The sequence below is a fragment of the Streptomyces sp. NPDC087787 genome (genome assembly GCF_044743035.1).
GTDB lineage: Bacteria > Actinomycetota > Actinomycetes > Streptomycetales > Streptomycetaceae > Streptomyces.
The window spans coordinates 56,180-171,522 of sequence record NZ_JBIUVQ010000014.1; the positions used below are offsets into that span (position 1 = coordinate 56,180).

Sequence of the window (115,343 nt, forward strand, 5' to 3'; positions counted from 1 at the left end):
GCACAACGCCCCCTACCTCAGCGTGTGCGTGTTCGCGCGCGGGCTGCTCGTGCACCTGTTCACCCGGATCTACCTGCCCGGTGACGAGGCCGCGCTGGCCGCCGATCCGCTGCTCGCACAGTTGGACGAGGAGCGGCGCGACACGCTGATCGCCGCGCGGGAGGGCAGTGGGGCCTACCGTTTCGACATCCGCCTTCAGGGCGAGGGCGAGACGGTCTTCCTGGAGTTCCGGTGACACCACCTGCCGCTGATCCCGCCGCCGTGGGACTCGACGTCGGTCTGCTCGGTCCGGGCTGGGCCGGCTCCCCCGCCGCGTCCGCGACGAGCGATTCCGCCTGTCTGCGGGCCCTGCTCGACGCGGAGGCGGCGCTCACCCGCGCCCAGGCCGCTCTCGGCCTCGCCCCGGACCGGGCGGCCGAGGCGGTGACCCGGGCGGCCGATCCGGACCGCTTCGACCTGCGCGGGCTCGCGGAACGCGCCCGCGGCGGCGGCAACCCGGTCATCCCGCTGGTCGCCGACCTCACCCGCGCCGTGGGCGAGGAGTACGGCTCCTACGTCCACCGGGGCGCGACCAGCCAGGACATCATGGACACGGCGACGATGCTCGTCGCCGTGCGCACCCTGGACCTGGTCCTCGCCGATCTGGCCCGCATCGGGCAGGCGCTGGCCCGGACGGCCGCCGCGCACCGCGACACGGCGATGCCGGGCCGGACGCTGACCCAGCACGCGGTGCCGACGACGTTCGGCCTGAAGGCGGCCGGCTGGCGGTCGCTGGTGCTGGACGCCAGGGACCGGATCATCCGGGTGCGGGACTCCCTGCCCGCCCAACTCGGTGGCGCGGCGGGGACACTGGCGGCCTTCTCCGCGTACGGCGCCGCGGACCCGACCGCGCTCGTCGCCGCGTACGCCCGTGAACTGGGCCTGCGCGAGCCGCTGTTGCCCTGGCACACACTGCGCACCCCGATCGCCGATCTCGCCGGATGCCTCGCCTTCGCCGCCGGGGCGCTGGGCAAGATCGCCGCGGACGTGCTGGTGCTGACCCGTACGGAGACCGCGGAACTTGCCGAGGGCAGCGGCGGCGGTTCCTCCGCCATGCCGCACAAGGCGAACCCCGTGCGGTCCACCCTGATCGCGGCCGCCGCCCAGCGCGCGCCGCACCTCGCGGCCGGCCTCCACGGGTCGCTGGTGGCACAGGACGAACGGCCGCCCGGCGCCTGGCACGCGGAGTGGGAGCCGCTGCGGGAGCTGCTGCGCCTCGTCGGCGGGGCGGCCCGGGATGCCGCGGAGCTGACCGAGGGCCTGCGGGTGGACGCGGACGCGATGCGCGCCCATCTGGGGCTGACCCATGGACTGATCGTGTCCGAGCGGCTGTCGGCCGAGCTGGCCCCCGTGCTCGGCCGGGCCCGCGCCAAGGAGCTGCTCACCGAACTCGCCCGGCGCGCCTACGCGGAGAACCGAAGCCTCGGTGAACTCCTCGCCGATCAGCCCGAGTTGGAGGACGTGAACGTGGATCTGGGCGAGCTCACCGACCCGGCCCGTTACACCGGCTCCGCCGGAACCCTCACCGACCTTGCCCTGGAGCGACGTTGACTCTGCACCACCTCCTCGAAGGCCCCGCCTCCGCTCCCCCGCTGCTGCTCGGGCCGTCCCTCGGCACGTCGTACGCGCTGTGGGACAAGGTCGCACCCGAGCTGGCGATCTCCCACCGGGTGGTCCGCTGGGACCTGCCCGGGCACGGGGGTTCACCGGCCGGGCTCATCGGGCCGGGCGCGACCGTCGGCGACCTCGCCGGCCTGGTGCTGGCGCTCGCCGACTACCTCGGCATCGAACGGTTCGCGTACGCCGGCGTGTCGCTGGGCGGCGCCGTGGGTCTGCACCTCGCCGTGCACCACCCCGAGCGCGTCGACTCGCTCGCCGTGATCTGCTCGTCGGCCCACTTCAACGGCGCCAAGGCATGGCAGGAGCGGGCCCGGCGGGTCCGGCGGGACGGCCTCGAGTGGCTGGTCGAGAGCGCCGGCGCCCGGTGGTTCGCCGGTGACTTCACCGTGCCCGACCTGGTCCGGGACCACCGGGAGGCCGACCCGGAGGCGTACGCCGCCTGCTGCGACGCGCTGGCCGCCTTCGACCTCACCGACCGGCTGCCGGAGATCGGCGCACCGACGCTGCTGGTCGCGGGCCGTGAGGACCCGGCCACCCCGCCCGCACATCTGCGGCAGATCGCCGACGCGGTGCCCGGCTCCGCGCTGGCCGAGATCCCCGGCGCCTCGCACCTGGCGCCCGCGCAGTGCCCCGAGGCGGTCCTGGCGGTGCTGCGCACCCACCTCGACGGTGCTCCCCGGCGGGGCATGGAGGTGCGCCGCGAGGTGCTCGGCGACGCGCACGTCGACCGGGCGCAGGCCCGGCAGACCCCGCTCACGGCCCGCTTCCAGGACTTCATCTCCCGCTACGCCTGGGGCGAGATCTGGACCGACCCGACGCTGAGCCGCCGCGAGCGCAGCCTGATCACCCTGACGGCGCTGATCGCGCACGGCCACTACGACGAACTGGCCATGCACGTACGGGCGGCCCGCCGCAACGGGCTCACCCCCGACGAGATCGGCGCGGCGCTGCTCCAGAGCGCCGTGTACTGCGGGGTCCCGGCGGCCAACTCGGCGTTCGCGGTGGCCCAGCGGGTGCTGGCGGAGGAGCCGGACGAGGGGTGACGGGAGCCGCGGGCTGCCGGCACGCGAGCGAGCACCGGGGGCCGTCGACCGGCTGCCGGATGTGGACCAGCTCCTGTGCCGAGGAGTGACCTGGCAGCCCGCTACCGCCGGCCTCCGACGCGGACGCCCGCCGGCCGGCCTGCGGGTACGGACCGAGGCCCGTACGGCGCATCGCGTCGCCGGGTCTCGGCGGTCGTCGTCGGCCAGGGTGAGCGGGACGTGGGTCGCCCATTCGCGAGCCACGGCGGGGCGTACCGAACCCGTGCCCCCGCGCGGTCCCCGGGAACGGCCCTACGCCGGGGCCTGGCTCAGCCCGTGTTCCGACTCCAGCAGTCGTGCCGCCCGCCGCGCCAGGCCGTCCGCGCCGCACGAGCGTGCCAGGGCCAGGCCACGGCCCAGTTCGGCGGCCGAGCGCGAGACGATGCCGAACTCGACGCGGGCGACGGCGTGTTCGTACTGGCAGGGGGAGGCCTCCAGGTAGGTGACGGCCTGGGCGGCCAGCCGGACCGCCCGCTGGCCGTTCTCCAGGGCCGCGGCGCAGCGCAGGGCCTCTCCTATGGCGGTGTCGGTGCCGAACCGCTCGGCCTGGCGGCGGAGGTCGGCGACGAGCCGCCCGGCCCGCTCGGGGTCCTCGGTGGCGAGCGCCCGGGCCAGGTCGGCCGCCCAGGGCACCGTCACCGGGTTCTGGTGGCCGCGGGTGGCCGCCGCCTTCTCGGCCGCCTCCAGTTCGCCCAGGCCGTCCTCGGTGCGGCCGAGGGCCAGCAGCAGCCGGCCGCGCACGCTGTGCGGATCGGGCAGCACGATCGTGGACGGGTAGGGCGGGGCGAAGCCGTGCTGTTCGGCCACCTCCCAGGCCCGCTCGACATGGCCGCGGGCGAGCAGGGTGTCGACGAGGTTGCAGGTCGCGGTCCAGTACAGGGGCAGCCCGCGGCCGACCCGCTCGGCCAGGCGCAGCGATGCCCGCAGGGCCTCCTCGGCCTCCCGCAGCCGACCGCGCCTGCGGTGCCCGAGGCCGACGTAGGCGTGGGCGAGGGCGAGGTGGCCGCCGCTCCAGCCGGCGGTCTCGTAGGCGCGCAGGGCCTCGGTGTAGAGGGTCTCGGCGCGGTCGAGGCGGTCGCAGTAGGCGTACGCGGTGGCGAGCATCAGCAGCAGTTCGATGCCCCACTCGGTGTCGGTCCAGCCGAGTCCGGGTGCGAGGCGGCCGTTGACGAGGGCCCGGTCGCACAACTCCACGACCTCCTCGGCGCTCTCGCCGCGGGTCATGGCGTCGAAACCGCGCAGGATCAGCAGGGCGCGCTCGGAGTTGTCGCGTCCGGTGCAGCCGGAGGCGAGCGCGGCGAGGCGCTCGGAACGGTCCGGGGAGCTGGTCCCGCTCGTGTACAGGCCCTCCCACATGTACTGCACGGCCTGCAACCGCATCCGGGTCGGCCCCGGTTCGTGGCGGGCGGCCTCCGCCTCGACCGTGCGGACGGCCTCCTCCAGCTGGTCGTTGTGGAGCAGGGCCTGGGAGAGCCGCCACACGGCGTCCACACGGGTGGGACCGTCGAGGCCGGGCATGGCGAGCGCCCGCTGGAGGTGCTCGATGGTGGTGGCGGGCGCGGTCAGCAGCGTGGCGCAGCCCAGCTCGTAGAGCACACGCGCGTGGGTGCCGGGCGTCGGCGGCTCCAGCAGGGCCCGCTCCAGGCACTGGCGGGCCGCGTCGGACGCGCCGACGGCGAGGTGTTCGCGGGCCGCCTCGCGCAGCTCCTCGACGAGTTCCTGGTCGTCGTCCGGGTGGACCCGCAGCAGATGCCGGGAGGCCGCCGCGGCGCCGAACCCGGAGTCGGTGACCACCTGGGCGGCGATGCCGTGCATGGCGGTGCGCAGGGCGTCCGGGATGGAGTTGTAGACGTCGGTGGCGATCAGCGGGTGCACGAACTCCAGCTCCCCGCCGCCGCCCCGGCCGGTCGCCGGGTCCGGCTCGGTGAGGATGCGGGCGCGGCGCAGCAGTCCGGCGCAGCGCTCGGCGTCGTCGCGGGTCATGGTGGCCAGCCGGGCGACGAGCTCCACGGAGATGCCGGTACCGAGGACCGCGGCGGCCCAGGCGAACCGGGTGGCGTCTATGCCGAGTTCCTCCAGGCGGGCGACGAGGCCGCCGCCGCGGGCGGAGCGGTTCAGGGCGCGCAGTTCGGCGGCCCGGGACTCGACCGGTTCGAGTTCGCTGTCGCGCACCTTGGCGAGCAGTTCGACGGTCTCGTACGGGTTGCCGCCGGTGACCGCCCACACCTCGCGGCAGAACGGGGCGTCGGCGTGCGGGCCGAGGGCGGTGCGGGTGAGCCCGGCGGTCGCCTCGGGGGTCAGGGCGTTCAGGGCGTGGACGCTCGCGGCGGCGACGGCCGCGTCCAGGCACTGTGCGTCCTCGCCGCCGATCTCGCCGGGCCGGCGGGTGACCACGAGCAGTACGGGCAGGTCGTCGAGGCGTTCGGCGAACGCGGCGAGCCAGCGCAGGGTCTCCGCGTCGGCCCAGTGGGCGTCGTCGATCAGCAGCACCAGCGGCCACTCGCGCTCGGCGAGCCGGCGCACGGCGGCGACCAGGCCGTCGCACACGCCCTGCGGGTCGGCCTGCCCGTCCCGGGGTTCGGCGATGCCGAGGGCGGGGCCGGCGATGTGGTACCAGTCGCCGAGGTACTCACGGGCCTCCTCGGGCATCAGCGACAGCAGCGCGGGCTGGAGCAACTGCCGTACCACGTTGAAGGGGACGGAGCGCAGGGTCTCGCCGCCGCGCGCCGACCACACCGCGCAGCCGCGGTCCTGGGCGATGCGGCGGGTCTCGGTCAGCAGGGCGGTCTTGCCAAGACCGGCCTCGCCCTCCAGGACCATCAGTCCTCCCGAGGACGCGCGGTCGGCGCACAGGACGTCGATCGCGCGTACGACGGCGGTGAGTTCCTCGTCGCGCTCCCACAGCGAGTCCGAGGCGGCCGTGCCCGGCCGTACCTCCGTCATCCCGCTACCTCCCCAAGTCGCCCGACGGCATGCAGGCTTCGAGCGTAGCCCCCGAGCGCCCGATGCGGCGGGCCCGCCCCTGCAGCTGTTGCCGTTGTCGGGTGACCTGCGGTAGAGGGGCGCCGCGGTGAGCGGGAACGGGGTCCTCTCATCGGGCTTTCACCGACGCCTCATACGGTAGGCACATGACGCAGGTGACTCCTCCCGGGTGGTACCCCGACCCCGGGCAGACAAGTGACGGCCCCGCCACCGAGCGCTGGTGGGACGGCAGGGCATGGACGGACCAGACCCGGCCCGCCGGATCGGCGGCCGTGTGGGGTCCCCCGGCACAGCAGGCGGCCCCGGGGGCGTACCCGGCCTCTCCGGGATACCCGGGGTATCCGGGCTATCCGGGGCACCCCGGATACCCCGGCCGGCCTCCCGCCCCCGCGCGGCGCGGGCTGCGGATCGGCATCGCCGTCGGAGTGACGGCAGCGGTGCTGGCGAGCATCGGCGTCGGCGTGTTCGCGCTGGTCCACGGCGCGGGCGGCAAGGACGGCCGTGCCGGGTCCCGGCAGGGGCAGGACGGCCGGGGCGGCAGCGGCGAGGAACGCGGCCCGGGCGGTTCGGACGGGTCCGGCGGGTCCGGTGGCGGGCCGTCCGAGGCGCCGAAGATCAAGAGCGGCTCGGTGACCGACGCGGTCAGCGGCATCAGCCTGCCCATACCCGACGGCTGGTACGGCCAGGAGCTGGGGGTGGGCGCCCAGGTCACGTCGGACGACTCCTACAAGTGCCCCGGCGACACCTCCAAGAGCTGCACCAAGGGCGGCGCCTACTCGGCTCCCGCGCTCGTGCTGGGCCTGCGCGGGACCACGCCCGAGGAGGTCGCCAAGGCCGACATCGCGGCGAACGCCGAGGACTCCTACGGGGGCGAGGCCTACGGCCGGATCACCTCTCACGAGGTGCTGGCCTCCAAGGCGGTGACCGTGGCTGGGCAGGAGGGCTACCTGGTCCGCTGGAAGGCCGTCACCAGCAAGGGCGCCGACGGGTACGTGGAGTCGCTGGCCTTCACCTCGCCCGGCGCCTCACGGCAGCTGATCGTCGTCCGCTTCGGCGTCGACGTCGGGGAGCCGCAGTCCGTGATCGACGACATCACCCGGGGCATCAAGGCGGCCTCGGGCGGCGGCAGCGGCCAGAGCGTCTGAGCCGCCGTACGGGCCGTACCCGGCCATACGCGGACCCGCCGGCCCATGGCGGACGGGCGGGCCACCTCTCCGCTCCAGAGGCACCCCGCCCGTCCGGGGGTGCGCGCCGCCCCCGTCCCCACGGTGCGGCGCGGGCAGGTCACCGCCCGGTCATCCCGGGGACGGTGGCCTGAGTCGTGAACCGAGGCCCAGCGCCGGCAGCACCGCGGCCTCCACGAACCGGACCAGGTAGTCCGGGTCGGCGTACTCCCCCTCGAAAAGGGGCCGGACGCGCAGGACGCCGAACAGCTGCGCGGGTACGAACTCCAGCGCGGGATTGTCCGCGAGGACCTCGCCGCGCTCCACCCCGCGCCGAAGGATCTCCCGCAGCGCGGCGAGCTCCGGCTCGACCAGCGTCTCGCGCAGCGCCCGCTGCAGCTCCAGGTCCAGCGTGATCGCGTGTCCGAGCGCCTGGAGGAGGCGGGTGTCCCGGCCCGACCACTCGCCCGCGGACCGCGCCACCCGCCGCAGGTCCGCGGCGAGCGAGCCGGTGTCGATGCCGGCGAAGCGGCAACGGCCACTGGACCGCAGGGCGGCCGCCACGAACTGCGGCTTGGTCCGCCACTGCCGGTAGAGCGTCGACTTGCTGCACCGGGTGCTGGCGGCGATGCCCTCCATGGTGACGGCGTCGTAGCCGTGCTCGCGGATCTGTTCGAGCACGGCATCGAAGAACTCCTGCTCACGCTCCGGCGTGAGCTTGGAGCGGCGCGAGGCGACAACCGTCTCCGGCTCGTCCGCGGCCTGCGATGTCATCGCTGCGCTCCTCACTGCGTGTTCCGGAGGTTCAGGCCTGGCTCGGGGCCCGCTCTCCAGTGTGGCGAAGGACCATCGATACGGCAGTGTACCGGTACGCCTGCGTATCGGTACACTGCCGTATCGGTACGCTGCCGTATCGATGCACGGTACATCCACACCGGTGCCGAAGCGGGCACCGGCACCGGTGACGACACAGGTGCGGACAGCGTCACCGGCATCACCCCACGCACCACCGTCACGAGAGGTCCGGGCATGACATCCCGAAGCGAGGCCGCCGAAGCGGAGCCCGCCGGACCGGCGCGGCGACCGCTCGCCGCCGCGTCCCGGCCGGCCGGGGAACACGCCCCGGCGGGGGCGGCCCGGTGAATGCCACCCTGACGGCCGTGGTCCTGTCGCTGTTCTCGGCCGTCGCCTACGCGACCGCCGCGGTCGCCCAGGAACGGCTCGCCGCACGCAACCGCGGAATCGGGGTGCGCGGACTGCTCCGCGCCGGCGCCTGGTGGTGGGCCGTCGCGCTGAACGGATCGGCGGCCCTGCTGCACGTGGCGGCCCTGAAGTACGGCCCGCTCACCGTGGTCCAGCCGCTCGGCGCGCTCACCCTGGTGGCCGCCGTGCCGCTGGGGGCGCGGATGGCCGGACGGCGGGTCGTGGCAGCCGAGTGGCGGGGGACCGCGTGCACGCTGCTCGGCCTGGCCGCCCTGCTCCTCGCGGCTTCCGGACCGGCCCCGGTACACGTGCTGAGCCCCGTGGAGGCACTGTCGGTCGCGGGCGCCACGGCCGTACTGATCGGCGCGCTGTCACGGCCGGGGGCGCGGCCGGGACTGCGGCACGCGACCGCGTCGGGGATCGCCTCGGGCGTGGCCTCCGCGCTCACCCAGACGGTGACGGTGGCCGCCACGGACCACTCCGGACCCCTGCTCAGCGCCCGCGTGATCCTGGTGGCGCTGCTCGTCGCGGCCTTCGCCACCGGTGGCCTGCTGCTGTCGCAGACCGCCTACCGGGACGGGCTCGGCGCCCCGCTCGCGGTGCTGACGCTGACCAATCCGGCGGCGGCCGCCCTGATCGGGCTCACCCTGCTCGGCCAGGGACTGAAGGGCGGCGCGACGGGCGTGCTGCTGGCGTCGGCGGGCGCGGCCCTCGCCTCCTGGGGGGTCGTGACTCTCTCGCGGGCCACTCCGAGGCCCGCGGACGCGCACCCCGGACCGGGTCCGGAGCGCACCGCGCGGGGCGACGACCCGGACCACCCGGTGGCCGCCGTACTCGCCCTGGAGACGGAACCGCCCGCCCAGGAACCGGCGCTGCCGTCCCGGCCGTTGGGGCCGGGACACCTCACCCCGCTGTAATCGCCGGTCAGTTCCAGCCGCGCGAGTCCTGCTTGAGCGCCGTGTCGACGGTGAGCGCGGTGGCGACCACCAGGCTCAGCAGCGGCTCGGGCAGCTGGTAGTGGATCTGGAGCACGTAGTTGTCGGCGGTCGTGAACATCGTCTTAGCCAGGCCCTCCCAGGTCTTGGTGATCCGGGCGACCTCGTTGTCGGCGTGGTCGACGATGGCGAAGTTCCAGGCCCGCCAGTTCTCCGCCTTGATGGCGCCGACCTGCTGCCCGTTCGCGTTCATCGCGAAGTTGATCTTGCCGAAGACGTTCTGCTGGACGATCTCGCCGACCTCGGAGCCGTCCGGACGGGACACCACCACGCGCGACTTGAACACCTTCGCCGGCCGGGTGAGCACCAACTGGGGCGTGCCGTAGGCGTCGCGGATCTCCAGCCTGTGCGTCATGAACTGGTCGAGGCTGGAGACGAACCGCATCGCCTTCTTCAGCGCGCTCTGCCCGATCTCGGTGACCGTGCCGATCCGGCTGCCGTGCTGGTCGAAGACCTCGTACTCGTTGGTCAGCTCGATCAGTTTGGCCTTCTGGTTCACCACGAGCACCGGCTCACTGAACAGGGAGCCGCCCCCCTGCGCGCCCGGAGCGACCCCGGCCTGGTGCTGGACCTGGCGCTGCACGCGCGGATCCGGGGCGGCCTGCTGCTGCGGCATCTGCGGCGCGGCCTGGGCCTGCGGGTCGGCGTGGGTGTGCTCCGTCCACTGGGAACCGTCCCAGTAACGCAGCGTCCGGGCCGCTCCATGCGGGTCCGGGTACCAACCTGCCGGTGTGTTCGCGTACGTACTCACCGGCGCACACTACCGCCGGGCAGACCGGCCCCACGTCCGCGAGTGAGGCACGTCACACATTGACTTCGCGAACACCGGGCAACCTTTCACCGCTCCCGGCGATCTCCTCTGCGCACACATCGACCACTTCTGTTTTTCGAGGTTCGCATGAGGATCCGCCGCTCCTTGGCTCTCGCAGCAGCCACGGCAGCCATCGCACCGGCCGTGCTTCTTGCGGCCCCCGCCGCCTTCGCCTCGGTGCCTCCGTCCCCGACGGCCACCGAGACGACCGCCGGTGAGAACGAGACCGACTCCAACGAGCCCAGCGACCCCGGCAAGACCGCCGAGTCGACCGAGTCCAACGAGTCGAACACCTCCAACAACGAGGAGTCGAACTCCGAGGAGGCGGACCCGGCCGGTAAGAAGCCGGCGTCCGGCGAGGAGGAGAAGTCCGGCGAGGAGGCGCCTCCCGCCGGCGGTGAGGACGCGGCCACGCCCACCGCCACGGCGCCCACTCCCTCCGCCTCGCCGTCGCGGGGTCCGCAGCCGTGCAAGGACGCCAAGGCGAAGTCCGACAAGAACCTGCGCACCAGTCTGACCGGCCTGCCCTCGAAGGTCGTCGCGGGCAGCGGGTTCCACGACTTCAAGCTGAACGTCGAGAACACCGGCGACAACTCCTACAAGCGCGTCGACATGGGCGTGGCCGCGGCTCTCATCGACGACAAGAGGTTCACCGACCAGACCCGCCACCTCACCCTGCAGTACAAGGACCCGGTGTCCGGCACGTGGGAGAACATCTCCCAGGACGCGAAGGACCCGGCCTACGCCTACGTCGCCTACACCGACATCAAGGCCAAGGAGTCCTTCTCCGTCGACCTGCGGCTCAGCGTGGACAAGACGGCCCCGGCCGGGCTCGGCATCGCCATCACGATCGGCATGTACGCCGACGACAAGGGCAACTGCGTCTACGCCACCGACAAGGACTACTACCAGTTCGACGTCCTCGCGGCCGGCACCAGCGCGGGCAACCCGCCCGACGCCAAGCCGCAGGGCGGCAGGAAGGAACTGCCGGCCAAGCCCGTCGGCGACCGGCAGATCGTCCCGCAGGGCCACCTCGCCGAGACCGGCTCCAGCTCGGCGCTGCCGATGATCGCGCTAGCGGGCGGCGCAGCGGTCGCCGTCGGCGCGGGCGCCGTGTTCGTCGTGCGCCGCCGCAAGGCCGGCAGCGGAGCCGCCGCCGCCTGATCCGCGTCCCTGACGCACTGAGGCGAGGCACGAGGGCCGCACCCGCAGCAGCGGGTGCGGCCCTTCGCCGTCGGCGGGCCGGGCGGACAGGGCGCCGCGCCGGCGAGTCCGCCCTACCCGTAGGACAGGTTGGTGCACAGGTCGTCGTCGGCCGAGCGGGCGTCCGCCGCCACCGCGGTGGGCATGGAGGTCGGCTCGGCCGAGGCTGTGTCCGGGGCGGCCGCGAAGTCCTCGCCGAGGACCACGTTGATGCCCGGTCCGGTCAGTGCCTGGAGCTCGGCCCCGGGGAAGAGCCCCGCGACCGTCTCGGCCTGGGCCTGCCGGCCGGGCCCGTACTGGATGAGGGTGGTGGCGTGGTTCTGGCTGCCCGCGTTCGCAGTGGAGGTGACGGTGAAGCCGCGGCCGGTGAGGGTGGCGGCGCCCCGCGTGGCGAGGCCTGGGGTGGTGGTGCCGTTGTAGACGCTGACGTCGATGCCCTTCCCCAGGCCGTCCCGACCGGCGCCGGGGGACGGGGAGGCGCCCGCCTTGCCCTTCTTGCCCTTCTTGCCTCCGGCGTCCTTGCCGTCGATGGTGCGGTCGGCCCTGAGCGCGGCCCACAGCTCCGAGGCGTCCGGCTCCACGATGGCCACCCGCGCGCCCTGATAGCGCCACGGGACGGTGACGAACTTGGTGTTGTGCAGGTCCACGTTCTTCAACGACAGCACGAACGACAGCAGCTTGTCGGCCGAGCCGAGCCCGGGGTCCACGGTCAGGGACTTGGTCGCGGCGTCGGCGAGGGGCAGCAGCTTGCCCGGGGTGAGTCCGTCGTCCTTGACCTTCTTGATGAGACTGGCGACGAACGCCTGCTGGCGCTTGATCCGGCCTATGTCGGAGCCGTCGCCGATGCCGTGCCGGATGCGGACCCAGTCCAGCGCCTTCTGCCCGGCGACGGTCTGCTCGCCCTTGGCGAACAGCACGGAGCCGCGGGTGGCCCGTTTGGGGTTGAGATCCTTCTGGTACACGTCCTGCGGCACGCACACCGGCACCCCGCCCACCACGTCGGTCAGCGCGGCGAATCCCTTGAAGTCGACGACGACGGTGTGGTCCACGCGCAGCCCGGTGAGGTGCTCGACGGTGTTCTGACTGCACGCGGGGTTGCCCTCGGCGGTGCTGCCCACGGAGTAGGCGGCGTTGAACATCGTGTTCGGCTGCGGCTCGGTCCAGCTGCCGTCGGGAAGCTTGCAGGGCGGGATGGTGACCAGGGTGTCCCGGGGGATGGACACGGCGAGGGCGTGCTGGTGGTCGGCGTAGACGTGCAGCAGGAACGCGGTGTCGGAGCGGCCGATGTCGTCCTTGCTGCCGCCGCCGAGGGCGTCGTTGCCGCCGACGCGCGCGTCGGAACCGATGACCAGGACGTTCTCACCCTTGGACGAGCCGGCGTCGGGCCGGTCGTCGGACACGCCGTCGGCGCCGAAGGTGTTGATGTTGCCGTTGAGCTTCAGATAGAGCCAGCCCATCCCCGCCGTGCCGAGCACCAGCAGGGACAGCGCCACGATCACGGCGGTGCGTGCGCGGGCGCGTCCGCCGCCGCCGCGGGAGGCGCGGCGCGAACCGCCCCGGCGCTGGGGCGGGACTCCCCTGCTCCGGCGGCGCGAAGGAGCGGTCTTGTGGCTGGTCGTCATGCGCGCACCCTCATCCGTCGTACTCATACAGAGGGGACGACTGACCCCACCCAATGGTTGTACGGTTGCGCAATGTAGCAACAGTCGATGAGGTGCCTGCGCGACGGGGCACGCGACCGGCCCGAAGCCCGACCGGGCGGGAGCGGTCAGGGGCTGGCCGCGTCGAATCCGTACCGCAGGGGCTCGCCCTTCGCACGCGCGTCACGGCGGTAGATGTAGACCGCCTCCACGCGTGCGTCGTCCCGCGGCGCCTCCGCCCGGCAGGGGAGCGCCACCTGGAGCACCCACGGCCGCCCGGCGACCTTGACCCGCATCCCGTCCGCCGGCCCGCCCACCAGGACCGCGGCATCCTGCCCCATCACGCCACCACCAGGTTCCATGGGGACAGTTTACGGGTTGCGCAATCGTTGACCCGAGCAGATCTCCCGCCCGCCGGGACCCGGGCCGAGGTGCCCTCGGACCCATGATTTCGCCATCCTCCTCGCCCGGCTGGCGAATTGGGGACCCGACCGGGGAGGATGGGCACGTGAACCATCCTGCCGACCTCGTCCTGGTCTTCGACCGGGACGAGGAACTTGCCGTCCTCCCCTCGCTTCCGGCCACGGAGGCCGGCCTCGAGGCCATCGACGTGGCGGACGGGGAGTTCGCGGCCTTCACCGCCGAGGGGCGTCTCGTCGACCTGCGCGCCCCGGAGGGCGCGCAGGGCCCGGTCCTGGTCGCACGCACCGAGGAGGACGGCCGGGATGACCTGGAACGCCACCTGACCCGCTTCCGGTCCCGCCGTCCCGGCCACGCTCCCCTGGGCCCCGAGGACACCGCCCGCCTCCTCCTGGACGGCGGGCCGCGGGCCGCGCGTCGCGGACCGCGGCGTTTCCGGAACCCGTTCCGGCGCCGTCGTGCGCCGCGCTCCTGACGGGACGGCGGCCGATCACCATGGCGACTGGCCCCGCGCGGCCGGGGCCGCGCGCCCACATACGCGTGCCGCGAAGCGGCGATGCGCCACCGGCATCGGAGCGCCGTACCCGCGGGGAGCACTCCCGCACCTCTACGGTTGCACACATGCGCAATTCACAGAGTGTCCGCGTGGAGAAGCGCGCGCCTGGCGCGCAGGGCGCCAAGGCTGCGCCCGGACGCCGGCCTGCCCCGCCGCGGGCCCCGGAGAAGACGTCCCCGCGGCGGGCCCCCAAGGCGGCGGCCCGGCCGCGCGGCGGGCGTGCGGGACGTACGCCCGGACACAGCGCGCTCGACCGCGCCCGCGCGCGGCTGCGGCGGGCCTGGGACAGGCCGCTCACCGGCTACTACCTGGTGGCGGGCAGTGCGGCGCTGATCGCCGGCCTGGGTCTCGTGATGGTGTTCTCCTCCTCGCAGATCCAGGCGCTGCGCTCCGGTCTGCCGCCGACCTACTATCTGCGCCGGCAGATCATGGCGGCGGTGATCGGCACGGCGCTGGCGCTGCCGGCCGCCCGTATGTCCGTGAAGGCACACCGGTTACTGGCCCTTCCCCTGCTGGCCGGGTCCGTGCTGCTGCTGGCGCTGGTGCAGGTGCCGGGGCTGGGCCGGACCGTCAACGGCAACACCAACTGGCTGGACCTGGGAGGGCCGTTCGTGCTCCAGCCCAGCGAGTTCGCCAAGGTCGCGTTCGTGGTGTGGGGCGCGGACCTGCTGGCCCGCAAGCGGCAGCACAAGCTGCTGGACCAGTGGAAGCATCTGCTCGTGCCGCTGGTGCCCGGTGCGCTGCTGCTGCTGGGACTGATGATGCTCGGCGGGGACATGGGTACCGCGGTCATCCTGTGCGCCGTGCTGTTCGGTCTGCTGTGGCTGGCCGGTGCGCCGCCGCGGCTCTTCGGGGCCGCCCTGACGGGCGCGGCACTCCTGGCCACCTTGCTGATCATGACCGCGCCGCACCGGGTGTCCCGGTTCGCCTGCCTCGGTGCGAGCGACCCGGGCCCGAACGACCAGTGCTGGCAGGTGGTGCACGGCCTCTACGCGCTGTCGACGGGCGGCCTGTTCGGCAACGGCATCGGCGCCAGCGTGGAGAAGTGGGGCCAACTGCCCGAGCCGCACACCGACTTCATCTTCGCCATCACCGGCGAGGAGCTGGGTCTGGTCGGCACCCTGTCCGTACTGGCCCTGTTCGCGGCGCTGTTCGCGGGCGGCCTGCGCATCGCCGCCCGCCACAACGACCCGTTCGTCCGCCTGGCGGCCGGCGGCATCGTCACCTGGCTCGGGGCGCAGAGCTTCATCAACCTCGGCGGCGTCCTCGGCCTGGTGCCCGTCGCGGGCGTACCCCTGCCGCTGTTCTCCTACGGCGGCAGCTCCCTGATCGCCACCCTGTACGCGGTGGGGATCCTGCTCGCCGCCACCCGCAGCGAACCGGCGGTCCGCGCGGCGCTGGACGGCCGAGGCCGGCGGATGCGCACGGCCCTGCTGCGCCGGCCCGGGCGCCGCCGCTGAGGCGCCGGGGTCAGGCGGACAACGGGCGTTGCAGGCGGATGCCCTGGAGGATGCCGACGGCGACCCAGCCGGCGAACATCGACGAGCCGCCGTGGCTGACGAACGGCAGCGGCAGTCCGGTGACCGGCATGATGCCGAGGTTCATGCCGATGTTCTCGAACGCCTGGAAGGCCAGCCAGGCCACGATGCCGGTCGCGACCACCGTTCCGTACAGGTCGGGGCAGGCGCGGGCGATGCGCAGCGCGCGCCACAGCACCACGCCGAGCAGGGCGATCAGCGCCCCGGCACCCAGGAAGCCCAACTCCTCCCCCGCCACGCTGAAGACGAAGTCGGTCTGCTGCTCGGGCACGAACTGCCCCGTGGTCTGCGCTCCGTGGAACAGCCCCTGGCCCAGCAGGCCGCCGGCCCCGATGGCGATCCTTGCCTGGCTGGTGTTGTAGCCGACCCCGGACGGGTCGAGGGCGGGATCGGCGAACGCGGCGAACCGGTTGAGCTGGTACTGGTCCAGCAGATGCAACTGCCACACCGCCAGGGCACCGAGGACGCCGGCCGCGAGCAGTCCGGTGACCCAGCGCGCCGAGGCACCGGAGGCGAGCAGCACTCCGAGCACGATCACCCCGATGCCCATGAACTGCCCGAGGTCCGGCGTGAGGAGGACCAGCAGGGCGGGCACACCGGCCACCGCGAGGGACTCCAGGACGCTGCGGCTGTCCGGGCTCGGCCGGTCGCCCGTGTCCACCTTGGTGGCCAGCAGCACGGCCATGGCCAGCACGATGGCGACCTTGACGAACTCCGCGGGCTGGACGGACATTCCGCCGATCATGATCCAGCGGCGCGACCCGTTGATGGTGGCGCCCAGCGGAGTCAGTACCGCGAGGACCAGCAGGAGCGTCACGCCGTAGAGGACGGGGACGAGGTCCCGCAGTCCGCGCGGGCCGAGCCACATGGTGCCGACGGCCAGGGCGATCCCGATGGCGAGGTTGACCAGATGGCGGGTCAGGAAGGCGTGCGGGTCGCCTCCGGTCAACTGGGTACGGCCGCGGGTGGCGGAGTACACCAGCAGCGCGCCGAGCACGGACAGCGCCAGCGCGGCACCCAGCAGCGGCCAGTCCAGCCGCCGCAGGACCGTACCGAACGCCGTGCGCGGCCGCGGCCCTGCGCGCAGGACCGTCGCCCGCGAGGCGCCCGGCTCCCTGAGCCTGCTCCCGACCTCCATCGCGACTCTCCTTCGCTCTGGTTCGCCTTGTTCATCGCGTTTCGACCCGGCAGGTCGTCCCGGATCCCTCGCGGCGCGGGACGCCATCATCGCCCACTTGCGCAATCCGTTGATTGAAGCACGCCGGGGAACGACGTGATCACCAGCCCCGCCCGTGGTCACACCCGCTCAGCAGGCTCTACGCTGGCCCCTCGTGAAGGACTCCGTGACCACCGACGAAGGCGCCTCGCGGAACCGTCTTCGCGCCGCCTACCACCGCGTGCCCACCGTGGCCGGCTACCTGTGCCTGCTCGTGGGCGTGCTCGACGTCGCGGGGGCGATCTCCCCCCGTATGCGGCACGGACGGGTGCAGACCCTGGCCGGGGCCCTGCCCGGGGCCGTGTCGTCCCTGGCGACCGCCGCCTCGCTGATCGTGGGCGTGCTGATGGTGATGCTCGCGCACGCCCTGCGGCGCCGCAAACGGCGGGCCTGGCGGGCGGTGATGATCCTGCTGCCCACGGGAGCGGCGCTGCAACTGCTGCGCTGGCACCAGCACGTGCCCGGCGCCGTCACGGTGCTGCTGTTCGTGCTGCTGCTCGTCGCCCGCCGGGAGTTCTACGCGCTGTCCGACCCGCGCACCCGGTGGCGGGCGGTGTGGAACTTCCTCCTGCTGAGCGCCTTCAGCTTCGGCGCCGGACTGCTGATCGTCGGCGCGCACCCCAGGAAGGTCGTCGCGGCCTCGCTGTCCGACCGTATCCAGCACGTCGCCTACGGTCTGATCGGCATCGAGGGACCGGTGCACTACTCCAGCGAGCGCACCAGCGACCTCGTGTACTTCTCGCTCGCCGCGCTCGGCCTGCTGACCGCGGCCACCACCCTCTACCTGGCGCTGCGCCCCTTCACGCCCGTACCCGTGCTGGGCGACGACGAGGAGCGACGGCTGCGCGCCCTGCTGGAACGGCACGGTGAGCGGGACTCGCTCGGCTACTTCGCCCTGCGCCGCGACAAGAACGTGCTCTTCTCCCCCACCGGCAAGGCGGCGATCGCCTACCGGGTGGTGTCCGGCGTGATGCTCGCCGGCGGCGACCCGATCGGCGACGTGGAGGCCTGGCCGGGCGCCATCAAGGAGTTCATGGACACCGCCGCACGGCACGCCTGGGTTCCCGCGGTGATGGGGTGCAGCGAGACCGGCGGCGAGGTGTGGACCCGCGAAGCCGGTCTGAACGCGCTGGAGATCGGCGACGAGGCCGTCGTCGACACCGAGGCCTTCACCCTGTCCGGGCGGCCGATGCGCAATGTCCGGCAGATGGTCAACCGCATCGAACGGGGCGGCTACAGCTGTCGCATCCGCCGTGTGCGGGACCTGTCCGAGCAGGAGACGGAGCAGATCCGCGCGGCGGCGGCCGCCTGGCGCGGCACCGAGGTGGAGCGCGGCTTCTCCATGGCCCTCGGCCGCTTCGGCGAGGCCGGCGACGGCGACTGCGTGGTCGTCACCGCCCACAAGGAGCCGGACGCCGGCACCTCCGCCCCGGGCGGGGACATCCGCGCGGTCCTGCACTTCGTGCCCTGGGGACCGGACGGGATCTCCCTGGAGCTGATGCGCCGCGACCGCACCGCCGACCCCGGGCTGAACGAACTCCTCATCGTCAAGGCCCTCCAGCAGGCCCCCGGCCTCGGCATCGGCCGGGTCTCGCTGAACTTCGCGATGTTCCGCGCCGCCCTCGCCCGCGGTGAACGCCTGGGCGCGGGACCGGCCCTGCGCGCCTGGCGCGGGATGCTGCTGTTCCTCTCCCGCTGGTTCCAGATCGAGTCGCTGTACAAGTTCAACGCCAAGTTCCAGCCCCGGTGGGAGCCGAGGTTCCTGATCTACCCCACGGCCCGGGACCTGCTCCGCATCAGCCTGGCCGCCCTCCAGGCCGAGGCGTTCCTCAACCTGTCCTGGCCCGTCCCGTGGCGGCGCGGGCCGCGGCGGCCGGAGACCGTGCCCGCCGGGGCGAGGCCCGCCGCGTTGGAGCCGCCCGGGGAACCGCCGGTACCCTAGTTGCATGGATACGCAAGCACAGGGGTGGGACGCCGAGGCGGCGGACCGGGCGGTGGCGGTGCTCAAGGCGGTGGCGGACCCCTCCCGCTACCGGCTGCTGTGGGCGCTCAGCCACGGCGAGCAGCCGGTGAGCGAGCTGGCGCGGATGCTGGGTGCCCATGTGGCCGCGACCTCCCAGCACTTGGCCAGACTCCGGTCGGCCGGTCTGGTGACCACACGCCGCGAGGGCACGCGCATCTACTACCAGGCCGCGGGAGTGCGCCCCCTGCTGGAGGCCGCCCACCTCGCGGTCACCGAGGGCGGCGGGCCGGGAGGCGGTGGCCCCGGCGGCGAGGAGAGCGCGCCCGCACCCCGGCGGGCCACCACCGCCGGCCCGGCCCTCTCGCGCCGTCCGGCCCTGGGCGGCACCCCCTGAGGCGGCGGACCCGCAGTGCTCGGGCGGACTACGGGGTGCCCGTGACTCCGGCCGCGTCACCGGCGTCGTCGCGGCGGTACTCCCCGGGCCCGGCGTCGTAGGCGTACAACTCGCCGTAGCGGCCCCAGTCGGTGGCCGTCTCCAACTGCTGGTCGACCTGCTCGCTGGTGTAGTGATGGGCCAGCAGATCGCGGAAGAACCCGGCCCGCGCGGTGCCGTCGGCCTTGCCGCGCACGCTGCTGGTGATCACCTTGACCAGCGGCAGCTGGATCGCGGCCCTGCCGAAGATGGTCTTCGACTCCTGGACGTCGGCCCCGAGCACCACGATCCGGTCCGCCATCAGGACGGCTTCCCCGATGTTGCGGGTGACCAGCACGATGGCCCGGGTGGGGAACTGGCCGGACTCCCACAGCCCGGCGGTCGACAACCCCGGGCCAGGGTGTCAGGCGTCGCGCCGGCGCACCGCCCACCAGCCGGCCAGCAGCGCCGCCGTCACCCACAGCGCCATCACCGCGAGGCCCGTCCAGGGCCCGAGGCCGCCCGCCGCCTCCTGGTGCAGGATCTGCTGTCCGGCCCGGTCCGGCAGATAGCGGGAGGCGCCGTCGGCGACGTCCCCGACCACGAAGGACACGATCAGGATGAACGGGATGAGCAGGCTGATCACCGCGACGGCGCTGCGCAGCAGAAAGGTCAGTCCCGCGGCGAGCAGGGCCATCAGGGCGAGGTAGATCCCGGCGCCGACGCAGGCCCGCAGCGCTCCCGGTGAGCCGAGGCCGACGGCGTACTCCCCCAGGAACGCCTGGCCCACGAGGAAGGTGGTGAACCCGGTCGCGAGGCCGACGGCGAGGGCGACGGCACCCACGACCGCCGTCTTGGCCGCGCAGAACAGGCCCCGGCGCGGCACGGCCGACAGGGAGACCCGCAGGGCCCCGCTCGCGTACTCGGACGAGACGGCGGTGGCCCCGAAGGCGATGGCGGCGATCTGCGCGAAGTTCATCGCGTAGAAGGCTCCGAAGAGGAGGTCCTCGCTGCCCTCCGCCTCCGCCCGGCCCACGGTGGAGTAGACGAGCAGCGTGATGGCCAGGGTGGCGGCGAAGACCGCGACGAGCGAGCCGAAGCTCGCCCGGACCGACCGGATCTTGATCCACTCGGAGTGGAGAACGGCTGTGACGGACATGGTCACACCTCCTGCGCGGTGGTCGGGGACACGGCGGCCGCGGCGGCGAATTCGGCCTCGCCGGTCGTGAGGGCGAGATAGGCCTGCTCCAGGGAGGCCCGTTCGTCGGTGAGTTCGAGGACCGGGATGCCTTCGCGGGCGGCGACGGCTCCGACCTGCTCGGCTCTGGCGCCTTCGACCACCAGCGGGCCGCCGTCGCCCTCCGCCACCGTGTATCCCTCGGCCAGCAGCACGGCCCGCAGCCGGGCGGGGACGCCGGCACGCACCCGGACGCGCGGGTGGCTGTGCTGCTCGATGAAGTCCTCCATGGGGGTGTCGGCGAGGAGCCGGCCCCGGCCGAGCACGACGAGGTGGTCGGCGAAGGCCGCGGTCTCGTTCATCAGGTGGCTGGAGACCAGGACCGTGCGGCCTTCCCCAGCCAGCCGGCGCAGCAACTCGCGGATCCAGACGATCCCTTCCGGGTCGAGGCCGTTGGCGGGTTCGTCCAGCATGAGGACGGGCGGGTCCCCGAGGAGCGCGGCGGCGACGCCGAGGCGCTGGCGCATGCCGAGGGAGAAGGTGCGGATGCGGCGGCCGGCCACGGAGGCGAGACCGGTCTCCTGGAGCACCTCGTCCACGCGGCGGGCCGGGATGCGGTTGCTGACGGCGAGGAAGCGCAGCTGGTCGCGGGCGGTACGGGAACCGTGGGCCGCCTGCGCGTCCAGCAGCGCGCCGACGGTGCGCAGGGGCTCGCCCAGGGCCGTGTAGGCGCGGCCGCCCACGGTGGCGGAGCCGGCGGTGGGACGGTCGAGGCCGAGGACGAGCCGCATGGTGGTGGACTTGCCGGCGCCGTTGGGGCCGAGGAACCCGGTGACCCGGCCCGGTTCGATGGTGCACGTCAGACGGTCGAGGGCCCGGGTGCCGCCGTACTCCTTGGTGAGGCCTCGCACTTGGATGCTGTTCATGGCTTCAGCGTGGCCGCGCGGGCGGGGTCCTGGCCTCCCCCGCCGGAGGAGACCGTCTCCCCCGTGCGGGGGAGCCGACGGTTCCGCCCGCTCTGCCAGGATGGCGGCATGCCTGGCCTGCTGTCGCCGCTGACACGTGCGGTCACCTACACCCGTTGGCTCCACGTGCTGGTGGGGGCGATCCTGCCGATCGTCTGCGCGTTGGTCTATCCCGGCCTGGTCAAGCCGACGCCCGCCGACTGGGCACTGATCGCTGTCCTTCCCGTCCCGCTGGTCCTGGCCGCGGCCATGGTGCCCTCGATCCGCCGTGCGGAGGGGCTCCAGGCACGGCTGATGCTGTTCCCCGGACCGCACGCGCGGGTGCGGAGCGAGGAGGATCCGGGGGTTTCCGCGGCGCCGTCCGCCTCATGGAGCGACCGGGCCAGAACGGGTGCCTGGATGGTGCTGCGCATGGAGGCGGGACTCGCGCTCGGGCTGGTGTCGGACCAGTTGCCGGCGCTCTCGCTGTCGCTGGCCGGGGCTGCCGCCGGGAGCCCCGGCGGCACCGACTCGCTTCTGATGCTTCCCGGGTCCCATTGGTGGTACGCCCTCCTCGTCCCGGTACCGGTGCTGGTGCTGCTCGCGGTGGTCGCCGTGGCGGGTGCCCTCATGGCCCAGGCCGCCCGTCGCCTGCTCGGGCCGTCGGTCAGGGAGCGTCTGTCGGAGTTGGAGCAGCGCACCGAGCGGCTGCTGGAACGCAACCGGATCGCACGGGAGTTGCACGACTCCCTCGGCCACGCGCTGACTCTGGCCGTGGTCCAGGCGGGTGCCGCACGGGCGGCCGCCGACCCGGAGTTCACCGACCGGGCGCTGGAGGCCATCGAGGAGACCGGCCGGGCCGCGCTGGAGGACCTGGAACAGGTGCTGCTCATGCTGCGGGACACGGGACGGCCGGCCGGCCCCCGTCCCGCCCTCGGCGAGGCGGACCGCTTGCTGGAATCCGCGCGGTCCTCGGGCGCACGGGTCGACGCCGAGGTGACCGGGCCGTTGGAGGACGTGCCCGGTCCCGCCTCCCGCGAGGGCTACCGGATGCTCCAGGAGGCGCTCACCAACGTGCTGCGGCACGCGGGGCCGGTCGACGTCCGGGTACGCATCGCCGTGGAGCAGGCACGGTTGCGGCTGGAGGTGCGCAACCGACTGGGCGGGGCGGCGGCCCCGGCGGCCGGCGCGGGTGGCGGCCGCGGGCTGCGCGGGATCCGGGAGCGGGCGGCGCTGCTCGGCGGCGCTGCCAAGGCGGGGCAGGACGGCGACTGGTGGCTGGTGCGCGTCGACCTGCCGCTGCGGTGATCTACGCTGACCGGATGCCGATCACCGTTCTCCTCGTCGACGACGAACCGCTCGTACGGGCGGGCCTGCGCGCCGTGCTGGAGGCTCAGCCGGACATCGGGGTGGTGGGCGAGGCGGCCGACGGGGCCGCCGTGATCCCCCTGGTGCGGCAACTGCGCCCCGACGTCGTGGCGATGGACGTGCGGATGCCGCTGATGGACGGCATCGAGGCCACCCGCGCCGTGCTGCGCACCGTGCCGGACCCGCCGAAGATCGTGGTGGTGACGACCTTCGAGAACGACGAGTACGTGTACGGGGCGCTGCGCGCGGGCGCCGACGGCTTCCTGCTGAAGCGGGCACGCCCGGCGGAGATCGTGCACGCGGTACGGCTGGTGGCCGCGGGCGACTCGCTGCTGTTCCCTTCGGCGCTGCGCGAGTTGGCCGCCCGGTACGGCGAGGACCACGGCAACGCCGCGGCCCGGACGGCCATGGAGCGCGCCGCGCTCACCGAACGGGAGCAACAGGTGCTGCGCCTCGTGGCCCGCGGCCTGTCGAACGCGGAGATCGCGGCACGCCTGGTGGTGGGCACCGAGACCGTCAAGTCCCACGTCAGCGCGGTCCTGACGAAACTCGGCGCCCGCGACCGAACCCAGGCGGTCATCGCGGCATACGAGTCCGGGTTCGTCGCGCCGGGTTGAGGCCGGGCGGGCGGGAGGGACACGGGGGCGGGGCCCCGCGCTTCGCCGGGCTGTGGGCACGCGTGTACGAGCCGGTCCGGTCGGCGAAGCGCGGGACACCGGCGGTCACGGGGTGAGGTAGGCCTCCACTTCACTGAACTGGCCTGCCGGCCAGCCGGTGTTGGCGCTGACGGTCAGGCGGAGCCAGCGGAGGTTGGTGTCGCCCGGCAGGGACACGGTGGCCGTGTTGCCGGTGGCCGGGTCGAAGCGGTAGCCCTGCGAGCCGACGACGGTGGAGTAGGACGAGCCGTCGGTGCTGCCCTGGACGGTGATGGTCTGGGTACGGGCGCCCCACGCCGACGACGGCGGCAGCTTCAACACGAGTCGGCGTACGGCCTGGCTCGAGCCCAGGTCGACCGTCAGTGACTGCGGGAAGGCGTTGTTGGTGGACTCCCAGTAGGTACTGGCGTTCCCGTCGACCGCGTTGCCCGGGGTGTAGACGTCCTGCGAGCCGGTGGCGGTGGCCGGGCGGCCCTTGGCGAGGTTGCGGCCCGGGTCGGGGTCGGGGTTGCCCTGGCCGGGCTTGGGCCAGGTCGAGCAGTCCGACCAGGTGGTGTTCCAGCCGGAGTTGCCGCCGCCGTCGGTCAGCGCGAAGCTGCCCGAGCCCGCCGGGTAGGGGCAGTTGTAGATGCCCGCCGCGCCCACGCCGGTGGCGGTGACGCCGCGGAAGGTCGCCGCGCCCTGCGCCTCGGCCTGGACGACGACCGTGCCGGTGTTCCTCACGGTCGCGCCGTCGACGGTGACGCCCTTGACCGGGTACCCGTAGCCTCCGCCCGACACGAACTCGAAGGCGCTGTACGGGCTGTCGGTGATCGTGGTGTTGGTGATGCGGACGGTGGCGTTGATGGCGCTGTCGTAGGAGTCGACACGCAGCGCGCCCATCGGGTGGTTCCAGTTGGGGTTCATCGCGCCGGCCCGCACCAGCGTGTTGCCGTCGACCGTGATGGTGCCGGCCAGCGGGGAGAAGGGGTCGAGGAACTTCTGGTTGGAGACGGCGATGCCGCTGCCGAGGGCGTTGGTGTCGGAGATCAGGTTGTCCTTCACCGTGATGTCCGTGCCGCCGTAGATCGCGATGCCGTTGGCGAGGTTCGGCTGCGAGATGGTGTTGCTCTCGAAGCTGCTGTTGGTGTCCGGACCGTACAGCGACCACATGGCGAGCGAGTCGTCGCCCTGGTTGCGCAGGAAGTTGTTGCGGACCTTCACGCCCTTGGCGGTGCCGTTGAGGTTGAGGCCGTCGGCGGTGGTGTCGAGGATGCGGCTGTTCTCGACGACGAGGTTGTCGTTGTTGCCGGTCAGCCACAGGCCTACCTTCAGGTGCTGGAGCCACATGCCGGAGACGGAGGAGTTCGGTCCGAGCGAGCCGTTGACGAAGTTGTCGGGGCTGGAGTCGACGCGCTCGGTGACCTCTCCGATGACCGCGAAGTCCTTGATGCGCACGTTCCCCGAGGAGCTGGACTGGTCGATGAACCGGGAGGCGTGCACGACCGAGTACCAGCTGCCCGCGCCCTGGAGGGTGACGTTCTGGACGCCGCTCAGGGAGGACGTGAGCCGGTAGTCGCCCGGCGGGATCCACACCACGCCCCCCTGCGCGGCGGAGATGGCGTCCCGGAAGGCCTGTGTGGAGTCGCCCTGACCGCTGGGGTCGGCGCCCTTGGAGGTGACGGAGACCGATCCGGCGGGCTGTGAGGCGGCCCCGGCGACCTGCTCGAAGTCGGCGACGTCCACGGTGACCTGGACGTTCGCGGCCTCCACGGCGACCTTGTCGCCGGGCTGGACGTTCTGGCCCAGCAGCAGGCGCGTGTTGTCGAAGAAGTGGTGCGTTCTGGCGCCGGCGATCCAGCCGGTGTCGACGTAGGAGTACTTCGAGGTGACCGCGAGCGTCCTGCTCAGCCTCGTGCCGTTGACGTACACGTTGAGCGTGCCGGACTGGCCGTCGGGGACGCTGTAGGAGACGTTCACGGCGTTGGCGGCGCGCGGCACCGTGAACTCCACGCGCTGCCCGGAGGACAGCCGGACGGCCTGGCGCCCGGAGGCCTCGGAGGCGAGCGTGCCCTGGGTGTAGTCCGGCCCGATCCTGGTCCCGCTGGTGGTGGCGGACTCGGCCTCGACCGAGGTGAAGGGGAGGGTGGCGCCCGCCGCGGCGTGGGCGGCGGGCGCGCCGAGGGTGACGAGCATGCCGGCGGCGAGGGCGACGCTCGCCCCGATGGCCGGCAGGCGCCGGGCTGATCCGGCCCTGGTGGTCGCGTGCATGTGCTGATCCCTTCATGGTGGGGGTGCGGGGATAGCGCGGTGCGTCGCGGCGGGCGGGCTGCGCGGGCTCAGGCGCGCAGCCAGGCCGCCGTGTCCTGCGGGAGCCGGCCGGACTCGTCCAACGGGCCGCTGCTCAGCAGGAGTTCTGTGTGGGCGGGTAGTTCGGCGGGGGTGGCGGCGAGGTTGACGACACAGGTCGCGCCGTCGGCCCGGGTGAAGGCGAGGACGCCTTCGGGGGCGGGCAGCCAGGTCAGGGGGGCGTCGCCGAAGGCCGGGCGGAGGCGGATCGCCGCGCGGTAGAGGGTGAGCATGGAGGAGGGGTCGCCTTGTTGCCGGTCGACGGCGTACGCGGGCCAGCCGGCCGGCTGGGGCAGCCACGGTTCCTCGCGGGAGCCGAATCCGGCGTACGGCGCGTCGGCCGCCCAGGGCAGCGGGACCCGGCAGCCGTCGCGGCCGGGGTCGGTGCCGCCGGAGCGGAAGTGCATCGGGTCCTCGATGCGGTCGAGGGGGATGTCGGCCTCGGGCAGGCCGAGTTCCTCGCCCTGGTACACGTAGACCGCGCCGGGCAGGGCGAGGGACAGCAGGGCGGCGGCCCGGGCCCGGCGGGTGCCGACGGCCAGGTCGGTGGGGGTGCCGAAGGCCTTGGCGGCGAAGTCGAACCCGGTGTCGGCGCGGCCGTAGCGGGTGACCGTGCGGGTGACGTCGTGGTTGCACAGCACCCAGGTGGCGGGCGCCCCCACGGGGGCGTGCTCGGCGAGTGTCGTGTCGATCGACTCCCGCAGCCGTCCGGCGTCCCAGGGGCAGGACAGAAAGGAGAAGTTGAAGGCGGTGTGCAGTTCGTCGGGGCGCAGGTAGCGGGCGAAACGCTCGGGGTCGGGCAGCCACACCTCGCCGACGAAGACGCCGTCGTGGGCGTCGGCCACGGACCGCCAGGAGCGGTAGACGTCGTGGAGTTCGTCGCGGTCGACGAACGGGTGGGGGTCCTGGCCCTCGACGAGGTCCGGCAGCGCGGGGTCCTTGACGAGCAGGGCGGCCGAGTCGATGCGGACGCCCGCGACGCCCCGCTCGAACCAGAAGCGCAGGATGTCCTCGTGCTCCTGGCGGACCGCCGGGTGGTCCCAGTTGAGGTCGGGCTGCTCGGGAGTGAACAGGTGCAGGTACCAGTCGCCGTCGGGCAGCCGTGTCCACACCGGTTCGGTGGAGCCGACGAACTGGGACGGCCAGTCGTTGGGAGGCAGTTCGCCCCTTTCGCCGCGGCCGGCGCGGAAGTGGAACAGCTCGCGTTCGGGGCTGCCCGGCGGCGCGGCGAGCGCGGCGCGGAACCAGGGGTGCTGGTCGGAGACGTGGTTCGGTACGACGTCGACGATGGTGCGGATGCCCAGTTCCCGCGCCTCCGAGATCAGTTTCTCCGCCTCGGCGAGGGTTCCGAAGGCCGGGTCGATGGCCCGGTAGTCGGCGACGTCGTAGCCGCCGTCCTTCATCGGCGACAGGTACCACGGGGTGAACCAGAGGGCGTCCACGCCGAGTTCGGCGAGGTACGGGAGCTTCGCGCGGACTCCGGCGAGGTCGCCGGTGCCGTCCCCGTCGCCGTCCGCGAAACTGCGCACATAGACCTGGTAGATGACGGCGGACCGCCACCAGTCGGTCTGCTTCCGGGCATGGGTGGGCTGTCCCACAGTGCGTGCCTTTCTTTCGAGGGGGGCCGTGTCAGCCCTTGGTGCTGCCGGCGCTGATCCCGGCGATGATGTGCCGCTGGAAGACGAGGAACAGGGCGACCATCGGAATGCTGGCGATCACCATCGCGGCGACCAGAACGGTCAGTTGGATGTTCTGCGAAAGCTGGACGAGGGCCACGCTGATCGGCTGCTTGCCTGTGTCGGAGAAGACCATCAGCGGCCACAGGAAGTCCTGCCACACGGCGACCAGCGCGAAGATCGAGACCACGCCGAGGACCGGCCGGGACATGGGCAGCACCACCGACCACAGGATGCGCAGCCGTCCGGCGCCGTCGATCTCGGCGGCCTCCAGCACGTCCCGCGGGAGCTGGTCGAAGAACCGTTTGAGGAGGTAGAGGTTGAAGGCGTTGGCGACGGCCGGCAGCCAGATCCCGAGGGGGTCGTTGAGCAGGCTCGTGTGGATCAGCGGCAGATCGGCGACCGTCAGGTACTTCGGTACGACGAGGGCCTGCGCCGGGACCATGAGGGTGGCGAGGATGCCGCCGAGGACCACCTTGCCGAAGGCGGGTCTCAGCCTGGACAGGGCGTAGGCGGCGGCGGTGCAGAACACCAGCTGGAACGCCCAGGCGCCGGCGGCCTGCACCACCGTGTTCCACAGGTGCCGCGGGAGCTGCATCAGGTCCCAGGCGTCGGTGAAGCCACCGAGGTGCCAGCGCTCGGGCAGCAGGGTGGGCGGGGTGCGGGCGATCTCGTCGGGCGACTTCATCGCGCCGGTCGCCATCCAGTAGACCGGGAAGAGGAAGGCGAGCGCGAAGAGCAGGACGACACCGGTGAAGACGGTCCAGTAGACGGCCTTTCCGCGCGGGCGGGCCAGGACGGCCGGGGAGATCAGGGTCCGGGTGCTCATGCGTCCCCCTCGGAGCGGGTGAGCCGCAGATAGACGGCGGAGAACGCGCCGAGCAGCGCCAGGAGCATCACGCTGAGCGCGCAGGCCCCGCCGAAGTCGTTGTAGAGGAAGGCGTACTTGTAGATCAGGTAGAGGACGGTGACCGTGGCGTTCTCCGGGCCGCCGCCCGTGATGACGAACGGTTCCGTGAACACCTGCATCGTGGCGATGATCTGGAGGAGCATCAGCATCAGGATGACGAACCTGGTCTGCGGGACCGTCACGTGCCGCACGCGCTGGAGGAGGTTCGCGCCGTCCAGTTCCGCGGCCTCGTACAGCTCGCCGGGGATGGACTGGAGCGCGGCGAGGTAGATCAGTACGGTGCCGCCCATGTTGGCCCAGGTCGCCACGATCACCAGGGAGAGCAGTGCGGTGCCGGCGCCGTTGGTCCAGTTCGAGGTGGGCAGGTGCAGGAAGCGCAGCGCCTCGTTGGCGAGGCCGGCGCCGGGGTCGTAGAACCACTTCCAGAGCAGGGCGCTCACCACCGGCGGGATCATCACCGGCAGGTAGACCACGACCCTGAAGAAGGCCTTGGCGTGGCGGAGTTCGTTGAGGACCAGGGCGAGGACGAACGGGACGGCGAAGCCGACGAGCAGGGCCAGCAGCGTGAAGGTGAGCGTGTTGCGCCAGGCCGCCGTGAACTCCGGGTCGTGCAGGACGCGGGTGAAGTTGGCGGTGCCGGCCCACTCGGGCTCGGCGCCCGGCGTGTACTTCTGGAAGGCGATCACGACCGCGCGGATCGCCGGGTACCAGGAGAACAGGGCGAAGCAGACGAGGCCGCCGAGGAGGAATCCGTAGGCGTGGAGCTGGTCGCGCAGTCGCCGCCGCCTCCGGTCCCCTGCCGGGGGCGGCGCCGGGAGGGAGCGTACGGCGACCGCCGGGGCGGATCGCCGCGCTGCCGTCTTCGTCATCGCCGTCAGCTCCGGGCCAGGATGCTGTCGATCTTGCCGGAGGCGTCCCCCAGGAGCTGGTCGATGTTCGCGTCCTTCTTGGTGAGGACGGCGGAGACGACCCCGTCGAGGACGGAGTAGATCTGCTGGGCGTTCGGCGGCTCTATCTTCAGCTGGAGGTTCTTGTTGCCGTCGAGGAAGGCCTGGTAGTTCTCCACCGGGACGTTCGCGTTGGCCTTCTTGACCTCCTGGTCCTTGGCGTCGGCGGCGCCGGTGAACAGCCGCGGCTCGGGCAGTCCGACCGGGCCGTCGTTCTTCTTGGCGCGGGCGTAGTCGCCGAGGAAGCCCTCACCGGGGGTGAGGAACATGTGGTCGAGCCACTTGAGGCCGGCGCGGATCTGCTCGGGCGTGGCCTTCTTGTTGAACATGTAGCCGTCGCCGCCGATGAGCGTGCCCTTGCCGCCGGGCATCGGGGCGAGGGCCAGGTCCTTGTAGTTGCCGCCCTTCTCCTTGACCAGGATCGGGATGTTGTCGGGGGCGGAGAGGTACATGCCGAGCTTGCCCGAACCCATCATCTGCTGCACGTCGTTGATGACGAGGAGCTGCTTGCTGCCCATCGAGTCGTCGGTCCAGCGCATGTCGTGCAGGTTCTGGAGCACGGCGTGGCCCTCGGGGGTGTCGACGGTGGCCTTCTTGCCGTCGGCGTCGACGACGTCGCCGCCCTGCGAGTACAGCTCGGCGGTGAAGTGCCAGCCGCCCTGGTTCTGGGCGCTGTAGTCGGCGTAGCCGACGGTTCCGCCGCCGAGCGCGGCGATCCTCTTGGCGGCGGCGCGGACCTCCTCCCAGGTGGCCGGCGGCTTGTCGGGGTCGAGGCCCGCCTTCTCGAAGAGCTTGCGGTTGTAGATGAGGCCCATCGAGTAGCCGGTGCGCGGGACGCCGTAGACCTTCCCGTCGACGGTGTAGATGTCCCGCAGCTGCTGCTGGATGGTGTCGTAGCTCTTCAGCTCCTTGACGTACGGGGTGAGGTCGGCGGCCTGGTTGATGTCCACGACATGCCTGGCGTCGGTGAAGTAGGTGTAGAAGACGTCCTCCATCTGGCCGCCGGCCAGCTTGGCGTCGAACGTCTTCGGGTCCTGGCAGGGGAAGGCGTCGTGCGCGACGACGTCGATGTCCTGGTTCCGCTTCTCGAAGGAGGCGATGTCCTCCTCGAAGAACTTCCGGTCGACCTTGGCGCTCTTGGGCGGCTCGCAGTTGACGGTGATGCGGGTCTTGCCGCCGGACGACTCGTCGTCCGACGACCCGCAGGCCGTGGCGACGAGGGCAAGGGAGGAACAGACGCCGATCGCCGCAAGTGTGCGGCGGAAGCCGGTGCTTGACATCGGTGGACCCCTCTGGACAGGAGCTGTGGGCGCCGCACACTCAAGCACCGGCGACAGGGCTTCGCAAGATATCGCGCAGAATCTGTAATTATTTGACAGTGAAGAGGATCTACTGGATCTCAGTCACGCGGTACTTGCGCGGTGGAGCCACGGACCACCAGTTCCGGCTCGAACAGCAGCTCGTCGGCCGGTACGGAGGTGCCGCCGATCTGCGCGTTGAGCAGTTCGACCGCGGCCCTGCCCATCGACTCGATGGGCTGGCGCACGGTGGTGAGCGGCGGTTCCGTGCAGTTCATCAGCGCGGAGTCGTCGTAGCCCACGACGGAGATCCGACCGGGCACGTCGAGTCCCTTGCGCCGGGCGGCCCGTACGACTCCGAGCGCGAGCGGGTCGCTGGCGCAGATGAGGCCGGTCACCCCGCGGTCGATCAGCTTGGCCCCGGCCGCGTGGCCGCCCTCGATGGAGAAGATCGCCCGCGCCACGAACGCGTCGGGCAGCTCGCCCGCGAGGGTGCGGGCCGCGGCCAGCTTCCGGGCCGACGGCATGTGGTCCTCCGGCCCGAGCACCAGGCCGATCCGCTCGTGCCCCAGGGAGGCGAGATGGCGCCAGGCCTGCTCCACGGCGACCGCGTCGTCGCAGGACACCGCAGGGAAACCGAGGTCCTCTATGGCCGCGTTGACCAGCACCACGGGGATGTTGCGCTCGGCGAGCCGCCGGTAGTGGTCGTGCGGCGCGTCCGCCTGGGCGTAGAGGCCGCCCGCGAACACGACGCCGGAGACCTGCTGTTGCAGCAGCAGCTCGACGTAGTCCGCCTCGGAGACCCCGCCCTTGGTCTGGGTGCACAGCACCGGGGTGAGCCCGAGCTGGGCCAGCGCGCCGCCGATGGCCTCCGCGAAGGCCGGGAAGATCGGGTTCTGCAGCTCGGGCAGGACCAGGCCCACCAGCCGGGCCCGCTCGCCGCGCAGTTGCGTCGGCCGCTCGTACCCGAGCACGTCCAGCGCGGAGAGCACCGCCTGCCGGGTGGCGTCGGACACTCCGGGCTTCCCGTTGAGCACCCGGCTGACCGTGGCCTGACTGACCCCGACCTTCTTCGCCACTTCCGCAAGTCGTCGCGTCATGCGCGCAAGCGTAACGCAAGAAACGCAAACTGTTTGCGTAAAGGGTGCGGCCCGGCAGTCACCCCTGCTCCGGCGCCCGCCCGGCCGCTTCGAGCCAGGCCAGCAACTGCCGCAGGCGCAGCCGTCGGGGCGGCGGTGTCGAGGAGGCGTCGACGAGCTGCCGGATGCGGGCCGCGGCCTCTGCGTCCAGCCCCGCGGCCTGCATGGCGAGGAGCAGGGAGAGCTCCAGACCCTGTGGCGGGTTGGGGAAGCCCAGGGCGTGCTCCCAGAGCCGGAGGGCCGCCTTGCGCTCTCCCAGGGCCGCGAGTTCCGTGGCCGTGTCGCACACCAGGCCCCAGGTGACCCACGGATGGCTCATCACGGTGTCGATGACGTAGGGCGTCGCCTCTGCGCCTTCCAGGGAGAGGACGACCCGCAGGCCGCTCAGCACGTCGTCCTCGTCGCCGGCGGGCAGTGCCACGAGCCGCCGTGCCAGCGCGGAGGCGACGGCCAGGTGGTCCTCCTGCTGGGGCAGGACCTGGAGAACGCCCCTGAGCCAGTCGGGGTCGTCGGCCAGCGCCGGGGTGTGCTCCCAGATCTCCGGCAGGCGGTCCGCGGCCTCGCCACCCCTTGCCTTGAGCAGCACGCGGGTCGCCTGCTCGTATCCGGCGCGCGGACAGCCGGGCGTGCGCAGCGCGAGCTCGGCCAGTTCTCCCGCCTCCCCGAGCGCACCGGCGTCGAGAAGCGCCTCCGCCACCGCGGGACGATCGGCGGGGGCGAGCGCGCTCCCCCGGGAGATGTGCTCCATGACCGTGTCCACGGCGGGCAGCCCCTGTGCCACCAGCCAGGTCTTGACGGCCGCCCCCGCCCCCCAGGTTCCCCAGCGGTCCCCGCTCTGCGTCCGGCGCGCCCAGTCGGCGGCCGCCCGGTCCGCGCCGAGGCCCGCGAGTGCCTGCTGGAGGCGGGCCGGGACCCACAGGTAGTGACCGGCGTCGGCCCCGCTGCGCGCGAAGGCGGCCTCGATCTCCGTACGCCCCTCCGGCCCCTGCGACTTGGCCCACAGGCCGGCCGCCCACTCGGTGGTCTCCTGGCCGGTGGCCCCCGACCTGAGCAGTGCCAGGGCGATACGGGAGGCGGCCTCGATCTCGCCCGACTTCTCCAGCGTCTTGCCCACGGCCAGGCGGTTGAACTGGCTCGCGGGCGGCCAGGACAGCACGATGTCGGTGAGCTCCCGCGCCCCGCCGGGCGCCGCGGTGAGCCATGCCTCGGTGGCCCGGTGCATGGAGTTCGATCCGGCGGACGGATCCTCCAGTACCTTGCGGGCCAGCCGTACGGCGTCCTCGCGCATTCCCATCTGCGCCAGGGCCTGGGCCGCCCGGGACAGATGCCAGCCGTTGACCGCGGGCTCCCCCGCGAGTTCCCAGGCCCGGCTGCGGACGAGTTCCCGTGCCGAGTCCCCCAGGGCGAGGGCCACACGTGCCACCTTGCCGAGCCAGCCGTACACGCCGTGCATCACGAGGGCGAGCAGTTCCTCGGTCACCTCCGCCGGGCCGCATCGGCTGAACGCCTCGACGGCCAGCAGCCGCTTGGCGTCACCGAGCAACTCGTCGCGTGCCAGGCGCTCCAGTACGTCCAGTACTCCGGGCTCCGCCCCCAGCGAGCCCAGGGCCGCGAAGGCCTCCTCCTGGTCCGGCTCGTCGCGGGCGCTGCAGCCTATGCTCACCAGCCGCTCGACCAGCAGCCGGCGGTACCGCTCGCCGAAGCGCACGCCCTCGGCGAGGAGCAGGCCCGCCAGCAGTGGCCGGCTGTGGCCGCCCGCGGCCCCGCCGAGCAACTGTTCGGCGATCCGGTCGGCCTCGCACTCCTCCCGCTCCGCCCACAGACAGAGCACGAATATCGTCAGGGTCTGCCTGTCCTCGTGGAAGGAGGCACGCAGGATCCACGACTCCAGACCGGGGAAGTCCGGGCCTGTGCGTTCCGCGTAGGCGCGGGCCGCGAAGAACTCGGCGAAGGAGTGGTGCAGGAAGCGGTAGTCGTGCTGCTCCTGGACCAGCAGCCCCGTGCCGCGCAGGAAGTCCCTGACCTCGGCCTGCCACCCCTCGAGGCCCAGATGCTCGCGGCCGTGCTCACGGATCCAGCTCAGTGCCGCCTCGAAAAGCGACTCCTCGCCTTCGAGCCGGCGCTGCCCGAGCGCGCCGAGGAGGTTTCGCTTCTCGCCGTCCAGCCACAGATGCAGAGCCATGCGTTCCGGCTCGGACGCGTAGCGCCGGCCCAGTTCCGCGCGCCCCACCGCACGTTGGGTGAGCAGGTGGTCGAAGAAGCGCTGATAGAGACTGAGCCGGCTGGTCGGGAGCGGGTTGGCGGGGTCCACGGTGGCACTGACGGCGGCGATCGTGGCGAGCAGGGGGTTGCGGACCAACTCCTGGAGCCGGCTGTCCTCCACCTCTTCGAGGAAGCGTTCGGAGGCGGCCCGCGCCGACGACTTGTCCTCGTACTGCGCCGCGAACCATTTGCCGGCGAAGTCCTTCAGCTCCTCGGCGCCGAAGGGCTCCATGGTGTATTCGCCCACGGCCGCGCCGCGCAACGGGGCGAGTTCGCTCTCGGGCAGCGGCCGGCTGGTGATCACGAAACGGTAGTCGCCGTCCGTCCGCGCGTGCAGCGCGATCATCCTGATGACCTCGGCGCGCGAGGCCCGGTCGGCCACTTCGTCCAGGCCGTCCACCAGAACCATCCAACGGGCCCCGTGGGTTCGTCCGCCGAACATCCGGGGGTCGGGGTCCACGATCAGGCTGTGGCCCAGGCTGCGGCCCACGGCCCGGCCCAGTACCGCGCTCCACGACGCCGTTTCCCCGAGGAGCGTGCGCGCGGCGACCCGTACGGGCAGCACGGGCTCGTCGACGGGTGCGTCGAGGCTGCTGTCCTGCCGCAGCCAGATCCGGGAGAGGGACCAGGCGAGGTGGCTGGAGAGCGTGGACTTCCCCGCGCCGGGCTCGCCGGTGATCAGCAGGTGCTGATGGCGGACCAGCGCCCTCGGCACCGGCAGTTGTGTCTCGGCGCGCTGAGCGCCGTCGTAGCGCGAGGCCGCCTTGGACGCGAACGCGTCCGGCTTCTCGTCCGACGGCGTTCCCTTGCGGCCCAGGCCGTCCCCCGCCGCGTCGGGCACGCGGATCCGCTGCCTCACGTACACGGCGGACAGCGGCGGTTCGGTCACGTGCAGCATGTCGTAGGGCAGTCGTTCCACCGCCTTCGCCTGGGCCTCCAGCAGGTTGCGCACCATGAGGGAGGGCAACGGCAGTTCGCTCCACGAGGACAGCCTGGGTGCCTGTGCCCGCTTGGCGGCGCTCGCGGCACGGTCCATGGCCTCCTTGGCCCGGATCCAGAGGGGGACGACCTCGGCGGGCTCACGTCCCAGGGCCACGGCGAAGGACCGGACGACCTCCTGCTTCACCATCCGGGTGGCGTTGCAGACGCCGTAGACCACGTTCTTGTGGGCGATCTCCGCGCGCACGACGGCGTTGAGACTCTCGTATCCGGCGTCCGCGACCGCCTGGCGGAACCACGCCGCCAGTTCGTCCAGTTCCGGATAGCGCTGTTGGTCGCCCTTCGGCGGACGTCCCCCGACCATGCTGCCCCCGTGTCGCCGACGGCCCAGAGTTTCCCGGAGTTTCTCCAGCCTAGAGGGAAACTCCACGCCGATCGCAGAGTGGGCGAACAACCCGATCGCATCCCGACTCCGCGAGGAGAAGCCCATGACCCCGTCAGCAGCCCTCGATCCCGTTCTCGCCGTGGTGTTCGTCGCCGTCACCGCCGCCGCGGGCCTGTTGCGCGCCTGGATAGCCCACCGGACCGCCGTGCGGGCCGAGTTGGAGCACACCCGGCGCGTGGAGATCGCCGTGGACGGATCGGTGCCCGCGCACAGGGCGGCGGTGGTGCGCGCCTGCGCCGAACTGGAGGCGGCCTCGCGAGCCACCCGGCCGCCCGCGGGGCGCGGGGCCTCGCGACGGGTGCGCAGTCCCTGACCTATCAGATCCTGCTCTCCGTCGCCGTGTCCGAGGACAGGCGTTGGGCTACGTAGATCGGGATGACGGAGAGGAGGACCAGGACGGCTGCCACGACGTTGACCACGGGGGCCTGCTGGGGCCTGGTCATGTTGTTGAAGATCCAGACGGGCAGGGTCTCGACGCCGGGTCCCGCGGTGAAGGTGGTGACCACGATCTCGTCGAAGGACAGGGCGAAGGCGAGCAGGCCGCCGGCGAACAGCGCGGAGCGGACCAGCGGGAAGGTGACGTCGACGAAGGCTCGGAAGGTGTTCGCGCCGAGGTCCATCGCCGCCTCCTCGTACGAGCCGGAGGTGCGGCGCAGCCGGGCCACGACGTTGTTGAAGACCACGACGATGCAGAACGTTGCGTGCCCGACGACCACGGTGAACAGGCCGAGGCCGACGCCGAGCGGCCGGAGCACCGTGGAGAAGGCGGAGTTCAGGGCGATGCCGGTGACGATGCCGGGCAGCGCGATCGGCAGCACGACCACGAAGGACAGGGTGTCGCGGCCGAAGAAGCGGTGCCTGGCCACCGCGAAGGCGATGAGCGTGCCGAGGACCAGGGCGATCGCGGTGGCGCCCAGGCCAGCTTTCACCGAGACCCAGACGGCGCCGCGTGCCCCGGAGTTGTCCCAGGCCACCGACCACCAGTGCAGGGTCAGGCCGGGCGGCGGCCAGCCGGCGCTGCGGTCGGGGTTGAGGGAGTTGACGAGGACCAGCAGGAGCGGGACGTAGATCACCGCGAAGCCGAAGGCGGCGGCGACGCGCAGCGCGACGCGCGCGCCACGGGAGAGCTGCATGACGTGGTACACCCCCTGGGAAGGCTGCCGAGGCTGGTCAGAGGCTGCTGAGGGCGCCCGTGCGCCGCATCGCCAGCAGGTAGAGCACGATGACGACGACGGGCACCGTGCCGAGCGCGGCGGCCATGGGCAGGTTGAGTTCGATGTTGGAGTAGACGAGGTTGCCGATCAGCTGGGTCTTGCCGCCGACGATCTGCACGGTGATGTAGTCGCCGAGGCTGAGCGAGAAGGTGAAGACGGACCCGGCGGCGACCGCGGGCAGCACCATGGGCAGCACCACCGACCGGAAGGTGCGCCAGGGACGCGCCCCGAGGTCGGCGGACGCGTCGAGCAGGTTGGCCGGCAACTGCTCGAGGGCGGTGTGGATCGGCAGGATCATGTACGGCAGCCAGAGGTAGGTCAGGGTGATGAGGGCGGCCGGCAGGCCGAATCCGGGGCCGCTCAGCCCGAACGGCCTCAGCATCCAGTCGGCGAGCCCGCCCTGGGACAGGATGAGCCGCCAGGCGTACACCTTGACCAGGTAACTCGCCCACAGAGGTGTGAGGATGGCGACGACGAGCAGGGGCCGCCACCGGGGCCGGGCGACGCGCGCGGTGCAGAAGGCGAGCGGGAAGGCGATCAGCGCGCACAGGGCGGTGACCGCGAGGGCCACGCCGACGCTGCGCAGGATCACCTGGTGGAAGACGGAAGTCGTCAGCAGCGCACGGAAGTTGTCCAGCGACCAGACCTTGACGACCTCGGAGGTGAAGGAGTTCGTCGTCCAGAAGGCGGAGAGGAACAGCACGGTCAGCGAGCCGAGGTACAGCACGGCCAGCCACAGCAGCGGGGCGGTCAGCAGCAGGGAGAGGCGCAGCCGGGGGCGGCGGTGCAGCATCCCGGCCAGTCGCCGGACGCCGGCCCCTGAGCCCTGTCGTCCGGCGGCCTGGGCGGTGACGGTCATGGTTCAGCCCTTGATCTCGGTCCAGGCCTGCACCCACTTGGCGTACGGGACGCATGTGACGTCCGTACGGCCGTCCAGGCACTGCGGGATCGGGGTGTTCCAGAAGGCGACCCGCTTCCAGTAGCCGGTGTCGGCGGCGTGGTAGGTGGCGCAGAAGTCCTTGTCGCCGGTCTGCTCGCAGGCCCTGGCGTTGGCGGGGGCCTCGCCGAAGTACTCGGCCACCTGGGCGTTGACCTTCGGGGAGACGATCCAGTCCAGCCACTTGTAGGCGCAGTTGGGGTGCTTGGACTTGGCGGAGATCATCCAGGTGTCGGACCAGCCGGTCGCGCCCTCCTTGGGCACGAACGCCTTGACCTTGGCGCCCTCGGAGGCGGCGAGGTTCACGATGACCTGCCAGGTGGTGCCGACCAGGGAGTCCCCGCTCTTGAACGCGGAGATCTCCTGCAGGTAGTCGCCCCAGTACTCGCCGACGTCGGCGTTCTGCTTCTTCAGCAGGGCGACGGCGGCGTCGAACTGCTTCTGGTCGAGCGCGTACGGGTCCTTGATCTTCAACTCGGGCCTGGTGGCCTTGAGATACAGGGCGGCGTCGGCGATGTAGATGGGCGAGTCGTAGGCCGTGACGTGGCCCTTGTACCGCGCCGCGTCGTCGAAGACGGCCGACCAGGAGTCGGGGGCGGGCCGTACCTTCTCGGTGTTGTACATGAGCAGGTTGGCGCCGCGGCCGTGCGGGATGCCGTAGGCCTTGCCCTTGACGGAGTTCCAGGCCTGCAGCTTCAGGTCGTCGAAGACGTCCTTGTAGTTCGGTACGAGGTCGGTGTTGACCGGGGCGGCGTCGCCGGAGGCGATCAGGCGCAGGGAGGCGTCGCCGGAGGCGGAGACGGTGTCGTACTCCCCCGTCTTCATGAGTTTGACCATCTCGTCGGAGCTCGCCGCGACCTTGGAGTGGACCTGGCAGCCGGTCTGCTTCTCGAAGTCGCTGACCCAGTCGGCCTTCGGGTCGTTGGAGCCGTCCTCGACGTAGCCGGCCCAGGCGATGACGTTGACCCGGCCCTCGGTCCTGCCGAGTTCGGCCTGCGCCTTGAGGTCGGGAGGGTTGAGGCCGGTGGCGGAGGTGCCGCTCCCCGAGCCGGTGGAGCCGCAGGCGGTGGCGGCGAGCAGCAGCGTGAGGGCGGCCGCCGTCTGGAGGGTTCGGGTCAGGCGCACGACGTACTCCATGGGTCGGGGGGCGGTGGTGCTTGCTCAGCGGGCGTCGGGGACCTGGACGGCGTGGCGGCGGTGCCATGCCAGCCGTACCCGGGTGCCGCGGTAGGCGGCGACGTCCTCGGCGGAGGTCTCCAGGTTCTGCTGGAGCGCGGTGAGGCGGCCGCCGGTGTCGAGGTCGACCAGGAAGCGGGTGGAGTCGCCCAGGTAGACGACCTCGGCGACGGTACCGGTGACGGTCGCCTGCCCGGGTTCGTCGGCGTCGGCGGACTCCTTCAGGACGCGGATCTTCTCGGGCCGGACGCTGTGGATTCCGGAGACGCCGAGGATCCGCTGGGCCGACTCGCCCTCCAGCAGGTTGGAGGTGCCGACGAAGGAGGCGACGAACGGGGTCGCCGGGCGTTCGTAGATCTCGGCGGGGGTGCCGACCTGTTCGATGCGGCCCTGGTGGAAGACGGCGATGCGGTCGCTCATCGTCAGGGCCTCCTCCTGGTCGTGGGTGACGAACACGAAGGTGATGCCGACCTCGCGCTGGAGCGCCTTGAGTTCGACCTGCATCTGCTCGCGCAGCTTGAGGTCGAGGGCACCGAGCGGTTCGTCGAGCAGCAGGACGCGGGGGCGGCCGACCAGGGCGCGGGCGAGGGCGACGCGCTGGCGCTGGCCGCCGGAGAGTTCGGCCGGGCGCCGTCCGCCGTAGCCGTCCAGACGCACCTCGGCGAGGGCCTCGCGGGCGCGGACGAGGCGTTCGGCCTTGGGTACTTTGCGGATCTTCAGGGCGTAGGCGACGTTCTGTTCGACGGTCATGTGGGGGAAGAGGGCGTAGTCCTGGAAGACGGTGTGGACGTCCCGCTCGAAGGGGGCGAGGCCGGTGACCTCCTGCCCGGCGAGCTCCACGCGGCCCGCGTCGGGTGCCTCGAAGCCGGCGATCAGGCGCAGGACGGTGGTCTTGCCCGAGCCGGAGGGGCCGAGCATCGAGAAGAACTCCCCGTCCCGGATCTCCAGGTCGACCCCGGCCACGGCGGCCGTCTCCCCGAACGTCCGGCGCAGGCCCTGCAGCCGGACGGCAACTCCTTCCATGTGGAACCCTTCTGACGCTTCCGAACGTTGAGCGGAAACCTATGAAGTCATAGTTCAAAGCTCAAGACCGCCTCTGGGTAAAACTTGGGTCAACTGGCAAGGTGGTGGCCGTGAAGCAGGGACACGTCGAGAACGGGGCCGGCGGCCCGCGCGGGACGGTGGACGCGGGTGAGGCCGGTGCCCGCAGAGTCGTCTTCGCGCCGGTGGAGAGCCGGGCGCGGGTGGACGCGGTGGTGCGCAGGATCGGCGACGCCATCGAACTCGGGCTGCTCGCGGAGGGGGAACAGCTGCCCGGTGAGAGCGAACTGGCCGGGCAGCTCGGCGTGTCCACGGTGACCCTGCGGGAGGCGCTGATGGCGCTGCGGCAGCAGGGCCTGGTCGTCACCCGGCGCGGGCGCGGCGGCGGCAGCTTCGTCTCCCTGCCCGAACTCCCGGGCGTGGAACGGCTGAGGACCCGGCTGCGCGGCTGGAGCACGGAGGAACTGCGCGACCTCAGCGACCACTGGGCCGCGCTGTCGGGGGCGGCGGCCGCACTCGCGGCCGATCGCACCGAACCCGGCGATCTCGGCGGACTGCTGTGCACCGTCGAGGAGTTGGCGAGGGCCGGGGACGCGGCGGCCCGCAGCCGGGTCTACGGCCGGTTCCATGTGGAGCTGGCGGCGGCCGCGCAGTCCGCCCGGCTCACCCGGGAGCAGATCGCGCTCCAGACGGAGGTCGGCGCGCTGCTCTGCCTGGTGCTCGGCGACGACGAATATCGTGAAGAAGTCGCAGATCGTCTTCGCGCCGTCGTCTCCGCCGTGCAGGATGGGGCCCGTGATCCGGCCCGTACGCTCGCCGAGCGATGCGTCCAGGAGTCGGCGGCGCGACTCATCGCCGCGCGGCTGGGCCTCTGACGACACGGCGCGCGGCCCCGTCCGCTGGAGGACGCCATGAGCACGAGCCGCGCAGGTGCCGGGACGGCGACCGCGACGCGCGAGGTGTGCGCCGGGGAGCGCGTCGCCGCGCGGGTGGGCCGCACACTGGAGGCGGTCTTCGACGCGGTCGCCGGGATCCGCGCCGAGACGGCGGATCTGCTGGCGCGGGTGGCCGCCGAGGGCCGCGCGCCGGTGAGCGCCGACCTCGCCGCGCTGCGGCCGGGACTGCATCTGCGGCTGAGCCGCGAGGAGCTGGTGTCGGGGGCCGGTTTCGTCGCCGCGCCGGGGCTGCTGGCCGACGTGCCGGCCTGGCTGGAGTGGTGGCAGTGCACCGCGCGGGGGGACGTACGGCCGCTGCTGCTCGACCTGGATCCGCGGCAGTCGGCTTACTCGGACTACACCCACTGGGACTGGTTCGCCCTGCCCCGTGACACCGGGCTGCGGGCCGTGGCCGGGCCCTACGTGGACTACTTGTGCTCCGAGGAGTACAGCCTGACCCTGTCCGCGCCGGTCCAGGTGGCGGGCCGGTTCGCCGGGGTGGCCGCGGCGGACGTGTATCTACGGCACTTCGAGGCGGCCGTACTGCCCCTGCTGCGCGAACTGCCCGCCCCCGCCCATCTGGTGAACGCCCGCGGCCGCGTGGCGGCCTCCGCCGACCCGGCCCATCTGGCCGGCTCCCTGACCAGGGGCCCCGACTTCTGCGCGGCGCTGGACCGGGGCCGCCCCGTGACCCATGCCGGAAAGCGGCTGATTCCGTGCCGGGGCGTACCGCTGATCCTGGTGGTCACGGCCTCGTGACCACCAGGGGCCGGGGTGGCCCGGCGCCGTCGGCGACCTGAACGCCGACGGTGCCGGGTCAGCCCTCCGGGGCCGTGACCACGCTCAGGTGGCCGGCCGGGCGGCGGGCCCGTCCCGGTCCGCGCCGGGCGGGCGCGGGACGGCGGGCCTCGCGAAGTACCAGGGTGAGGCGGGTGTAGCCGAGTTCCTGGAGGGTCGCCGGGGTCTCCTCGATGATGCGGCACTCGGTGGCGCCCCAGCGGGGGTCGGGGTGCAGCAGGGGACGCACCGCGCCGTCCGAGACGACCGCCGTCTCGCCGACCGCGCGGATCCAGTGCGGCAGCCCCTGCCGGTAGGCGGCCTCCATGATGGGGTCCTCGGCGATGTCCGCGAGGATGGACTGGAGTCCGTGGTCGTGGCCGCTGCGCTCCACCGTTGCGGCGAAGTGCGCCAGCATCGGCAGGCACCAGCGCGACTCGTGCTCACCGAGGACCGTGCCCGCGTCCGGGTGGAACAGGACGAACCGGAGGAAGTTGTCGTCCGGCATGGCCGTCGGATGCGGGCCGACGCCGCGGAAGAGTGACGTGAAAGCACTGTTGGTCAGGACCACGTCCCACGCCTGGTCGACGACGAGGGACGGGAAGGGGACGGCCTCCAGGAACGTGGTGTAGTCCCGCAGGTAGGCCTGCGCCTGGGAACGAACGGGGACGGCCCGCGGCGCCGGCCGCGGCCCTCCTGCCTGATGTGCCATCGGGAGGTCACCCCTCTTGCCTCTGCGGCCTTCACGCGGCACCTTGATCCTGCTTCTCATCCATGAGCGTGTCAACTATCGTGGCATTCCACGCCGCTTGACGGCTGAAATTGGCCACGATTGTGGCGAGACCTGGATGCGAGTTCGAACGACCGGTTACCCTCCGGGAAGTTCACGGCACCCCGCCTTTGTGAGAAGCCTGTGAGAGACGTAGGAGATCTGTCGGTGACGGATGGCATCGAGGATCCGGGCGCCACGGCCTCGGCCGCGCTGCCGGCCGTCGTCGCACGCGTCACCGCGCTGGCCGACCGGCTCGGCGTGCCCCAGGCGGAGGTCTTCGACGTCGGCCGCCTCTCCGCGGCCTCCGGTGTGCCGGAACCCGTGGTCAGGACCCTGCTCAGCGGCCGGTCCGCGGGCGAGCCGGACGTGCAGGCCCGCTTCCTGCAGCGGCTCGACCTGCTGCGCCGCACCCGCCTGAAGCCCAACGGACGCCGCTACACCCAGCAGGAGATCGCCGACGGCGCGGGCATGTCCCGGCAGCAGGCGGGCGCCCTCATCAACGGCGACCGGCGCCCCACGATGGAGCACTGCGACGCCATCCAGCGCTTCTTCCGGGTGCACGCGGGCTTCCTCACCGCCGAGGACCCCGAGGCCCTCGCCGGGACCCTCCAGCACACCGGGCAGGAACTCCTCCAGCGCCTCGCCGACCGCGAGCGGGAGGCGGACACGGCTGCCGACGACCCGCTGGAGCGGCTGCTCCAGGACCACGGCGTGCGCGGGATCGCCTGGCGGGCCGCGCAACTGCCCACCGACCAGCACCGCGACAAGGTCGCCGAGTGGCTGGACATGCTTCTGGAGAGCGTCAAGCGCCCCGAGTCGTGACGCGGGAAGGGCACGTGCGGCCCTGCAGGGACATGCGGGGTTGCCGGCCGGCTGCACACCGTGCTGTCCGCAGCGGAGGAGGCGGCGGTGGAGGGCTCCGTTCTGCTGCCGTCCGGCAAGTGCCGTACGTGATCGACGGCTTCGTCCCCGCCCGGATCGTGGCATCCCTCGGCCGTCCGGGGCGAGCCGAGTGGGCGTACCGGCGCGCAGCGCGAGGTCGTTGTCAGTGGCGGGCGGCAAGCTGGAGGACGCGCCACCGCCGTGCGGAGGCGCCGTGCGCCGTCCGGGCGACCGGGCGGGTGACCGTGTCACGCCGAAACCGGGGAGAGCCGTCCATGCCCACCGCCGTACTGACCGACCACGAACGCACCGCCGTCCAGGCCTATCTCAGGCTCCTGTACACGGTGCGCGCCGCCTTCGACGACGGCCCGCCGGGCGGCGACCGCCCGGCGGTGGTCCCGCCCTCCGTGCTCGCCGAGGCGGAACAGGCGCTGAGCCGGGCGGGCCTGACGGGCCACGAGGAGGAGTTCTTCCGGCTCCTGCACAGCTGGTGCCCCGGACCGTGACCCCGTGACCCTCAGGCGCGCGGGACCGCCACCGCGGTGACCACCAGGCCCTGGGCGACGGTCCAGCGCCCCTCGAAGTGGCCGAGGCGCCGTCCGTCGACCACGGGCCCCGGGACGAGGAGCCGGGCGCGGAAGCCGCCGCGCGGGGCCGGGCCCGCGGCGGTGCTCACCTCGATGTCCGCCTCCTCGAAGTCCAGCCACTTGCCGGTGAGCGGGAACCAGGCCTTGTAGACGGACTCCTTGGCGCTGAAGAGCATCCGGTCCCAGTGCACCCCGGGGTGCTGCGCGTCCAGCTGCGCCAGACGCCGCTGCTCGGCGGGCAGGGCGATGGTGGACAGCACGCCGTCGGGGAGCGGGGCGTGGGGTTCGGCGTCGATGCCGAGGGAGGCCAGGTCGGTGGCACGGACCAGGGCGGCGGCGCGGTAGCCGTCGCAGTGGGTCATGCTGCCGGTCAGCCCGTCCGGCCAGCGCGGGGCGCCCCGCTCGCCGGGCAGTACGGGCTGCGGCGGCACGCCGAGCTTCTCCATGGCCTGGCGGGCACAGGCGCGCACACCGGCGAACTCGCGCCGGCGTTTGGCGACCGCCTGTGCCACCACCGCCTGCTCCTCGGGGTGCAACGGGGCCAGATCGGTCCCGTCGTCGCCGTACGCCTCCACGGACACCACCGAGTCCGGCAGCAGGTCCTCGATCACCGGGTTCCGACCTCCAGGGGAAGTATGCGGCGCGGTCTGCCCGGGGGTACCGAGCGCGTCCGCCATTCTCGGGGGTACCCGACCGACACCTCCTCGAAGCGGACGCCCTCGTGATGGGTGGTCCGCGGAATGTGGAGGTGGCCGTAGACCATGGCGGCCACGCGGAACCTTCGGTGCCAGTCGGCGGTGCGCCGGGTTCCGCACCACATGGCGAACTCCGGGTACCGCAGGACGTCCGTCGGGTGCCGGTGGAGCGGGTAGTGGTTGACGAGCACGGTCGGCAGATCGCCGGGGATCCGCGCGAGCCTGCGTTCGGTCTCGGCGACCCGGGCCGCGCACCAGGCCTCGCGGCTCGGATACGGGTCCGGGTGCAGCAGGAACTCGTCGGAGCAGACCACGCCGGTGTCGTGCGCGTAGGCCAGTCCCGCGTCCTTGGTCGCGCAGCCGGCCGGCAGGAAGGAGTAGTCGTACAGCAGGAAAAGGGGTGCCACGGCCACCGGGCCGCCCGGCCCGTCCCAGACCGGGTAGGGGTCCTCGGGCGTCGTCACGCCCAGCTCGCGGCACAGCTCGACCAGGTGCTCGTAGCGGGCGACGCCGCGCAGGGTGACGGTGTCGCTCGGATGGGTCCACAGCTCGTGGTTGCCGGGTGCCCAGATCACCTTGCGGAACCGGCTCGCCAGCGTCTTCAGGGCCCAGCGGATGTCCGCGACGGTCTCCGCGACGTCGCCGGCCACGATCAGCCAGTCGTCGTCCCGCTCGGGCGCCATCCGCTCGACCAGGGCCCGGTTCTCGCTGTAGCCGATGTGCAGGTCGCTGATGGCGAGCAACCGCCCGGCCCCACCGGCCTCTTCCGTCACTTCTTGCACCCTGTCACCCACCTCATGGGCACCACAAGAACACATCCGGCGGCACGGAGACAAGCGCGTCCCGGTCCGTCGCGGACGCCGGCCCGGGGCGGATCGGGACGCGCCCGCGGGTGGCACGACCCGCTCTGCCGAGGTCGTATGATCGCCCCAACACCGCCGCCCCAACTCCCTTTCGCGCAGGGCGGCTTGGTGTCCCTCCTTCCCTCCTGGCCGGGCTCGGCCGGCTTCGCCCTGCCCGCGTCCCCCCGAAAGGCGGCCCGTATGGTCTCCCGCGTACGCGTCTGGCTCAACCGCACGTACGCGGAGAACGTCTTCTTCATGGATCAGCTGCGGAGAAACCCCAGCGACCGGGCCGTCGAGATCCATGCCACGCACGGCGACGCCGACTCGCCCGTACTGGCCGCCGCGGACACCGCCGAGCTCGAACCGGAGGGTCTTTCCCCGGCCGGCTACGTCGAGTACGCCCTCGACCAGTGTGCGCGGCGCGGCATCGACGTGTTCGTGCCGAGGCTGAACCAGGCCGCGATCGTGGCGCACCGCGCCGACTTCGCGGCGGCGGGCACCGCGCTGCTCGCGCCGACGCCGGAGGCGGTGGCCGTCTTCGCGGACAAGGCGACGGCGTACGAGGCGGCCCGGTCGATCGGCGTTCCGGTGCCGCCGTGGTGGCGGGTCCGGACGGCCTGCGAACTCATAGCGGCGGTCACGGAGTTGGAGGAGTCCGGGCATCTGGCGTGCTTCAAGCCCGCGGCCGGCGCGGGCGGCGTGGGCTTCCGTGTCATCACGCGCGCGCCTTTCTCACTGCGGCAGTTGAGCGGCTTCCCCGGCCCGCACGTCCCGCTGGACCTGGTCCTCGCGGCCCTGGAGCAGGCGGAGGGTCCGGTGGACTGGCTGGTGATGCCCCGGCTGGAGCAGCCGGAGGTGTCGGTCGACTGCCTGACCGGGCCGGACAACCGGATCCGGCTGGCCGTGGGGCGCACCAAGAACGGCCGCCGCCGCGGTTTCACGCTGCACGAGCAGTGGCTGGAGCCCGCCCGGCGGATCGCGGAGGGTTTCGGGCTGCACTATCTGTCCAACATCCAGTTCCGGATGTACGGCGACCGTCCGGTGCTCCTCGACGTGAACCCGCGCCCGGCGGGCGGACTGCACCAGCTCGCGCAGTGCGGGGTCAACGCCCCCTGGGCCGCCGTGCGGCTGGCGCTCGGCGAGGATCCGGGGGTGGTGGCGCCGCCGTTCCTCGGACAGGACTACACGGTGGTGTCGGGACCGCGTCCGCTGCGGCCGGAGGCGATGGTCCGGCCGCGGACCGGGATGCCCGCACAGGCCGTGGCGGCCCCCACGGGCGCTCCGGCATAGCGGCCCGCACCGGGGCTCCGGCATGGCGGCCCGCACCGGGGCTCCGGGACAACCGTCCGCACTGGAGGCCCCGGCACAGGTCCCGTCCCGGACCGGTAGGGACCAATCACGGCGTCATGTCTTGACACCCGGATTGGTCCATACCAACTTGGTTGCGCACCTCCCGCACGGCCCGCCGTGCGCCTCACTGCACCTCTGCACCTCCCGAACGCCCCCATATCTTCAGGGAGATAGCGTGCGCGACACACTGAGACGTCCCGGACGTCGGCTCCTCGCCCTGCTCGGCTCCGCGGCCCTGGCGCTCGCCGGAGCCATCGCGCTGCCCGGCACGGCACACGCGGCCAACATCCTGAACAACCCCGGCTTCGAGTCGGGCGGCCTCTCCCCCTGGACCTGCACCGGCAACCTCGGTTCAGTCGTCTCCTCCCCCGTGCACGGCGGCTCCAAGGCCCTCGCCGGCGCGGTGACGTCGAGCGACAACGCCCAGTGCAGCCAGACCGTCCCGGTCCAGCCGAACACGACGTACAAGCTCAGCGGCTGGGTGCGCGGCTCCTACGTCTACCTCGGCGTCGACGGCGGGGCCTCGACCTGGACCTCGTCCCCGTCGGCGTACAGCCAGCTGTCGGTCTCCTTCACCACCGGCGCCGGCCAGACCAGCGCGACCGTCTACGTCCACGGCTGGTACGCGCAAGGCACCTACTACGCCGACGACATCAGCCTGGACGGTCCTGGCGGCGGCGGTGGCGGCGACACCCAGGCGCCGACCGCGCCGACGGGTCTGACCTCCACCGGCAAGACGTCCTCCAGCGTGTCGCTCAAGTGGAACGCCGCCACGGACAACGTGGGCGTGACGGCGTACGACGTCTACAGCGGTGCCGGCCAGGTGCTGAGCGTCTCCGGGACGACCGCCACGGTGAACGGCCTGTCGCCCAGCACCTCCTACACCTTCACGGTCAAGGCGCGCGACGCCGCCGGGAACGTCTCGGGGGCCTCGAACGCCGTCACGGTCACCACGGACGCCGGCAGCGGCGGCGGCAACAGCGGCTTCAAGCAGGCGGCGCCGTATCTGTACGAGGGCTGGGGCAGCCCGCCCAGCCCCACCTCGGTGATGAGCGCGACCGGCATCAAGTGGTTCACGATGGCGTTCGTGCTCGACTCGGGCGGCTGCACCCCGTCCTGGGACAGCCAGCGGCCGCTGACCGGCGGCGTCGACCAGACCGCCATCAACCAGATCCGCTCGGCGGGCGGTGACATCGTCCCCTCGTTCGGCGGCTGGAGCGGCAGCAAGCTCGGCGCCAACTGCTCCTCCGCGAGCGCGCTCGCCGGGGCGATCCAGAAGGTGATCAGCGCCTACGGCCTGAAGGCGATCGACATGGACATCGAGAACTCGGACGAGTTCGAGAACGAGGCCGTGCAGGCCAAGATCCTCACCGCGTTGAAGACCGTCAAGGCCAACAACCCCGGTCTGAGAACGATCGTGACCTTCGGCACCTCGACGACCGGACCCACCTACTACGGCAACCGGCTCATCGAGCAGGCCAAGTCGCTGAACGCGGACATCGACGTCTTCACCATCATGCCGTTCGACTTCGGCGGCGGTGCAGACATGTACGGCAACACGGTGAACGCGGCCGAGGGCCTGAAGGCCAAGCTGAAGTCGACCTTCGGCTGGGACGACGCCACCGCCTACTCCCACATCGGCATCTCCGGCATGAACGGCCTGTCCGACCAGCAGGAGAACACGACCACGGCGATCTGGACGAATATCCGCGACTGGGCCAACAGCCACCACATCGCCCGGCTCGCCTTCTGGTCGGTCAACCGCGACCGGCCGTGCCCGGGCGGCGGCGTGGCGGAGAACTGCTCCGGCATCAGCCAGAACAACTGGCAGTTCACGTCCATCACCGCCGGCTTCAAGGGCTGAGCGCCCGCTCCTGACGCCCCGTGCGGGACTTCCTCCGGAACTTCTTCCGGAAATTTTCCGCCCGGGGTGTATCAGGGCCCCGACCAGCGACTCTCAAAGGTGGGGGCAACGGGGGACCACGGGGGAACGGGGGACGGGACGGTCGGTCGCACTACGGGGGAGCGACCGACCGGCCCGGCAAGCCGGGGTCTCAGGCCCGGCTGAGAACGACCTCCAGTCGCCCCGTCCGCCATACGCACAGCAGCCACGCGGCCGGGAGCTGCAGCGTGAACAGCGAGTAGACCGCCATCATGGACGCCGTGTCCGCCGGGGCATCCTCGCCGCCGGCCCAGGCCGACAGCCCCGAACAAACCAGCAGCATCGCCAGGTAGACGAGCCCGTCGACCAGGACCGCGCGCAGGCGCGGCAGCGCGGACAGCAGACCCCTGGTCAGCGTCAGGGACGCGGTGGCGGCCACGACGAAGACCGCGTTCCACGGGTCCGTCGCCCACAGGGAGACCCATCCCCCGAGGCCGCCGCCGGAAGCGGCCGTCCAGGCCAGGTCCACGGCCGCCCCGGTCAGCCAGGACAGAACCACAACGATGAGCGCGTAGGACGCGGCGCTTCGCCATGTGACAGTCACGTCATTCCCCCTTGGTCACGGGCCGCCGCGCGGCGGCCCGCCTCATCGCAGATACGCCAGGCCCGGGTGGACGGCGAGGTAGCCGTCGACGAGGCGGCGGGCCACGTCAACGGAGTCGATCAGCGGGTGCAGCGCGAAGGCCTTCACGGCCGTCGCGCGCGAGCCCGACCCGGCCGCGGCGAGCACCTCGCGCTCGACCGCCTTGACCGCGCAGACCAGCCCGGTCGCGTGCCCGGGCAGCGGATCCACCGAGACCGGGTGCGCGCCGTTCGCGTCGACCAGGCAGGGCACCTCGACGACGGCCTCGGCGTCCAGCACCGAAAGGGTGCCCCGGTTGCGGACGTTGAGGATCAGCGTGGTGCGCTCGTCGCGTGCGATGGCCCGCATCAGGGCGAGGGCGACCTTCTCGTAGCCGCCGGAGAGGTCGTCGGCCTCCCGCTCCCCCGCCCCCGCCGCCTCGCGGTTCTCCGCCATGTAGGTGGCCTCGCGCTCGGCGCGGGTGCGGTTCCAGGCCGGGAGGGCGGCGGCCTTCGGGTCCCGCAACTCCTCGTAGAACCCGGCCTGCTGGTCGCGCAGGAAGGCTCCGCGGGTCTTCCCGGGCTCGTGGTGAGCCTGTACGGCCTCGCGGTTGAAGTAGTAGTAGTGCAGGTACTCGTTGGGGATCGCGCCCAGCGACCGTAGCCAGTCGGCGCCGAAGAGCCTGCCCTCCTCGAAGGAGCCGAGCAGTTCGGGGTCGGCGAGCAGGCGCGGGAGTTGGTCGCGGCCGGCCACGCGCAGTCCGCGCAGCCAGCCGAGGTGGTTGAGGCCGGCGTAGTCGATCCACGCCCGTCCCGGGTCCGCGCCGAGCACGCGGGCGACGCGCCGGCCGAGGCCGACGGGCGAGTCGCAGATGCCGATCACCCGGTCGCCGAGATGCCGTGACATGGCCTCGGTGACCAGTCCGGCCGGGTTGGTGAAGTTGATGACCCAGGCGTCGGGCGCCAGCCGGGCCACCCGACGGGCGATCTCGACGGCCACGGGCACGGTGCGCAGTCCGTAGGCGATGCCGCCCGCGCCCACCGTCTCCTGGCCGAGCACGCCCTCAGCGAGCGCCACCCGTTCGTCCTCCGCGCGCCCCTCCAGGCCGCCGACCCGGATGGCGGAGAACACGAAGTCGGCGCCGCGCAGGGCCTCGTCCAGGTCGGTGGTGGCCCGCACCACGGGCGCGTCGGGCACTCCTGCGGCCTGTTCGGTCAGCACCCTGCCGACCGCGGACAGCCGCCCGGCGTCCAGGTCGTGCAGGACGACCTCGGTGACCCGGCCCTCGGCGCGGTCGGCGAGCAGTGCCCCGTACACCAGCGGCACACGGAATCCGCCGCCGCCCAGAATCGTCAGCCTCACGCCTGCACCCTACGTCCGGCCCCGCCCCCGGAGGCGGCGAGGCGGGGCGGGAACACGTCGGACCTCCCTTCTGTTGGGGTGAAGCCTTGAACTCCCGTTCCACGCAAGGACTTTCTTCGTTTTAACTCTTGACGGTGGCGGAGCCCGAGGGCACATTGGCCGCGCACACATCAATGAGAGCGCTCTCAGACTCTCCCCGCAACGCGCTCTCAAGACCTCCCCGTACGTGTTCGAGCACCGCATCGAGCACCCCCACTCCGTACCCGAGAGGCACCCCCCATGAGTGAACCCCCCGTCACGCCCGCCGCCACACTCCGCAGACGTTCCGTGCGGCGCGCGCTCGTCGCCGCCCTCGGCACGCTCGGCCTGGCGGCGGCCGCCGCCACCGTCGGCACCCTGCCCGCGAACGCCTCCGCCCCCACACCCCCGTCGGGCTGGACCCAGGTCTTCCTCGACGAGTTCGACGGCCCGGCCGGCACCGGCGTCAACACCGCCAACTGGCAGTACGACACCGGCACGTCCTACCCGGGCGGCGCCGCCAACTGGGGTACCGGCGAGATCGAGACGATGACGTCCAGCACCAGCAACGTCTCCCTCGACGGCAACGGCAACCTGCTCATCACTCCGCGCCGGGACGCCGCCGGCAACTGGACCTCGGGCCGCATCGAGACCAAGCGCACCGACTTCCAGCCCCCGGCCGGCGGCAAGCTGCGCGTGCAGGCCCGCGTCCAGATGCCCAACGTCACCGGCGCCGCCGCCAAGGGGTACTGGCCCGCCTTCTGGATGCTGGGCGCGCCCTTCCGCGGCAACTACTGGAACTGGCCCGGCGTCGGCGAGCTGGACATCATGGAGAACGTCCAGGGCCTCAACACCAACTGGGCGACCATGCACTGCGGCACCAACCCGGACGGGCCGTGCAAGGAGACGACGGGCCTCGGCGGTTCGACCTCGTGCACGGGCAGCACCTGCCAGGCCGGCTTCCACACGTACGCCATGGAGTGGGACAGGTCGACCAGCCCCGAGCAGATCCGCTTCTACGTCGACGGCGTCAACTTCCACACCGTGCGGTCCAGCGACGTGGACGCGGCGACCTGGACCAACGCCACCAACCACGGGTACTTCGTCATCCTGAACGTGGCGATGGGCGGCGGCTTCCCCGGCGCGTTCGGCGGCGGCCCGGACGGCGGCACCGAACCCGGCCACCCGATGACCGTGGACTATGTGCAGGTGCTCCAGTCCTCCGACGGTGGGAGCGGTACCACACCTCCGCCGTCCGGCAACCGGGACGCCTACAGCCCCATCCAGGCCGAGTCCTACGACAGCCAGAGCGGTGTCATCACCGAGACGACCACCGACACGGGCGGCGGCCAGAACATCGGCGCCGTCTCGAACGGCGACTGGGCCCTCTACAAGGGCGTGAACTTCGGCTCCAACGCGGCCCGGCAGTTCTACGCGCGGGTCGCCAGCGGCGCCGCGCCCGGGGTCAGCGGACTGGTCGAGGTACGCCTGGACAACCGCGGCAACGCGCCCGTCGGCAGCTTCGCGCTGGCCAACACCGGAGGCTGGCAGTCCTGGAGGACGGTCCCGGCGAACATCAGCCCGGTGACCGGCACCCACGACGTGTACCTCACCTTCAGCAGCGGCCAGCCGGCGGACTTCGTGAACGTCAACTGGTTCGACTTCGGTCACTGACCGGCACGGATCCGTCCACCGGGGCTCCACGCGCACGCGTGGGGCCCCGGTGACGCTCTGTGAGGTTGTGACTGGGCACGTTGGTCACCGTGCGTACCGGTTGGCCACTCCGGTGCTTCAGAGGGGTTCGGCGGCAGTGGTAAACAAGCTGGGCAGGTGGAGACGTCGGTCCCGCCCTGAAGCGATCAGTTGTGGCACTGGGCAGACGTCCTTCTCACATCCCGGCGAGGGCGGCTCGCAGTTCGTCGGTCACCGTGTGCAGGCAGCTGCCGAAACCCGCACGCCCTTCGGCCTCGATCCAGCGTCTGAAGGCGTTCTGGAAGGCCACCGTGGCGAGCTGCGCGACCAGTTCGGCCGTCTCGGCGTTCACCTGACGCTGCTTCAGGGCGTCGCGGATCGCAGCGGTGATCGCAGCGGTCTTGGTCCGTTCGCGCTCCTGCAACTCGGGGCTGGCGTCGATCACCGCCCGGCGCTCCGCCGCGCCGTCCACGTGCTCGACGAGCTCGGCACCGACTCGCGCCAGCGCGTCGAGGACGGCGGCGAGCGGAGCCGCGTTCGGGTCCGCCGCCAGGACCGCCTCCGCCAGCGTCGGGGGCAGGCGCTCCGAGCCGGCGAAGAGGACCTCGCGCTTGTCGGGGAAGTAGCGGAAGTAGGAGCGCCGGGTGAGTCCGGCCCGCTCGGCGATATGGGTCACCGTCACGTTGTCGTAGCCGCGCTCCAGGTACAGCTCGACAGCCGCCCGCTTCAGGCGCTCCTCGGCACCCGGATCCCACCTCGCCATAAGTTGACCCTAACAGGCGATGTCTCACTGTGTCGTCAGTGCTAGCCTGCACTCATGACACACTGTGTCATCACTGGGGACGCCCGTCCCCGGCGCGGCCCGGAGCAGGCAGGGTGACGTCGCATGACCGAGACCAGCGGGACCGGCGGGACGGCAGGCGAGAGCCGGACGAACGACGAGGTATGGATAGTCGGGGCGACCGGCCGTGTGGGCCGGGGCGTGACCGCGCGACTGGCCGCGCGGGGGTTGACGGTCGTGCCGGTCGGGCGCAGCCGGGAGCGGATGGTCGCCGTCGGGGCCGAAGCCGGTCTGCCCGGGGACGCGAAGGTCGTCGTCGCCGACTCGGCTGAGCGGATCGCGGACGAGATCGTCCGGGAGCGCCCGCGGGTGGTGGTGAACACGATGGGTGCCTTCGCCGCCACGGCACCGGTGATCGCCCGTGCCTGCATGCCCGGCGGCCACTACGTCGACCAGGCCAACGACGTGGTCGCCGTGGACCGGCTGCTCGCCCTGCACGACGAAGCGGTGCGGGCCGGCAGCACCCTGGTCACCGGCGCCGGATTCGGCGTGCTGGCGACGGAGGCGGTGGTGGCGAAGCTGTGCGAAGGCCGGCCCACGCCGCACCGGGTGCGGGTCGACGCCGCGGCCTCGGTGGCCGTCGAGGCGGGCCCGCTCGGTGCCGCCTTGGCGGCCAGCATCGTGGACGTGCTCACCGCCGGCGGACGGCGGTACGAGAACGGGCGGCTGATGACGTCGCGCCTCGGCGCGGACCCGCAGCAACTCACCTTTCCGGACAGGGAGTCGGCGAAGTCGGCAGGTGTCGCGTCCGGCGAGCTCGTCGCGGCGCATGCGGTGAGCGGAGCACCGTTCGTCACCGCCACTTCCGCTCTCGTGCCGACCGCTCCGCTGATACGTGCCCTGCTCCCGCCGCTCGGCCGCCTGTTGTCCGTTCCGGCGCTGCGACGCCTCGCCGTCGGCCGGCTCGGCCGGGTCCCGGTGAAGGCCGCACCCCGTCCGCGCAAGCACTCCTGGGGGCACGCCGTCGTCGAGTGGGCGGACTGCACCCGGCGCGAGGGATGGCTCCGCGCCGGCGACGGCATGGACTTCACGGCCGACGTCACCGCCACCGTCACCGAACTGCTGGCCCGTGGCGTCGGCAGCCCCGGCGCCTGGACACCGGCAGCCGCCCTCGGAACTGACCTGGCGACGACCGCAGGCGGCACCTTCATACTGGACTGAGGAGCGCCGATGCCCGCCGTCCGGCGGCTGCCGGGGCCTCGGCGGGTGCCCGCGACAACCGCCGGCGCGCACAGGATCGCCGTGCTCAAGGCCCAGGCCCCGACGCCCGCACCGCCTGATGATCACCCAGAGCGACGAACTGTTGCTGTCAACAGCTCACTGTGACCGAAGCGGTCCTGACCGCCACACCCCGCGGTGCCGGTCGGCCGCGGGCGCGGGCGGATCCGCGGATCGAGGTGAGGGATCCCCCGTACGCGGACACCCTGTATTACGAGGACACCCCGCAGACGGACGAACCGGTCGCGCCCGGCACGGTGATCACCAGCCGCAGGGCGACCCGCCGGAGGCGGTGGCCAGGCCCTTCGATCGCAAGGGAGTTGACGTGGAATGAGCAGGAAGCCCACCGAGGCTGCGGCGCATGCCTCCCGGGCGGCGGACTCCAGCCCACCGGCCGCCCGCGGCCGGGCACCGACCGCGGCCGCGAAGCCCACGCCCCCGAGCGCCGGCCCCACGGACAGCGAGGCACCGGCGGCCACGCGGGCCCGGGCGCCGGGGCCGGGGGCGGCGGACCCCACGGGGACCGCGGCCCGCACTGCCGCCACCACTGAGACCGCAGCCCCCGCTGCCGCGGCCTCCACCGGGACCGCGGCCTCCGGCACCGAGAAGGACCAGGCGCCCGGCGTACGGGTGCCGGTGGGGGCCGCGGCCGATTGGGTGAATCCGCTGCGTGACACCAGGGACCGGCGGCTGCCGCGGATCGCGGGGCCGTCCGGGCTGGTGATCTTCGGCGTCACCGGGGACCTGTCCCGCAAGAAGCTGATGCCCGCCGTCTACGATCTGGCCAACCGCGGACTGCTGCCCCCGGGCTTCTCCCTGGTCGGCTTCTCGCGGCGGGACTGGGAGGACCAGGACTTCGCCGAGGTGGTGCACGACGCCGTCAAGGAGCACGCGCGCACGCCGTTCCGCGAGGAGGTCTGGCAGCAGCTCTCCGAGGGCATGCGGTTCGTCCCCGGCAACTTCGACGACGACACGGCGTTCAAGCACCTGCGCGCGGCGGTGGAGGACCTGGACTCCTCCCGCGGCACGGGCGGCAACTTCGCCTTCTATCTCTCCGTACCGCCGAGGTTCTTCCCCAAGGTCGTCCAGCAGCTGAAGAAGCACGGGCTGGCGGAGGGCCCGAAGGGCTCCTGGCGGCGGGCGGTCATCGAAAAGCCGTTCGGTCACGATCTCGCCAGCGCCCGGGAGCTCAACCGGATCGTGCACGAGGTGTTCGACCCGGAACAGGTCTTCCGCATCGACCACTACCTGGGCAAGGAGACCGTCCAGAACATCCTGGCCCTGCGCTTCGCCAACCAGATGTACGAGCCGGTCTGGAACCGGTCCTACGTCGACCATGTGCAGATCACCATGGCCGAGGACATAGGCATCGGCGGCCGCGCCGGCTACTACGACGGCATCGGCGCCGCACGCGACGTCATCCAGAACCACCTGCTGCAACTCATGGCGCTCACCGCGATGGAGGAACCCATCGCCTTCGACGCCGAGGCGCTGCTCACCGAGAAACTGAAGGTGCTGAAATCGGTGCGGCTGCCCGAGGACCTGGGCCACCACACCGTGCGCGCCCAGTACACGAAGGGCTGGCAGGGCGGCGGGCAGGTCGTCGGCTACCTCCAGGAGGACGGCATCGACCCGCGGTCGAAGACCGACACGTACGCGGCGCTGCGCCTGGAGATCGCCAACCGCCGCTGGGCCGGTGTCCCGTTCTACCTGCGCGCCGGAAAGCGCCTGGGCCGCCGGGTGACCGAGATCGCGGTGGTCTTCCAGCGGGCCCCGCACTCCCCCTTCGACTCCACCGCCACCGAGGAGCTGGGCGAGAACGCGATCGTGATCCGCGTCCAGCCGGACGAGGGCATGACGGTCAGGTTCGGTTCGAAGGTGCCGGGCACCTCCATGGAGATCCGGGACGTGACGATGGACTTCGCCTACGGCGAGTCCTTCACGGAGTCCAGCCCGGAGGCGTACGAACGCCTCATCCTGGACGTACTGCTCGGCGACGCCAACCTGTTCCCGAGGCACCAGGAGGTCGAGGAGTCGTGGAAGATCCTCGACCCGGTGGAGGCGTACTGGGACGACCACGGCAGGCCGGCGCAGTACGCGGCGGGCACATGGGGTCCGCCGCAAGCCGACGAGATGCTCGCACGAGACGGACGGAGCTGGCGCAGGCCATGAAGATCGACCTTACCGACACCACCGCGGGAGAGATCAACAACGCGCTGGTGCGGGGCCGCCGTGCCATCGGCACACCCGCCGTGGGCATGGTCCTGACGATGGTCATCGTCACGGACGAGGAGAACGCCTACGACTCGCTGAAAGCCGCCGAGGAGGCCTCGCGCGAGCACCCCTCGCGCACCCTGCTCGTCGTCAGGCGGCACGCCCGCACCCTGCGCGACCGCACGCACTCCCGGCTGGACGCCGAGGTACGGGTGGGCTCCGAGGCGGGTACGGGCGAGACGGCCGTACTGCGCACCTACGGCGAGGTGTCCGAGCACGCCGACTCGGTGGTGCTGCCGCTGCTGCTGCCGGACGCGCCGGTCGTCGTCTGGTGGCCGGTGGACGCGCCCGAGAACCCGGCGCAGGATCCGCTGGGCAGGCTGGCGCAGCGCAGGATCACCGACCTGTACGCCGTGGAGCGCCCGCTGGAGATCCTCCAGGCACGCGTGCGCACCTACGCTCCCGGCGACACCGACCTGGCCTGGACCCGGCTCACCCTCTGGCGCTCGATGCTGGCCGCGGCGCTGGACCAGGCCCGGGTGCCGGTGGTCTCGGCGGCCGTGGAGGCCGAGGCGGACAACCCGAGCGCGGAGCTGCTGGCCCGCTGGCTGGAGGCCCGGCTGGGTGTGCGGACGGACCGTGTGGTCTCCGGCGGCCCGTTCGTCACAGCCGTACGGCTGGGCACCGACAACGGGGAGATCGTCCTCGACCGGCCCGAGGGCCCGCTGGCCACGCTGTCCCTGCCGGGCCAGCCGCCGCGCACCCTCGCGCTGAAGGTCCGCCCTCTGTCCGAGCTCATCGCCGAGGAGCTGCGCCGCCTCGACGCCGACGAGATGTACGCCGTCGCGCTGCGCGGCGAGGGCGCCAAGGAGACCGTCTGAATGTCCGACATCCAGGAAGTGAGCTGAGATGGCATCGATACAGTTGGGTCTCGTCGGCCTCGGCAAGATGGGCGGCAACATGCGGGAACGTCTCCGCAACGCCGGCCTCACCGTGGTGGGCTACGACCGAAATCCGGACGTCTCCGACGTGGACGGCCTGGTCGATCTCGTGGACCGGCTCGAGGCACCGCGCGTGGTCTGGGTGATGGTGCCGGCCGGCGGCGCCACCCAGACGGTCATCGACCAGCTGGCGACCCTGCTCAAACCCGGCGACATCGTCGTCGACGGCGGCAACTCCCGGTGGACGGACGACGAGAAGCACGCCAAGCAGTTGCACGCGCGGGGCGTCGGCTTCGTCGACGCGGGCGTCTCCGGGGGCGTGTGGGGCCTGAAGAACGGCTACGCGCTGATGGTGGGCGGCGACGAGGAGCACGTCCGGTGGCTGAAGCCGATCTTCGACGCGCTCAAGCCGGAGGGCCCGTACGGCTTCGTGCACGCGGGCAAGGTGGGCGCGGGGCACTTCGCGAAGATGGTCCACAACGGCATCGAGTACGCGATGATGCAGGCCTACGCCGAGGGCTGGGAACTCCTCGAGACGGTGGACTCGGTCACCGACGTCCGCGAGGTGTTCCGCTCCTGGACGCAGGGCACCGTCATCCGCTCCTGGCTCCTCGACCTCGCCGTCGACGCCCTGGACGACGACGAGCACCTGAAGAAGCTGCGCGGCTACGCGGAGGACTCCGGCGAGGGCCGCTGGACGGTGGAGGCGGGCATCGACCACGCCGTGCCGATGCCGGCGATCACCGCCGCCCTCTTCGCCCGCTTCGCCTCCCGCCAGGACGACTCCCCCCAGATGAAGATGGTCGCGGCCCTGCGCAACCAGTTCGGCGGCCACGCGGTGGAGGCGACGCAGACGGACGAGCCGAAGAAGCCCTGACCCCGGCCCGCCGCGCCCGCCCGCCTGCCCGGAACGTGCGCGCCGGCGCGCCGTTGGGACAGGGGCGCGCTCGCGGTTCGCGGCGGCGCATGTTCCGGGGTGTCGCGACGCCGAGCGCTGCCGGATCTCGATACGCCTTGTCGCGGTCCGGGTGCGACCGGGACGCGGTCAGCGGGATGCGGCCGCGTTCAGGAGCGGGGCCAGTTCTCGCGCCACCGTCTTCAAGGGGCGTACGTCTCCTTGGGCGCGGGAGAGGATGATCGCGCCTTCCAGGGAGCTGATCATCAGGGTGGCCAGGGGTTCGGCCCGTTCGGGTGGTACGCCCATGCTTGTCAGGGCCTCGGCGACCGGCGACCGCCAGGCCGTGAACGCGGCGGCGGTCGCCTCCCGGGTGGACGCGCGGGCCGAGACGCAGTCCACCGTCGCCGCGGCGACCGGGCACCCCGAGAGGAACCCGGCCGTCTCGTACTCGTCGGTCCACTGCCCGACCATCGCGGCGAACAGCCCGCCCGGCGTCGGCTCGGCCATGCCCGCCATGAAGCGCGCGACGCGGCGGCCCGCGTACCGGCCGGCCCACGCCACCGCCTCGTTGACCAGTTGCTCCTTGCCGCCCGGGAAGTAGTGCTGGAGGGATCCGCGGGGCGCCCCGGCGTGGGCGGCCACCTCCCGCATCCCGGTCGCGCCCACGCCGTCGCGCCGGATGAGCTGGGCCGCGCTGAACACCATCCGCTCGCGCGGCCCCCGCTCGGTGCCCGTCATCGTCGGCCTCCCGGCTCCGTACACGTCTCGCGCCCACCCTATGACCGCCGTCATGAGCGGCGCTACTATGACCACTGTCATAGCCCGGTCCCGACCTCAGGGCGGTCCTCGTGAACGTCGGCTTCATCGGTCTCGGAGTCATGGGGCAGCCCATGGCGCTCCGGCTGGCCCGCTCCGGCACTCCCCTCACCGTGTGGAACCGCACGGCCTCCCGTACCGCTCCGCTGCGCGCGGCCGGCGCCCGGGTCGCGGCGGACCCCGGCGAGGTGTTCGCCCGCTCGGACGTGGTGCTCCTGATGCTGGCGGACGGCGCCGCCACCGACGCGACGCTCGGCCGCGGCGGGCCGGACTTCGCCGCGCGCGTCGCCGGGCGGGTGGTCGTCCACATGGGCACCACCTCGCCCGCCTACTCACGCGCACTGGAGTCCGGCGTACGGGACGCGGGCGGCAGCTATGTCGAGGCGCCCGTCTCCGGCTCCCGCGTACCGGCGGAGAACGGCGCGCTGGTGGCGATGCTGGCCGGTGACGATCAAGCGGTACGGACCGTACGGCCGCTGCTCGCTCCCCTGTGCCGCCAGACGTTCGTGTGCGGCCCCGCACCGGGCGCGCTGCTCACGAAACTGTCGGTGAACCTGTTCCTGATCACGCTGGTGACCGGACTCACCGAGGCGTTCCACTTCGCCGAGCGGCAGGGGCTCGACCCGCGCCTGTTCCTCGACGTCCTCGACGCGGGCCCGATGGCCAGCCCGGTCTCGCGGATGAAGGCGCCCAAGCTGCTGGCCGGGGACTTCGACGTCCAGGCCGCCGCCCTCGACGTGCTGAAGAACAACCGGCTGATCGCCGAGGCCGCACGCGCGTCCGGCACCGCCTCCCCGCTGCTCGACGTGTGCCACGCCCTGTTCGAGGAGACCGTGTCGCTCGGCCACGGCGGCCAGGACATGGTGGCGGTCCTGCGGGCGATCGAGAGCCGTACGCGTGCGGATGCCGGCCCGGCCCCGCTCCCGCCTCACCCGCCGGGGGCGCGCTTGGGAATGCCGTAGGCCCGGTCCACCCGCAGGCGGAGCACCAGTCGGCGGTCGCGGACCATGGTGGCGCGGTAGTCGTCCCAGTCGGGATGCTCGCCGAGGATCTCCCGGTAGAGGCGTACCAGTTCCTCGACGGTCTCGTCGTACGGGTCCGCGGCGACCGGTGACAGGTCCGCGGTGCCCTCGGCGACCGTGTAGGCCCACCGGTCCGGGCTGGTGACGTGGTAGGACGCCCGCGGGTCCCGGCGCAGATTGCGGGTCTTGGCGCGGTCGTCGGTGAGCGAGACACGGATGACCCGCCCGTCCGGGTCGTAGGCGTGCGCTACGTTCGACAGCTGGGGCCGGCCGTCCCGCTTGAGCGTGACCAGTACCCCGCCGCGGCTTTCCGAGAGCAGCGCGAGCAGGGCTTCCTGTGCGGCGTCGTACGGCGTGTCCTGAGTCATACTCCGGTCAACCAGCGGGGCCGCGCCGCGCATTCCCCGTGGCCGCTTCCCCGCCCCCGGGTCCGGGGCGAAGCGGGCGGGGGATCCCGGCGGTCGCCCGCCGGGTTTCCCGCTTCCCTCGCCGGCTGCCCGGCCGGGTGCGTCCCGGCCCGGGTCCGGTCGTCGTGCGGCGCCGGGCCGCCCGGCTCAGGACAGGTGCGCCACCGCGTCCAGGTGGGGCAGGTGGTGGTCGAGCCGCTCCCGCTTGGTGCGCAGGTAGGTGATGTTGCTCTCGCACGGCGGTATCAGCAGCGGGACCGTCTCGGCGACCTGGATGCCGTGCTGCACCAACGCCTCGCGCTTGCGCGGGTTGTTGGACATCAGACGAACCGAGCGCACACCCAGGTCGTGCAGCATCCCGGCGGCCACACCGTAGTCGCGGGCGTCGACCGGCAGGCCGAGCGCGAGGTTGGCCTCGACCGTGTCCAGGCCCTCCGCCTGCAGCGCCATCGCCCGCAGCTTGGCGAGCAGCCCGATGCCCCGGCCCTCGTGGCCTCTCAAGTAGACGACGATGCCGCTGCCTTCGGCGACGACGGCGCGCAGCGCGGCGGCGAGCTGGTCGCCGCACTCGCAGTGCTGGGAGCCGAACGCGTCCCCGGTCAGGCACTCCGAGTGCAGCCGCACCAGGACCCGGTCGGTTCCGATGTCACCGTGCACCAGGGCGACTTGTTCGTCGCCGCGGTCGTGGTCCAGGTAGCCGACCGCCTGGAATTTCCCGTACACGGTGGGCAACGGGGCATTCACGACGCGCTCCACACCTGTACGCCGGGACGACTTCTTGCCGAGTACGGCGAGGTCTTCTGTCATGATCTGATTCCTAAGCAGAGACGAAAGGCCGGAAAACAATGAGTGGTTCGGAAACGCGGCCGAGGCCGACGGCACATGGTCCGTTGCCGGCGGACACCACGCAAGACGTACGGGCGCGGGGGGCGGACCTCTCACGGCAGGCGGCCGTCCTGCCGGTGGGCAGTTTCGAACAGCACGGACCGTACCTCCCGTTGGCGACCGACACGCTGGTCGCCTGCGCCATCGCACGCCGGATCGCCGACGCGTACCCGGTGCACCTCCTTCCACCGGTGACGATCTCCTGCTCGCACGAGCACGCGGCCTGGCCTGGAACCGTCAGCATCTCCTCCGTGACCCTTCATGCGGTGGTGCGGGACATCGCGGACTCACTGCGCCGCTCCGGCGTCGAGGCCCTGGTGGTCGTCAACGGTCACGGCGGAAACTACGTGCTGGGCAACGTCGTTCAGGAGTCCTCCGCGCGCGGTGAGCGCCTCGCGCTGTTCCCGGCCGCGGAGGACTGGCAGACGGCCCTCGACGCGGCCGGGGTGCGCACCTCGCCGCTCACCGACATGCACGCGGGGGAAATCGAGACCTCCATTCTTCTGCACGCTCATCCGGAAATGGTCCGGGCCGGTTACGAGTCCGCCGATTTCGTCGCGGACGACCGGCGGCATCTGCTCACCACCGGAATGTCCGCCTATACCGAATCGGGCGTCATCGGGCGTCCCTCCCTGGGTTCCGCGGAAAAGGGCGAGGAACTGCTGAACAGCCTTGCGGCCGCCTTCGGTCCGTATTTCTCGCTGCTCACTTCCGAGGGCCCCGGATTGCCGGAGAGCGGACGCTGACAGTCCCCGTCGGACGCGCGGCCGGGTTCCGGGGCGGGTTCGGCGGGGCGGGACCCGGCGCGCATCGCGGTGTACCAGCGGGCGACGAGGACGAGCGCCCCGGGCAGGCTGGCGACGAAGCTGAGCACGCCGTACACCACGGCCACCGCCACTCCGGTGCTCGCGCCGAGTCCGGCCGCGCCGAACGCCCAGGCGGCCACGCCCTCGCGGGGCCCGAACCCGCCCACGTTCAGCGGCAGTCCCATGGCCACCAGCGCGAGGACCGCCAGGGGCAGCAGGACGAGCACCGGGGCCGCGAGGCCGGCGACGTGCGCGGCGACCACGAACATCACGATGTGCCCGGCCAGGACGACGGCCGAGGACAGCGCGACGCCCGGCCCGTTGCGACGGGACAGCAGCCCCTCGCGGGCCTCGGCGAGGGCGCGGCGCAGGGCCTGTCCACGCCGCGAGGGCGCGCGGTTCATCCGCAGGGCGAGGACGATGGCGAACGCACCGGCGGCGGCGAACGCGAACAGCGCCACGAGGTGCCGCGTCTGGTCGCGCACGGGGGACGGCAGGGCGAGCAGGACCGCCGCGCCGGTGACGGCGAGCGCGATCTGCCCGGCGACCCGTTCGAGGACGACGGCCCGCACGCCGCGTCCCAGGTCGCCGGCGCTCTGCCCGTGCCGCACCGCCCGGTGCACGTCGCCCAGGACACCGCCGGGCAGCGCCGCGTTCAGGAACAGCGCGCGGTAGTAGTCGGCCACCGCCGGGCCGAGCGGCAGCCGGATGCGCAGTCCGCGGGCCACCAACTGCCAGCGCCAGGCGCTGAACACGGTGGTGACCAGCCCGATGCCGAGCGCCACGAGGAGCGTCGGCGTGTCGATCCGCCGCAGCCCGTCCAGGAAGACACCGGTGCCCAGCCGCCACAGCAGGACGGCGAGGATGGCGACTCCGGCGACGCTCCCGAAGTGGGTGCGTACGGCACGGGTGTTGAGCCGGGACAGCGCGGCGGCGAGGGGGGTGCGAGCGCGGTCGTCGGCGGATGTGCCGTGTGGCCGAGTCGCGTGTGACGCGTTGGACGCCCCCTCCCCCGCACCCGCCTCCCGGTCGCGCAGGCGAGGTGCGTCCACCGTCTGGGCGCTCATGCGGCACGGTCCGTCGGCCGGGACAGCGCCAGGAGGTCGTTGTGGTGCACGACCACCTGCAACTCCCCCGCCGCGCAGGCCTCCAGGCGGTCGGCGAGGTAGCGGTCGGCGCGCGGCTTCAGCTCGGGACGCTGTTCGACGGCCGCGCCGACCCAGCCGCGCAGCCACTGGGCGGTCAGTTCGCGCTGGTCGGGGCCGAGCCGCCAGGGGCTCGGGTGCACCCGTACGGTTGCGCCGTGTGCGGCGAAGGCCTCGCAGGCCGCTTCGACCGCGTCGGGGCCGAGCAGCCCCGTGCGCCGCTGGTGGGCGTTGAACGCCTCGGTGATCTCGGCGTCCAGCGGATCGGCCGGGGTCAGTTCGACCCGGCCGGCCACCGAGAGCGTCAGCAGCGCCGGGCAGCCCGCCCCGGCACAGGCCGCGGCGAGGGTGTCGATCTCCTCGCGGGTCAGGACGTCCAGCAGCGCCGAGGCCGTGACCAGGGACGCTCCTGACAGGGCGTCCGGGGTGAGCCGGGCCACGTCGCCGCGCCGCGTCTCCACGGTGACCCGGCTGCCGTCGGCGGCGGCGCGCGGTGAGGCCACGGCGGCGAAGTGCAGCAGGTAGGGGTCGCGGTCGTGCAGGACCCAGTGCTGGGCGCCGTCCAGCCGGGGGGCGAGCCAGCGGCCCATCGAGCCGGTGCCGCACCCCAGGTCGTGCACGACGAGCCCACCGTGCCGGATCGGCAGGTTCACCAGCCGGATCCGCAGCGGATCGAGCAGCTCCGTGGCCCGCGCGGTGGCGTCCGCGGCCTCGCGGAGCTGCAGCCACTCGGGCGCGTACCGGGGCGGCTCCTCCTGCGCCCCGTCCTCCCGAAGCCTCACGGTGGCCCGCTCCCCGGGCCGCTGGGCGGGCCCGGCCCCAGGAATCACCTCCGGGGACACGGTGTCCTGAGCCGCCAGTGGGGAGAGAGCGCCGGAATCCGCCATGTCCGAGGGTTCCTTTCCTGCGAGCCGCGCCGCGTCCGGGAGCGACCGCCCTGCCACGCTCGTGGCGGGGGCGGACCGCTCCCGCGGGCCGGGCTGGGCCGGGATGGTGCCGGCGAGTCCGGCGGTCTCCGTGGACGTGTCCGGTGTGGTCATGCCGCCCTCCGGGGTTCCTTCGGCAGCCGGCCCAGCACTCCGGCCAGGCTTCGGGCGGTGTTGGCCCAGCCGTCGAGGGCGGCACGCCGGCCGCGTGCGGCGGACTTCAGCCGGCGCCGCACGTCGGCCTCGCCGAACCAGCCGCGCAGTTCGGCGGCGAGGGCCGCGGGGTCCTCCGGCGGTACGAGGATGCCGGGCACCCCGCCGTCGGGGGCGCGGCCGACCGCCTCGCCCACCCCGCCGACGTCGGTGGCGAGCACCGGGATGCCCCGCGCGAGGGCCTCGGTGACCGCCATGCCGTACGTCTCCGCGTAGGAGGCGAGGACCATCAGGTCGGCGGCGGCGTAGCTGGCGTCGAGCTCGGCTCCGGCGCGCGGTCCGGCCAGGTGGAAGCGGTCCTGCAGACCGTGCTCCGCGATCAGGCCGCGCAGCCGGTCGACATAGGCGGGGTCCTGGGTGAGCGCGCCGACGCAGGTGCAGCTCCACGGCAGGTCGGTGACCGCGGCCAGTGCCTCCACCAGCCGGTGCTGCCCCTTGCGCGGGGTGACCGAGGCGACGCACAGCAGCCGGGAGACTCCGTCGGTGCCGGGGGCGAGCGGAGCGATGTCGGCGCCGGGGGCGGCGGCGTGGACCCGGTCGGGGGCGAGGCCGTGGTGGGAGACGAGGCGGCGCACCGCCCAGTCGCTGGTGGCGACGACGGCGGCCACCGCGCGCAGCACCTGGCGTTCCCTGGCGTCGAGTTCCGCGGCCACGGCCGGGTCGAGTCCCGTCTCGTCGCCGAGCGGCAGGTGGACGAGGACGGCCAGGCGCAGCCTCTCGGCCTCGGGCACGACGGTCTCGGGCACGCCGCAGGCGACCAGCCCGTCGAGCAGGACGACGGCGCCGTCCGGCAACTCGCGCAGGACTCGGGCGAGTTCCGCTCGGGCCTCGGCGTCGGGGCGGGGCCAGGCGCCGTCCACGGGATGGGCCCGGACCTGCCAGCCGAAGCCGGGCAGGTCCAGGCTCACCCGGCGGTCGTAGGCGTTGCCGCCGCTGGGGGTGGCCGGGTCGTCGACGCCGCCCGGCAGGACGAAGTGGACGGTGCGCAGGGACATGGGGATGATCCCGACGTTCTCCGAGCCGGCGCGCTGCGCGGGCAGGTAGGTCAGGGGCGAGGGACGGTGGACGGTCGTCTCGGTCACAGCGCACGCTCGTAACTCGCCCAGGCGACGTGCGACTCGTGGAGGGTGACGGTGAGGCCGGCCAGGCCCCTGGCGCCCTCGCCCAGGGCACCCTTGTGGATGCGTTCGGCGAGCCGGTCGGCGATGACCTTGGCCAGGAACTCCGTGGAGGTGTTGATGCCGGCGAAGTCGGGCTCGTGGTCGAGGTTGCGGTAGTTCAACTCGCCGACCACGGCGCCCAGTTCCTGCGTGGCCAGTCCGATGTCGACGACGATGTTGTCGTCGTCCAGCTGCTCGCGCCGGAAGGTGGCGTCCACGAGGAACGTGGCGCCGTGCAGACGCTGCGCGGGCCCGAAGACCTCGCCGCGGAAGCTGTGGGCGATCATGATGTGATCGCGGACGGTGATGCTGAACAACGGACGACCCTCCAGGTGCGGCGCGTCTGATCCCCGGCCGGTCCCTGCCGGGGGATGCCGTGTAGTACGGCTGACCGCTTCCCGTTGTTCAGTGGCTTCTCACTCTTTTCTCAAGGTCAGGCGCTCTTGCCGTCCCCGACCGGACGATCCGTCATGATCGGTCGCCGTACCTGACCCGGTGGCACAGGGCCGGGATCTCCCCGGAGGCGAGCCTCGGCATCACCTCCGGCAGTTCCTCGAACGCGCTCTCCCCGGTGACGAGGGCGTCGAGCGCCGGGTCGGCGAGCAGGTCGAGCGCGAGGGCCAGCCGGTCGGCGTACGTGCGGCTGGAGCGGCGGGCCGGGGAGACGGTGCCGACCTGGCTGCTGCGGATGACCAGCCGGCGGGAGTGGAAGTCCTCGCCGAGCGGGAGGGCGACGCGCCGGTCGCCGTACCAGCTCAGTTCGAGGACGGTGCCCTCGGGGGTGAGCAGTTCCAGCGCGCGGGCGAGGCCCTGCTCGGTGGCGCTGGCGTGCACCACGAGGTCGCAGTCGCCGAGCGCGTCCCCGGGCTGGGCGAAGCCCACGCCGAGGGCCTCGGCGACCTCGGCGCGGGCCGGGTCCGCGTCCACCAGTTGCACGCGCACGCCGGGGAACCGGGCCAGCAGGGCGGCCACCGAGCAGCCGACCATGCCACCGCCGACCACGGCGATGCGATCGCCCACCAGGGGCGCGGCGTCCCACAGCGCGTTCACGGCGGTCTCGATCGTGCCCGCGAGCACCGCCCGCCCGGCGGGCACGTTCTCCGGTACAGGGGTGACCGCGCTCGCCGGGACGACGTAGCGGCTCTGGTGCGGGTGGAGGCAGAAGACGGTACGCCCGGTCAGCTCCGTCGGGCCCTCCTCCACGACGCCCACGCTGAGGTAGCCGTACTTCACCGGAGCGGGGAAGTCGCCCTCCTGGAACGGCGCCCGCATGGCGCCGTACTGGTTCTCGGGCACCTGGCCGCGGAAGACGAGCGTCTCCGTGCCGCGGCTGATCCCGGAGTACAGCGCGCGGACGACCACCTCGCCCGCAGCGGGCTCCGGAAGGTCCGCCGGGCGTATCTCGCCGCGGCCGGGCGAGGTCAGCCAGAAGGAACGCGCGGAGCGGTTCATCAAGAATCCTCCTGAACGATCGGGAAGTTGTTCACGTACCGAGGTGTGCACAGGCCGCGGACAACGTACGCGGCGTTGATCGACTCTGTCACTCGCCGGAGGGTGTTCGGTGGCCCTGAACAACACTTACGAAGCACGGCTGGTCCAGCAGGAGACCGCGGTGGGAGCGGGCGCTCAGATCCTGTTGCTGGCCCTGCTCGGCCCGGCGATCGGCATGGGTCCCGCGGGCTGGGTGACCGGCCTGGTCTTCGCGGTCGCCACCTGGGCGGTGCTCTCCCGGGCACTGCACCGGTCTCGGCCGCGCTCCTTCGGACCGGCCAACCGGGTGACCCTGGGCCGGGCCGTTCTCGTCGGTGGGGTGACGGCGCTGGTCGCGGACTCCTTCGAGAGCGCACCGCCGGTGTCGCTGCTGGTCGCGCTGACCGCGGTGGCCCTGATCCTGGACGGCGTCGACGGCAAGGTGGCCCGCCGCACCGGGACCTCCACGGCGCTCGGCGCCCGCTTCGACATGGAGGTGGACGCGTTCCTGATCCTGGTGCTGAGCGTGTACGTCTCGACGATGCTCGGCCCGTGGGTGCTGCTGATCGGCGGTATGCGCTACGTCTTCGTCGCCGCCGCCCGCGTGCTGCCCTGGCTGAACGCGCCCCTGCCGCCGAGCACCGCCCGCAAGGCGGTCGCCGCGCTCCAGGGCGTCTTCCTGCTGCTCGCCGGATCGGACCTGCTGCCCCTGCCGGCCACCGCCGGCGTGGTGCTGCTGGCGCTGGGCCTGCTGGTGTGGTCGTTCGGCCGCGACGTGCTGTGGCTGTGGCGGACGTCGCGGGTGCGGACGGCCGCCGCGGCCGGCGTGACGAGGGAGGCCCGCCTCAAGGAGTCCGTCGCGGCCCCCGTCACGGAACCCGTCGAGGCGATACTGGAGACGGCGCGGGCCGCGTGACGCGCCGCACGACGGGCGGAGCCGGGTTACGGGAACGTGATCCAGATCCCGCATTCCGCGCGCTGAAACGTGTTCTGCGCGTCACGACGCGTTCCGCGCGCCACGACCGCGTCCGCACGACGGCGAAGGCGGCCGCGGCAACGCCGAGGACGCCCATGAACCGGCCTACCCGATGCCGGCCGCGTCGAGCGGCACGACATGCAGGATCCCGCTTTGATCGTCGGCGACGCGCGATGCGCCCATGGCGAGCGCTCTTGGAGTTGTTTCCGCAGGCCAACTCCTGTGACCGATCACTCTCCACTCGCACCTGCGGCTCTCCTCCTGGGGTGGTGGTGTGAGGTCCCCTCGTGGCGTGGAGTCCGACCCCACGAGGCGCCCGCCTGGCCCGGCTGTTCGTCTCGCACTGCCTGGACTCCTGGGGCCACCCCTACGACAGCGACGTCAACGAGACCCTGACCCTGATCACCGCCGGGCTGTGCGCCAACGCCGTACGCCACGGACGGGTCCCCGGCCTGGACTTCCATGTCCGCCTGTCCACCGAGGTATAGGGCAAGCAGCTGCGCCTGGAGGTCTCTGACACCCGCGCCGAACGCCGCCCTGTCGTCACCGCTCCCACAGAGCCCGACGCGGAGTCCGGTCGTGGCCTCCTCCTCGTCACTGCCCGGGCCGACGACTGGGGCGTCACCAATCGCCGCTGCGACCCGGGCAAGACGTTGTAAGCGTCCCTGAGTGCGTCCCGGCCTTCGGCGGAATGACCACACCGAAGGCACGGCCCGATGCTGGCCGCCTGGATACGCTGAGTGCCGTGACCGAGAAGGTTCGCCTGGTTGGCGGCGGGAGCGCCTGAACCGGTTGAATGTCGGCGGACATCCAATCTGGTGCGGGGAGGCGTGGTGGCGGAGCCGGTCAAGGTCCGGACGCTGACCGATCAGGAGGGTCGGAGATCACCGTAGCTCTGACGGCAGCCGGGCCGTCACCCCGGTGAACGTTGCCGGTCCTAGCGGTCTGCGGGATTCCGGGACGCCGGTGTACGACGGCTGGAAGACCGGCTCCGGAGTACGAGAAAGACCACGATGCCAGCGAGGCCGAGGACGATCCCGGCCCCAAGCCAGGGCCACGGAGACCATTCCTCGGTGCAGCTCTGCTCTGTCCCTGTCGTGACGCAAACGTCGCCCGGGCCGCCTCGATTGAGATAGGCGACATAGAAGGCCGGAAGGCTCAGACCCGAAAGAAGTCCGGGCAACCCACGGTCCGTCTGGCGATGCGTCACAAGCAGCGCAGTGCCGACCGCCGCACACAGCAGCACCAGCATGCCTATCGTCCAGAGGCTCAGAAGCCCGAGGGAGCTCGCCGCCCCCACCAGCGCCCAAGCAGCGAACCAGCCCCAGTCCTGCGGACTCCGCGACGGACGCCCGTGGGGAATCGTGCCGTTTTCGCGAGGTACATCCATGACGCCTGCCCGCACCTGAGTGATGAAAGACCGATGCTTGACCGCCCGGCGCATCGCCGGTCCCGGCCTGCCCATCCACGTAAAACCGTCGCCGCGGCACGTAGGATGTAGTTCCGATCGCCGCGCCGTGCCTCATATCGTCCGCGAAATCACCCTGACGTCTGCGCACCGCCCTCTGCCACCCCTTCAGCGCCATGCCACGCCCCCGTGGAAACCAACTGGTCGCTGAACGACTGCCTCATATTAGGCCCGGCACACACGATGGGTCACCAGCTCTACTCTGGCTCTTGACGCTATGTCAGCTTTGTTCCTGAAGACGCCTGACTTCCGACGGTCTGCTGGGTCGCGCGGATCCACAGCGGGCACAGCCATCGCTCGGCCGGGAGAGGCCGCCGTCCTTGCCGGAGCCCGGGCCGTCGTACCGCGCGCCGCGGCCGGCGAGGAGCAGGGTCGCCGGGGTTTCCCCGGTCGCAAATCGTGACGGCGACAGCGCGGCGCGACAAGGCCCGCGTCATACCCAGCACGGAGAACAGCATCAGCCCGCCCGCGAGCCAGCACCCGAAGATTTGGCCCCCGAGGATCCGAGCGGCGGTCTCCTCCTCCCGGGTAGTGGCCTCGAAACCCAGTAGCCCGCCGATCATCATCACGAAGAGCACGCCGCAGAGCAGCATGTTCCCCACGCCAGCGATGACAGCGACCGGCTTGTCCACCCGGCGTACACGTCTCCAGAGTTGTATGGCTCTCATGGGCACGGGAGCCTAACCAGGAGTACGCCCACGACCGTCGACAGCGACCGACCATGAAGACGAGTGGTTCTCAAATCCTGTGTCGCTCTACGGTTGTTCCCCGTGACCATCGAGATGCCCTACCAGCCACTTCCGATCGACCAGTCCGACGTGCGCTACATCCACGGACCCGATTCCGCTCTACAGCCGGGCGTGCCCGCGGGCGAGACGGTTGAGCTCGAGTGGAGGGGCAGCGCGGTCTACCCGGGAACCTTCCGGAAGTTCTGGGTACACGTGCCCGCACAGTACGACCCAGCGGAACCGGCATCCTTGATGGTGTTCCAGGACGGATGGTGGTACCTGGACCCCGCAGGGGAGGTACGCGGCGCGATCGTCCTGGACAACCTCGTTCACCGCGGCGACATCCCCGTCACCATCGGCGTGTTCGTCGATCCTGGCGTCTTCCCCGATGCGGAGAACCCGAAGAACCGCAACAACGAGTACGACGCCTTCGACGACCAGTACGTCACCTTCCTCCTCACCGAGATCATCCCGCAGGTTGCGGAGCGCTATACCATCGCCCACTCGCCCGAAAGGTGGGGCATCTGCGGCGGAAGCAGCGGCGGCAACTGCGCCTTTACCGCCGCGTGGCTGCGTCCGGACAAGTTCCGCCGCGTCATCGGATACCTTTCCAGCTTCGCGCAGATGCCGGACGGCAATCCCTACCCGGACCTCATCTCCCGCGTTTCCCGCAGGCCGCTGCGCATCTTCATGCAAGGCGGCCACCGCGACCTGCACTGGAATGAGCCACAGTGGAACTGGCTCGCCGAAAACCTGCGCGTGGCAGCCGCTCTCGCTGAAGCGGGCTACGACTTCCGCCTTGTCCTGGGAGACGGCGGACACACCCCCAACCACGGCGGCGTCCTGCTGCCGGACGCTCTGCGCTGGCTGTGGCGGCCCAACGAGCATTGATCGACACATGCATCATCCAGCCTGGCGCCGGCTGCGGTGAGGTGGGCTGCACCCTGGATCGTGCTTGTCCACCCGTCCGCGATCGACCTGTCCAGCTCACACTTGCGCTTCCTGACCGGGCAGCTCGCCGAGCACGCCGAAAGGTCGGCACCCGCTGGCGGCGCCTGCCCCCGAATCGGCAGGCCCTGCTCGTCCTGGCCCACCTGCGCTGCGGTGACACCTGCACCCAGCTCGCGGCCTCCTTCGGCATAGGTGTGGCCACGGTCTACCGCTACATCCGCAACGCCGTGGACCTCCTGGCCGTACTCGCCCCCACCCTCAAGCAGGCCATGGTGGTTGCCGCACGCAAGGCGTTCGGGATCCTGGACGGACCCTTACTGCCCATCGACCGCATCGCGGCCGACCGCCCCTTCTACTCCGGCAAGCACCGCATGAACGTCCAAGTCCTCACCGACCCGTTCGGGAAGCTCATCTGGGCTTCGCCGGCTCTGGCGGGCGCGGTCCACGACATCAGGGAAGCCCGCTCCCACGGCCTGCTGGACGCCCTCAGCTCCGGCAGCATCCGGTGCTGGGCCGACAAGCTGTACCAGGGCTCCCGCCCCACCGTCCGCGTCCCCTTCCGCGGCGCCTGGAGCAGGCTCTCCGCCGGACAAAAGGCTGTCAACCTCGCCCACGCGAAGATCCGCGCACTCGGCGAGCAGGCTGGCCACCCTCAAGTCCTGGCGCGTGCTGCGGAAACTCCGCGGCAGCACCACCCACATCACCGACCGTGTCTAGGCCGTCCCCGCCCTGGAGCTGACCGCCTCAACCTGAGGAGTAAGCCTCACTGCCTCCTATACTCCTGGCGTGTTGGATACGTCGAACTACATCCACGTTTCTTCCGTGCTCAATCGGCAGTCGATCGCACAGCATGGCCTGGATTGGGCCCGGATGGGCGCCGCACCGGGAATCGCCGGCAGCCGCCGCCCTGAGGTGGAGGGGATCTTCGTCTGTCGGGGCGAGGAGGAAGCACAGTTCTTCCTTCAGATCAACAACACCCGTGGGCCGGTTGATGTCTGGTCCGTGGACGGCATCGATGAGGGGTTGCTCCTCGACAACGGCAACGGATTCGTCTACCTGCCCGGCCGCATACCAGCCGAGCGAGTCCGCCTCCTGCGATCAGACGTTCCTCCGCAACGTGGTTTTTGACTTCGCGCGGCGCTACGGCTGGGGGCCGACCCATGCGGATCTGGCTGCGAGCTCGGCGAAGGCGTGGTACCCGGGCACGTGTGGTGGCCACGAACAGCAGGGAACGGGCTCGCTGCATCTCGCGGCGGAAACGCCCCGGATAGGTGGTGCGAAGGCGCTGGATCTCCGCACGGGGAACACGGGCTGGCCTCTCCGTTCCAGAAGATGTCCAGGCTGGTTTCTCACCGACCTGATCAGCGCTCGGCAGTCCGTCACGTCATGACCACAGGTCGACGGTCGCCGAGGTGGTGCGGCCGGCCTCGGTGAGGGCGAGGGGCCCGGTGCCGGCGACCGGGTTCGCCGTCTCGCTCCGTTCCGTCGGCCCGTCCACCTGGCGGTGCCGCCGGTGGCACCGACCGCCTGCCGATGATCAGGACGGAGTGCGTCGCCTGCTGCCGGTCCCGGACGGGCCGCGCCCCTCGTGGAGGGCCATCTCCTCCCCCGAGGGGTCGCGTCCGTCCGCCGGCCGGGCCGAGCTCAGGCGGCCCCGTGCGCCAGCTTCCCGTGCGCGCGCACGATCTCCGCGTAGCCGCGGCCGCTGGTCTTGATGGTGCGGGCCTGGGTGGCGTAGTCGACGTGGACGAGGCCGAAGCGCTTGGCGTAGCCGTACGCCCACTCGAAGTTGTCCAGCAGCGACCAGGCGAAGTAGCCGGCCAGCGGGGCGCCCTTGCGGGCGGCGGAGGCGCAGGCGGCCAGGTGTCCCACCAGGTAGTCCCGGCGCTCGGGGTCGTCGACCGTTCCGTCGGGGCCCACGGTGTCCGGGAAGGCGGAGCCGTTCTCGGTGACGTAGAGCTTGCGCGCGCCGTACTCGTGGGTGAGGCGCAGCAGCAGCGTCTCGATGCCGGACGCGTCGATCTCCCAGTCCATGCCGGTGCGGGGCACGTCCGGGCGGCGTACGGCACGGGCGTGGGGCACCGGCCCGTCGGGGTCGTCGGCCACCGTCGCCGGGAAGTAGTAGTTGAGGCCGAGCCAGTCCAGCGGGGCGGCGATGATGTCGAGGTCGCCGGGGCGTTCGGGGAGGTCGACGCCGTAGACCTCGCGCATGTCGGCGGGGAATCCGCGGCCGTGGACCGGGTCGAGCCACCAGCGGTTGACGTGGCCGTCGTGGCGGCGGGCGGCGGCCTGGTCCTCGGGGCTGTCGCTCGCGGGGAAGACGGTGGAGAGGTTGTTGACGATGCCCACCTCGGCGCCGGACGTCACGGCGCGGATCGCCTGGGCGGCCAGGCCGTGGCCGAGAAGAAGGTGGTAGGAGGCGCGGACCGCGGCGGTCGGATCGGTCAGGCCGGGGGCCATCTTGCCCTCGAGGTGGCCGATCCAGGCCGAGCACAGGGGCTCGTTGAGGGTGGTCCAGTGGGACACCCGGTCGCCGAGACGTTCGGCGACGACGGAGGCGTAGGCGGCGAAGTGCTCGGCGGTCTCCCGCTCGGGCCAGCCGCCGCGGTCCTGGAGGGCCTGCGGCAGGTCCCAGTGGTAGAGGGTGACGGAGGGGGAGATGCCCGCCGCCAGCAGACCGTCGATCAACTCGTCGTAGAAGTCGAGGCCCTTGGGGTTCACCGGACCGTCGCCGTCCGGCATCACGCGCGGCCAGGCGATCGACAACCGGTAGGCGTTCACGCCCAGTCGGCCCATCAGCGCGACGTCCTCGCGCCAGCGGTGGTAGTGGTCGCAGGCGGTGTCGCCGTGGTCGCCGTTGTCGATCTTGCCGGGGGTGTGGGAGAAGGTGTCCCAGATGGACGGCGAGCGGCCGTCCTCGGCGACGGCCCCCTCGATCTGGTACGCCGATGTGGCCGTGCCCCACCGGAAGTCCTGCGGGAGTGCGGCGAGGTCGATGGCGTGGGACACGGAAGTCCTTTCGAGACTGGGTATGTTGGCGGTCACTTCACCGCTCCCGCGGTGAGCCCGGCGACGAGGTAGCGCTGGAGCAGCAGGAACCCGGCGACCACGGGCACGCTGACGACGAGCGAGGCGGCCATGATCTGGTTCCAGTACACGTCGTACTGCGTGGAGTAGCCCTGGAGGCCCACCGCGAGCGTGCGGGTGGTGTCGTTGGTCATGACGGACGCGAAGAGCACCTCGCCCCAGGCGGTCATGAAGGCGTACACGGCGACGGCGACGATGCCGGGGATCGCGGCCGGCACGACGACCCGGAACAGCGCGCCGAGCGGCCCGCAGCCGTCCACCAGCGCCGCCTCGTCCAGGTCGCGCGGCACCGAGTCGAAGTACCCGATGAGCATCCAGATCGAGAACGGCAGCGAGAACGTGAGGTACGTCAGGATCAGGCCGCCGCGCGAGCCGAACAGGGCGATGCCGGTGGCGTTGCCGATGTTGACGTAGAGCAGGAACAGCGGGAGGAGGAAGAGGATGCCCGGGAACATCTGCGTCGACAGGACGGTGACCGTGAAGACGCGCTTGCCGTGGAAGCTGTAGCGGCTGACGGCGTACGCCGAGAAGACCGCGATCACCACGGAGCAGACCGTCGCGGCGCCCGCCACGATCAGCGAGTTGACGAAGTACCTGGCGAGCGGGACCGTCGACCAGATGTCGATGTAGGGGCGGAAGGTCAGACCGCTCGGCAGCCAGCGGAACTTGCCGGTGACGTCCGCGAGCGGCTTCAGCGAGCTGGAGACCATCACGTACACGGGCACCAGGACGAACCCGGTCAGCAGGGTGAGGAAGATCCGCCGGGTCCACAGGAAGGTGCGCGGCGGCGCCATCGGGGACCGGTGGACCGTGGTGGTCGCGGACTCGAGGGTGGTGTCAGACATCGGCGGACCTCCGTCCGCGTGAGGTGAGCACGAGGTAGCCGCCGGTGACGAGCAGCAGGAAGAGCAGCAGCAGGACGGACATGGCGGAGCCGGTGCCGAAGTTCCAGGTGACGAACGAGGCCTGGTAGATGTGGACCGAGATGAGGTCCGCGGCCTCGGGGGCGGCCTTGCCGAACAGCACGTACGGCGTGTTGAAGTCGTTGAACGTCCAAAGGAACAGCACCAGGACCAGCACCTGGTTGACGGGCCGCAGGGACGGCAGGGTGATGCGGCGGATCTGCTGCCAGACGCCGGCGCCGTCCAGCGCGGCGGCCTCGTACAGTTCGCGCGGGATGTTCTGGAGTCCGGCCATGACGATGAGGAAGGCGAACGGCCAGCCCTTCCACACCGACACCGTCAGCAGCGCGACGAAGCTGTTGTCGCCGATGAGCCAGAACGAGGGCTTGTCGGTGAGGTGCAGCTGGTCGTGCAGCACGTGGTTCACGAGGCCGTTGTCGTGCTGGAACATGAACACCCAGGTGATGACGGCCGCGTAGACCGGCAGCGCGTACGGCACCAGGAACACGGCGCGCAGCAGGCCGCGTCCGCGGAAGGTGTCCTGCATGCAGATGGCGGCCGCGGTGCCGATGAGCCAGCACAGGCCGACCGACAGCAGGGTGAACGCGATGGTGACGAGGAAGGAGTGCAGCAGCGCCTCGCCGACGGGGGCGTTGAAGTCCACCGACATGCGGTAGTTGTCGAGGCCGGACCAGGGAGCCGTGCCCCAGTCGCGGATGTAGAACTGGGTGAGCTCCTTGAAGCTCATCACGATGCCGATCACCATCGGCACGATGTGGACCAGGAGTTCGAGCAGCAGGGCGGGCAGGAGCAGCAGGTACGGCAGCGAGACACGTCCGAGCCACCCGGGGCGGCGCGGTCCGCGCGCCGCCCCGGGTGACTTCACGGGCGCCGTCGTCCCGCCGGTGTGCGCGGGAGCGGTGGTCGTCATGTGGGTGTCCGCGCTCACTTCGCCGGCATCTGCTGCTGTGCCTTGAGCAGCTTGGCCTTCACCGACTCCGTGGTGATCGTGCGTCCGGCCGCCGCGTCGGCGAACAGCTCCTTGACGGCCGTGCCGACGGTCGTCTCGAACTGGGACTCGTCGGCGACCTGCGGCAGCGCGGCGGCGCTCGTGGCGAGGGTCTCCTTCAGGACGGCGTTGTCCGGGGTGTTGAAGGCGGGGTCCTCCTGGGCGGCCTTGACCGGCGGGATGGAGGTGTAGGCCGTGTTGAGGATCTTCTGCTCCTCGTCGCTGGTCATGAACTTCACGAACTTCGTGGCGCCGTCGAGGTTGTGGGTGTTCTTGAAGACGGCGAGGTTGATGCCGGCGACCATCGAGTTGACCTGGGCGTCGGTGCCGGGGGTGCCGGACCGCACGGGGACCGGGGCGATGCCGTAGGCGTCCGCGCTCATGCCCTGGGACTTGAGGTTGGAGGAGGCGGACTGCCACAGCAGCATCGCCGTCTTCCCCTTGGCGAAGTCGCTGACCGACTGGTTCTGCGCGTACTCGGCGTTGCCCTGCGGGATGGCCCTGTCCTTGGCCATCAGGTCGACGTACTGCTTGACCGCGGCGACCGTGCCGTCACTCGTGAAGTCGGGCTTGCCGTCGGCGGTGAAGAAGTCGGCACCGTGCTGCTTGGCGAAGACGAAGACGTGGTGGATGTTCTCCGAGACGTTGGCGCCCTCGGCGCCGAGGACCTGCTTGCCCTTGGCCCGGATCTTCTTGCCGTCGGCGACGAGTTCGTCCCAGGTGGCCGGGGGCTTGGAGATGCCCGCGTCGGCGAAGATCTGCTTGTTGTAGTAGAGCGCGTACGCCATCGAGTACAGCGGTACCGAGGACGGGTCCTTGCCCTCGGCGCCGGTGGAGCCGAGCGCGGAATCGACGAAGCGGTCCTTGCCGCCGATCTTCTCGAAGTTCTTGGCGTCCCAGGGCAGCAGCCCCCCGGTGGCCTGGAGGGAGGCGCTCCAGGTGTTGCCGATGTTGAGGACGTCGGGGCCCTGGCCGGAGGTGGTCGCTGCGAGGATCCGGTTCAGCAGGTCCGACCAGGGCACGACCTCCAGCTTCACCTTGATGCCCGTCTGCTTCTGGAACTTGTCGAGTTCGGGCTGGAGGACCTTCTTGTCGATCTCGATGCTGGCGCCCTGGTTGGAGGCCCAGTACGTGAGCGTCTTCGGCGAGTCGTTGGACCCGCCGCCCGTCGACGAACCGCCTCCGCAGGCCGAGGCGGCAAGGGCGAGAGACATGGTGACGGCGCCTACGGCCGCGGCTCGGATGCTGCGCATGGCTCCTGGTGTCCCTTTCCGGGAGTCGAGAACCGTGAGGAGCCTGGGGACGCCGACACCGCTCTCGCTCCCGTGTCCCGTCGCTCGTTCTCGTGCGATCGGGTCCGGTCGCCCGGTTCGACTTCCGAAGGCGCCTCATGGCTTAATTTAGGACGTGAGTTAAACCTCCGGGCGAGGCGTCGTCAAGGGATCCGGCAAGGGCGAATCGGCGGTCGGCGGCGACAAAGACGACACCTTCGGCCCGACACGGCCGGCGCGCGCCGCCTGACCTGCGACAGGAGGGCGGGGGCGGAACAAGGAAGGAGCAGTACAACGGTTGGGTCTCGGTGTCCGCCGCGGACAGCTCCGCGGTGGGGGGGATCATCTCGACTGCGAGCAGCAGTATTTGACGTGATGTCACTTACGATTTGACCGAACTCCGTCGCACCTCTCGGCGCTTCGTTCACTCACGTGAAGCTTTCGCCGCCAGGAGAGCGCTCTCGCACCAACACCGTTCACCTCTTGAACCAGGAAGGGCCGTGCTCCGCCCGAAGGCCCCGCGCATGGCCGAGCGTCTGGTCGCGGACATCTTCACCGCCTTGGACGAACAGACCATGGTGGTGCCCGGCACCGATGCCGCCGCCGTGATCGCCGCAGCGCTGCCGGAACCGAGTAGTGATCGCACGAGACTGCTCCCGTAGCCTCGTTGACGTCGCAGGTATTCCTGCGTGCGCAGCGGAGGGACGGACCGCAGACGGAACCACATGGGAACGTCCAGCAAGGCAAACCGAAAGCCAGGGTTGCCGGAATCCAGGGCGGACCGTCAGATTCCGGCAACGCGCACGTTCGGCATCTGAGGGAAGGCATATTGACCGGCATGGACGAGCAAGGAAAGGGACGCGCGCCGATCCTCTGGGCAATCGGTGCGCTCCTCACGGCCGTAGGGCTGGGGCTCTTCGCCAACCTCCGCGACAACAGCGCTCGCCTCGGAGCACTGGAGGACGCCGGCAAGGCATTCCTCAAGGCCCTCGCTTCGGGCGAAGGCAAGGATGTTTGCTCCCACATGACCAGGATTGCACAGTCCGAACTCGCCGCGGGCCAGGGCAAGGACAGTTGCCCGCAGGCCGTTGAAACCCTCATCGCCCCCCTGAGCGACGCCGAGCGCAACCGGCTGGCGGTCTCCTACAGGTCCAGATTCTGGGGAAAAGGGGACAGTTTCGGGCACGTCGGTGTCCGCGACAACCCTCTCGACATCACCGAGCTGCTTCTCTCCGAGATCGACGGAAAGTGGCGGGTGGCCGAGATGAAGTAGCCCTTCTCCCATCGACGTCGAACCGCCCGCAAAGGGGCCGCCGGCTTGCTGGCGGCCCCTTTGCCGTGCGTGCCACGAAACCCGAGCCCACCAGCCCCGACCGGATGACGCAACAGATAGGGGCCCCCGGCCGACTCGTTTGCTCGCTCTTGCGTGAGGTTGCGAGTTCACGGTTCAGGCGAGGGCAGGCGCCGGACGGCGACCCTGCCCTCGGGACGGTTCTCGATGTGCTCAGCCCGCGAACCGGGCCATCCACGCCTCGACCTCGTCCGCCGACCGCGGCAGGCCCGCCGACAGATTCTCGTGACCGTCGGCGGTGACGAGCAGGTCGTCCTCGATGCGCACGCCGATGCCGCGCCACTCCTGCGGCACGGTCAGATCGTCCGGCTGGAAGTACAGGCCGGGCTCGACGGTGAGCACCATGCCCGGCTCCAGTACGCCGTCGACGTACTCCTCGGTCCGGGCCCGCGCGCAGTCGTGGACATCCAGGCCGAGCATGTGACCGGTACCGGCCATCGTGAAACGGCGCTGGAGACCCAGCTCGTACGCGCGGTCGGCAGGCCCTTCGATGAAACCCCACTTGACCAGCCGCGCCGCCAGGGAACGCTGGGCCGCCTCATGGAAGTCCCGGTACGCGGCGCCCGGCTTGACGGCCGCCATACCCGCCTCCTGGGCCTCGTACACCGCGTCGTAGACCCTGCGCTGGACGGGGGTGAAGGTGCCGCTGATCGGCAGAGTGCGTGTGACGTCGGCGGTGTACAGGGTGCGCGACTCCACGCCCGCGTCGAGCAGGAGCAGCTCCCCGGGGCGCACCGGTCCGTCGTTGTCGGTCCAGTGCATGATCGTGGCGTGCTCGCCCGCGGCGCAGATCGTGCCATAGCCCACGGCGTTGCCCTCGAGGCGGGCGCGGCGGAAGAAGGTGCCCTCGATCCACCGCTCGGACGACGCGATCGCCCGCGACAGCTCACCTACGACGTCCGTGAACCCGCGCACCGTGGAGTCGACGGCCGAGCGGATCTCCCTGATCTCCCACTCGTCCTTCACTAGGCGCAGATCGCTGAGGGCCTCTTCCAGCTCCTCGTCGCGCTCCGCCTCGGTGGCGACGGCGGCCTCCAGGGACGGGTCGATGCCGCGGACGATGCGGGTCGGTGTGCCGGAGGCGGCTGCCAGGTCGTCGGCCGCCCTGCGGACGTCCCGGCACGGCAGGCCGAGCACGCCCTCCGCCTCGGCGAGGGAGCGGCGCCGGCCCATCCACAGTTCCGCTGTGGCACCGGTCCAGAACTCGTCGTTTTCCCTGCTGTCCCGCGGGAGTTGGTAACAGTAGGCGTCGTGGCCACCGTCCGCACGGGGTTCGAGGACAAGGGCACCGTCCCGGGCCTGGTCGCCGGTCATGTGCACATAGCCCGAGTACGGCCGGAACGGGTAGGTGTCGTCGTTCGAACGGACCTTGAGGTTCCCCGAGGGGATCACGAGCCGTTCACCCGGGAAGCGCGCGGAGAGCGCGGCCCGGCGCGTGGCCGCGTACGGGGCCTGCTCCTCGAGCGTCAGCTCGCGCCTCTCGGTGTCCGCCCACCCCGTCCGCATCGACGCGGACAGTTCCTCCGAGATCCCTGAGTACAAACCGTTCTTACGGCCTTTCGCCACTGCGTCCGCCTTCCTGGGAGTCGAGCGCCGCCACGTGCCGACGGCTCGGCGAGGCTATCCCGCGCCGCCCACGTGTGGCGCCCATCGGTGCCACTGGCACAGATCGGCCATGCCCAGCCGGGCAGGGCCGTCGATAATGCGACTCATGACGAACGCGAGCCTCGGCGAGGCACTACGGCTCCTGGGCATCGGTCAGGCGGCGGCCCAGGCATATCTCACCCTGCTGGAGCTGGCCCCCGCGCCGCGGAGCGAGATCGCCGCCGCGGCCGGACTGGACGGCCCCGGCCTGGCCACGGCGTACGCCGAGCTCGTCGACGCAGGCCTGGCCGGTGCCGCCGACAGGGACGAGGACGTGGTGACGCCGGTGGCACCGGCGGCAGCTCTCGAGGTCCTCGCCCGGCACCGTGCGGCCGAGCTCGAGAAATCCCGCATCGCGGTCGCGGGCGCCTTCGACTCGTTCCGGCGCCGGCAGCTCACGGCCCACGAGGACCCCGTCGTCGAGATCGTCACCGGCGACGCGATCGGCCCCAGGATGCGCCAGGCCTGGGCCGGCGCCCGCCACCAGATCCGGCAGTTCGAGTCACCCCCCTACTTCCCTGTGGCCAGTGCCACCGACGACGCACTGGCCACGCTGGCCCGCGGGGTCACGCAACGCGTCGTGTACTCCCGCGAGTCGCTGGAACGCCCGGGCCACCTCGAGCAAGTCATCGAACCGTGCGTCAACGCCGGTGAGCAGGCCAGAGTTCTGCCGTCCGTCCCCGTCAAACTCCTGATCATCGACGACGCGTACGCCCTGGTGTCCCTGTCGATCAGGGAGGCTGACGTACACAACAGGATGCTGGTCGTACAGCCGTGCGGTCTGCTCTCCGCCCTCATCGCGCTGTTCGAGCAGTCGTGGCAGCTCGCTCTGCCCTTCCACGGCGGCACGGCCCTCCCCGGCGGTCTGCCGCCCGCCGACCGCCGTCTGCTGTGGCTCCTGGCCGGCGGCGCGAGCGACGACGTCATCGCCCGCGAACTGGGAATCAGCCGCCGCACGTTGTTCCGCCGCCTGCAGGTCATGATGGCCCGGCTGGGCGCCGCGAACCGATTCCAGCTGGCGCTGCAGGCCCAGCGCAACGGATGGTTGTGACGGCCGGTCCCGGCCCGAGTCCACACGCACAATCGCACGCGCCTTCCCGCTGACCTGCAAGGTGGCCACCACCGTAAAGCTCAGCGCAGGGCTGTTGGGCCCTGCGCGGAGGGACGCGGAGGGACTGTTCGGCCCTATCGAGACCCCGTACCGCTGCGGCGATCATGGGGCGGCGACCGGGAGGTCCGGGGTCGATTCCTCGACCGGAGTACCTCCAGGTTCGTCGTTACATCGATGCAGAGAGCAGATCGGGAGGCACCGTCCGGTGGACGAGGTGCGCATACAACAGGTGGCGGCAGTGCGGCCGGAGGACAAGGACGAGACGCCGGCTCCCGCAAGCGCGGTCCCAAGGCATGGCCCGAGTCGGCCCTCTTGGGTGGAGTGGCTGACCACCACCGACCACAAGAAGATCGGGACGCTGTACCTCGTCACCGCCTTCGCCTTCTTCGTGCTCGGTGGCGTGATGGCGCTGGCGATGCGGGCCGAACTCGCCCGCCCCGGACTGCAGATCATGTCGAACGAGCAGTTCAACCAGGCGTTCACGATGCACGGCTCGATCATGCTGCTGATGTTCGCGATGCCGCTCTTCACCGGCTTCGCGAACTGGATCATGCCGCTGCAGATCGGGGCGCCCGACGTCGCCTTCCCGCGGCTGAACATGCTCGCCTACTGGCTGTTCCTGTTCGGCTCCCTCATCGCCGCGGCCGGCTTCCTCACCCCCCAGGGCGCGGCCGACTTCGGCTGGTTCCTGTACGCGCCGCTGTCGGACGCGGTCCACTCGCCGGGGATCGGCTCCGACATGTGGATCATGGGCGTGGCACTGTCCGGGTTCGGCAGCATCCTCGGCTCGGTCAACTTCATCACCACGATCATCTGCATGCGCGCGCCGGGCATGACCATGTTCCGCATGCCGATCTTCACCTGGAACGTGCTGCTGACCGCGCTCCTCGTCCTGATGGTCTTCCCGGTCCTCGCGGCGGCGCTGTTCGCCCTGGAGATGGACCGCAAGTTCGGCAGCCACGTCTTCGACTCGGCCAACGGCGGGGCCCTGCTGTGGCAGCACCTGTTCTGGTTCTTCGGCCATCCCGAGGTGTACATCCTGGCGTTGCCGTTCTTCGGCATCGTCAGCGAGGTCATCCCGGTCTTCTCCCGCAAGCCGATGTTCGGCTACATGGGCCTGATCGGCGCGACCATCTCGATCGCGGGCCTGTCGCTGACCGTGTGGGCGCACCACATGTACGTCACGGGTGGCGTGCTGCTGCCGTTCTTCTCGTTCATGACCTTCCTGATCGCGGTCCCGACCGGAGTGAAGTTCTTCAACTGGATCGGCACGATGTGGAACGGCTCCCTGAGCTTCGAGACACCGATGCTGTGGACGGTGGGCTTCCTGGTCACGTTCCTCTTCGGCGGTCTGACCGGAGTGATCCTGGCCTCCCCGCCGCTGGACTTCCATCTGTCCGACTCGTACTTCGTGGTGGCGCACTTCCACTACACGATCTTCGGCACGGTCGTGTACGCGATGTTCGCCGGATTCCACTTCTGGTGGCCGAAGTTCACAGGCAAGATGCTCGACGAACGGCTCGGCAAGATCACGTTCTGGACGCTCACGGTGGGCTTCCACCTCACGTTCCTGGTCCAGCACTGGCTGGGCGTCGAGGGCATGCCGCGCCGGTACGCCGACTACCTGGCGGCCGACGGCTTCACCACGCTCAACACCCTTTCCACGATCGGGTCGTTCCTGCTCGGCCTGTCGATCCTCCCGTTCTTCTACAACGTCTGGAAGACCGCCAAGTACGGCAAGCCGGTCGGCGTCGACGACCCGTGGGGCTACGGCCGCTCCCTGGAGTGGGCCACGTCCTGCCCGCCGCCCCGGCACAACTTCCTCTCCCTGCCTCGCATCCGGACCGAGTCCCCGGCGTTCGACCTGCACCATCCGGAGATCTCGGGGGTCACAGGGGTCACGGGCGTCACGGGGGTCGACGGGACCACGGGGCGGGCCGCGGTGGGAGAGGCGGCGAAGTAGGCCGTGCCGCACGCCGTAGCCGCCCTGGGAGCCGCGGCGCTCACCACCGCGGGCTCTGTCTGGTACGTACCGGCCCTCGCCGACCTGCGGGCCGGCGCGGACCGGCCCGAGTCCCGGCGCATCGCCGCCGCGGCCTGCGTGACCGGCTGGGCCGGCGCGGGCGCCCTCGCGGTACTGCTGCTCATTGCCGAGGCATGGTGGACACCGGTCGCCGCGGCGGTGGCCGGCACCGTCGCCGCCACCGCCCTGCGCCTGCACGCAGCCGCCCGCCGCAGACGCGAGGCCCGCGAAATGGTGCGCCATTGGAGCCACTTGGGCCAAGTCCCGCTCCCGACCGCCCCGTCCCGCTCCCGGAACGTCGTCGCCATCGTCCTCGGCTGCGGCCTGGTCGCGGCGGTGGCCGTGGCGGCCTGGACTTGGCACGCCGCCCCGGACCCGGCCGACGACCCACGCTGGGCGACAGCCGCCGCTTCTGCCGCGGTCATGGGGGTGTTCCTCTCGGCGGCGGGGGTGTACGCCCGCGCGACTCGCCCCGCCATGACAGTCGTTCGGGCACGACGACGGGGCTGACGGCGGCTGACGGGCCCTGGCCGGGGCCCGTCAGCCAGGAGGAGGGACCCAACTCGGCGCCGGTGAAAGTTTTTTACATGGAACACCAGCGATTTGGTAACTATTTTCACCCCGCTCATTGACCAGGCACGGCCGCGCTGGGAACGGTGATCCGATCAAGCCGCTCCCGCCTCTCTCCAAGGAGTCCGCGTGACCGACACCGCGAACCACGACTCGGCCGCACCTCGTCCCACCCGCCGCGTGCTGCTGCGTACCGCAGGACTGATGGCCGGCCTGGCAGCCACGGGGTTGTCCGTCCCCACTGCCGCGGCGGCCGCCGGCGACGGCACCCCGACCGCGTACCGCGACCGCGAGCTGCGTGGCGAGTGGATCGCCACCGTCGCCAACATCGACTGGCCCTCGCGGACCGGACTGAGCCCCGCCGCACAGCAGGCGGAGTTCATCGCGCTGCTCGACCACGCCAGATCGATCGGGCTCAACGCCGTATTCGCGCAGGTCCGACCGGCGGCCGACGCCTTCTGGCCGTCACGCTACGAGCCGTGGTCGCAGTACCTGACCGGTACTCAGGGCCAGGATCCCGGCTACGACCCGCTGGGCTTCATGGTCGAGGCCGCGCACGACCGCGGGTTGGCCCTGCACGCGTGGTTCAACCCGTACCGCGTCTCGCTGCAGTCCGACATCACCAAGCTCGTGCCCGGCCACCCGGCGCGGCTGCACCCGGAATGGATCGTCTCCTACGGCGGGCAGCTGTACTACAACCCCGGCATCCCGGCCGCCCGCGCCTTCGTCGAGAACGCCATCATGGACGCGGTGGAGCGCTACGAGATCGACGGCGTCCACTTCGACGACTACTTCTACCCCTACCCGGTGGGCGGCCTGGACTTCCCGGACGACGACGCCTTCGCCACGTACGGCGCGGACTTCACCGACCGGGCCGCCTGGCGCCGGCACAACGTGGACCTGCTGGTGCGGGAAGTGCGCGACCGGGCGCGCGAGGTCCGGCCCGAGGCGGCGTTCGGCATCAGCCCCTTCGGCATCTGGCGCAACGACTCCAGCGACCCACGGGGCTCGGCCACCAACGGCACCCAGTCCTACGACGCGCTCAACGCCGACAGCCTGGGCTGGGTGCGCAAGGGCTGGGTGGACTACATCGCCCCGCAGCTGTACTGGAACATCGGTCTGGCGGTGGCCGACTACGCCGTCCTCGCTCCGTGGTGGGCACAGGCGGTCCGCGGCACGGACGTGCAACTGTGGATCGGCCAGGCCGTGTACAAGGTCGGCGACCCCGCCCAGCCGGCCGCCTGGCAGGATCCGGCCGAGCTCTCCCGGCACTTGACGACGGACCGGGAGCTGCCGGAGATCAACGGCGAGATCCTGTTCAGCGCCACGGACGTGACCGCCGACCCTATCGGCGCGATCACGCGTCTGACCGCCGACCACTGGCAGCGGCCCGCACTGCCACCGGTCCTGCCGAGGCTCGCGCACGGGCCGGCACCGCTGCCGCCGCTCGCGTCGGCGGCCCGGACACCCGACGGCGGGATCCGGATCGAGGTCCGCTCCCGCGGCAACCACGTCCCCGCGCGGTACGCGCTACGGCAGCACACGGCCGACGACAACGGCCTCGTGGCGGTACTCCCGGGCGCCCGCCACACCGAGTGGACCGTCCCGGCGGCCCCGGAAGGCGCGACGTACACGGTCACGTCGGTGGACCGCGCGAACCGCGAGAGCTCGCCGATCACGGTTCGGCCCCTCCGACGTTGACGCGGGATCATCTACTACCGTCCCGATCCGGCCCTGCAGGGCCGGGCTCGGGCCGCGGGAGGCGCTTGGCCGCCTTGCTAGCCACGGCAATGTTGTTCGGCCGGAGGATTCTCAGGTCCCGTTCGCGGGCGACCCGGCCCGCTTGCACCCCTTCGCCACCATGGACACCGACCGCCGGCAAGGCCTGACCTGCGGCCCGCTGTGCAACGCGGTCGACGTCATCCCCGCGCACAATGAGGATCTGGGGCGGCACCAGTTGACATCCTCGTCTGGCCTCGCTGCCCGCCAGACGGTGAGAGAGCCACTTGGGGATGCGGGGCCACAAGGTCCACTTCTGATTTTCACAACCTCCCCATAGAATCCGTCCGTCTGTTGGGGGCGAGTGCGACAAGGCGAACATGTCGCGCGGAGGGGATCAGTCGGAGAACGCCGGGCTTGCCCGCTTCGCCGTGTCCCGGAACATTCCGTGCTCTCTCTCGTCGGACCTGAGCTGTGAAACGTGAGAGCAGGGACAACCGTGACGACCAATCCGGGTGCATTCGGGGGCGGCAGCGACCTGGAACGTCTCAAGACGATCCTCGCAGGCTGGCGGACGTCACTCGTGGACCTCAGCGGACGCAATCGGCTGCTGAGGGCATCCTGCACTGGCGTGAGGACGGAGCTGCCACCAGCAGCCAGGCACCGCTGATCCTCTTCCCCGTGGAACTCGTACGGACGCCCACTGGGCAGGTGCTCCTCCAGGCGAACGAAGACGAGGATCCACAGCTCAATCCCGCGCTGCCCATCAAGTTGGAGCAGTTCGGCATCGACTGGGCACCCGTCGCGGAGACCGACTGCCGTGACGTGACCGCGGTGATCGAGGCCGTGCGCAAGGCCGTGTCCGGCAAGTCACAGTGGGAGGTGGAAGAACGAGTCGTCATGGCACTTTTCGCCTCCCACAAGGAGTCGATGTACCGGGACCTGCTCGAGAACGAGGACCGGCTCCTGGCAAGCGATCTGGTGCGCGCGGTGGCGGTCGGGCCCGGCGGTGTCCTCGCCTCCGACCACTTCGATTTCGAGGAAGTGCCGGCGGAGCGGATCGACGAAGTGGCGCCTCCGGAGGACGCACCGCTGGTGCTGGACGCGGACACGTCGCAGCGACAGGCCGTCGCGGCCGCTGTGACAGGTCGCTCCTTCGTGCTCGACGGCCCTCCGGGAACGGGCAAGAGCCAGACCATCACCAACATCATCGCCGGGCTCATGTACGCCGGCCGCAGTGTGTTGTTCGTCAGTGAGAAGGCAGCGGCGCTGGACGTCGTGCTGCAGCGCCTGAAGTCGGTCGGACTGGATTCCTACGCCTTCGCCCTGCACAGCCGCAACACCAGTCGTAAGGCCGTGGCGCAGGAACTGGGCCGCGCGCTCTCCGAGCAGCCCCAGGCGACCGGGCTCCCCGACCAGGAGAGGACTCAGGCGCGCCTCGACCGCGAAGCCCTGTCCGCGTACGCCGTCGCGATGAACGAGGTGCGTCAGCCCCTGGGCCGCACCCTGCACGACGTCATCGGCCAGGTGGGCCGTCTCGAAGACGCCCCGGTCGCCTACCTCTCCACTTCCGGTGACGGTTCGTCCCGGCGCTTCGACGCCTCTTCCCTGTCCGCGGCCGACTTGGACGACGTGCTCAAGGCCGCCGACGCCGTCGGTGACGCCTGGCAGGCGGTGGCCGACCCGGGCTTTCCGTGGCGGGGACTGCGCACGGACCGGCCTCACCCCGGCCCCGCGCTGGAAGAGGCGCGCACGGCCCTGAACGGACTCCTGTCCGCCCTCGACGGCTACGGAGCGCTCGCCCCGGAGGGCGCGCAGTTCACGACGTCGGACCAGGTGGACCGTCTCGTCCGGCTGCTCCGTCTGCTGGACGAACGGTTGCCCGTACCCGAGTGGTGGCTCACCGAAGCCGACATGGCGCACGCCGTGACCGATCCGGTCGAGTCCTTCCTCGACGCGCTGCGCCACGTGCGGCGTGCCCAGCAGACCGCGCAGGACCTGGTGGGCGACCGCTGGCAGGAGGTGTCCCCGCGTCTTCGCCCCGAGCCACCGGCAGCGGAGCAGGCTCTGGTCGCCCTCGAGCCGCGGGGTCTGGATCTGACCGGACTGACCGAGCGGCAGGCGGAGGACCTGAGCCGGGACTTCGAGAAGGCGGCCGACCTGCTGGGGAGCGCCACCTCCTCGGCCCGCGAACTCGCCCGGGCCCTGGGCGTCGACGAACCGCGCTCGCCGGCCGAGGCGACGGCCCTGTGCGATCTGGCGGACCTGTCCGGCGTCCCGCACCGCCCGCTGGAGGCGTGGCTCGCCCCGGAGGGCTTCGCCGCCGCCCAGCAGGCGGCCCTCGGTCTCGTGGCGACCGCGGTGAGGGAGTTCGAGGCCCGTCGTGACCGCACGGTCGCGGCACGGGCGACGGCGCGGGAACACGCGGGGCCGGGCTGGGCGGACGTGCCGTCCCACCTGCCCCGGGAGCCGGAGGCGGCGGAGGCCGCGCTCGGCTTCCTGGAGCCGTCCGGTGCCGACCTCGCGGTCCTCGGCCGGGACGAGGCCGACTCGCTCGCCTCCCGCTGGGGCGCCCTCGCCGACATGCTGGAGGGCACCGCCAAGTGCGCGGTGAGCGTGGCGGATCTGCTGGACTGCGAACCTCCGGACACCGCCTCCGCGACGCGGTCCGTGACCGGGCTGGCCGCGCTGGCCGAATCCGTCCACCGGGCTCCGGCCGCCTGGTTCGATCCGGCCGTGCTGCCCCGGGCACGCCGGGCCGTGGACGAACTGCACCGCCTCACGGACGTCCTCGACCGGGCCCGCCGGGAAGCGCAGGACGCGTTCGGTCCCGGCACTCCCAACACCGAGGGTCTGACCGATGCGGTACGCCGTCTCTCGGAGAACGGCCGGCGCTTCGCGGCGGGTCTGTCCTCCCAGGTGCGAGCCGACCGGAAACTCGTCGGCGGAGTAAGCACCGGCGGGTCCTGGAACAGCGGCCTGCAGGCAGAGCTGGGTAAGGCGGCGGCCTGGCAGCAGGCGCACCGGGCCGTGCGTGCCGCGGTGACCGAACACGCGGAACTACTCGCCGCCCATGCCGGTGACGACCTGCCCGACCTCGACGCGCTGGACGGCGCGCTGCGCCAGGCCGAGGACGCCCACCGGCTAGCCCCGGACGTGGTGGCCGACCCGGTTCGTCGCAACCGTCTGGCCGTGCAGCTGGCCCACGGATCCGTGCCCGACCCCGCACTGTCCGAGTGGGGCAAGCGGCTGGAGGACGGCCTGAGCACGTGGAGCTCGGCACTGCGGGAGCCGCGGCTGCGCGGACACAGCACGGATCTGGACCGTCTCGGACCGGCCGCGGCCGCCGCGTGGCTACGCGCCCACGTGCCGGCACTGGAGGACGCCGTACGGCTCATCGACGCGGTTCAGTCCGTCGGCCGCCGGGAGTTCTCCAGGGCAACGGGCCACACCCTCGCCTCGGCGCGCGCGGCGGTCGCCGCGGCGCACGCGGCGCAGCGGGAGGACGCGGCGTTCGCCGCCCGGGAAGCCCACGACCGGGAACTGCTGTGCACCTGGTACGCGGGCCTGGACACCCGTCTCGGCGACCGGCCGGACACCGACGGCGGCACGATGGTGGAGGACGACCTGCTGCGCCGGGCCGTGCGGCTGTCGTCCACCGGCAACGGTTCCGGGACGGAACCGGCCGCTGTCGAGACCGTCGAGCTTCTGGGCGAGTACGCGCCGGACGGCTGTCCCCGCACCGCCGCCCTGGCCGCGGCGCTCGCCGCCGCGGCCGACGCCCACCGGCTGGCCGGACCGGTCCTGGCGGAACCGGTCCGGCGCAGCGGTCCCGTCCGCGCCCTTTGCGCCCAGCGGCCCGCCGTTCCGGGGCTGCTGGAGACGGCCGCCCGCCTGCGGGCGGAGTGCGCCGGCTGGGAGACCTTCACGCACTCCCCCGACCTGGCCCCTGCCGCCCCCGGTCTGCGGACCCGTTCCCTCCCCGAGGGCATGGCCTGGCTGCGCGCTCACCTCGATCCCCTCGACGAGGCCGCTTCCCTGATCCACTCGGTGGCCCGTGCCACGGGCTCCCCGGACGGGAGCGCCGACTGGCTGTCCCTGGGCGGCGCCCGCTCCTCCGTGGCGGCCGTGGTGGCGGCCCGCGCGGCCGAGGAGGATCTTCTGAGCTCCGAGGCGGACCACCGCCGCCTGCTCGGTGACCTGTACGAGGGGGTGCGCACCTCCCGGGAGACCGTCCACAGCGCCCTGGACTGGGCCCTCGGCGTCCGGCGCACCGCTTCCGTCACCGGCTCGGCCGCTCCTCTGGGGCCCGAGGCTGCACGCCTGCTGCTGCACGCGGTGCCCGACTCGTCGGTGGAGCGCCGCAACCGCGACTGGCTGGAGCGGGCGGAGGTTCTCCTCGGCCACTTCGCACCGGCCCGGGCGGCGGAGATCCGTGTCGAGTTGGAGGCCGGCTTCCCGTCCGCACGAACGCTCCTCGACCGCATGTCCGACGATCCCTACGGCCCGGATGCCTGGCTCCGCTCCGCCGAGGCCCACGAGGTGCTGAGCCGTTACGGACTGGAGGACCTGCCTGCGCAGCTCGCGGACCGCGAGGTGCCGGCGTCCCTGTTCCCCGTGGCCGTGGAGCGCACCGTGCTGCGTGCCTGGGTGGAGCACCAGCTGGCGTCCGACAGCCGTCTCGCGGTCGTACGGGCCACCGACCGCGACCAGCTGGTGCAGCGCTACCGCCGGCTGGACCGCGGGCTGGTGCAGGCCGCCCACGCAACGGTGATCGAGGCCTGCAACGCACGACGTCCGCGCCGGGCGACGACGGGCCAGGCCGCGATCCTGAGCCGTCAGGCGAAGCTGCAGCGGCGGCACATGCCGGTGCGACGGCTCCTGGACGAGACCCGGGACGTCGTGCAACGGCTCAAGCCGTGCTTCATGATGAGCCCGCTGACGGTCAGCCAGTACCTGCCGCCGGACTTCCGCTTCGACGTGGTGATCTTCGACGAAGCGTCCCAGGTCCTTCCGCAGGACGCCGTGAACGCCGTCTACCGCGGTGACGCCCTGATCGTGGCGGGCGACCCGCGGCAGCTCCCGCCCACGTCGTTCTTCAGCGCCGGCGGCGACTCGGACGATGACGACGAGTGGGACGAGGAAGCACCCGACTCCTTCGAGTCCATTCTGGACGCCTGCAAGGCCAGCGGCGTGCTGCGCGAGCTGTCGCTGCGCTGGCACTACCGCAGCCGCCACGAGAACCTGATCGCCTTCAGCAACCACGAGTTCTACGACGACTCCATGGTCGTGTTCCCCGGTGCGGTCACCGACGGCCACGACGTGGGCGTCGCGTTCTACAAGGCCGACGGCGTGTACGACCGCAGCAACAAGCGCGACAACGTCCGCGAGGCCGAGCTGGTGGCCGAGCGGGTCATCCACCACTTCTCGACCCGGCCGCACCTGACTCTGGGCGTCGTCACGCTCTCCAAGGCGCAGGCGGACGCCGTCGAGGACGCCGTCGCCGAGGCCCTCAAATCCCGGCCTGACCTCGACGGGTACTTCACAGAGGACCGTCTGGGCGGCTTCTTCGTGAAGAACCTGGAGACGGTGCAGGGCGACGAGCGCGACGTGATCATCCTGTCGGTCGGGTACGGCCCCGACGCGCAGGGCAAGCTGCGTTCTTCCTTCGGCCCGATCAACCGTGAGGGCGGCTGGCGGCGGCTGAACGTGGCCGTGACCCGGGCGCGGCACCGGGTGGAGGTCGTGGCGTCCTTCCACGGCGCCGACCTGCCGGACAGCGCGAACAAGAGCGTCCAGCACCTCAAGCGCTACCTGCAGTACGCGGAGCAGGGTCCCGCGATCCTGGCCACGGCCGCGCCCGACGCGGACGCCGCGCCGGAGAGCCCGTTCGAGGAGGACGTGCTCGACACCCTGCGCGGCTGGGGCTACGACGTGCAGCCCCAGGTGGGTGTGGCGGGCTTCCGGATCGACATGGCGGTCCGGCACCCCGGGGCCCCCCGGCTCCTACGCGCTCGGCATCGAGTGCGACGGCGCGATGTACCACTCCTCCCGCGCGGCCCGCGACCGCGACCGGCTGCGGGAGGAGATCCTGCGCGGCCTGGGGTGGAACCTGCACCGGATCTGGGGAACGGACTGGTACCGCAACCGCAAGGACGCACAGCGGCGATTGCGCGAGGCCGTCGAGACGGCCTGCGCGGCCGACCCGTACGCGCCTGCGCCGGAACCCGCTCCGGTCCCCGTGCTCCAGAAGGCGCCGACGGAGATAGCCATCGTTCCGGTCACCGAATCCGACCGCTCCGAGTGGAGCCGACCGTACCGCGCACAGGGCTGGAAGGAGTTGTACGACCTGAAGGACACCTTGTGCGCGGCCGCCGGGCTCCAGGACGTCGATCTCCGCGACCCCGACGCCCGGACGGTGGTGGCCGAAGTGGCGCACCACATCATCACGACGGAGGGTCCCATCGAGGAGGACGTGCTGATCAGCCGGGTCCGCAGCGCGTGGTTGCTCGACCGCTCGGGTCAGGTCGTGCAGAACAGTGTCCGTGATGCTCTGGTACGACTGCGCCGGATGAAGAAGGCGGTTCGGTCCAATACCGTCTGGGACGTGCCCGGGCGGGACGTGACGATGGCCCGGACACCGAGCCCGGACTTCGACCGCAAGAAGGTCTCCCAGGTGCCGCCGGTGGAGCGCCAGGTCGCCCTGCTGGGCATCCTGTCGGAGTCACCCGGCATGCGCCGCGAGGAACTGGCCCGGGAGACGGCCCGGTTCTTCGGATGGCTGCGCCTGGGCCCGGACATCAGGGCCGCGTTCGACCAGGACATCGAGGAGCTGCTCGCCAGGAACGCGGTCGAGGAAGGGCCGTCGGGGCTGGTGCCTTTGGAGGGGCCTGCCGAAACTCACTGACGGGCAGCCGACCGTCGTTCCTGTCCTTCTTCGTCGGAGCTGACGGAAAGGGACAGGAATGGCGGCTCCTCTGCGCGGCTTTCATACGCCGCGCACATGAGCTCCGCGTTGACGGCATCGACTCGCGCGTACAGAGGTCCTCCGATGACGATGCCGTCTCCCCTTCCCCGACGCCACGGATCCACGTCGATCACGGTGACGAGCGCGTTGCCCAGTCCGACCACCACCCACCAGAATCGTTCGTCCGCCCGTACCCGCCAGGTCGACTTCACCCACTTCCCGGTGTCCGTGCGCACCTCGGCCGACACCAGCTCCCAGCTTCCCGGGTCGAAGCGGGTCAGCTTCTCCAGGGGCGCGTCTCGCTGCTCCAGCCGTTCGGTCACGTGTGTGCCGTGGGCTTTCAGCCGCACCGGTTCGCTCAGGATGTGCCGGACCCGCGTGAAGAGGGATTCGGGGCCTGACTCGACGTGGAAGCGGTCTGTCTCGAAGCGGGGTGGCACGGTGAGCTCCTTACGGAAGGCCGGAGGTTGTCGGTGGATACGTGATCAGCGATGACGCCAGAGCTGGTGGAGCCGGAAGACGTCCATGCGCCAGTGCATCTCGAGGGACGCGTCCGGTACCCGCTCCCTGCCCAGGCTGTGGCGGATGTGCCGGTAGAGGCCGTGCGGTGACAGATCGGCACCGGCGACCAGCGCGGACAGCAACGGCTCGTCCGCGGGTGTGTCGCCGTCGACCATCACGAGGATCTCTCCCTGATCGTCCGGGTGGAGGTAGGGCATCTCCCCGCCCAGTCGACGGCGCAGGTCTCCCCAGGTGACCGTGGTTCCGGCACGTGCCACGTCCTGGAGGACGGCACGTACCCGGTCGGCGAGAGGACGAAGGGCGTCCATGGGCAGCCGGGCAGTCGCCCGCTTTCCACCCCCGGCGGAAGCGACCGGGCTGTCGACCGGGAAGTCGGCAGTACCTCTCTCCTCCGCCCGCAGTCGGCGTCGGAGGTTTTCACGCCAGCGCCCCAGTGCTTTCCTCTCCGCCTCCGGCAAGGGGGCGGAGAGGCGGTGACGCAGCCGGTCGGCCTCCGCGAGGGCGGACGCGAGTTCGGGCGTGGCAACTATGCCCCTGCGCGTTCCGAGGTCGTGGAGGATGGTCCGGACGGCCCGCAGCGAGGGATCCACCGAAGGCTTCGGTTCCTGGTCGCGCACCCACTGTTTGAAGTCCCGCATCAGGCCGGTGACCGCCTCACGGTCCTGAGGCGAGAGGCGCAGGGCGTAGACGGGTCCCATGTCCCTCCGGACCTGCTTCGCTCGCGCGAGGTCACCGGCCTCACGGGCGGCACGGAACTCTTCGGCCATCCGGTCGAAGACCTCGCGCGCCGCGGTGTCGGATGCCTCCGTCGGTTCGGCCCCCTTCTGGCTCTCCTGCTCATGAACGGGCGGAGCCCCCCTGTGTCTGCGGAAGACAGTGCGCCAGTGGTGCAATCGCTCCTTGGCCGTACCCGGCAGGAAGGGCTCCCCGATCCGTGACACCAGACGGTCCGCCTCATCCAGAACCCGGTAGAGGTCCAGGAACGAGAGTTCGTCACCCTCCTCGTCGAGATGCCGGAGGAGGGCCAGGAGACGTGCTTGCGGCCTCTCTCCTGCTCGTGCCTCCGGCAGCCCCGAGGACTCGGGCCTGCCCTCCGGTGCCGCATGCTGTGCGGGAAGGGCTCGGTGTGCCCAGTGAAGACGTTGCCGGTGCCCCCTCCAGATATCGGCCGCCCGTACCGCGTCGGTCCAGTGGGGCCAGCCGAGAGCCAGGAGCACCTCGCGGAAAAAAGGGGGCGGGACATCGTTCGGTTGTGCCTGCCTGGAGAAGGTGATCAGGCTGGACAGCAGCGGCTTGCGTGCCTTGGCGTGGGGCGCGTCGACGGCGGTGAGGAGGTGCACCTGACGCACCAGGCTGACGTCCTGGGGACGCGTCCCGGTCTGCTTGAGCAGCTCGTGCCAGGTGATGGTGGCGCCTTCGCGAGCGGTCTGCAGCAGGACACGGCCCAGTTCGGCGATGAGACGGTCGTCCGGGGAAGCGGCAGCGCCCACGGGTGCGGCATCGGTTGCTGCCGGTGGCTCGTCCACAGCCGGCTCCGGTGTCGGTGCGGGGTTCCGCTGTGAGGCAGCACTGGCCTCACCGACCGGTGAACCGCCCTGCGTGGCCACGGCACCGAGTGGCTTGAGCAGCTCCCACTCCGCCGCCTTCTTGGCGGGGATGCGGACGAACCCCTCAGCCCGCAGGGTCCACCGCGATGCGGGACCGGTGCCCTGCGGGCCGCTGAGCACTGCCGCCCGCTCGGTCAGTGCGTACACGTGGTGGGGTTCCGGGGCCACGGCCGAGGCCGGCAGGGATATCCGGGCGCGGAACAAGACTGATCCGATGGGCTGTGCGTCCGCGTCGTAGACGCGGCGGCCGTTCCCCTCGGACGACGGCGTGGCACCGGTGAAGGCGACACTCCCTGGCATGAGGGGAAGAGTCGGGCCATCGACGGCCCCGGTCGGGGCGGATGCCGTACCGGCCGGGGCCGGTTTCCGTTCACCGGTGGCGGAGTGAGCGGGACCCTGCGGCGTCGCCGCTTCCTTGGGCTGCACCCCGTGCGGGGTTTCCCGCAGCCACGGAGTGACGATCCCGGCGTGGACGAGGCGGCACTGGTCGAGAGTCGTCCATTCGACCTGGTGGCCGGGAAGGTGCGTTCCGATGTGCACGACGCGGGTGCCGTTCGCGGTCTCGCACCGGAAGCGCAGGGCGTGCCCGGTGGCATCGAGTTCGAGCGGGGCGAGCTGGCTGTCCGGCCCGTACATGCGGACGGTGGGCGGTTTGTCGACCGAAGCGGCGAACCTTTCCCCGTCCGCCTGCCACTCCTTGAACGAGCGCCGGGCCATCTGCACGTGGATCAGTCGGCGCTTCTTCTTCGATCCGAAGCGGATCTCGATCGCGTCGCTGCGGGCGTTCTCCTGCTTGACGTACTGCACGTTGACATTCGGTTGCCCCTGTTTGCGGAGCCACCGGCTGAGGGCCTCGCCGATGTAGAGGTGGTCGGCGCTGCTCTCGCCCCGCGCGGTGCGGTTGCAGCGGACGGGCGGGCGGTGGGCGAAGTGTGACTTCTTGTCGTCGCAGGCGCGCAGGGTCAGCAGTTTGCCGCACCCTCCGAGGAGGACGCCGCAACTGAAGGCGTTGGACCCGTAGTTCTCACGGAGCCGGTTCGCGGCTTGTTTCTCATAGGGGAGGAACACGGGGATATCGCCGTCAGGGCCGCCTCGTACGGCGGTCTGGACCTTGCGGGTGTCCTCTTCGTCGAATCCCAAGATGGCCGGGGTCATCGAAGGCCGTCTCCTTGCTGCGCAAAGCCTCTCACCTACGGCAACACCGCCTCGAGGCCACTCGTGGCGAAGTGTCGCATCCGCCCGTGGATCATGTCGATGGCCCGTGATCGGGTGGCACGTCCGTGCAGGGCGGCGTGCACGGCGGGTATGACCTCACCCGCTCGTTCACCCCTGACCGCCCGGCTCATCCGCCGTGCTGGAAACGCACGGGTTCCCCGAGCACCGCACGGGCGCTCTCGAAGTCGGCCAGGCGTGCCGCGACCGTGGCGACGGCAAGGCGTTCCGGGAGCGCGGCGGAGAACTTCAGGCCGCGTACCGCCCGGGGGTCCACGTCGGGCAGGACCAGGCTCTCGCCGACGCTCTCGCGGGCCGCGCGCCAGGCGGCCGGGGTGAGGTCCTCGCGCAGGCGCAGCCAGCAGTCGGTGGGACGCTGCAGAGGGTCGGCGACCGACGGGAGGGTGGCGGCGAGGGTGGCGTTGGCGCGGTAACCGGCCCAGGTCCACCATCGGACGTCGCTGCCGACGCGCGTGATCAGGGTGCCGCCCGGGTGCACGGTGTCGGGGGCGTCGGTCTCGCGCTGCTCGTCCAGGCACGCCTCGGCACGGCGGGTGAGGGAGACTGGCGGGTCCGTGCCCAGCAGCACCTCGCGCATGGCACGGGTGAGGGCGTACGAGAGGCCCGCGATGCCACCGTTCATCCACTTGGCGACGCCGCCGCTGTCGGCAGGTTCGACGAAGACGCGTTTACGCGTCCAGTCGATGTAGGTGACCTGCCAGCTGCGTCCGCCGAGCAGCAGGCGCCGTGGGCCTGGGCGTTCCTCGGTGAGCACGCTCGGGTCGGTGCGGCCGATCTCGGTGCGCCCGGACAGCACGGTGAACTGCGGCGGCGCGGTGAAGGACGCGGTGAGTTCGATGAAGTGCCGCTTGCCGAAACGGCGTTCCGCCTCGGGACCCACGAACAGCAGGCCGCCGTCACCGTCGAGGAAGCCCTCCTCGGTGAGGTGGCGCAGGATCGGGGCGGCGGACCGGTCGAAGGGGGCGAGGCCGTTCCACTGCCGGTCCCACAACTGGTCGTCCAGCTTGTGCTGTTGCAGGGTGACGGCGAGGAGCTGCTGGGCCACGAGGTGGCGCGGCTCGGGTGGCGGGAGGACCGGTTCGACCCAGCCCCGCGACCACAGCAGCAGCAACCCGGCCGCCTGCAGCAGTGTGTCCTTGCGGGTGGTGAGGAACAGACAGTTGCGTACGGTGCCTGGGCGCCGGCCGGTGCGGCCGATGCGCTGCAGGAAGGAGGCGACGGAGGCCGGTGAGTCGATCTGGATGACGCGGTCCAGGTCTCCGACGTCGATGCCGAGTTCGAGGGTGGAGGTGGAGACGATGACGCAGTCGCGCGCCTCGGCGAAGGCCTGCTCGGAGCGGGTGCGTTCGTCCACGGAGAGGGAGGCGTGGGACAGGAAGACGGTCACCTCACGGGCCCGCAGGGCTGCGCCCAGTTCCTCGACCTGGCGACGCGAGTCGCAGAAGACGAGGCGCTTCTCTCCCCGGTGCAGGGCGGCGATGAGTTTGGCGGCGTTGTCGAGGGAGCCCACGTAGTCGAGTTCCACCTCGCCGACGGGCCTGGGCGGCGGGTCCGCAGCGGCCGGTTCTCCGTGTGCGGCCGCACCGGTGGCGGGCAGGTGGACGCCCGGCGCTACGACCTGCCCGGAACGGCTCCCGGCACTGGCCCCTTGCAGCCAGTGCAGCAACTGCCCGGGGTTGCCGACGGTCGCCGAGAGTCCGATCCGCTGGATGGGCCGGCCGGTGACCCGCTCCAGCCGTTCGAGCACGGCGAGCAGGTGCCAGCCCCGGTCGTCGCCCGCGAAGGCGTGCACCTCGTCGACGACGACGGCCTGTACGCCGCCGAGCAGCCGTGCGTGATCGGTCTTGACGCCGATCAGCATCGCCTCGAGCGACTCGGGTGTGGTCAGCAGGACGTCCGGTGCCTCGGTGCGGATGCGCTGCCGCTGCGACTCCTTGGTGTCGCCGTGCCAGAGAGCGGCGCGCCGTCCCAGCCACTGGGCGTAGGTGTCGACGCGGCCGACCAGGTTGTTGAGGAGCGCCTTGAGGGGGCACAGGTAGAGCACCGAGGTGCCGGTCCACCGCTGTTCGGCCATCGCCGACAGCAGCGGGAAGCAGGCCGCCTCGGTCTTGCCGCCGGCCGTCGGGGCCAGCAGGACGGCGTCCTCGCCGTCCATGAGGGGGGTAATCGCTGCCCGTTGGAGGGGACGCAGGTCGGGCCAGCCGAGGGTGTTGACGATGTGGTGCAGGACGACGGGGTCGAGCCGGTCGAGTACGTCGGCCTCTCCCCCGGCCGGTCCCGTCCCGGCCGGGCTGTCGGCGTCCGCCATCACAGCTCCAGGTCGATGTCGTCGGCGGACGCGGAACCGCCGGTGGCCTTGGCGGCCAGGTTCCGCTCCACGTCGGTGAGTTCGTTGCTCGCGACGGTCAGCTTGTAATGCTGTCGGGGATCGAAGTCGTCGAACTGGTCCACGCGGTCGAGGACGTCTCCGACGAGCTTCTTCAGGAACAGCCGGGGCGCCACCCCGACCTTCCCGCCCAGAGCTCCGCCGACGGCCCGCGCGAGGTCCGCCACGTAGGTGTCGTCGACGACCGTCCGTACGCGCTCGGGCGATGTAGCGGCGTCCGCGTACAGGTCCCGGATGGTGACGCCGAGGCCGACCAGGGATTCCTGAGTGAAGCCGGGCAGCCGGATCTGCACCGCCCGGGGGTTGTCGAAGCGCGGGTCGGTGGTGAAGTCGGTGGCGAGCCGCTGGGCGAGTGGGGCCAGGCGCTGGACGCCCTGCTGGCCGTCGTAGAAGGCCGGCGTGCCGGTGATGACGAGGTACAGGCCGGGGAAGCGGCCGGAGTGCACCTCGTCGATGAGCTGCCGCAGCGCGTTGAGCGCCTTGTCGCGGGCGTCGGAGCGGACCCGCTGGAGCGTCTCCACCTCGTCGAGGACGACGAAGAGCCCGGTGTGCCCGGAGTCCCGCAGCACAGTGAGCAGGCCCTGCAGGAAGCCGAGCGCCCCGAAGTGGTCGAGGTCGCCGCGCACTCCGGCGGACCGGCGGGCGGAGGCCGCGACGTGCGGCTGGCCGCCGAGCCACGCCAGTACGGCCGCGGCGGTCGCCTCGTCACCGTCGGCGAGGGCGGTTCGGTAGCCGCGCAGGGCGGTGGCGAAGGACGGAGCGTGCCGGGAGACCTCGGCGAGCCGCGCGACGAGCAGCTTCTCCACCTCGGCGGGCAGTTCCTCCTCGGTCGCGCCGGCCGCGAGGGCGTCCTCCTCCAGGGCGTAGAACCAGGCGTCGACCACCGGGCGCAGGGCGCTGGGCGGGAAGCTGGAGGTGGTGAGGCGCTCGGTGAGCCGTCGGTAGACCGTCTCCAGCTTGTGCAGCGGCGTCTCGTTCTCGGAGATCTGGATCTCGGCCACGGCGAAGTTCCGCCGCTTGGCCCGCTCTCCCAGCCAGCGGGTGAAGAAGGTCTTACCGGAGCCGTACTCACCGCGCACGGCCTTGAACACGGACCCGCCGGAGGCGACGGCGTCCAGTTCCGCGTCGAGGGCCGCCTCGAACCGGTCGAGCCCGGTGGCGAGCAGGTCGAGCCCGCTCTCGGGTACGGCCCCGCGGCGCAGAGCGTCGATGACGGTACGGCGGCGGGCGGCGCTGATCTGGGCGGGGCGCTTGGATCCGGTGGTGCTCACGGGGACCAGTGTTCCATCTTCAGAAGGGCTGCTGTGCAGGACCAGGAACAGTCCCGACGAGGGCGCTGCCGTCGCGCGGGCCCCGGCCATGCGTGACGTCGTAAAGCCAGGGCCGCCCCAAGGCGATCCCTCTCGTGCAAATCCAGACTGCCTGGCGACGACATATCAACGAAAGTCGACCACCTTCGGAAGATACGTGCCCCACCCAACGCGTTGGCGACAGGATGAGCACACAACTGACATCCGCGCCCTCGGAGGACACATTGACTCGCTGGTCATACGCGCTCTTACCAGCAACCGGCTGGTTGCGGGCTCCGTAGAGCTCGTCCGCGCATCGCTGGGAGAAGCCGACACCTCACGTAGGTGAGCTGTGCCCTTTTTCCGCAAGCGAGCCAATAAGTCAATGGAGGAACGGTGTCGACCCACTCGACCCATCAGGCGTGCCACCACCCGGCGCGTGACATCACCATCGTCGCCCTCGTGTCCGGTGTGGTCTCGCTCGGCACTGCGGTCACGACGATGGCGTTCGACGTCAGCGCGTTGGCGACCCTCACGGGCAGCGGTGGTGCGTTCATCGCCGCCATCAGTGCGGGGATGAACGTGCTCAACCACGTGAAGCGCGACGTGTAGCACATTCGGGGGCGGCCTGTCAGAAGCGGGCCGCCCCCTGTCTGCATTGACGCATCGGTTGACGGTCACCGGAGCGCACTGCTGGAATCACTCTCCGTCCAGGCAACAGGGTGGGAAGTGGAGTCACATGGCGGCCCTCGACAACGTGAAGCTGAAGGACGTACTGGCGGATGTCGCCTCGGGTTCCTTACAACTGCCCGACTTCCAGCGGAACTGGAAGTGGGACGACGACCGGATCCGGGCGATCATCGCGACGGTCACGCTGGACTACCCGCTCGGCGTCGTGATGACGCTGCAGACCGGCGGCGCCACCCGGTTCCGTTCGCGGACCCTCACCGGTGCACAGCCGGACGGAGATCCGGAGGCCGATCTCCTGCTGCTGGATGGACAGCAGCGCCTCACCTCCCTCTTCCAGGCTCTGTGGCTGGACGCCCCGGTGGAGACGGCAGACGCCCGGGGCAAGCCCATCCAGCGGTGGTACTACGTCGACATCGCGAAGGCCGTCGGGCCGTCCGCGGACCGCGACGAGGCCATCGTGTCCGTCCCGGCCGACAAGGTGCTCCGGACGGACTTCAACCGCACCGTGGTGCTGGACCTGAGCACCACCGAGGACGAGTGCGCGGCCGGCCTCTTCCCTCTCCATTTCGTCTTCGACGCCCAGCGCGTCAACGAGTGGAAGAAGGCGTACATCAAGGCGGACGAGGACCGGAACTGGGACCTGTGGGGCCAGTTCGACGAGGCGGTCCTCCAGCAGGTCCGCGCCTTCCAGGTCCCGATGATCCGGCTGGCCGCCTCCACCTCCATGGACGCCGTCTGCGCGGTGTTCGAGCGGGTCAACACGGGCGGCGTGCCGCTGAACGTCTTCGAACTGCTCACCGCCACGTACGCCGGGGACCGCGACTACGTGGAGCGGACCGGGGACTACTACCAGCTTCCGGTGGTGTGGCGGGAGATCAAGCAGGCCCTGGCGAGCAAGTACCCGGTCTTCGGCCGCATCGAGAGCGGCCTGGAGAACGGGCTGAGCAGCATCGACTTCCTGCAGGCCATCGCGCTGGTGCGCACCTGGGAGCGAAAGCAGGAGGGCGTCGGGACCACGGTTTCCTGCAAGCGCCGCGACCTGCTGGACCTCCCCCTCGACGATTTCGTCCGCCTGGCGCCCAAGCTCGCCGACGCCTTCGCGTGGGTGGGCGACTTCCTGGAACGGCAGTGCATCGTCCGCCCGGCCGACCTGCCGTACAAGACGCAGCTCGTCCCGCTCGCGGCCGTCCGCGCCATCCTCGACACGGCGACCGACGGTCTGGGAGCGGAGGAGAAGATCGAGCAGTGGTACTGGTGCGGGGTGCTCGGTGAGATGTACGGCGGCTCCACGGAGACACGCTTCACCAAGGACGTCGAACAGCTCGTCCCCTGGATCGCGCAGGGCGAGAAGGCGCCCGAGACGGTCACGGAGGCGTTCTTCTTCGCCGACCGCCTCGACAGCCTCACCACCCGCAACAGCGCGGCCTACAAGGGGATCTACGCCCTGCTGATCAAGCAGGGGGCGGTGGACTGGCACCACACGGACGCCCCTCTCAGTCCCGGCCGGCTGGACGAGTACGGCGTGGACATCCGGCAGATCTTCCCCAAGACGTGGTTCCGGCGGGGCAACAGCAACGGTCTGCCCACGAGTTCGATCGTGAACAAGACCCCCTTGTCCTACCGTGCCGCGATGGACATGACGGGGGCTCCGTCGTCGTACCTGTCCACGATGATCGCCGCGTCCGACATGCGTCCCGAGTGGTTCGACGACGTCCTGTCCACCCACCTGATCGATCCGGACGCGTTGCGTGAGAACGACTACGAGCGCTTCTACCGCGACCGCTCCAAGCAGTTGCAGGACCTGGTGCACTCCGCCATGGGCAAGAAGACGATGCTCCGCGACCTGCCGGAGGCGGACCTCCGATGACGACCAGGTCTCACGAGCGGGACGTCGCCTCGCTCAAGGGCAGTTCCGTGTCCGTGCAGGAGATCCTCGACCTGTTCCAGGTCAGGGTCCGCGACCACCGGGCGGTGCACCGCATCTCGCAGGCCCTGACGGACGCCGGGCTGACCACGCTGCCGGACTTCGCCGTCTGCGGTCTGCGCAGCACCGTCGACGTCGTGCCGCTGGCGGCCGTTCCCGCGCAGCGCACGCCGGCCGATGCGGACAACGAAACCGATGCGACGGACGAGGCCCTGCCCTCGCACGCCCTGCCGCAGCGGCTGCTGCTCGGCGACATCCCGTCGGCGCGGCGCGGCCTGATGTCCGTGGGTCCCGGCACGCCCCTGTCCCAGACGACCTTCCTCATGCGCACCAAGGGTCTCTCCCAGATCCCGGTGACCACCGGCATGGCGCAGGTCCACGGGGTCGTCACCTGGGGGTCCGTGGCCAGGATGTACGAGGCGGGGAAGGCGGCCACCCTCGACAACGCGATGGAGAAGGACTCGTTGCCCGTCGCCGACGCCCGCCAGGAGTTCTTCACCGCCCTCCCCGTCATCCGCGAGCACGGCTACCTGCTCGTCCGCGGCGATGACGGCTGCCTCTCGGGCATCGTCACCGCCGCGGACGTCACGGAACGCTTCGAGGGCGCGGCACGCCCCTTCTTCATCGTGGGCGAGATCGAGTCGCTGCTGCGCCGCTGCCTGGGCGCGGCACTGGACACGGAGACCATCAAGGCGGTCCAGACGAACAAGAAGCCGGAGCACCGCACCGGCCAGGTGTCGGACCTGATGTTCGGCGACTACCTGAGGCTCCTGGACGGCGACCAGACGAAGCAGTCCCTCGCCGAGCGGGCCGACCACAACTGGGAGGCGCTGAAGTGGCCCAACATGCCCCGGGAGCAGTTCATCGGCCTGTTGAAGCGGGTGAAGGACATCCGCAACCGGATCGCCCACTTCGACGAGAAGCCGCTTCCACCGGAGATGATCGACGAGCTGACGACCTTCGCGAAGGTGCTGCGGGCGTTCGCGTCGTGAGGTAGCGGCGCGGGGCTGCTCCTCACTTGGGCCGCGTTCGCCGCCTACGCGGGCGAGATCACCGTCTGACGACGGACCACACTCCGGGTGCCTCCGAGACAAGCTCTGGAGGCACCCGGAACCGTGTCCTCAGCCCGCTCCGAGGGCGAACTGCTCGCGCAGCAGCGCCTCGTGGAGCCGCAGGGTGCGGCCGTCCGGCAGGGTCTCCAGGACCTGTACGCCGTCGTAGTTGAGGAGCTGCCGTAGGACGGCGGCGAAGCCGTCGCCCCGCGTGACGGGCATGCCGGCGCGCTGGGCGAGAGCGGTCACGGGCAGGGTGCCGCCCGCGTCCAGCAGGGCGGCGAGTGCCTTGTGGACCTGCTCCTGCTGCGGCTTGCGGGCCAGGCCACCGAGCTGGGCCTGGTACGTCTCCGAGTCGAGCAGCGCCGCCACCAGTGTCTCGGTCCGGGAGACGACGGCCGGGGTGAGCAGGGCGTCGTCTCCTCCGGTGGTCAGCGCTACGTCGAAGAGTGTGTCGTGGGTCCGGGCGACTTCCGCCTGATCCTTCTTGACCTTCCCGGTCGGCTTCTTGGGAGCGGAGACCGTTCCGGCCGCTGGCCGGGCGGTGGGCTCGCTCGCCAGCGGCGCCCTTCCGGTCTCCTCCGGGGCCCACCAGACCGGCCGCTGGTCCCCCAGCTCCCGCCACCCCTTGGGAGGTTCCGCACCGAACGGCAGGAAGGCGAGCACCGGGATGGTGACCTCGGCGAGGGAGGCCCCGCCGTGGTAGCCGGCCTTGAGGGTGGTGTAGCGGGAGTCGGCGTCCCACAGCGCGACGATGGACGCGCCGGGCTCGGGCCACACCACGCGCGGCCCGGACAGGGCGATCTCGCGTTCCGCGAGCGGGCCGCCGCCGGGCAGGCGGTGGCGGGCGGACGCGGGGTCGGCAGCGGTATCGACCTTCGTGCCGTGCCGGTCGACGACGTGGCCGTGGTCGCTGGTGAGGACGACCGCCATGCCCTGGGTGGCCGCCACCCGCAGCAGGTCGCGCAGGCCGGGCACGTCGTCGACGCGCCAGGCGCCGTCACCGAGCTTCTGCTCCTTGGCGAGCCGGTCGTCGATGGCGTTGAGGACGACGGCGACGTGGGTCCTTGCGTCGCCGAGCGCCTCCGTCAGAGCCGGGCCGAAGGTGTCGCCCGCGGTCTCGGTGCGCAGGTCGTCCTTGTGGAACACGGCGGCCGGAGCCCCGCCCCACAGCTTCAGCGCGGGGAAGAGCCGCTTCTCGTCGGCCTGGGTGCCCTTCGTCAGCGTGCCCGCGAAGAGCGAGGTGCGGGAGACGGCCGTCACCGTGGGCAGGGCGGCGGCCATCGCCCGCCGATGCGGGGCGCCGCCCTCGGGCAACGGGTCGAACTCGGCCCAGGAGCGGCGCAGCTCCTCCCCGAGTTCGTTCGCGATGGCCGCGCTCATGCCGTCGAGCACGAGCAGCAGCACCCGCCGCTCCTCCCCGCGCCGCACGACCGGGCCGACCACGCGGTCGAGGAAGGTCTCGACGGTGAGCATGGAGCCGGGCTGGGTGCCGGCCTGCGTCCAGGTGGCCAGGGAGCGGGCGAAGGACGCGTCGATCTGCCGGCGCCGGTCCCTGACACGGGTGCCGAGGGTGTCGTAGGCGGCCTTGAGGACGGGGTCCGGGTCGCCGCCGGCCTCGATGTGCTCCAGGGCGAGGTCCGCCCAGCCGGTCTCGGCGACGTGCCGCTGTAGGGCGTCGGCGACGGTGGGGGCGTCGGCGGGCGGGTCGGTGACCAGCCAGCGGGCGAGGCGCTGGCCCATGCGGGCGCGTTCGATGCGGGCGGACTCCTCCTGCTCGGCGGCGAGCCGGTGGTCCTCCAGGCGGCGGACGGCGTCCGCCGCCGCGGCCGTGTCGCCCGCCGCGAGGGCCTGGCCGACGGCGGTGAACCGGGCCTCGAGTCCGCCGCGCAGGACGGGGCTCGCCGCCACGGCCTCCTCCGCGCCGAACTGGCGGGCCAGCGCGGACGCCCGATCGAGCACGATGCCGGTGGTGCGGCGTGCCTCGCGGACCTGGTCGGCGTCGGTGCCGCCGGTGCGGTGTCCGGCCGCCAGCAGCGTGGTCACGTACTCCTCGGCGGCCCGCCCGAAGACGGTCACCAGGGCGTCGAGCTGGTCGCCGGTCGCCGGGGGCTGGTCGCCGAAGTAGCGTTCGGCGCGGCCCCGGGCCCGGTAGGTCTCGGGGGCGGGCTCGGCGTGCTGCCACAGCGCCGCGCACACCAGGCCGAAGGCGGCGGCGTCCGCGCCGCGCTCGGCGTCGACCAGGGCGAGCAGGGCACGGCCGGCGAGGCCCGCCTGGTCCTCCTCGCCGAGGAAGGCGGCCAGTCCGGCGCGTTCGGGGCCGCGCAGGGCCAGGAACCGTTCGGGGGCGCCGGGCCGGATCGACCAGTGCAGCAGGGCCTGGGCGTCGAGCCGGTCGTCGCCGGGGCGGCGCGTGCCGCCCTCGGTGTCGTAGCGGCCCAGGCGCAGGCGGCGCTGGGCGAGCGCGGTGAGGGCGTACTGGCGGGACAGCCAGCCGCCGGGCACGGCCGACCAGCCGCCGGGCGGGGTGGCGTCGAGCAGGGCCTCGGCCGCCCAGTTGACGTCCTTGAGCCGGGGGTCTATCTGCCGGGCGCCGAACGCCTCGCGGACGACGTCCCAGCTGTCGACCGTGTCGATGCGCAGTTTGTGGACGCGGGCGAGGATCGCCGGGTCGAGTTCGTTCTGCTCCCGGTCGGTGAGGACGACCAGGACGGCGGGGCCGGGGCGGCGGCCAGCCAGGTGGTCGAGGACGAGCTCGTGGACGGCGAGCGGGGAGGGCGCCACCGCGACGCCGGCCGTGCGGCCCTCGCCCCAGACGGGTTCGGCGGGGCCGTCCCACTGCGGCGCGGACCGCAGCAACACGACCCGGCGCCGCCCCCGCTCCTCCCCCGTCAGGGAGGCGGCGAGGTGGGTCTGGGAGGACAGGTACTGGGTGACGGTCGCGGTGTTCAGCCGGACCGCACCCGGTGCGGCGGTGACGGTGTCCGTCATTCGATGACCTGCCAGGTGATCTCGATGGTCGCGTTCGGGTGGCGGGCGGCCAGTTCGGCCAGCTCCGCCTGGAGGTCGGCGGCAGCCCGGGACACGGTCGTGCTGCGGCGTCCGGACTTCCGCGCCGTACCGCCACCGCTCGCCGAGGAGGGCGTCTCCTGTGACGGGGTGTAGGGGATGCGCGGGTCGCTGGTCGGCGTGTCCAGGGACTGGCCGTCGGCCGTGGGGGGCTGGGGCGCGACCGGCACGGGCGGCGGCGTGGCGGCGGCCTGGGTGCGCTTGATCAGGGCGACGACCTCGCGCTGGGTGCGGGCGAGGGCGTCGCGCAGGTCAGCGGTGCGCTGGTCGTCGCGGGCCACGTTGCGCAGCGAGTCGAGCAGCGCCTCGCCCTCGGGGCCGAGCCCGGCGGCGAGCTCCAGGGTGCTCCAGGGGGCGGAGGCGACGGCCTCCGCGACCGCGCGGGCCTTCTTGATGGAGGTGCCGTACCGGTCGGCGCTGGTCTCGCCCAGGTCGAAGGAGGCGAGGGCCTCCACGGTCTTCTTCGCCCCGGCCGCGCCCTTGCCGGCCTCCGCCGTGAGGGCGTCCAGCAGTTCCAGGGAGCGGCGGGCGAGGGCGAGTCGTCCGGTGTCGGCGGTCTGGTCGAGGCCGAGGAAGGAGGCGTGGGCCTCCAACTGGTGCACCAGGTCGGCCGCGTGGTCCCGATGGGCACGGGCGGCCTCGATGATCTGGCGGGCGAACTGGTTGACCATCCGCCCGCGCCGCAGCGCGGGCGGCTTCGCGCCGAAGATCGTCTCGAAGCGCTGCCGTGCGGTGTCCCAGTCGGACTCGGCGGGCAGCGGCTGACTGCGCAGCGCGTCGTGGTCCTTGATCGCGGACAGTTCGGGCGCGGGGTCGAGGACGGTGCCGCCGCGCACCCACACCCGGTCGTCCATCTCGGCGAAGGCGGCGACGACGAGCCGGGCGAGGAAGTCGGGCAGGCCCCGCGGGTCGGGCTTGTCGGTCCAGTCGGTGAGCGTGATCAGGGACAGGTCACCGGTGACCCCCTGGGAGCGGGCGAGCTGCCGGAAGTGGTCGGCCCAGTAGCGGGACAGCTCGAAGTACGCCTCCTTCTGCTGCCCGAGGCGCAGCGGCCCGGCGATCCGCTGCATGAGCTTGCGGTCGGCGGCCGGAACCTCCACCCGCCCGTCGCGGGCCTCGGCGGCGGCCCGGACGTGGGTGAACACCTTCTTGGTGTCGGCGGGCTTGACGGCGGTGCCGGTGGCGTCGGGGTCGAGGTCGGGGTGGGCCGGGTACTGGTGGGCGAGCAGCTTGCCCGCGACGTGCCGGATGCCGTCGTGCAGGCTCTGCCCGAAGGACAGGGTGAGGCCGTCGACGTCGGGCAGTGCGACGAGGTGGTCGTCGAAGTCGGGCACGACGTCGGCGGCCTGCTTCTGGGCGAGGCCGTACGCCTGCTTGAAGGCGCCCTTGACCTGCTTGAGCAGAGCCTCGCGCTGGGTCTCCAGGAGGCCCTTGGCGCGGCTGCGGTTGTCGGCGTTGAGGTGGCCGGCGTACTGGGTGTCGAAGCGGTGCTCGTCGGCGAGGGCCTTGTCGATGACGACGAGGCGCCGGAAGTCGGCGAAGCGCTGCGCGGACAGGTGCGCGGGCAGCCAGGCGACGGTGCGGGACCGTTCGCCCTGCTGGCGTTCGCGCAGCCGCTGGATGCGGTTGACGTCCTCGACCGGGCCCCACTCGCCCTCGTCGAAGGGGAGGTCTATGGCGATGCGCCAGCGGCCCTCCTCCTGCGGCATCAGGTCGTGGTCGGGCAGCTCGTCCTCGTCGGCGACGTTCCCGAAGACGATCTCGGCGGTGCGGGCGGTGCCGCGCCAGGTGAAGCTGAGCTGGTCGCTCAACTGACCGTGCTCGACGCCCAGTTCTTCGGAGAGGAGCCGGCGGGCGAGGGCGACGCGGTTGCCGGGGTTGTCGTTGACCTGGGCGTTGGCGATGACGGAGTCCACGTCGACGCCGGAGAGTTCGAGGCGGACGCCGGGGTTGGCGTCGGTGCCGGTCTCCTTGATCTCGGGGAACCGGGCCGCCCATTCGGCGACCTTGTTCTTGATGATGCCGACCTCGGCGCCCGGGATGGGGGCGAGGACCGACCCGTGGTTGAGCGCGCCGAGCCGCCGGACGGTCAGCTCGGACAGCGCGGGCACGCTGGGCGCGAGCGCGGACAGCAGCAGCGTGCACACGAGCCTGTTGTCGCCGACGAACATCTTGCAGCCGCCCAGCCGTTTCGGGTCGGTGAGGGACTCGGGCCGGTTGCGGTACTGCTCGACGTCGTCCTCGGTGATGTCGTAGGAGCTGAGCAGGTAGGGCCGCAGCTTGGTCTTGTAGAGCTTGTCGGCGGCCTCGAAGACGACCTTCAGGCTGTCGGTGAACGGCTTGTCGCCGCCCGCCGTGATCACCGGGTAGAGGTCGCCGACGGGGACGAGCTGCCCGAGGCGGATCTCGTCGCGGTGGTCGGCGAGGAGCTGGCCCATCAGCTTCAGACCGGTGCGGGAGCGCTGCAGCGCCGACGAGATGTGGACGAGGGTGTCCATGAACGCCGGCGAGAACGGGTACGTCAGCCGGAACGACTCCGCGTCCGCACCGGTGGTGCCCTTCTCCGAGCCGAGCAGGGTGTCCCAGACCTGCGGGCCGACCCGCTTGGTCTGCTCGAAGGCCGCGGCGACCTGCTGGGCCGCCTCGTCGTCCTTGGGCTTGAGGAGGCGGGCGTGGGCGATCTGCGGGAGGTTGCGGTCCTCCAGGGTGATCTTGTCGAACCGGCCGGAGGCCAGGTTCAGGGTGTCCTGGATGGACGACTCGGCCGCGCCGGACACCTCCTCGCCGACCAGCTCGCGCAGGTCGCGCTGGCGGGCGATGAACGACACGACGGGGATGGCGCGGCGGGCGTCGCCGCCCTCCACGAAGTTCGTGATCTTACTGGCCTCGCGCGCCACGAACTTCTGGTCGTGGATGAGGGTGGCCAGCCACAGGATCAGCTCGTCCATGAACAGGATCAGGCCGTCGTAGCCGAGCGACTTGGCGTGCTCGGCGATGACGGACAGACCGGCGTCCAGGGAGATGAAGCCGTGCTCGTCCTCGGCGGCGTTCTTGGTGAAGCCGGGGAGGAGGTTGGTGCCGGCGTCGTTGACGAGCTTGGCCCGCAGCTCGGCCGGGGTGGAGGGGTTGGTGAGGTTGAGCGGGACGCCCGCCTCGTGGTTCTCCTCGGCGGCGAGCGCGGTGTCCAGGAGCTGCGGGGTCCAGGCGAAGCCCTCGCCCCACTCGTCCTCGTCATCGTCGTCCACGCCGGTGCCCAGGCCGCGGATGACGGCCTCGTCGCCCATGTTGGCGCGCATGGCGCGGATGTCGGCGAAGAGGGAGTCGGTCCGGTACACCTGCGGGGTCGGGGCCTCCGGGTGCAGCTTCTTGACGTGGTGCACGTACCCGCCGAGCACCCGCTGCTCCAGGGCCTTCGCGCCGAGCATGTGGTACGGCACGAGCAGGAACTTCTTGCCGTCCGTGCTCAGCCACTCGTGCTTGGTCAGCACCGGGTCGAACTCGGTACGGGCGCGGGCGGCCTGGTTGCCGCTGAGCAGTGCGTACAGCACGGCCATGAAGTGCGACTTACCGGAACCGAACGAGCCGTGGAGGTACGCGGCCTTGGAGCGGTGCCCGTCCAGCGCGGACTTGATGAGGTCCAGCGCCTCGTCGAAGTTCTCCAGCAGCCGCTCGGTGACGACGTAGTCCTTGAGCGCGTGCTGGGCGCCCTCGTCTGTCGTCGCCTCGGCGAGGGACAGCACGAAGTCCGAGGTGGAGATGGACTCCTTGATGTCGATGACATCGCGGAGGAGGGGCGGCTGGGCCATTGCGGGTTCTCGCTCTCCCTGACGGTGGTCGGTGCTGTTGCTCGTACACGGTGTGGTGCGGGGTCCGCCGCCCAGGCCCGGGGCCGGTCCGAGGGGCGGGGCGGGCTCAGAGGTACGGATGGCCGGTGCGGCGGACCGGCTGTCCTGGCCGGTGGCGAGGACGGATCCGGTCATGCGGTGACCGGACGGGAACGACGCTCACGGCGTCGGCCGATTCAGGTCGGACAGGTTCGCGGCGTCTGCACTCTTCGTCCCCCTCGTACTGAACGTCACCCGTACGGCCTGCGCATAGCACCCTACATCGGTACTCCCGTCGACCCCGTGCCGTATACCCTCGCGCACCGCCCGTGCCGGCCGCTCCGGTCCCGCCGTGAGCGCTACGGCCGCCGTCGCCCCGACCGGTAGGCGTCCAGCAGGTGCCGGCTCGCGACCGTGAAGGGGTGTTCGGGGCCCAGGCCGCGTTCCCTCCGCTCGACGACGTCGGTCATCAGCGCGCTCCCCTCCTCCATGTGTCCGAGCGCGGCACGGGTCCGGGAGAGGAGTTGCCGGGCGGGGTCCGCGGCGTTTCGGGCGGTCTCCCAGGCGGAGAGGTAGTCACCGGTCCGGTGCAGGGCGATGGACAGCCGCGTCGCAACGGCCAGGGCGTCGGCGGCGGACGGCCCGCCGATGCGCCTCAGCAGGGCAAGCGCGTGAGGTACCAGCAGGCGCAGTCGGGGATCGTGCGGACCGGCGTCGGGTACACCGGGCACGGCCGCGTCGAGCAGTCGGACGGCTGTCGTGTCGAGGGCGGGCACCAGGTCCGCGGGGGTCGCCGCCGAGACGCTGTCGAGCAGGACAGGATGGAAATGCGGCGGGAGCCAACCGCTGTACGGACAGCTCACTGATCCGGGAAACGAACGCCGGGTTCAATGCGCTGTATGAGCGTGGCGAGGGGTTCTACGATTTCTTCGACCGGGAGATCGTTCCCCTGGCCCCGCCGCGGGTGTCCGGTGCGCCGACGGATTTTCGCGGGTCGCGGTGATCAACGAGGCGAGGTAAAGGGCCAGCCCGCGTGCCGACAGATCACCGCCCCCCTGCGGCGATGAAGAGAACGCCCGCCGCATCGGCCACCCCTTCGGCAATCAGGAGGGCACCCGCGGCGTCAAGACTGGGGTTCCTCCAGCTTGACGGCAGTGGTGTCCGCGCCGTGCTGTTCAGCGTGTGCTGTGTCGAAATTTTCGTGGTCTTCCACGACTTCGCCGTCCACGACGTCCCCCTCCATCACCCGGCGCGACGGATCCGCCAGTGGCAGGCCGGCGAGGTGCTTCTTGAGCCTCTTGGCCATCGGAAGGTAGGTCGCGAAGGTGAACCCGCCGGAAACAGCAGCCCCTACGAGAGGGATGGCCTTCGAGACGGCCTTCGCGAACGACTCCTTCGTCATCTTGACGCCGATGTAGGCCGCGACCTTCTTCACTATGGGATAGACGACGCCCTTGGTGAGCGCCTTCTGAGGCAGCTTCTTGGCGACCTGCTCCGACATCATCCCCGCGACCTTCCCCACGGCGGCGTTCGCCGACTGGGTGCCGAACATCACGCCGAAGAACAGCGTGAGCACCCCCATGGTGGCGTCATCGACGTCATCGCCCTCGTCGGAGAACAGATCGGGCCAGCTGTAGAGATAGGCGAGCTTCTGCGCGATGCGCAGCATGTGGCCGACGTACTGGGCCACGTCGGCGGGCACCGTGGCGGGAAGGGCGAGGATGCCGGGTATCCCGGCGGCGGCGGAGAGAGCGCTGACTTTGGCGGTTTCGTAGCGGATGGAGTCGTTGGCGGCCTTGTCGAGGACCTTGACAGTGATGCCCGCCGCAGCGGGAGTCTCTTCTATCGCTCGTCGGATCTCATCCTCGGAGCAGTGGCGAGCCAGCGCACTTCGAAGGTACGCCTCCCTGTGGATACGCACACCCGGAAGCTTCGCCGCCGCCAACAGCACCGCGAAGAAACGCGACTCGGGATTCTCGACCTCTTTACCCTGCTTCATGGCAGGAACTTACAGTAGCTCCGCGCTCCAAGGGCCAGCATGTATCAGCTCCGTTGAGACCTTGTTATGTGAGTGACGGTGGCGTGAGGGCGGGCTCCCTTCACGATGTCGATCGTCACCCGGGAAGGCGACCGCCGTCGCGAACCAAGCGCGCCCGGGGCGGACGTTGACGGCCGCGCCAAGCTGCGCCGGCGCGGGCATCCGGCGAGCAAGGTGCCTGGGCCGCTGAAGGTGTTCCGGGAGCGGACATGCGCAGGGCCCTCGGCAAGCACATGCCCGCCGGAGGGCCCTACGATCGACGCCACCTCTGTCAGCGTGCCGCGAACTCTACGAAGGCGGCCCAGGCCGTGGGTTCCACGGCGAATGCGGCACGGGTCGTGCCCTTGGAGTCGCGGACGTGGACCCTGGCGGGGGTGGTGGCTACTTCTACGCACTGGCCGCCATCACCGGCGCTGTGACTGCTCTTGAACCACGCCAGGCCATCGGAGCCCGACCCAACCCTTTCCCCGCTCATCTCTCTCCCAGCAGCTTCTCGATCAACGCCAGCGATTCTGTCGGAGTATGGGCCTGCGCGCGAAGAATCCCGTACGTACGCTCAAGTGCTCGCACCTTCACACGCTCCGTGTGGACACGGCTGTCGCTTTGTACCTCCGTGTACGCGATCCTGCGCCCATCCTTGGTCTCCATCAAGGTAAACGGGCCAGCCAGTCCCGCATGTTCCCGACGGGACAACGGCATCACCTGAATCACCACGTTGCGCCTCTCTGCGATCAGCATGAGGTGCTCCAACTGGCCTCGCCAGACAGCTTCCCCGCCGAGCGGCCGGAGCAGGACAGCTTCCTCGATCACGAAGCTCAGATGCGGCGCGGGGCGTCGGCCGAAGATCTCTTGTCGTGCCAGTCGTGCGGCCACCCGTTGCTCGATGAGCCCTTCGTCCAGCAACGGCTGCCACATGGCGAACACCGCTCGTGCGTACTCCTCCGTCTGCAACAGGCCGTTGACCAACTGGGTGTCGTACACATGAAGCTCAACCGCCTCGGCCTCCAACTTGGCCGCGTCCCGGAAGAACGCCGGATACTGAGCCCGAGCCACCTCCTCCTTGCTCGCGCTCAACACCCCACCTGCCCCGAGCGCTTCGTCCGCCTGGTCGATGAACCTCGGCGGCGGAATACGTCTGCCCTGCTCAAACGACGCGATCGTCGAGGCCGAGTATCCGGTCAACGACCCGAACCTCGCACGGTCCATTCCCGCCCGCTCCCGGCACAGCTTCAACTGCCGTCCGAACAAGCACAGAATGCCCGTCCCCACCTCGTATTCCGGCTGCTGAACCTCGTCGTTCACGCCGTAGCTCCTCCCGTGCGCCCCTCGCAGTCACCAGGCTCCGCTCGCCCAACGTGCGGCCCGGGAACCGGTCACGCCCCGCGTCACGGACAAGCGCACCACCTGCACGTACAGCCCGCACCCGTCAGCGCGTCGCTCCTGGTCAACGCTACGCAGAGTCCGCGACCGTTGACCGTATGAAGTCAGCAACTCCCCCGAACGGGCACACGCCACAGCGCTCCGCATCCGAACGCGAGTTCACCATGCGCTTCACCTCGACGCCGCGCGGCGTCCGCCTCGCCCGCCGACTCGTCTCGCACCGCCTGAACGACTGGGGCCACCCCTACACGACCCCGGTCAACGAGACACTCACCCTCATCACGGCCGAACTCAGCGCCAACGCCGTACGCCACGGTCACGTCCCCGGCCGGGATTTCCATGTCCAACTCACCCTGGCCGAGGGCACTTTCCGCATCGAGGTGACCGACACCCGTGCCGAGAAGCAGCCCTCGCCCACTCCCGCGTCCCCGGACCACCTGTCCGAGTCCGGCCGCGGCCTCCACCTCGTCGCCGTCCTTGCGGACGACTGGGGCGTCACCCCTCGCCCGGCCGCCCCCGGCAAGACCGTATGGGCGCAGCTGCGCGTACCGACCGGCGGTCACACACACGCCCACCCGGGGGCCTCTCCCCCGGCAGACTCGGCGTCGGTGCAGGGGCACAACGCCGAGTCGATTCCGGCTACTTCTTCACTGCTGCGCGACGGCCTCGGGTTGCGGCCGGGGGACGCCAGTTGCGGAGGTCGTCGTCGGTGAGTCCGTGCTCACCCTGCATCTGCTGGCGGTAACCGGCGAAGAAGTCCGCCGGGGAGCCGCTGTAGAGCATGTCGAACTCGTTGTGCCACTGGGACAGCCACGGCTGGAGTTCCAGCAGGCCGGCGAGGAACGGGGTGATCTCCTCGGTGGACAGTGCGGTGTTGGTGAAGTACGTCGCCAACGCCTGTGCCTGCTCCTTGTGGTCCCAGCCGGCCCAGCCGTACAGCTCGGGAGTGGCGGCGTTGGTCTGCCCGTAGGAGATGAACCGCTCCTTGGGCACGTCCAGCTTGCCTCGTGCCTTCCAGTAGGAGGGGCGCAGGAAGTCGGCGGAGGTGTACTTGGGCGGTACGGGGATAGAGTCCCGGATTTTCCGCTTGGCTGGCTCGTCCGGCGCGGCGTCCTCCTTTCGCTGGAGGTCCCACACCTCCTCCCAGTCGGTGCGCTTCTTCAGCCCGGAGGGCTTGTAGCGCAGGGCGGAGAGGAATGGCACGTGCTCGTCGGTGATCAGCTCGGCGACGACCTTCGCAAGTTCCTTACGGGGTGCGTAGAGCTGGGCGACGGAGACGAAGTCCTCGTCGCGGGAGAGGGCGTCGGTGAGGCGGGCCAGGGTGAGGATGGCGGGCTGACCGTTCTCGTCGAACCAGAGGTCGCGGTTCTCCATGCGGTCCAGCAGCCAGGAGCGCAGGGCCTTCTCCTGGAGGGCGTCCCAGCCCTCGGTGGCCCAGCGGCGCTTGTACTCGGGGCGCTCGACCATGTTGATGGCGCGGTTGGACTCGATGGCGTCGATGCGCTTCTGGACGATCTCGCGGTAGGAGGCGGGCCAGTGGGCGGGGATCTCCGTGATGGGGGTGGAGTTGTGCCGCTTGAACCACTCGTCGCTGGCCTCGCCGGCGGCGACGCGGCGGGCGAGGACGATCTCGAAGGCGCGCTCGCCGAGGGCAAGTTCGGGGATGTTGGGGTCCTCGGGGTCCTCGGGGTCCTCGGGGTCCTCGGGGTCCTCGGGGTCCTCGGAGACACGGAGGTCTTCGGAGTGCAGGTTGTAGAGGGAGTAGACCTGCCAGTCCAGCTCTTCTTGAAGGGCGATCATGCGGGCGCGGGTGGACTCCCAGCGGGTTTTGGCCTCGCGGAGGACGGTGACGGTCGGGGCCGACTTGGCCG

General features: G+C 71.5%; 89 protein-coding genes and 5 pseudogenes (2 of these 94 running past the window's edge). 44 read left to right on the forward strand and 50 right to left on the reverse strand.

Features of this window, described 5'->3' with window-relative positions; translation table 11 throughout:
• The 3 genes in view from pcaG to pcaD are tightly spaced (at most 26 nt apart) and all read left to right on the forward strand, a layout consistent with a single transcriptional unit that may run on beyond the window.
• Window positions 1-235 carry the 3' portion of a protocatechuate 3,4-dioxygenase subunit alpha gene (gene pcaG, locus ACIOWN_RS22390; RefSeq protein ID WP_401983178.1) on the forward strand. Its footprint begins 371 nt before the window's first position, so the window shows 235 of its 606 coding nt (coding positions 372-606); its start codon lies off the left edge, out of view; the stop codon is at window positions 233-235.
• A 26-nt stretch (window positions 236-261) separates the two neighbouring features.
• The gene (gene pcaB, locus ACIOWN_RS22395) at window positions 262-1,590 is read left to right on the forward strand and encodes a 3-carboxy-cis,cis-muconate cycloisomerase (protein WP_401983179.1); all 1,329 of its coding nucleotides are present in this window, start codon (window positions 262-264) and stop codon (window positions 1,588-1,590) included.
• Window positions 1,587-2,702: a 3-oxoadipate enol-lactonase gene (gene pcaD / locus ACIOWN_RS22400; protein WP_401983180.1), complete on the forward strand. Its 1,116-nt coding sequence runs from the start codon at window positions 1,587-1,589 to the stop codon at window positions 2,700-2,702. The genes pcaB and pcaD overlap by 4 nt, the downstream gene beginning before the upstream one ends.
• A gap of 291 nt (window positions 2,703-2,993) precedes the next feature.
• Here the strand turns inward: pcaD and ACIOWN_RS22405 are convergent, their stop codons facing one another.
• The gene (locus ACIOWN_RS22405) at window positions 2,994-5,684 is read right to left on the reverse strand and encodes an AAA family ATPase (protein WP_362351347.1); all 2,691 of its coding nucleotides are present in this window, start codon (window positions 5,682-5,684) and stop codon (window positions 2,994-2,996) included.
• 185 nt (window positions 5,685-5,869) lie between these two features.
• On the opposite strand from ACIOWN_RS22405, the gene ACIOWN_RS22410 reads away from it, so the two are divergent.
• Window positions 5,870-6,868, forward strand: a complete 999-nt coding sequence (locus ACIOWN_RS22410) for a DUF2510 domain-containing protein (protein WP_362351344.1) — start codon at window positions 5,870-5,872, stop codon at window positions 6,866-6,868.
• Between the two features lie 150 nt (window positions 6,869-7,018).
• Here ACIOWN_RS22410 and ACIOWN_RS22415 read toward each other — a convergent pair whose 3' ends face one another.
• Window positions 7,019-7,660 (reverse strand): TetR/AcrR family transcriptional regulator, encoded by a 642-nt coding sequence (locus ACIOWN_RS22415; RefSeq protein WP_362351341.1) that lies wholly within the window; start codon window positions 7,658-7,660, stop codon window positions 7,019-7,021.
• A 365-nt stretch (window positions 7,661-8,025) separates the two neighbouring features.
• Here ACIOWN_RS22415 and ACIOWN_RS22420 point away from each other — a divergent pair, with 365 nt between their 5' ends.
• A complete protein-coding gene (locus tag ACIOWN_RS22420) occupies window positions 8,026-9,006 on the forward strand; it encodes a hypothetical protein (protein WP_362351338.1) in 981 nt (326 codons plus the stop codon).
• 7 nt (window positions 9,007-9,013) lie between these two features.
• On the opposite strand, the gene ACIOWN_RS22425 is transcribed toward ACIOWN_RS22420, so the two are convergent.
• On the reverse strand, window positions 9,014-9,835 hold the full coding sequence (locus ACIOWN_RS22425; RefSeq protein ID WP_362351336.1) for a phospholipid scramblase-related protein: 822 nt from the start codon (window positions 9,833-9,835) through the stop codon (window positions 9,014-9,016).
• A gap of 165 nt (window positions 9,836-10,000) precedes the next feature.
• On the opposite strand from ACIOWN_RS22425, the gene ACIOWN_RS22430 reads away from it, so the two are divergent.
• Window positions 10,001-11,059 (forward strand): LAETG motif-containing sortase-dependent surface protein, encoded by a 1,059-nt coding sequence (locus ACIOWN_RS22430; RefSeq protein ID WP_362351333.1) that lies wholly within the window; start codon window positions 10,001-10,003, stop codon window positions 11,057-11,059.
• A 113-nt stretch (window positions 11,060-11,172) separates the two neighbouring features.
• Here ACIOWN_RS22430 and ACIOWN_RS22435 read toward each other — a convergent pair whose 3' ends face one another.
• Complete coding sequence (locus ACIOWN_RS22435; protein WP_401983181.1) at window positions 11,173-12,720, reverse strand: LCP family protein; 1,548 nt, start codon at window positions 12,718-12,720, stop codon at window positions 11,173-11,175.
• 146 nt (window positions 12,721-12,866) lie between these two features.
• Window positions 12,867-13,100, reverse strand: coding sequence for a hypothetical protein (locus ACIOWN_RS22440; protein WP_362351328.1), 234 nt, complete (start codon window positions 13,098-13,100; stop codon window positions 12,867-12,869).
• A gap of 146 nt (window positions 13,101-13,246) precedes the next feature.
• Here ACIOWN_RS22440 and ACIOWN_RS22445 point away from each other — a divergent pair, with 146 nt between their 5' ends.
• Window positions 13,247-13,633, forward strand: coding sequence for a hypothetical protein (locus tag ACIOWN_RS22445; protein ID WP_401983182.1), 387 nt, complete (start codon window positions 13,247-13,249; stop codon window positions 13,631-13,633).
• A gap of 146 nt (window positions 13,634-13,779) precedes the next feature.
• Window positions 13,780-15,174: a putative lipid II flippase FtsW gene (gene ftsW / locus ACIOWN_RS22450; RefSeq protein WP_401983183.1), complete on the forward strand. Its 1,395-nt coding sequence runs from the start codon at window positions 13,780-13,782 to the stop codon at window positions 15,172-15,174.
• Between the two features lie 10 nt (window positions 15,175-15,184).
• On the opposite strand, the gene rodA is transcribed toward ftsW, so the two are convergent.
• Window positions 15,185-16,390, reverse strand: a complete 1,206-nt coding sequence (gene rodA, locus ACIOWN_RS22455) for a rod shape-determining protein RodA (protein WP_362351319.1) — start codon at window positions 16,388-16,390, stop codon at window positions 15,185-15,187.
• A gap of 205 nt (window positions 16,391-16,595) precedes the next feature.
• Between rodA and ACIOWN_RS22460 the strand changes: the two genes are divergently transcribed.
• Together ACIOWN_RS22460 and ACIOWN_RS22465 are read left to right on the forward strand one after the other, a co-directional pair.
• Window positions 16,596-18,410: a phosphatidylglycerol lysyltransferase domain-containing protein gene (locus ACIOWN_RS22460; protein ID WP_401983261.1), complete on the forward strand. Its 1,815-nt coding sequence runs from the start codon at window positions 16,596-16,598 to the stop codon at window positions 18,408-18,410.
• Between the two features lie 4 nt (window positions 18,411-18,414).
• Window positions 18,415-18,825, forward strand: a complete 411-nt coding sequence (locus tag ACIOWN_RS22465) for a metalloregulator ArsR/SmtB family transcription factor (RefSeq protein WP_362351316.1) — start codon at window positions 18,415-18,417, stop codon at window positions 18,823-18,825.
• Between the two features lie 28 nt (window positions 18,826-18,853).
• On the opposite strand, the gene ACIOWN_RS22470 is transcribed toward ACIOWN_RS22465, so the two are convergent.
• From ACIOWN_RS22470 to ACIOWN_RS22480, 3 genes are read right to left on the reverse strand one after another with little or no spacing between them, the layout of a single operon-like run.
• Entirely contained in the window at window positions 18,854-19,252 is a 399-nt protein-coding gene (locus tag ACIOWN_RS22470; RefSeq protein WP_401983184.1) for an AAA-associated domain-containing protein, read from the reverse strand.
• A gap of 15 nt (window positions 19,253-19,267) precedes the next feature.
• Window positions 19,268-20,002 carry an ABC transporter permease gene (locus tag ACIOWN_RS22475; protein ID WP_362351311.1) on the reverse strand — a complete coding sequence of 245 codons (735 nt, stop codon included), beginning with the start codon at window positions 20,000-20,002 and terminating at the stop codon, window positions 19,268-19,270.
• A gap of 2 nt (window positions 20,003-20,004) precedes the next feature.
• Window positions 20,005-20,946 (reverse strand): ATP-binding cassette domain-containing protein, encoded by a 942-nt coding sequence (locus ACIOWN_RS22480; RefSeq protein WP_362351308.1) that lies wholly within the window; start codon window positions 20,944-20,946, stop codon window positions 20,005-20,007.
• 108 nt (window positions 20,947-21,054) lie between these two features.
• Between ACIOWN_RS22480 and ACIOWN_RS22485 the strand changes: the two genes are divergently transcribed.
• Window positions 21,055-22,272, forward strand: a complete 1,218-nt coding sequence (locus ACIOWN_RS22485) for a sensor histidine kinase (protein WP_401983185.1) — start codon at window positions 21,055-21,057, stop codon at window positions 22,270-22,272.
• Window positions 22,273-22,286: 14 nt separating this feature from the next.
• Window positions 22,287-22,949, forward strand: coding sequence for a response regulator transcription factor (locus ACIOWN_RS22490; protein WP_362351302.1), 663 nt, complete (start codon window positions 22,287-22,289; stop codon window positions 22,947-22,949).
• A 105-nt stretch (window positions 22,950-23,054) separates the two neighbouring features.
• Here ACIOWN_RS22490 and ACIOWN_RS22495 read toward each other — a convergent pair whose 3' ends face one another.
• From ACIOWN_RS22495 to ACIOWN_RS22525, 7 genes are all read right to left on the reverse strand, one after another.
• Window positions 23,055-25,238 (reverse strand): discoidin domain-containing protein, encoded by a 2,184-nt coding sequence (locus ACIOWN_RS22495; protein WP_362351300.1) that lies wholly within the window; start codon window positions 25,236-25,238, stop codon window positions 23,055-23,057.
• A 68-nt stretch (window positions 25,239-25,306) separates the two neighbouring features.
• On the reverse strand, window positions 25,307-26,914 hold the full coding sequence (locus ACIOWN_RS22500) for a glycoside hydrolase family 13 protein (protein WP_362351297.1): 1,608 nt from the start codon (window positions 26,912-26,914) through the stop codon (window positions 25,307-25,309).
• Between the two features lie 31 nt (window positions 26,915-26,945).
• The gene (locus tag ACIOWN_RS22505; RefSeq protein WP_362351294.1) at window positions 26,946-27,821 is read right to left on the reverse strand and encodes a carbohydrate ABC transporter permease; all 876 of its coding nucleotides are present in this window, start codon (window positions 27,819-27,821) and stop codon (window positions 26,946-26,948) included.
• Window positions 27,818-28,771 (reverse strand): sugar ABC transporter permease, encoded by a 954-nt coding sequence (locus tag ACIOWN_RS22510; protein ID WP_362351291.1) that lies wholly within the window; start codon window positions 28,769-28,771, stop codon window positions 27,818-27,820. Before ACIOWN_RS22510 ends, ACIOWN_RS22505 begins: the two co-directional genes overlap by 4 nt.
• Before the next feature lie 5 nt (window positions 28,772-28,776).
• Window positions 28,777-30,129, reverse strand: a complete 1,353-nt coding sequence (locus ACIOWN_RS22515; RefSeq protein ID WP_362351288.1) for a sugar ABC transporter substrate-binding protein — start codon at window positions 30,127-30,129, stop codon at window positions 28,777-28,779.
• A 119-nt stretch (window positions 30,130-30,248) separates the two neighbouring features.
• Window positions 30,249-31,247 (reverse strand): LacI family DNA-binding transcriptional regulator, encoded by a 999-nt coding sequence (locus tag ACIOWN_RS22520; RefSeq protein WP_362351285.1) that lies wholly within the window; start codon window positions 31,245-31,247, stop codon window positions 30,249-30,251.
• Between the two features lie 58 nt (window positions 31,248-31,305).
• Window positions 31,306-34,851, reverse strand: a complete 3,546-nt coding sequence (locus ACIOWN_RS22525; protein WP_362351282.1) for a hypothetical protein — start codon at window positions 34,849-34,851, stop codon at window positions 31,306-31,308.
• Between the two features lie 124 nt (window positions 34,852-34,975).
• On the opposite strand from ACIOWN_RS22525, the gene ACIOWN_RS22530 reads away from it, so the two are divergent.
• Window positions 34,976-35,245 (forward strand): hypothetical protein, encoded by a 270-nt coding sequence (locus ACIOWN_RS22530; RefSeq protein WP_362351279.1) that lies wholly within the window; start codon window positions 34,976-34,978, stop codon window positions 35,243-35,245.
• Between the two features lie 4 nt (window positions 35,246-35,249).
• On the opposite strand, the gene ACIOWN_RS22535 is transcribed toward ACIOWN_RS22530, so the two are convergent.
• Genes ACIOWN_RS22535 through ACIOWN_RS22550 form a run of 4 tightly spaced genes read right to left on the reverse strand, consistent with a single transcriptional unit; the run spans window position 35,250 to window position 39,282 of the window.
• On the reverse strand, window positions 35,250-36,065 hold the full coding sequence (locus tag ACIOWN_RS22535; protein ID WP_362351276.1) for an ABC transporter permease: 816 nt from the start codon (window positions 36,063-36,065) through the stop codon (window positions 35,250-35,252).
• 37 nt (window positions 36,066-36,102) lie between these two features.
• The gene (locus ACIOWN_RS22540) at window positions 36,103-37,005 is read right to left on the reverse strand and encodes an ABC transporter permease (RefSeq protein ID WP_401983186.1); all 903 of its coding nucleotides are present in this window, start codon (window positions 37,003-37,005) and stop codon (window positions 36,103-36,105) included.
• A gap of 3 nt (window positions 37,006-37,008) precedes the next feature.
• A complete protein-coding gene (locus tag ACIOWN_RS22545; protein WP_401983187.1) occupies window positions 37,009-38,208 on the reverse strand; it encodes an ABC transporter substrate-binding protein in 1,200 nt (399 codons plus the stop codon).
• A 36-nt stretch (window positions 38,209-38,244) separates the two neighbouring features.
• Complete coding sequence (locus ACIOWN_RS22550; RefSeq protein WP_362351268.1) at window positions 38,245-39,282, reverse strand: ABC transporter ATP-binding protein; 1,038 nt, start codon at window positions 39,280-39,282, stop codon at window positions 38,245-38,247.
• A 158-nt stretch (window positions 39,283-39,440) separates the two neighbouring features.
• Here ACIOWN_RS22550 and ACIOWN_RS22555 point away from each other — a divergent pair, with 158 nt between their 5' ends.
• Complete coding sequence (locus ACIOWN_RS22555) at window positions 39,441-40,175, forward strand: GntR family transcriptional regulator (RefSeq protein WP_362351507.1); 735 nt, start codon at window positions 39,441-39,443, stop codon at window positions 40,173-40,175.
• A gap of 36 nt (window positions 40,176-40,211) precedes the next feature.
• Window positions 40,212-40,994: a cache domain-containing protein gene (locus ACIOWN_RS22560; protein WP_362351265.1), complete on the forward strand. Its 783-nt coding sequence runs from the start codon at window positions 40,212-40,214 to the stop codon at window positions 40,992-40,994.
• A gap of 58 nt (window positions 40,995-41,052) precedes the next feature.
• Here ACIOWN_RS22560 and ACIOWN_RS22565 read toward each other — a convergent pair whose 3' ends face one another.
• On the reverse strand, window positions 41,053-41,724 hold the full coding sequence (locus ACIOWN_RS22565; RefSeq protein ID WP_362351263.1) for a hypothetical protein: 672 nt from the start codon (window positions 41,722-41,724) through the stop codon (window positions 41,053-41,055).
• 225 nt (window positions 41,725-41,949) lie between these two features.
• Here ACIOWN_RS22565 and ACIOWN_RS22570 point away from each other — a divergent pair, with 225 nt between their 5' ends.
• Both ACIOWN_RS22570 and ACIOWN_RS22575 read left to right on the forward strand, forming a co-directional pair.
• Window positions 41,950-42,606: a helix-turn-helix transcriptional regulator gene (locus tag ACIOWN_RS22570; RefSeq protein WP_362351260.1), complete on the forward strand. Its 657-nt coding sequence runs from the start codon at window positions 41,950-41,952 to the stop codon at window positions 42,604-42,606.
• A 335-nt stretch (window positions 42,607-42,941) separates the two neighbouring features.
• Window positions 42,942-43,172 (forward strand): hypothetical protein, encoded by a 231-nt coding sequence (locus tag ACIOWN_RS22575; protein WP_362351257.1) that lies wholly within the window; start codon window positions 42,942-42,944, stop codon window positions 43,170-43,172.
• A gap of 11 nt (window positions 43,173-43,183) precedes the next feature.
• Here the strand turns inward: ACIOWN_RS22575 and ACIOWN_RS22580 are convergent, their stop codons facing one another.
• Both ACIOWN_RS22580 and ACIOWN_RS22585 read right to left on the reverse strand, forming a co-directional pair.
• Window positions 43,184-43,864 (reverse strand): 4'-phosphopantetheinyl transferase superfamily protein, encoded by a 681-nt coding sequence (locus tag ACIOWN_RS22580; RefSeq protein WP_362351254.1) that lies wholly within the window; start codon window positions 43,862-43,864, stop codon window positions 43,184-43,186.
• The gene (locus ACIOWN_RS22585) at window positions 43,861-44,721 is read right to left on the reverse strand and encodes a metallophosphoesterase (RefSeq protein WP_362351504.1); all 861 of its coding nucleotides are present in this window, start codon (window positions 44,719-44,721) and stop codon (window positions 43,861-43,863) included. Before ACIOWN_RS22585 ends, ACIOWN_RS22580 begins: the two co-directional genes overlap by 4 nt.
• Window positions 44,722-44,991: 270 nt before the next feature.
• On the opposite strand from ACIOWN_RS22585, the gene ACIOWN_RS22590 reads away from it, so the two are divergent.
• Together ACIOWN_RS22590 and ACIOWN_RS22595 are read left to right on the forward strand one after the other, a co-directional pair.
• Window positions 44,992-46,083: an ATP-grasp domain-containing protein gene (locus ACIOWN_RS22590; RefSeq protein WP_362351251.1), complete on the forward strand. Its 1,092-nt coding sequence runs from the start codon at window positions 44,992-44,994 to the stop codon at window positions 46,081-46,083.
• A gap of 235 nt (window positions 46,084-46,318) precedes the next feature.
• A complete protein-coding gene (locus ACIOWN_RS22595; protein ID WP_362351248.1) occupies window positions 46,319-48,007 on the forward strand; it encodes a carbohydrate binding domain-containing protein in 1,689 nt (562 codons plus the stop codon).
• A 190-nt stretch (window positions 48,008-48,197) separates the two neighbouring features.
• Here the strand turns inward: ACIOWN_RS22595 and ACIOWN_RS22600 are convergent, their stop codons facing one another.
• Together ACIOWN_RS22600 and ACIOWN_RS22605 are read right to left on the reverse strand one after the other, a co-directional pair.
• Entirely contained in the window at window positions 48,198-48,629 is a 432-nt protein-coding gene (locus ACIOWN_RS22600; protein ID WP_362351245.1) for a hypothetical protein, read from the reverse strand.
• A 42-nt stretch (window positions 48,630-48,671) separates the two neighbouring features.
• Window positions 48,672-50,009, reverse strand: coding sequence for a 6-phospho-beta-glucosidase (locus tag ACIOWN_RS22605; protein WP_362351242.1), 1,338 nt, complete (start codon window positions 50,007-50,009; stop codon window positions 48,672-48,674).
• A 279-nt stretch (window positions 50,010-50,288) separates the two neighbouring features.
• Here ACIOWN_RS22605 and ACIOWN_RS22610 point away from each other — a divergent pair, with 279 nt between their 5' ends.
• On the forward strand, window positions 50,289-51,701 hold the full coding sequence (locus ACIOWN_RS22610; RefSeq protein WP_401983188.1) for a glycoside hydrolase family 16 protein: 1,413 nt from the start codon (window positions 50,289-50,291) through the stop codon (window positions 51,699-51,701).
• Between the two features lie 214 nt (window positions 51,702-51,915).
• Here ACIOWN_RS22610 and ACIOWN_RS22615 read toward each other — a convergent pair whose 3' ends face one another.
• Window positions 51,916-52,482, reverse strand: a complete 567-nt coding sequence (locus ACIOWN_RS22615) for a helix-turn-helix domain-containing protein (RefSeq protein ID WP_362351236.1) — start codon at window positions 52,480-52,482, stop codon at window positions 51,916-51,918.
• A 123-nt stretch (window positions 52,483-52,605) separates the two neighbouring features.
• On the opposite strand from ACIOWN_RS22615, the gene ACIOWN_RS22620 reads away from it, so the two are divergent.
• The 4 genes from ACIOWN_RS22620 to gnd all read left to right on the forward strand — a co-directional run bounded on the left by ACIOWN_RS22620 (window position 52,606) and on the right by gnd (window position 57,810).
• On the forward strand, window positions 52,606-53,721 hold the full coding sequence (locus tag ACIOWN_RS22620) for a saccharopine dehydrogenase NADP-binding domain-containing protein (RefSeq protein ID WP_401983189.1): 1,116 nt from the start codon (window positions 52,606-52,608) through the stop codon (window positions 53,719-53,721).
• Between the two features lie 387 nt (window positions 53,722-54,108).
• Window positions 54,109-55,950, forward strand: a complete 1,842-nt coding sequence (zwf, locus tag ACIOWN_RS22625) for a glucose-6-phosphate dehydrogenase (protein ID WP_362351230.1) — start codon at window positions 54,109-54,111, stop codon at window positions 55,948-55,950.
• The gene (gene opcA / locus ACIOWN_RS22630) at window positions 55,947-56,873 is read left to right on the forward strand and encodes a glucose-6-phosphate dehydrogenase assembly protein OpcA (protein ID WP_362351227.1); all 927 of its coding nucleotides are present in this window, start codon (window positions 55,947-55,949) and stop codon (window positions 56,871-56,873) included. The genes zwf and opcA overlap by 4 nt, the downstream gene beginning before the upstream one ends.
• Window positions 56,874-56,910: 37 nt before the next feature.
• Window positions 56,911-57,810 (forward strand): phosphogluconate dehydrogenase (NAD(+)-dependent, decarboxylating), encoded by a 900-nt coding sequence (gnd, locus tag ACIOWN_RS22635; protein ID WP_362351501.1) that lies wholly within the window; start codon window positions 56,911-56,913, stop codon window positions 57,808-57,810.
• Between the two features lie 168 nt (window positions 57,811-57,978).
• On the opposite strand, the gene ACIOWN_RS22640 is transcribed toward gnd, so the two are convergent.
• Window positions 57,979-58,569, reverse strand: a complete 591-nt coding sequence (locus ACIOWN_RS22640; protein ID WP_362351224.1) for a TetR/AcrR family transcriptional regulator — start codon at window positions 58,567-58,569, stop codon at window positions 57,979-57,981.
• 110 nt (window positions 58,570-58,679) lie between these two features.
• Between ACIOWN_RS22640 and ACIOWN_RS22645 the strand changes: the two genes are divergently transcribed.
• Window positions 58,680-59,609, forward strand: coding sequence for an NAD(P)-dependent oxidoreductase (locus ACIOWN_RS22645; RefSeq protein ID WP_401983190.1), 930 nt, complete (start codon window positions 58,680-58,682; stop codon window positions 59,607-59,609).
• Here ACIOWN_RS22645 and ACIOWN_RS22650 read toward each other — a convergent pair.
• Both ACIOWN_RS22650 and ribA read right to left on the reverse strand, forming a co-directional pair.
• On the reverse strand, window positions 59,576-60,037 hold the full coding sequence (locus ACIOWN_RS22650) for a PPOX class F420-dependent oxidoreductase (RefSeq protein WP_401983191.1): 462 nt from the start codon (window positions 60,035-60,037) through the stop codon (window positions 59,576-59,578). The genes ACIOWN_RS22645 and ACIOWN_RS22650 overlap by 34 nt on opposite strands.
• A gap of 186 nt (window positions 60,038-60,223) precedes the next feature.
• The gene (ribA, locus tag ACIOWN_RS22655) at window positions 60,224-60,883 is read right to left on the reverse strand and encodes a GTP cyclohydrolase II (protein WP_362351219.1); all 660 of its coding nucleotides are present in this window, start codon (window positions 60,881-60,883) and stop codon (window positions 60,224-60,226) included.
• A 38-nt stretch (window positions 60,884-60,921) separates the two neighbouring features.
• Here ribA and ACIOWN_RS22660 point away from each other — a divergent pair, with 38 nt between their 5' ends.
• The gene (locus ACIOWN_RS22660; protein WP_401983192.1) at window positions 60,922-61,707 is read left to right on the forward strand and encodes a creatininase family protein; all 786 of its coding nucleotides are present in this window, start codon (window positions 60,922-60,924) and stop codon (window positions 61,705-61,707) included.
• Window positions 61,708-61,865: 158 nt separating this feature from the next.
• On the opposite strand, the pseudogene ACIOWN_RS22665 reads toward ACIOWN_RS22660, so the two are convergent.
• From ACIOWN_RS22665 to ACIOWN_RS22685, 5 genes and pseudogenes are all read right to left on the reverse strand, one after another.
• Window positions 61,866-62,834: pseudogene (locus ACIOWN_RS22665) on the reverse strand (lysylphosphatidylglycerol synthase transmembrane domain-containing protein); the annotation flags it as partial.
• Window positions 62,831-63,952 carry a methyltransferase domain-containing protein gene (locus ACIOWN_RS22670; protein WP_401983193.1) on the reverse strand — a complete coding sequence of 374 codons (1,122 nt, stop codon included), beginning with the start codon at window positions 63,950-63,952 and terminating at the stop codon, window positions 62,831-62,833. The pseudogene ACIOWN_RS22665 and the gene ACIOWN_RS22670, both read right to left, overlap by 4 nt.
• On the reverse strand, window positions 63,949-65,133 hold the full coding sequence (locus ACIOWN_RS22675; protein WP_401983194.1) for a glycosyltransferase family 4 protein: 1,185 nt from the start codon (window positions 65,131-65,133) through the stop codon (window positions 63,949-63,951). The genes ACIOWN_RS22670 and ACIOWN_RS22675 overlap by 4 nt, the downstream gene beginning before the upstream one ends.
• Complete coding sequence (locus tag ACIOWN_RS22680; protein WP_362351211.1) at window positions 65,130-65,528, reverse strand: 6-carboxytetrahydropterin synthase; 399 nt, start codon at window positions 65,526-65,528, stop codon at window positions 65,130-65,132. Before ACIOWN_RS22680 ends, ACIOWN_RS22675 begins: the two co-directional genes overlap by 4 nt.
• 151 nt (window positions 65,529-65,679) lie before the next feature.
• Entirely contained in the window at window positions 65,680-66,663 is a 984-nt protein-coding gene (locus tag ACIOWN_RS22685; protein ID WP_401983195.1) for a zinc-binding alcohol dehydrogenase, read from the reverse strand.
• Between the two features lie 109 nt (window positions 66,664-66,772).
• Here ACIOWN_RS22685 and ACIOWN_RS22690 point away from each other — a divergent pair, with 109 nt between their 5' ends.
• The 5 genes and pseudogenes from ACIOWN_RS22690 (at window position 66,773) to ACIOWN_RS22710 (ending at window position 71,932) form a co-directional block, all read left to right on the forward strand.
• Window positions 66,773-67,597 (forward strand): CDP-alcohol phosphatidyltransferase family protein, encoded by an 825-nt coding sequence (locus ACIOWN_RS22690; RefSeq protein WP_401983196.1) that lies wholly within the window; start codon window positions 66,773-66,775, stop codon window positions 67,595-67,597.
• Window positions 67,598-67,944: 347 nt separating this feature from the next.
• Complete coding sequence (locus tag ACIOWN_RS22695; RefSeq protein ID WP_358731692.1) at window positions 67,945-68,145, forward strand: hypothetical protein; 201 nt, start codon at window positions 67,945-67,947, stop codon at window positions 68,143-68,145.
• 1,750 nt (window positions 68,146-69,895) lie between these two features.
• Window positions 69,896-70,744, forward strand: coding sequence for an alpha/beta hydrolase (locus ACIOWN_RS22700; protein ID WP_401983197.1), 849 nt, complete (start codon window positions 69,896-69,898; stop codon window positions 70,742-70,744).
• A gap of 60 nt (window positions 70,745-70,804) precedes the next feature.
• A pseudogene (locus ACIOWN_RS22705) lies at window positions 70,805-71,521 on the forward strand (transposase family protein).
• Between the two features lie 69 nt (window positions 71,522-71,590).
• Window positions 71,591-71,932: a hypothetical protein gene (locus ACIOWN_RS22710; protein WP_362351200.1), complete on the forward strand. Its 342-nt coding sequence runs from the start codon at window positions 71,591-71,593 to the stop codon at window positions 71,930-71,932.
• Between the two features lie 516 nt (window positions 71,933-72,448).
• Here ACIOWN_RS22710 and ACIOWN_RS22715 read toward each other — a convergent pair.
• The 4 genes from ACIOWN_RS22715 to ACIOWN_RS22730 are packed head-to-tail and all read right to left on the reverse strand — an operon-like array spanning window position 72,449 to window position 77,055.
• Window positions 72,449-73,813, reverse strand: coding sequence for a GH1 family beta-glucosidase (locus ACIOWN_RS22715; protein WP_401983198.1), 1,365 nt, complete (start codon window positions 73,811-73,813; stop codon window positions 72,449-72,451).
• Window positions 73,814-73,845: 32 nt separating this feature from the next.
• Window positions 73,846-74,736, reverse strand: coding sequence for a carbohydrate ABC transporter permease (locus tag ACIOWN_RS22720; protein WP_362351194.1), 891 nt, complete (start codon window positions 74,734-74,736; stop codon window positions 73,846-73,848).
• The gene (locus ACIOWN_RS22725) at window positions 74,729-75,724 is read right to left on the reverse strand and encodes a sugar ABC transporter permease (RefSeq protein WP_362351191.1); all 996 of its coding nucleotides are present in this window, start codon (window positions 75,722-75,724) and stop codon (window positions 74,729-74,731) included. Before ACIOWN_RS22725 ends, ACIOWN_RS22720 begins: the two co-directional genes overlap by 8 nt.
• A 14-nt stretch (window positions 75,725-75,738) precedes the next feature.
• The gene (locus ACIOWN_RS22730) at window positions 75,739-77,055 is read right to left on the reverse strand and encodes an ABC transporter substrate-binding protein (RefSeq protein ID WP_401983199.1); all 1,317 of its coding nucleotides are present in this window, start codon (window positions 77,053-77,055) and stop codon (window positions 75,739-75,741) included.
• A 518-nt stretch (window positions 77,056-77,573) separates the two neighbouring features.
• Here ACIOWN_RS22730 and ACIOWN_RS22735 point away from each other — a divergent pair.
• Complete coding sequence (locus tag ACIOWN_RS22735; protein ID WP_362351527.1) at window positions 77,574-77,735, forward strand: hypothetical protein; 162 nt, start codon at window positions 77,574-77,576, stop codon at window positions 77,733-77,735.
• 176 nt (window positions 77,736-77,911) lie between these two features.
• Window positions 77,912-78,346, forward strand: a complete 435-nt coding sequence (locus ACIOWN_RS22740; protein ID WP_401983200.1) for a hypothetical protein — start codon at window positions 77,912-77,914, stop codon at window positions 78,344-78,346.
• A gap of 231 nt (window positions 78,347-78,577) precedes the next feature.
• Here the strand turns inward: ACIOWN_RS22740 and ACIOWN_RS22745 are convergent, their stop codons facing one another.
• On the reverse strand, window positions 78,578-79,990 hold the full coding sequence (locus ACIOWN_RS22745; RefSeq protein ID WP_401983201.1) for an aminopeptidase P family protein: 1,413 nt from the start codon (window positions 79,988-79,990) through the stop codon (window positions 78,578-78,580).
• 145 nt (window positions 79,991-80,135) lie between these two features.
• Here ACIOWN_RS22745 and ACIOWN_RS22750 point away from each other — a divergent pair, with 145 nt between their 5' ends.
• From ACIOWN_RS22750 to ACIOWN_RS22780, 7 genes and pseudogenes are all read left to right on the forward strand, one after another.
• Window positions 80,136-81,119 carry a LuxR family transcriptional regulator gene (locus ACIOWN_RS22750; RefSeq protein WP_401983202.1) on the forward strand — a complete coding sequence of 328 codons (984 nt, stop codon included), beginning with the start codon at window positions 80,136-80,138 and terminating at the stop codon, window positions 81,117-81,119.
• 376 nt (window positions 81,120-81,495) lie between these two features.
• Complete coding sequence (ctaD, locus tag ACIOWN_RS22755) at window positions 81,496-83,142, forward strand: cytochrome c oxidase subunit I (protein WP_401983203.1); 1,647 nt, start codon at window positions 81,496-81,498, stop codon at window positions 83,140-83,142.
• Between the two features lie 3 nt (window positions 83,143-83,145).
• Complete coding sequence (locus ACIOWN_RS22760; protein WP_401983204.1) at window positions 83,146-83,712, forward strand: hypothetical protein; 567 nt, start codon at window positions 83,146-83,148, stop codon at window positions 83,710-83,712.
• 264 nt (window positions 83,713-83,976) lie between these two features.
• Window positions 83,977-85,176 (forward strand): annotated as a pseudogene (locus ACIOWN_RS22765) (glycoside hydrolase family 10 protein); the annotation flags it as partial.
• Between the two features lie 789 nt (window positions 85,177-85,965).
• Window positions 85,966-91,185 (forward strand): annotated as a pseudogene (locus tag ACIOWN_RS22770) (AAA domain-containing protein); the annotation flags it as partial.
• A 343-nt stretch (window positions 91,186-91,528) separates the two neighbouring features.
• Window positions 91,529-91,966: pseudogene (locus tag ACIOWN_RS22775) on the forward strand (hypothetical protein); the annotation flags it as partial.
• A 132-nt stretch (window positions 91,967-92,098) separates the two neighbouring features.
• Window positions 92,099-92,398: a hypothetical protein gene (locus tag ACIOWN_RS22780; protein WP_401983264.1), complete on the forward strand. Its 300-nt coding sequence runs from the start codon at window positions 92,099-92,101 to the stop codon at window positions 92,396-92,398.
• Here ACIOWN_RS22780 and ACIOWN_RS22785 read toward each other — a convergent pair.
• The 4 genes from ACIOWN_RS22785 to brxD form a co-directional block, all read right to left on the reverse strand.
• Window positions 92,392-92,898 carry a hypothetical protein gene (locus ACIOWN_RS22785; protein WP_401983205.1) on the reverse strand — a complete coding sequence of 169 codons (507 nt, stop codon included), beginning with the start codon at window positions 92,896-92,898 and terminating at the stop codon, window positions 92,392-92,394. The two genes, ACIOWN_RS22780 and ACIOWN_RS22785, sit on opposite strands and share 7 nt — an antisense overlap.
• A gap of 45 nt (window positions 92,899-92,943) precedes the next feature.
• A complete protein-coding gene (locus ACIOWN_RS22790) occupies window positions 92,944-95,742 on the reverse strand; it encodes a competence protein CoiA family protein (protein WP_401983206.1) in 2,799 nt (932 codons plus the stop codon).
• A gap of 187 nt (window positions 95,743-95,929) precedes the next feature.
• Window positions 95,930-98,128, reverse strand: coding sequence for a DEAD/DEAH box helicase (locus ACIOWN_RS22795; protein ID WP_401983207.1), 2,199 nt, complete (start codon window positions 98,126-98,128; stop codon window positions 95,930-95,932).
• Window positions 98,128-99,477: a BREX system ATP-binding protein BrxD gene (brxD, locus tag ACIOWN_RS22800; protein WP_401983208.1), complete on the reverse strand. Its 1,350-nt coding sequence runs from the start codon at window positions 99,475-99,477 to the stop codon at window positions 98,128-98,130. The genes ACIOWN_RS22795 and brxD overlap by 1 nt, the downstream gene beginning before the upstream one ends.
• A gap of 414 nt (window positions 99,478-99,891) precedes the next feature.
• Between brxD and ACIOWN_RS22805 the strand changes: the two genes are divergently transcribed.
• The 3 genes from ACIOWN_RS22805 to ACIOWN_RS22815 all read left to right on the forward strand — a co-directional run bounded on the left by ACIOWN_RS22805 (window position 99,892) and on the right by ACIOWN_RS22815 (window position 103,101).
• Window positions 99,892-100,107, forward strand: coding sequence for a hypothetical protein (locus tag ACIOWN_RS22805; RefSeq protein WP_401983209.1), 216 nt, complete (start codon window positions 99,892-99,894; stop codon window positions 100,105-100,107).
• A 127-nt stretch (window positions 100,108-100,234) separates the two neighbouring features.
• Window positions 100,235-102,052, forward strand: coding sequence for a DUF262 domain-containing protein (locus tag ACIOWN_RS22810; protein ID WP_401983210.1), 1,818 nt, complete (start codon window positions 100,235-100,237; stop codon window positions 102,050-102,052).
• Window positions 102,049-103,101 (forward strand): CBS domain-containing protein, encoded by a 1,053-nt coding sequence (locus tag ACIOWN_RS22815; RefSeq protein ID WP_401983211.1) that lies wholly within the window; start codon window positions 102,049-102,051, stop codon window positions 103,099-103,101. The genes ACIOWN_RS22810 and ACIOWN_RS22815 overlap by 4 nt, the downstream gene beginning before the upstream one ends.
• Before the next feature lie 129 nt (window positions 103,102-103,230).
• Here ACIOWN_RS22815 and pglZ read toward each other — a convergent pair whose 3' ends face one another.
• The 6 genes from pglZ to ACIOWN_RS22845 all read right to left on the reverse strand — a co-directional run bounded on the left by pglZ (window position 103,231) and on the right by ACIOWN_RS22845 (window position 113,394).
• Complete coding sequence (gene pglZ / locus ACIOWN_RS22820) at window positions 103,231-106,152, reverse strand: BREX-2 system phosphatase PglZ (protein WP_401983212.1); 2,922 nt, start codon at window positions 106,150-106,152, stop codon at window positions 103,231-103,233.
• The gene (locus tag ACIOWN_RS22825; protein ID WP_401983213.1) at window positions 106,149-110,036 is read right to left on the reverse strand and encodes a phage resistance protein; all 3,888 of its coding nucleotides are present in this window, start codon (window positions 110,034-110,036) and stop codon (window positions 106,149-106,151) included. Before ACIOWN_RS22825 ends, pglZ begins: the two co-directional genes overlap by 4 nt.
• Before the next feature lie 377 nt (window positions 110,037-110,413).
• On the reverse strand, window positions 110,414-110,917 hold the full coding sequence (locus ACIOWN_RS22830) for a hypothetical protein (protein ID WP_401983214.1): 504 nt from the start codon (window positions 110,915-110,917) through the stop codon (window positions 110,414-110,416).
• Between the two features lie 260 nt (window positions 110,918-111,177).
• On the reverse strand, window positions 111,178-112,053 hold the full coding sequence (locus ACIOWN_RS22835; RefSeq protein ID WP_401983215.1) for a hypothetical protein: 876 nt from the start codon (window positions 112,051-112,053) through the stop codon (window positions 111,178-111,180).
• A 310-nt stretch (window positions 112,054-112,363) separates the two neighbouring features.
• Window positions 112,364-112,567, reverse strand: a complete 204-nt coding sequence (locus tag ACIOWN_RS22840; RefSeq protein ID WP_401983216.1) for a DUF397 domain-containing protein — start codon at window positions 112,565-112,567, stop codon at window positions 112,364-112,366.
• The gene (locus ACIOWN_RS22845; protein ID WP_401983217.1) at window positions 112,564-113,394 is read right to left on the reverse strand and encodes a helix-turn-helix domain-containing protein; all 831 of its coding nucleotides are present in this window, start codon (window positions 113,392-113,394) and stop codon (window positions 112,564-112,566) included. The genes ACIOWN_RS22840 and ACIOWN_RS22845 overlap by 4 nt, the downstream gene beginning before the upstream one ends.
• A 176-nt stretch (window positions 113,395-113,570) precedes the next feature.
• Here ACIOWN_RS22845 and ACIOWN_RS22850 point away from each other — a divergent pair, with 176 nt between their 5' ends.
• On the forward strand, window positions 113,571-114,185 hold the full coding sequence (locus ACIOWN_RS22850) for an ATP-binding protein (RefSeq protein WP_401983218.1): 615 nt from the start codon (window positions 113,571-113,573) through the stop codon (window positions 114,183-114,185).
• On the opposite strand, the gene pglX is transcribed toward ACIOWN_RS22850, so the two are convergent.
• Window positions 114,112-115,343, reverse strand: partial view of a BREX-2 system adenine-specific DNA-methyltransferase PglX gene (gene pglX / locus ACIOWN_RS22855; RefSeq protein WP_401983219.1) — the final stretch only. Its footprint extends 2,428 nt past the window's final position; the window shows 1,232 of its 3,660 coding nt (coding positions 2,429-3,660); its start codon lies beyond the right edge, outside the window — the gene reads right to left on this strand; it ends in the stop codon at window positions 114,112-114,114. The genes ACIOWN_RS22850 and pglX overlap by 74 nt on opposite strands.

What these genes read in the sequence shown, in the direction of transcription:
- ACIOWN_RS22415 (WP_362351341.1), bottom strand. Translation starts at nt 7,660, where the DNA reads ATGACATCGCAGGCCGCGGACGAGCCGGAGACGGTTGTCGCCTCGCGC.
- ACIOWN_RS22520 (WP_362351285.1), bottom strand. Translation starts at nt 31,247, where the DNA reads ATGACGCGACGACTTGCGGAAGTGGCGAAGAAGGTCGGGGTCAGTCAG.
- ribA (WP_362351219.1), bottom strand. Translation starts at nt 60,883, where the DNA reads ATGACAGAAGACCTCGCCGTACTCGGCAAGAAGTCGTCCCGGCGTACA.
- ACIOWN_RS22725 (WP_362351191.1), bottom strand. Translation starts at nt 75,724, where the DNA reads ATGACGACCACCGCTCCCGCGCACACCGGCGGGACGACGGCGCCCGTG.
- ACIOWN_RS22480 (WP_362351308.1), bottom strand. Translation starts at nt 20,946, where the DNA reads ATGAACAGCATCCAAGTGCGAGGCCTCACCAAGGAGTACGGCGGCACC.
- ACIOWN_RS22610 (WP_401983188.1), top strand. Translation starts at nt 50,289, where the DNA reads ATGAGTGAACCCCCCGTCACGCCCGCCGCCACACTCCGCAGACGTTCC.
- ACIOWN_RS22730 (WP_401983199.1), bottom strand. Translation starts at nt 77,055, where the DNA reads ATGCGCAGCATCCGAGCCGCGGCCGTAGGCGCCGTCACCATGTCTCTC.
- ACIOWN_RS22615 (WP_362351236.1), bottom strand. Translation starts at nt 52,482, where the DNA reads ATGGCGAGGTGGGATCCGGGTGCCGAGGAGCGCCTGAAGCGGGCGGCT.
- ACIOWN_RS22405 (WP_362351347.1), bottom strand. Translation starts at nt 5,684, where the DNA reads ATGACGGAGGTACGGCCGGGCACGGCCGCCTCGGACTCGCTGTGGGAG.
- ACIOWN_RS22795 (WP_401983207.1), bottom strand. Translation starts at nt 98,128, where the DNA reads ATGGCGGACGCCGACAGCCCGGCCGGGACGGGACCGGCCGGGGGAGAG.
- ACIOWN_RS22465 (WP_362351316.1), top strand. Translation starts at nt 18,415, where the DNA reads ATGGATACGCAAGCACAGGGGTGGGACGCCGAGGCGGCGGACCGGGCG.
- ACIOWN_RS22790 (WP_401983206.1), bottom strand. Translation starts at nt 95,742, where the DNA reads ATGACCCCGGCCATCTTGGGATTCGACGAAGAGGACACCCGCAAGGTC.
- ACIOWN_RS22530 (WP_362351279.1), top strand. Translation starts at nt 34,976, where the DNA reads ATGACCCCGTCAGCAGCCCTCGATCCCGTTCTCGCCGTGGTGTTCGTC.
- ACIOWN_RS22550 (WP_362351268.1), bottom strand. Translation starts at nt 39,282, where the DNA reads ATGGAAGGAGTTGCCGTCCGGCTGCAGGGCCTGCGCCGGACGTTCGGG.
- ACIOWN_RS22620 (WP_401983189.1), top strand. Translation starts at nt 52,606, where the DNA reads ATGACCGAGACCAGCGGGACCGGCGGGACGGCAGGCGAGAGCCGGACG.
- ACIOWN_RS22535 (WP_362351276.1), bottom strand. Translation starts at nt 36,065, where the DNA reads ATGCAGCTCTCCCGTGGCGCGCGCGTCGCGCTGCGCGTCGCCGCCGCC.
- ACIOWN_RS22495 (WP_362351300.1), bottom strand. Translation starts at nt 25,238, where the DNA reads ATGCACGCGACCACCAGGGCCGGATCAGCCCGGCGCCTGCCGGCCATC.
- ACIOWN_RS22410 (WP_362351344.1), top strand. Translation starts at nt 5,870, where the DNA reads ATGACGCAGGTGACTCCTCCCGGGTGGTACCCCGACCCCGGGCAGACA.
- ACIOWN_RS22640 (WP_362351224.1), bottom strand. Translation starts at nt 58,569, where the DNA reads ATGACGGGCACCGAGCGGGGGCCGCGCGAGCGGATGGTGTTCAGCGCG.
- ACIOWN_RS22575 (WP_362351257.1), top strand. Translation starts at nt 42,942, where the DNA reads ATGCCCACCGCCGTACTGACCGACCACGAACGCACCGCCGTCCAGGCC.
- ACIOWN_RS22475 (WP_362351311.1), bottom strand. Translation starts at nt 20,002, where the DNA reads ATGTCCGTCACAGCCGTTCTCCACTCCGAGTGGATCAAGATCCGGTCG.
- ACIOWN_RS22525 (WP_362351282.1), bottom strand. Translation starts at nt 34,851, where the DNA reads ATGGTCGGGGGACGTCCGCCGAAGGGCGACCAACAGCGCTATCCGGAA.
- ACIOWN_RS22850 (WP_401983218.1), top strand. Translation starts at nt 113,571, where the DNA reads ATGAAGTCAGCAACTCCCCCGAACGGGCACACGCCACAGCGCTCCGCA.
- ACIOWN_RS22590 (WP_362351251.1), top strand. Translation starts at nt 44,992, where the DNA reads ATGGTCTCCCGCGTACGCGTCTGGCTCAACCGCACGTACGCGGAGAAC.
- ACIOWN_RS22515 (WP_362351288.1), bottom strand. Translation starts at nt 30,129, where the DNA reads ATGTCAAGCACCGGCTTCCGCCGCACACTTGCGGCGATCGGCGTCTGT.
- rodA (WP_362351319.1), bottom strand. Translation starts at nt 16,390, where the DNA reads ATGGAGGTCGGGAGCAGGCTCAGGGAGCCGGGCGCCTCGCGGGCGACG.
- ACIOWN_RS22685 (WP_401983195.1), bottom strand. Translation starts at nt 66,663, where the DNA reads ATGAACCGCTCCGCGCGTTCCTTCTGGCTGACCTCGCCCGGCCGCGGC.
- ACIOWN_RS22485 (WP_401983185.1), top strand. Translation starts at nt 21,055, where the DNA reads ATGCCTGGCCTGCTGTCGCCGCTGACACGTGCGGTCACCTACACCCGT.
- ACIOWN_RS22490 (WP_362351302.1), top strand. Translation starts at nt 22,287, where the DNA reads ATGCCGATCACCGTTCTCCTCGTCGACGACGAACCGCTCGTACGGGCG.
- ACIOWN_RS22560 (WP_362351265.1), top strand. Translation starts at nt 40,212, where the DNA reads ATGAGCACGAGCCGCGCAGGTGCCGGGACGGCGACCGCGACGCGCGAG.
- ACIOWN_RS22565 (WP_362351263.1), bottom strand. Translation starts at nt 41,724, where the DNA reads ATGGCACATCAGGCAGGAGGGCCGCGGCCGGCGCCGCGGGCCGTCCCC.
- ACIOWN_RS22660 (WP_401983192.1), top strand. Translation starts at nt 60,922, where the DNA reads ATGAGTGGTTCGGAAACGCGGCCGAGGCCGACGGCACATGGTCCGTTG.
- ACIOWN_RS22650 (WP_401983191.1), bottom strand. Translation starts at nt 60,037, where the DNA reads ATGACTCAGGACACGCCGTACGACGCCGCACAGGAAGCCCTGCTCGCG.
- pglZ (WP_401983212.1), bottom strand. Translation starts at nt 106,152, where the DNA reads ATGACGGACACCGTCACCGCCGCACCGGGTGCGGTCCGGCTGAACACC.
- zwf (WP_362351230.1), top strand. Translation starts at nt 54,109, where the DNA reads ATGAGCAGGAAGCCCACCGAGGCTGCGGCGCATGCCTCCCGGGCGGCG.
- ACIOWN_RS22810 (WP_401983210.1), top strand. Translation starts at nt 100,235, where the DNA reads ATGGCGGCCCTCGACAACGTGAAGCTGAAGGACGTACTGGCGGATGTC.
- ACIOWN_RS22840 (WP_401983216.1), bottom strand. Translation starts at nt 112,567, where the DNA reads ATGAGCGGGGAAAGGGTTGGGTCGGGCTCCGATGGCCTGGCGTGGTTC.
- ACIOWN_RS22435 (WP_401983181.1), bottom strand. Translation starts at nt 12,720, where the DNA reads ATGACGACCAGCCACAAGACCGCTCCTTCGCGCCGCCGGAGCAGGGGA.
- ACIOWN_RS22740 (WP_401983200.1), top strand. Translation starts at nt 77,912, where the DNA reads ATGGACGAGCAAGGAAAGGGACGCGCGCCGATCCTCTGGGCAATCGGT.
- ACIOWN_RS22540 (WP_401983186.1), bottom strand. Translation starts at nt 37,005, where the DNA reads ATGACCGTCACCGCCCAGGCCGCCGGACGACAGGGCTCAGGGGCCGGC.
- ftsW (WP_401983183.1), top strand. Translation starts at nt 13,780, where the DNA reads ATGCGCAATTCACAGAGTGTCCGCGTGGAGAAGCGCGCGCCTGGCGCG.
- ACIOWN_RS22815 (WP_401983211.1), top strand. Translation starts at nt 102,049, where the DNA reads ATGACGACCAGGTCTCACGAGCGGGACGTCGCCTCGCTCAAGGGCAGT.
- ACIOWN_RS22720 (WP_362351194.1), bottom strand. Translation starts at nt 74,736, where the DNA reads ATGTCTGACACCACCCTCGAGTCCGCGACCACCACGGTCCACCGGTCC.
- ACIOWN_RS22835 (WP_401983215.1), bottom strand. Translation starts at nt 112,053, where the DNA reads ATGAAGCAGGGTAAAGAGGTCGAGAATCCCGAGTCGCGTTTCTTCGCG.
- ACIOWN_RS22670 (WP_401983193.1), bottom strand. Translation starts at nt 63,952, where the DNA reads ATGACCACACCGGACACGTCCACGGAGACCGCCGGACTCGCCGGCACC.
- ACIOWN_RS22825 (WP_401983213.1), bottom strand. Translation starts at nt 110,036, where the DNA reads ATGGCCCAGCCGCCCCTCCTCCGCGATGTCATCGACATCAAGGAGTCC.
- ACIOWN_RS22750 (WP_401983202.1), top strand. Translation starts at nt 80,136, where the DNA reads ATGACGAACGCGAGCCTCGGCGAGGCACTACGGCTCCTGGGCATCGGT.
- ACIOWN_RS22510 (WP_362351291.1), bottom strand. Translation starts at nt 28,771, where the DNA reads ATGACGAAGACGGCAGCGCGGCGATCCGCCCCGGCGGTCGCCGTACGC.
- opcA (WP_362351227.1), top strand. Translation starts at nt 55,947, where the DNA reads ATGAAGATCGACCTTACCGACACCACCGCGGGAGAGATCAACAACGCG.
- ACIOWN_RS22505 (WP_362351294.1), bottom strand. Translation starts at nt 27,821, where the DNA reads ATGAGCACCCGGACCCTGATCTCCCCGGCCGTCCTGGCCCGCCCGCGC.
- ACIOWN_RS22440 (WP_362351328.1), bottom strand. Translation starts at nt 13,100, where the DNA reads ATGGAACCTGGTGGTGGCGTGATGGGGCAGGATGCCGCGGTCCTGGTG.